108 protein-coding genes and 5 tRNA genes (2 of these 113 running past the window's edge) are annotated in these 111,147 nt (G+C 67.6%); 65 read left to right on the top strand and 48 right to left on the bottom strand.

Annotated features, from left to right (window positions below; all coding sequences use genetic code 11):
- Positions 1-1,548, top strand: partial view of an AMP-binding protein gene (locus WHX56_RS25405; RefSeq protein WP_338879329.1) — the 3' portion only. It extends 150 nt beyond the left edge of the window; 1,548 of the gene's 1,698 nt are visible here — the last part of the coding sequence; its start codon lies off the left edge, out of view; the stop codon is at positions 1,546-1,548.
- Positions 1,549-1,564: 16 nt separating this feature from the next.
- On the opposite strand, the gene WHX56_RS25410 is transcribed toward WHX56_RS25405, so the two are convergent.
- Both WHX56_RS25410 and WHX56_RS25415 read right to left on the bottom strand, forming a co-directional pair.
- Positions 1,565-3,133, bottom strand: coding sequence for a sulfatase-like hydrolase/transferase (locus WHX56_RS25410; protein WP_338879330.1), 1,569 nt, complete (start codon positions 3,131-3,133; stop codon positions 1,565-1,567).
- Positions 3,134-3,141: 8 nt separating this feature from the next.
- Positions 3,142-4,116: a Bug family tripartite tricarboxylate transporter substrate binding protein gene (locus WHX56_RS25415; protein ID WP_129245157.1), complete on the bottom strand. Its 975-nt coding sequence runs from the start codon at positions 4,114-4,116 to the stop codon at positions 3,142-3,144.
- A 154-nt stretch (positions 4,117-4,270) separates the two neighbouring features.
- Between WHX56_RS25415 and WHX56_RS25420 the strand changes: the two genes are divergently transcribed.
- The 6 genes from WHX56_RS25420 (at position 4,271) to WHX56_RS25445 (ending at position 11,497) form a co-directional block, all read left to right on the top strand.
- Positions 4,271-4,795, top strand: a complete 525-nt coding sequence (locus WHX56_RS25420) for a MarR family winged helix-turn-helix transcriptional regulator (RefSeq protein WP_338879331.1) — start codon at positions 4,271-4,273, stop codon at positions 4,793-4,795.
- Between the two features lie 248 nt (positions 4,796-5,043).
- Positions 5,044-7,161, top strand: coding sequence for a TonB-dependent siderophore receptor (locus WHX56_RS25425; RefSeq protein WP_338879332.1), 2,118 nt, complete (start codon positions 5,044-5,046; stop codon positions 7,159-7,161).
- 139 nt (positions 7,162-7,300) lie between these two features.
- The gene (locus WHX56_RS25430) at positions 7,301-8,332 is read left to right on the top strand and encodes a 2-keto-3-deoxygluconate permease (protein ID WP_422393622.1); all 1,032 of its coding nucleotides are present in this window, start codon (positions 7,301-7,303) and stop codon (positions 8,330-8,332) included.
- Complete coding sequence (gene dtnK / locus WHX56_RS25435) at positions 8,329-9,546, top strand: D-threonate kinase (RefSeq protein WP_338879333.1); 1,218 nt, start codon at positions 8,329-8,331, stop codon at positions 9,544-9,546. Before WHX56_RS25430 ends, dtnK begins: the two co-directional genes overlap by 4 nt.
- Positions 9,543-10,595: a 4-hydroxythreonine-4-phosphate dehydrogenase PdxA gene (pdxA, locus tag WHX56_RS25440; protein ID WP_129245163.1), complete on the top strand. Its 1,053-nt coding sequence runs from the start codon at positions 9,543-9,545 to the stop codon at positions 10,593-10,595. The genes dtnK and pdxA overlap by 4 nt, the downstream gene beginning before the upstream one ends.
- 5 nt (positions 10,596-10,600) lie before the next feature.
- Positions 10,601-11,497 carry a GntR family transcriptional regulator gene (locus WHX56_RS25445; protein ID WP_338879334.1) on the top strand — a complete coding sequence of 299 codons (897 nt, stop codon included), beginning with the start codon at positions 10,601-10,603 and terminating at the stop codon, positions 11,495-11,497.
- Positions 11,498-11,530: 33 nt separating this feature from the next.
- Here the strand turns inward: WHX56_RS25445 and WHX56_RS25450 are convergent, their stop codons facing one another.
- Positions 11,531-12,199 (bottom strand): FadR/GntR family transcriptional regulator, encoded by a 669-nt coding sequence (locus tag WHX56_RS25450; RefSeq protein ID WP_129245167.1) that lies wholly within the window; start codon positions 12,197-12,199, stop codon positions 11,531-11,533.
- A 183-nt stretch (positions 12,200-12,382) separates the two neighbouring features.
- On the opposite strand from WHX56_RS25450, the gene WHX56_RS25455 reads away from it, so the two are divergent.
- Both WHX56_RS25455 and WHX56_RS25460 read left to right on the top strand, forming a co-directional pair.
- Positions 12,383-13,252 carry a fumarylacetoacetate hydrolase family protein gene (locus tag WHX56_RS25455; RefSeq protein ID WP_287751554.1) on the top strand — a complete coding sequence of 290 codons (870 nt, stop codon included), beginning with the start codon at positions 12,383-12,385 and terminating at the stop codon, positions 13,250-13,252.
- Between the two features lie 62 nt (positions 13,253-13,314).
- Complete coding sequence (locus WHX56_RS25460; RefSeq protein ID WP_338879335.1) at positions 13,315-14,286, top strand: tripartite tricarboxylate transporter substrate binding protein; 972 nt, start codon at positions 13,315-13,317, stop codon at positions 14,284-14,286.
- A 40-nt stretch (positions 14,287-14,326) separates the two neighbouring features.
- On the opposite strand, the gene WHX56_RS25465 is transcribed toward WHX56_RS25460, so the two are convergent.
- From WHX56_RS25465 to WHX56_RS25485, 5 genes are read right to left on the bottom strand one after another with little or no spacing between them, the layout of a single operon-like run.
- Positions 14,327-15,808: a class I adenylate-forming enzyme family protein gene (locus WHX56_RS25465; protein ID WP_338879336.1), complete on the bottom strand. Its 1,482-nt coding sequence runs from the start codon at positions 15,806-15,808 to the stop codon at positions 14,327-14,329.
- Positions 15,809-15,817: 9 nt separating this feature from the next.
- A complete protein-coding gene (locus WHX56_RS25470) occupies positions 15,818-16,552 on the bottom strand; it encodes a CoA-transferase subunit beta (RefSeq protein ID WP_129245175.1) in 735 nt (244 codons plus the stop codon).
- Positions 16,545-17,378, bottom strand: coding sequence for a CoA transferase (locus tag WHX56_RS25475; RefSeq protein WP_338879337.1), 834 nt, complete (start codon positions 17,376-17,378; stop codon positions 16,545-16,547). The genes WHX56_RS25470 and WHX56_RS25475 overlap by 8 nt, the downstream gene beginning before the upstream one ends.
- A gap of 31 nt (positions 17,379-17,409) precedes the next feature.
- On the bottom strand, positions 17,410-18,132 hold the full coding sequence (locus WHX56_RS25480) for an enoyl-CoA hydratase/isomerase family protein (protein ID WP_287751393.1): 723 nt from the start codon (positions 18,130-18,132) through the stop codon (positions 17,410-17,412).
- Entirely contained in the window at positions 18,129-19,298 is a 1,170-nt protein-coding gene (locus tag WHX56_RS25485) for a CoA transferase (protein ID WP_338879338.1), read from the bottom strand. The genes WHX56_RS25480 and WHX56_RS25485 overlap by 4 nt, the downstream gene beginning before the upstream one ends.
- Before the next feature lie 279 nt (positions 19,299-19,577).
- On the opposite strand from WHX56_RS25485, the gene WHX56_RS25490 reads away from it, so the two are divergent.
- Both WHX56_RS25490 and WHX56_RS25495 read left to right on the top strand, forming a co-directional pair.
- Positions 19,578-20,546: a tripartite tricarboxylate transporter substrate binding protein gene (locus tag WHX56_RS25490; RefSeq protein WP_129245182.1), complete on the top strand. Its 969-nt coding sequence runs from the start codon at positions 19,578-19,580 to the stop codon at positions 20,544-20,546.
- Entirely contained in the window at positions 20,543-22,144 is a 1,602-nt protein-coding gene (locus tag WHX56_RS25495) for an FAD/NAD(P)-binding protein (protein ID WP_338879339.1), read from the top strand. The genes WHX56_RS25490 and WHX56_RS25495 overlap by 4 nt, the downstream gene beginning before the upstream one ends.
- Here WHX56_RS25495 and WHX56_RS25500 read toward each other — a convergent pair.
- Together WHX56_RS25500 and WHX56_RS25505 are read right to left on the bottom strand one after the other, a co-directional pair.
- The gene (locus WHX56_RS25500) at positions 22,141-22,902 is read right to left on the bottom strand and encodes an IclR family transcriptional regulator (RefSeq protein ID WP_129245185.1); all 762 of its coding nucleotides are present in this window, start codon (positions 22,900-22,902) and stop codon (positions 22,141-22,143) included. The genes WHX56_RS25495 and WHX56_RS25500 overlap by 4 nt on opposite strands.
- A 61-nt stretch (positions 22,903-22,963) precedes the next feature.
- On the bottom strand, positions 22,964-23,578 hold the full coding sequence (locus WHX56_RS25505) for a cysteine dioxygenase (RefSeq protein ID WP_338879340.1): 615 nt from the start codon (positions 23,576-23,578) through the stop codon (positions 22,964-22,966).
- A gap of 167 nt (positions 23,579-23,745) precedes the next feature.
- On the opposite strand from WHX56_RS25505, the gene WHX56_RS25510 reads away from it, so the two are divergent.
- The 3 genes from WHX56_RS25510 (at position 23,746) to WHX56_RS25520 (ending at position 25,679) form a co-directional block, all read left to right on the top strand.
- Positions 23,746-24,546, top strand: coding sequence for an NAD-dependent deacylase (locus WHX56_RS25510; RefSeq protein ID WP_338879341.1), 801 nt, complete (start codon positions 23,746-23,748; stop codon positions 24,544-24,546).
- Positions 24,547-24,697: 151 nt separating this feature from the next.
- On the top strand, positions 24,698-25,297 hold the full coding sequence (locus tag WHX56_RS25515) for a helix-turn-helix domain-containing protein (RefSeq protein WP_129245194.1): 600 nt from the start codon (positions 24,698-24,700) through the stop codon (positions 25,295-25,297).
- A 133-nt stretch (positions 25,298-25,430) separates the two neighbouring features.
- Complete coding sequence (locus tag WHX56_RS25520) at positions 25,431-25,679, top strand: hypothetical protein (protein WP_129245196.1); 249 nt, start codon at positions 25,431-25,433, stop codon at positions 25,677-25,679.
- 94 nt (positions 25,680-25,773) lie between these two features.
- On the opposite strand, the gene WHX56_RS25525 is transcribed toward WHX56_RS25520, so the two are convergent.
- A tRNA-Arg gene (locus WHX56_RS25525) sits at positions 25,774-25,850 on the bottom strand.
- Between the two features lie 197 nt (positions 25,851-26,047).
- Here WHX56_RS25525 and WHX56_RS25530 point away from each other — a divergent pair.
- Complete coding sequence (locus WHX56_RS25530; RefSeq protein ID WP_129245198.1) at positions 26,048-26,278, top strand: DUF3079 domain-containing protein; 231 nt, start codon at positions 26,048-26,050, stop codon at positions 26,276-26,278.
- Positions 26,279-26,378: 100 nt separating this feature from the next.
- Here WHX56_RS25530 and WHX56_RS25535 read toward each other — a convergent pair.
- Both WHX56_RS25535 and WHX56_RS25540 read right to left on the bottom strand, forming a co-directional pair.
- A tRNA-Arg gene (locus tag WHX56_RS25535) sits at positions 26,379-26,455 on the bottom strand.
- 82 nt (positions 26,456-26,537) lie between these two features.
- A tRNA-Arg gene (locus tag WHX56_RS25540) sits at positions 26,538-26,614 on the bottom strand.
- Between the two features lie 264 nt (positions 26,615-26,878).
- Here WHX56_RS25540 and WHX56_RS25545 point away from each other — a divergent pair.
- Together WHX56_RS25545 and WHX56_RS25550 are read left to right on the top strand one after the other, a co-directional pair.
- Complete coding sequence (locus tag WHX56_RS25545) at positions 26,879-27,901, top strand: GH25 family lysozyme (protein WP_129245200.1); 1,023 nt, start codon at positions 26,879-26,881, stop codon at positions 27,899-27,901.
- Positions 27,898-29,844 carry a GH25 family lysozyme gene (locus WHX56_RS25550; protein WP_338879342.1) on the top strand — a complete coding sequence of 649 codons (1,947 nt, stop codon included), beginning with the start codon at positions 27,898-27,900 and terminating at the stop codon, positions 29,842-29,844. The genes WHX56_RS25545 and WHX56_RS25550 overlap by 4 nt, the downstream gene beginning before the upstream one ends.
- Positions 29,845-29,889: 45 nt before the next feature.
- Here WHX56_RS25550 and mnmH read toward each other — a convergent pair whose 3' ends face one another.
- The 7 genes from mnmH to cysS all read right to left on the bottom strand — a co-directional run bounded on the left by mnmH (position 29,890) and on the right by cysS (position 36,934).
- Positions 29,890-30,954 carry a tRNA 2-selenouridine(34) synthase MnmH gene (gene mnmH / locus WHX56_RS25555; RefSeq protein WP_338879343.1) on the bottom strand — a complete coding sequence of 355 codons (1,065 nt, stop codon included), beginning with the start codon at positions 30,952-30,954 and terminating at the stop codon, positions 29,890-29,892.
- A gap of 127 nt (positions 30,955-31,081) precedes the next feature.
- Positions 31,082-31,174, bottom strand: a tRNA-Ser gene (locus tag WHX56_RS25560).
- Between the two features lie 86 nt (positions 31,175-31,260).
- Positions 31,261-32,526: an aspartate kinase gene (locus WHX56_RS25565; protein WP_129245212.1), complete on the bottom strand. Its 1,266-nt coding sequence runs from the start codon at positions 32,524-32,526 to the stop codon at positions 31,261-31,263.
- Positions 32,527-32,686: 160 nt separating this feature from the next.
- Complete coding sequence (gene tilS / locus WHX56_RS25570) at positions 32,687-33,661, bottom strand: tRNA lysidine(34) synthetase TilS (RefSeq protein WP_422393674.1); 975 nt, start codon at positions 33,659-33,661, stop codon at positions 32,687-32,689.
- Between the two features lie 151 nt (positions 33,662-33,812).
- Positions 33,813-34,778 (bottom strand): acetyl-CoA carboxylase carboxyltransferase subunit alpha, encoded by a 966-nt coding sequence (locus WHX56_RS25575; protein WP_006225512.1) that lies wholly within the window; start codon positions 34,776-34,778, stop codon positions 33,813-33,815.
- Between the two features lie 36 nt (positions 34,779-34,814).
- Positions 34,815-35,459 (bottom strand): DNA-3-methyladenine glycosylase family protein, encoded by a 645-nt coding sequence (locus WHX56_RS25580; RefSeq protein ID WP_129245216.1) that lies wholly within the window; start codon positions 35,457-35,459, stop codon positions 34,815-34,817.
- Between the two features lie 20 nt (positions 35,460-35,479).
- The gene (gene cysS, locus WHX56_RS25585; protein ID WP_338879345.1) at positions 35,480-36,934 is read right to left on the bottom strand and encodes a cysteine--tRNA ligase; all 1,455 of its coding nucleotides are present in this window, start codon (positions 36,932-36,934) and stop codon (positions 35,480-35,482) included.
- A gap of 387 nt (positions 36,935-37,321) precedes the next feature.
- Between cysS and WHX56_RS25590 the strand changes: the two genes are divergently transcribed.
- The 3 genes from WHX56_RS25590 (at position 37,322) to WHX56_RS25600 (ending at position 39,409) form a co-directional block, all read left to right on the top strand.
- A complete protein-coding gene (locus WHX56_RS25590; RefSeq protein ID WP_338879346.1) occupies positions 37,322-38,005 on the top strand; it encodes a tetratricopeptide repeat protein in 684 nt (227 codons plus the stop codon).
- Between the two features lie 134 nt (positions 38,006-38,139).
- Entirely contained in the window at positions 38,140-38,649 is a 510-nt protein-coding gene (locus WHX56_RS25595; RefSeq protein WP_088141682.1) for a peptidylprolyl isomerase, read from the top strand.
- The gene (locus WHX56_RS25600; RefSeq protein ID WP_338879347.1) at positions 38,642-39,409 is read left to right on the top strand and encodes a UDP-2,3-diacylglucosamine diphosphatase; all 768 of its coding nucleotides are present in this window, start codon (positions 38,642-38,644) and stop codon (positions 39,407-39,409) included. The genes WHX56_RS25595 and WHX56_RS25600 overlap by 8 nt, the downstream gene beginning before the upstream one ends.
- Before the next feature lie 297 nt (positions 39,410-39,706).
- On the opposite strand, the gene WHX56_RS25605 is transcribed toward WHX56_RS25600, so the two are convergent.
- From WHX56_RS25605 to azu, 3 genes are all read right to left on the bottom strand, one after another.
- Positions 39,707-40,570: an undecaprenyl-diphosphate phosphatase gene (locus WHX56_RS25605; RefSeq protein WP_129245224.1), complete on the bottom strand. Its 864-nt coding sequence runs from the start codon at positions 40,568-40,570 to the stop codon at positions 39,707-39,709.
- Positions 40,571-40,588: 18 nt separating this feature from the next.
- On the bottom strand, positions 40,589-42,172 hold the full coding sequence (locus tag WHX56_RS25610; RefSeq protein WP_287751972.1) for a TerC family protein: 1,584 nt from the start codon (positions 42,170-42,172) through the stop codon (positions 40,589-40,591).
- Between the two features lie 188 nt (positions 42,173-42,360).
- Positions 42,361-42,810: an azurin gene (gene azu / locus WHX56_RS25615; protein ID WP_129245228.1), complete on the bottom strand. Its 450-nt coding sequence runs from the start codon at positions 42,808-42,810 to the stop codon at positions 42,361-42,363.
- 282 nt (positions 42,811-43,092) lie between these two features.
- Between azu and WHX56_RS25620 the strand changes: the two genes are divergently transcribed.
- The 7 genes from WHX56_RS25620 (at position 43,093) to WHX56_RS25650 (ending at position 51,904) form a co-directional block, all read left to right on the top strand.
- Entirely contained in the window at positions 43,093-45,339 is a 2,247-nt protein-coding gene (locus WHX56_RS25620; protein ID WP_338879348.1) for a 4Fe-4S binding protein, read from the top strand.
- A gap of 82 nt (positions 45,340-45,421) precedes the next feature.
- Positions 45,422-47,338 (top strand): TAT-dependent nitrous-oxide reductase, encoded by a 1,917-nt coding sequence (gene nosZ / locus WHX56_RS25625; protein WP_129245232.1) that lies wholly within the window; start codon positions 45,422-45,424, stop codon positions 47,336-47,338.
- Positions 47,339-47,343: 5 nt separating this feature from the next.
- On the top strand, positions 47,344-48,642 hold the full coding sequence (locus WHX56_RS25630; protein WP_287751975.1) for a nitrous oxide reductase family maturation protein NosD: 1,299 nt from the start codon (positions 47,344-47,346) through the stop codon (positions 48,640-48,642).
- Positions 48,639-49,538, top strand: a complete 900-nt coding sequence (locus tag WHX56_RS25635; protein WP_287751976.1) for an ABC transporter ATP-binding protein — start codon at positions 48,639-48,641, stop codon at positions 49,536-49,538. Before WHX56_RS25630 ends, WHX56_RS25635 begins: the two co-directional genes overlap by 4 nt.
- The gene (locus WHX56_RS25640) at positions 49,535-50,365 is read left to right on the top strand and encodes an ABC transporter permease (protein WP_338879349.1); all 831 of its coding nucleotides are present in this window, start codon (positions 49,535-49,537) and stop codon (positions 50,363-50,365) included. The genes WHX56_RS25635 and WHX56_RS25640 overlap by 4 nt, the downstream gene beginning before the upstream one ends.
- Positions 50,362-50,862 (top strand): nitrous oxide reductase accessory protein NosL, encoded by a 501-nt coding sequence (locus tag WHX56_RS25645; protein ID WP_338879350.1) that lies wholly within the window; start codon positions 50,362-50,364, stop codon positions 50,860-50,862. The genes WHX56_RS25640 and WHX56_RS25645 overlap by 4 nt, the downstream gene beginning before the upstream one ends.
- 43 nt (positions 50,863-50,905) lie before the next feature.
- The gene (locus WHX56_RS25650; RefSeq protein ID WP_338879351.1) at positions 50,906-51,904 is read left to right on the top strand and encodes an FAD:protein FMN transferase; all 999 of its coding nucleotides are present in this window, start codon (positions 50,906-50,908) and stop codon (positions 51,902-51,904) included.
- Between the two features lie 74 nt (positions 51,905-51,978).
- On the opposite strand, the gene WHX56_RS25655 is transcribed toward WHX56_RS25650, so the two are convergent.
- The gene (locus WHX56_RS25655; protein WP_129244656.1) at positions 51,979-52,764 is read right to left on the bottom strand and encodes an inositol monophosphatase family protein; all 786 of its coding nucleotides are present in this window, start codon (positions 52,762-52,764) and stop codon (positions 51,979-51,981) included.
- Between the two features lie 131 nt (positions 52,765-52,895).
- Between WHX56_RS25655 and WHX56_RS25660 the strand changes: the two genes are divergently transcribed.
- A complete protein-coding gene (locus WHX56_RS25660; RefSeq protein ID WP_129244654.1) occupies positions 52,896-53,663 on the top strand; it encodes an RNA methyltransferase in 768 nt (255 codons plus the stop codon).
- 493 nt (positions 53,664-54,156) lie between these two features.
- Here the strand turns inward: WHX56_RS25660 and WHX56_RS25665 are convergent, their stop codons facing one another.
- Positions 54,157-55,146 carry a tripartite tricarboxylate transporter substrate binding protein gene (locus WHX56_RS25665; RefSeq protein ID WP_338879352.1) on the bottom strand — a complete coding sequence of 330 codons (990 nt, stop codon included), beginning with the start codon at positions 55,144-55,146 and terminating at the stop codon, positions 54,157-54,159.
- 160 nt (positions 55,147-55,306) lie between these two features.
- Here WHX56_RS25665 and WHX56_RS25670 point away from each other — a divergent pair, with 160 nt between their 5' ends.
- A complete protein-coding gene (locus WHX56_RS25670) occupies positions 55,307-56,068 on the top strand; it encodes an IclR family transcriptional regulator (protein WP_043547310.1) in 762 nt (253 codons plus the stop codon).
- A gap of 126 nt (positions 56,069-56,194) precedes the next feature.
- On the opposite strand, the gene WHX56_RS25675 is transcribed toward WHX56_RS25670, so the two are convergent.
- From WHX56_RS25675 to WHX56_RS25695, 5 genes are all read right to left on the bottom strand, one after another.
- Positions 56,195-57,028: a mechanosensitive ion channel family protein gene (locus WHX56_RS25675; protein WP_338879353.1), complete on the bottom strand. Its 834-nt coding sequence runs from the start codon at positions 57,026-57,028 to the stop codon at positions 56,195-56,197.
- Positions 57,029-57,187: 159 nt separating this feature from the next.
- Positions 57,188-58,309: a DUF1513 domain-containing protein gene (locus tag WHX56_RS25680; RefSeq protein ID WP_338879355.1), complete on the bottom strand. Its 1,122-nt coding sequence runs from the start codon at positions 58,307-58,309 to the stop codon at positions 57,188-57,190.
- Entirely contained in the window at positions 58,299-59,387 is a 1,089-nt protein-coding gene (locus WHX56_RS25685; protein WP_287753856.1) for an imelysin family protein, read from the bottom strand. The genes WHX56_RS25680 and WHX56_RS25685 overlap by 11 nt, the downstream gene beginning before the upstream one ends.
- On the bottom strand, positions 59,387-60,904 hold the full coding sequence (locus WHX56_RS25690; protein ID WP_129244645.1) for a di-heme oxidoredictase family protein: 1,518 nt from the start codon (positions 60,902-60,904) through the stop codon (positions 59,387-59,389). Before WHX56_RS25690 ends, WHX56_RS25685 begins: the two co-directional genes overlap by 1 nt.
- Positions 60,901-62,199 (bottom strand): imelysin family protein, encoded by a 1,299-nt coding sequence (locus WHX56_RS25695; protein WP_338879356.1) that lies wholly within the window; start codon positions 62,197-62,199, stop codon positions 60,901-60,903. The genes WHX56_RS25690 and WHX56_RS25695 overlap by 4 nt, the downstream gene beginning before the upstream one ends.
- 432 nt (positions 62,200-62,631) lie before the next feature.
- Here WHX56_RS25695 and WHX56_RS25700 point away from each other — a divergent pair, with 432 nt between their 5' ends.
- Genes WHX56_RS25700 through WHX56_RS25725 form a run of 6 tightly spaced genes read left to right on the top strand, consistent with a single transcriptional unit; the run spans position 62,632 to position 67,584 of the window.
- Entirely contained in the window at positions 62,632-63,639 is a 1,008-nt protein-coding gene (locus tag WHX56_RS25700; RefSeq protein ID WP_338879357.1) for an ABC transporter substrate-binding protein, read from the top strand.
- A 3-nt stretch (positions 63,640-63,642) separates the two neighbouring features.
- Positions 63,643-64,449 (top strand): ABC transporter permease, encoded by an 807-nt coding sequence (locus WHX56_RS25705; RefSeq protein ID WP_287753852.1) that lies wholly within the window; start codon positions 63,643-63,645, stop codon positions 64,447-64,449.
- Entirely contained in the window at positions 64,450-65,271 is an 822-nt protein-coding gene (locus WHX56_RS25710) for an ABC transporter ATP-binding protein (RefSeq protein ID WP_338879358.1), read from the top strand.
- A gap of 25 nt (positions 65,272-65,296) precedes the next feature.
- Positions 65,297-65,479 (top strand): DUF4089 domain-containing protein, encoded by a 183-nt coding sequence (locus tag WHX56_RS25715; RefSeq protein WP_129244635.1) that lies wholly within the window; start codon positions 65,297-65,299, stop codon positions 65,477-65,479.
- Entirely contained in the window at positions 65,476-66,864 is a 1,389-nt protein-coding gene (locus tag WHX56_RS25720) for an AtzE family amidohydrolase (protein WP_338879359.1), read from the top strand. Before WHX56_RS25715 ends, WHX56_RS25720 begins: the two co-directional genes overlap by 4 nt.
- Positions 66,865-66,885: 21 nt before the next feature.
- Positions 66,886-67,584, top strand: coding sequence for a GntR family transcriptional regulator (locus WHX56_RS25725; protein WP_338879360.1), 699 nt, complete (start codon positions 66,886-66,888; stop codon positions 67,582-67,584).
- Positions 67,585-67,611: 27 nt separating this feature from the next.
- Here the strand turns inward: WHX56_RS25725 and WHX56_RS25730 are convergent, their stop codons facing one another.
- Positions 67,612-68,151: an antibiotic biosynthesis monooxygenase gene (locus WHX56_RS25730; RefSeq protein ID WP_338879361.1), complete on the bottom strand. Its 540-nt coding sequence runs from the start codon at positions 68,149-68,151 to the stop codon at positions 67,612-67,614.
- Positions 68,152-68,450: 299 nt separating this feature from the next.
- On the opposite strand from WHX56_RS25730, the gene WHX56_RS25735 reads away from it, so the two are divergent.
- A complete protein-coding gene (locus WHX56_RS25735) occupies positions 68,451-69,005 on the top strand; it encodes an NAD(P)H-dependent oxidoreductase (protein ID WP_338879362.1) in 555 nt (184 codons plus the stop codon).
- Positions 69,006-69,867: 862 nt separating this feature from the next.
- On the opposite strand, the gene WHX56_RS25740 is transcribed toward WHX56_RS25735, so the two are convergent.
- Positions 69,868-70,083 carry a dodecin gene (locus WHX56_RS25740; RefSeq protein WP_129244625.1) on the bottom strand — a complete coding sequence of 72 codons (216 nt, stop codon included), beginning with the start codon at positions 70,081-70,083 and terminating at the stop codon, positions 69,868-69,870.
- 195 nt (positions 70,084-70,278) lie between these two features.
- On the opposite strand from WHX56_RS25740, the gene WHX56_RS25745 reads away from it, so the two are divergent.
- Positions 70,279-70,785, top strand: coding sequence for a DUF6496 domain-containing protein (locus WHX56_RS25745; RefSeq protein ID WP_129244623.1), 507 nt, complete (start codon positions 70,279-70,281; stop codon positions 70,783-70,785).
- A gap of 10 nt (positions 70,786-70,795) precedes the next feature.
- Here WHX56_RS25745 and WHX56_RS25750 read toward each other — a convergent pair whose 3' ends face one another.
- Positions 70,796-71,701, bottom strand: coding sequence for a LysR family transcriptional regulator (locus tag WHX56_RS25750; protein ID WP_287754189.1), 906 nt, complete (start codon positions 71,699-71,701; stop codon positions 70,796-70,798).
- Between the two features lie 110 nt (positions 71,702-71,811).
- On the opposite strand from WHX56_RS25750, the gene WHX56_RS25755 reads away from it, so the two are divergent.
- On the top strand, positions 71,812-72,606 hold the full coding sequence (locus WHX56_RS25755) for an SDR family oxidoreductase (RefSeq protein ID WP_338879363.1): 795 nt from the start codon (positions 71,812-71,814) through the stop codon (positions 72,604-72,606).
- A gap of 19 nt (positions 72,607-72,625) precedes the next feature.
- Positions 72,626-73,639, top strand: a complete 1,014-nt coding sequence (locus tag WHX56_RS25760; RefSeq protein WP_338879364.1) for a zinc-binding alcohol dehydrogenase family protein — start codon at positions 72,626-72,628, stop codon at positions 73,637-73,639.
- Here WHX56_RS25760 and WHX56_RS25765 read toward each other — a convergent pair.
- The 3 genes from WHX56_RS25765 to WHX56_RS25775 form a co-directional block, all read right to left on the bottom strand.
- A complete protein-coding gene (locus WHX56_RS25765) occupies positions 73,636-73,992 on the bottom strand; it encodes a hypothetical protein (protein ID WP_287754192.1) in 357 nt (118 codons plus the stop codon). The genes WHX56_RS25760 and WHX56_RS25765 overlap by 4 nt on opposite strands.
- 88 nt (positions 73,993-74,080) lie before the next feature.
- Positions 74,081-74,989: an aldose 1-epimerase gene (locus WHX56_RS25770; RefSeq protein ID WP_338879365.1), complete on the bottom strand. Its 909-nt coding sequence runs from the start codon at positions 74,987-74,989 to the stop codon at positions 74,081-74,083.
- Between the two features lie 100 nt (positions 74,990-75,089).
- Entirely contained in the window at positions 75,090-75,980 is an 891-nt protein-coding gene (locus tag WHX56_RS25775) for a LysR substrate-binding domain-containing protein (protein ID WP_338879366.1), read from the bottom strand.
- Between the two features lie 139 nt (positions 75,981-76,119).
- Between WHX56_RS25775 and WHX56_RS25780 the strand changes: the two genes are divergently transcribed.
- Genes WHX56_RS25780 through WHX56_RS25790 form a run of 3 tightly spaced genes read left to right on the top strand, consistent with a single transcriptional unit; the run spans position 76,120 to position 79,258 of the window.
- Positions 76,120-76,908 (top strand): 3-hydroxybutyrate dehydrogenase, encoded by a 789-nt coding sequence (locus WHX56_RS25780; protein WP_338879367.1) that lies wholly within the window; start codon positions 76,120-76,122, stop codon positions 76,906-76,908.
- Positions 76,909-76,931: 23 nt separating this feature from the next.
- On the top strand, positions 76,932-78,242 hold the full coding sequence (gene fahA / locus WHX56_RS25785; protein ID WP_338879368.1) for a fumarylacetoacetase: 1,311 nt from the start codon (positions 76,932-76,934) through the stop codon (positions 78,240-78,242).
- Between the two features lie 56 nt (positions 78,243-78,298).
- A complete protein-coding gene (locus WHX56_RS25790; RefSeq protein WP_338879369.1) occupies positions 78,299-79,258 on the top strand; it encodes a tripartite tricarboxylate transporter substrate binding protein in 960 nt (319 codons plus the stop codon).
- Positions 79,259-79,965: 707 nt separating this feature from the next.
- Here WHX56_RS25790 and WHX56_RS25795 read toward each other — a convergent pair.
- Positions 79,966-80,856 carry an alpha/beta hydrolase gene (locus tag WHX56_RS25795; protein ID WP_338881837.1) on the bottom strand — a complete coding sequence of 297 codons (891 nt, stop codon included), beginning with the start codon at positions 80,854-80,856 and terminating at the stop codon, positions 79,966-79,968.
- Between the two features lie 103 nt (positions 80,857-80,959).
- Between WHX56_RS25795 and WHX56_RS25800 the strand changes: the two genes are divergently transcribed.
- The 4 genes from WHX56_RS25800 to WHX56_RS25815 all read left to right on the top strand — a co-directional run bounded on the left by WHX56_RS25800 (position 80,960) and on the right by WHX56_RS25815 (position 86,355).
- Complete coding sequence (locus WHX56_RS25800; protein ID WP_338881838.1) at positions 80,960-81,859, top strand: LysR substrate-binding domain-containing protein; 900 nt, start codon at positions 80,960-80,962, stop codon at positions 81,857-81,859.
- Positions 81,860-82,062: 203 nt separating this feature from the next.
- Positions 82,063-84,717, top strand: a complete 2,655-nt coding sequence (gene mutS / locus WHX56_RS25805) for a DNA mismatch repair protein MutS (protein ID WP_422393623.1) — start codon at positions 82,063-82,065, stop codon at positions 84,715-84,717.
- Positions 84,714-85,907, top strand: a complete 1,194-nt coding sequence (locus WHX56_RS25810) for a cupin domain-containing protein (RefSeq protein WP_338879370.1) — start codon at positions 84,714-84,716, stop codon at positions 85,905-85,907. Before mutS ends, WHX56_RS25810 begins: the two co-directional genes overlap by 4 nt.
- A gap of 217 nt (positions 85,908-86,124) precedes the next feature.
- Entirely contained in the window at positions 86,125-86,355 is a 231-nt protein-coding gene (locus WHX56_RS25815) for an endopeptidase (RefSeq protein ID WP_129244597.1), read from the top strand.
- 161 nt (positions 86,356-86,516) lie between these two features.
- Here WHX56_RS25815 and bamC read toward each other — a convergent pair whose 3' ends face one another.
- The 4 genes from bamC to WHX56_RS25835 form a co-directional block, all read right to left on the bottom strand.
- Positions 86,517-87,641, bottom strand: coding sequence for an outer membrane protein assembly factor BamC (gene bamC, locus WHX56_RS25820; protein WP_129244595.1), 1,125 nt, complete (start codon positions 87,639-87,641; stop codon positions 86,517-86,519).
- Positions 87,642-87,658: 17 nt separating this feature from the next.
- Positions 87,659-88,564 carry a 4-hydroxy-tetrahydrodipicolinate synthase gene (gene dapA / locus WHX56_RS25825; RefSeq protein ID WP_287752475.1) on the bottom strand — a complete coding sequence of 302 codons (906 nt, stop codon included), beginning with the start codon at positions 88,562-88,564 and terminating at the stop codon, positions 87,659-87,661.
- A gap of 87 nt (positions 88,565-88,651) precedes the next feature.
- Positions 88,652-89,299, bottom strand: a complete 648-nt coding sequence (locus tag WHX56_RS25830; RefSeq protein ID WP_338879371.1) for a site-2 protease family protein — start codon at positions 89,297-89,299, stop codon at positions 88,652-88,654.
- Between the two features lie 69 nt (positions 89,300-89,368).
- Positions 89,369-89,995 (bottom strand): L-threonylcarbamoyladenylate synthase, encoded by a 627-nt coding sequence (locus WHX56_RS25835; RefSeq protein ID WP_129244589.1) that lies wholly within the window; start codon positions 89,993-89,995, stop codon positions 89,369-89,371.
- 86 nt (positions 89,996-90,081) lie between these two features.
- Here WHX56_RS25835 and WHX56_RS25840 point away from each other — a divergent pair, with 86 nt between their 5' ends.
- The 3 genes from WHX56_RS25840 (at position 90,082) to WHX56_RS25850 (ending at position 92,412) form a co-directional block, all read left to right on the top strand.
- Positions 90,082-90,933, top strand: a complete 852-nt coding sequence (locus WHX56_RS25840) for a KPN_02809 family neutral zinc metallopeptidase (RefSeq protein ID WP_129244587.1) — start codon at positions 90,082-90,084, stop codon at positions 90,931-90,933.
- Between the two features lie 181 nt (positions 90,934-91,114).
- Positions 91,115-91,651, top strand: a complete 537-nt coding sequence (locus tag WHX56_RS25845; RefSeq protein WP_129244586.1) for a hypothetical protein — start codon at positions 91,115-91,117, stop codon at positions 91,649-91,651.
- Positions 91,648-92,412 (top strand): DUF1828 domain-containing protein, encoded by a 765-nt coding sequence (locus WHX56_RS25850; protein WP_287752473.1) that lies wholly within the window; start codon positions 91,648-91,650, stop codon positions 92,410-92,412. The genes WHX56_RS25845 and WHX56_RS25850 overlap by 4 nt, the downstream gene beginning before the upstream one ends.
- Before the next feature lie 3 nt (positions 92,413-92,415).
- Here the strand turns inward: WHX56_RS25850 and WHX56_RS25855 are convergent, their stop codons facing one another.
- Complete coding sequence (locus WHX56_RS25855) at positions 92,416-92,688, bottom strand: hypothetical protein (RefSeq protein WP_129244584.1); 273 nt, start codon at positions 92,686-92,688, stop codon at positions 92,416-92,418.
- Positions 92,689-93,023: 335 nt separating this feature from the next.
- Complete coding sequence (locus tag WHX56_RS25860) at positions 93,024-93,770, bottom strand: ArsR/SmtB family transcription factor (RefSeq protein WP_129244582.1); 747 nt, start codon at positions 93,768-93,770, stop codon at positions 93,024-93,026.
- A gap of 84 nt (positions 93,771-93,854) precedes the next feature.
- On the opposite strand from WHX56_RS25860, the gene WHX56_RS25865 reads away from it, so the two are divergent.
- The gene (locus tag WHX56_RS25865; RefSeq protein WP_287752471.1) at positions 93,855-95,114 is read left to right on the top strand and encodes an MFS transporter; all 1,260 of its coding nucleotides are present in this window, start codon (positions 93,855-93,857) and stop codon (positions 95,112-95,114) included.
- Here WHX56_RS25865 and WHX56_RS25870 read toward each other — a convergent pair.
- Complete coding sequence (locus WHX56_RS25870) at positions 95,074-95,706, bottom strand: FMN-binding negative transcriptional regulator (RefSeq protein WP_129244578.1); 633 nt, start codon at positions 95,704-95,706, stop codon at positions 95,074-95,076. The genes WHX56_RS25865 and WHX56_RS25870 overlap by 41 nt on opposite strands.
- A 194-nt stretch (positions 95,707-95,900) precedes the next feature.
- On the opposite strand from WHX56_RS25870, the gene WHX56_RS25875 reads away from it, so the two are divergent.
- The 12 genes from WHX56_RS25875 to WHX56_RS25930 all read left to right on the top strand — a co-directional run bounded on the left by WHX56_RS25875 (position 95,901) and on the right by WHX56_RS25930 (position 105,933).
- On the top strand, positions 95,901-96,188 hold the full coding sequence (locus tag WHX56_RS25875; protein WP_338879372.1) for a hypothetical protein: 288 nt from the start codon (positions 95,901-95,903) through the stop codon (positions 96,186-96,188).
- Positions 96,189-96,265: 77 nt separating this feature from the next.
- A complete protein-coding gene (locus WHX56_RS25880; protein ID WP_165360295.1) occupies positions 96,266-96,433 on the top strand; it encodes a hypothetical protein in 168 nt (55 codons plus the stop codon).
- Positions 96,430-97,047, top strand: coding sequence for a YiiX family permuted papain-like enzyme (locus WHX56_RS25885; protein ID WP_338879373.1), 618 nt, complete (start codon positions 96,430-96,432; stop codon positions 97,045-97,047). The genes WHX56_RS25880 and WHX56_RS25885 overlap by 4 nt, the downstream gene beginning before the upstream one ends.
- A 53-nt stretch (positions 97,048-97,100) precedes the next feature.
- On the top strand, positions 97,101-97,529 hold the full coding sequence (locus WHX56_RS25890) for a VOC family protein (RefSeq protein WP_129244571.1): 429 nt from the start codon (positions 97,101-97,103) through the stop codon (positions 97,527-97,529).
- Positions 97,530-97,640: 111 nt separating this feature from the next.
- Positions 97,641-98,543: a LysR family transcriptional regulator gene (locus WHX56_RS25895; RefSeq protein ID WP_338879374.1), complete on the top strand. Its 903-nt coding sequence runs from the start codon at positions 97,641-97,643 to the stop codon at positions 98,541-98,543.
- Positions 98,544-98,728: 185 nt separating this feature from the next.
- Positions 98,729-99,667: a hydroxymethylglutaryl-CoA lyase gene (locus WHX56_RS25900; RefSeq protein WP_338879375.1), complete on the top strand. Its 939-nt coding sequence runs from the start codon at positions 98,729-98,731 to the stop codon at positions 99,665-99,667.
- Between the two features lie 10 nt (positions 99,668-99,677).
- On the top strand, positions 99,678-100,649 hold the full coding sequence (locus WHX56_RS25905) for an SMP-30/gluconolactonase/LRE family protein (protein ID WP_165360294.1): 972 nt from the start codon (positions 99,678-99,680) through the stop codon (positions 100,647-100,649).
- A gap of 92 nt (positions 100,650-100,741) precedes the next feature.
- A complete protein-coding gene (locus tag WHX56_RS25910) occupies positions 100,742-101,764 on the top strand; it encodes a TRAP transporter substrate-binding protein (protein WP_338879376.1) in 1,023 nt (340 codons plus the stop codon).
- 3 nt (positions 101,765-101,767) lie between these two features.
- Positions 101,768-102,361 (top strand): TRAP transporter small permease, encoded by a 594-nt coding sequence (locus WHX56_RS25915; RefSeq protein WP_338879377.1) that lies wholly within the window; start codon positions 101,768-101,770, stop codon positions 102,359-102,361.
- Entirely contained in the window at positions 102,358-103,638 is a 1,281-nt protein-coding gene (locus WHX56_RS25920) for a TRAP transporter large permease (protein ID WP_129244559.1), read from the top strand. Before WHX56_RS25915 ends, WHX56_RS25920 begins: the two co-directional genes overlap by 4 nt.
- Before the next feature lie 19 nt (positions 103,639-103,657).
- On the top strand, positions 103,658-104,836 hold the full coding sequence (locus tag WHX56_RS25925; protein WP_338879378.1) for a CoA transferase: 1,179 nt from the start codon (positions 103,658-103,660) through the stop codon (positions 104,834-104,836).
- 131 nt (positions 104,837-104,967) lie between these two features.
- The gene (locus WHX56_RS25930; RefSeq protein ID WP_422393675.1) at positions 104,968-105,933 is read left to right on the top strand and encodes a Bug family tripartite tricarboxylate transporter substrate binding protein; all 966 of its coding nucleotides are present in this window, start codon (positions 104,968-104,970) and stop codon (positions 105,931-105,933) included.
- A gap of 504 nt (positions 105,934-106,437) precedes the next feature.
- Here the strand turns inward: WHX56_RS25930 and WHX56_RS25935 are convergent.
- From WHX56_RS25935 to WHX56_RS25945, 3 genes are all read right to left on the bottom strand, one after another.
- On the bottom strand, positions 106,438-106,701 hold the full coding sequence (locus tag WHX56_RS25935; protein WP_338879380.1) for a hypothetical protein: 264 nt from the start codon (positions 106,699-106,701) through the stop codon (positions 106,438-106,440).
- 421 nt (positions 106,702-107,122) lie between these two features.
- Complete coding sequence (locus WHX56_RS25940) at positions 107,123-107,881, bottom strand: alpha/beta hydrolase family protein (protein WP_129244548.1); 759 nt, start codon at positions 107,879-107,881, stop codon at positions 107,123-107,125.
- Positions 107,868-109,022, bottom strand: coding sequence for a DUF3182 family protein (locus WHX56_RS25945; RefSeq protein ID WP_338879381.1), 1,155 nt, complete (start codon positions 109,020-109,022; stop codon positions 107,868-107,870). The genes WHX56_RS25940 and WHX56_RS25945 overlap by 14 nt, the downstream gene beginning before the upstream one ends.
- A gap of 81 nt (positions 109,023-109,103) precedes the next feature.
- Here WHX56_RS25945 and WHX56_RS25950 point away from each other — a divergent pair, with 81 nt between their 5' ends.
- Together WHX56_RS25950 and WHX56_RS25955 are read left to right on the top strand one after the other, a co-directional pair.
- Complete coding sequence (locus WHX56_RS25950) at positions 109,104-109,370, top strand: BrnT family toxin (protein ID WP_129244546.1); 267 nt, start codon at positions 109,104-109,106, stop codon at positions 109,368-109,370.
- Entirely contained in the window at positions 109,357-109,635 is a 279-nt protein-coding gene (locus WHX56_RS25955; protein ID WP_129244543.1) for a BrnA antitoxin family protein, read from the top strand. The genes WHX56_RS25950 and WHX56_RS25955 overlap by 14 nt, the downstream gene beginning before the upstream one ends.
- A 142-nt stretch (positions 109,636-109,777) precedes the next feature.
- Here WHX56_RS25955 and WHX56_RS25960 read toward each other — a convergent pair.
- A tRNA-His gene (locus WHX56_RS25960) sits at positions 109,778-109,853 on the bottom strand.
- 185 nt (positions 109,854-110,038) lie between these two features.
- Here WHX56_RS25960 and cls point away from each other — a divergent pair.
- A protein-coding gene (gene cls / locus WHX56_RS25965; protein WP_287752451.1) for a cardiolipin synthase crosses the window boundary here: on the top strand, positions 110,039-111,147 show its 5' portion. Its footprint extends 349 nt past the window's final position; the window shows 1,109 of its 1,458 coding nt (coding positions 1-1,109); the start codon lies at positions 110,039-110,041; its stop codon lies beyond the right edge, outside the window.

Consider the following 111,147-nt stretch of genomic DNA (forward strand, 5'->3'; position numbering starts at 1 on the left):
TACGCGGAACTCGACCGGCTGACCCGCGACTTCGCGGCATGGCTGCACGCCAACGGCCTGCGCCGCGGCGACCGCGTCGCGCTCATGATGCCCAACCTGCTGCAGTACCCCGTGTGCCTGTTCGGCGCCCTGCGCGCCGGCTGCGTGGTCGTCAACTGCAACCCGCTCTACACCGCCCACGAACTCCAGCACCAGTTGGCCGACTCGGGCGCCCGCGCCATCGTGGTGGCCGACAACTTCGCCGCCACCCTGCAAAAGGCCCTGCCCGGCACCGCCATCGAGCGCGTGCTGGTGACTTCCATCGGGGAACTGCTGGGGCCGTTGAAGGGCCGCCTGGTGGATTTCGCGGTCCGCCGCGTCAAGCGCATGGTGCCCGCGTGGTCCCTGCCCGGTTCCACCCGGCTGGGCGATGCGCTGCGCGCGGGGCGCGGCGCCCCCTTCGCCGAAGCGGAACTGGATCAGCGCGACCTGGCCTGCCTGCAATACACGGGCGGCACCACCGGCGTGGCCAAGGCGGCCATGCTGACCCACGGCAACCTGGTGGCCAACGTCAGCCAGGCCTATGCCTGGGTCAGGCCGCTGGTGACCGAGGGCGAGGAATGCGTCGTGACGGCCTTGCCGCTTTATCACATCTTCGCGCTCACCGCGAACTGCCTGACCTTCATGAAGATGGGCGCGAGCAACCTGCTCATCGTCAACCCGCGGGACATCGCCGGGCTGGTCAGGGAAATGGGCAAGGTGCCGTTTTCCGCCTTCACCGGCGTCAACACGCTGTTTAACGCGCTGCTCAACTACCCGGATTTCGCGCGCCTGGATTTTTCGCGGCTGCGCCTCACGATGGGCGGCGGCATGGCGGTGCAGCGATCGGTGGCCGACCGCTGGAAGGCCGTGACCGGCCGGTCGCTGGCGCAGGCCTATGGCCTGACCGAAACGTCGCCGGCGGTCACGATCAACCCGCTGGACGTGCAGGTCTTCACCGGGTCCATCGGCCTGCCCGTGCCGTCCACCGATCTTTCCATCCGCGACGACGACGGCCGGGAGCTGGGCATCGGCGAACGCGGCGAAATCTGCGTGCGCGGCCCCCAGGTCACGCAGGGCTACTGGATGCGCCCCGACGAAACCGCGCTGGTCCTGTACCCGGACGGCTTTCTGCGCACGGGCGACATCGGCTACGTGGACGAGAACGGCTACGTTTTCCTGGTCGACCGCAAGAAGGACATGATCCTCGTGTCGGGCTTCAACGTGTATCCCAACGAGGTCGAGGACGCGGCCGCGCTGCATCCCGGCGTGAAGGAAGTGGCCGCGGTGGGCGTCCCGGACGAACGCTCGGGCGAAGCCGTCAAGCTGTTCGTCATCCGCAAGGACCCCGCCCTGGACGCCGAGACCCTGATCGCGCATTGCCGCAAGCATCTGACCGGCTACAAGGTGCCGCGCTACGTCGAGTTCCGCGACGACCTGCCGCGCACCAACGTCGGCAAGATCCTGCGCCGCGAACTCAAGCCCGCCGCGCAGCAGACCGAACCGGCGGCATCCTCGGCCAAGCCCTGAGGACGCGGGCGCCGCGCTACCACTGGCCGAAGAACACGCCGGCCCGCTTGTGCGCGTTGGTCGCCTTTTCCACGGCTTCGTCGCTGATCGTCGTGCGGCGCTTGCCGCGCAGCATCCAGTCCAGCAGGCGCTGGCGCAGTTCCAGCCGCGTGCCGGCATGCGCGCTGCTGCGGCCGAGGTCCTGGTATTCGTCGGGATCGGCATGCAGGTCGAAGAGCTGCTCGGGCTCGTCCAGCCAGTACACGTAGCGCCATCGGTCCGTCCGGACCGACCAGGCGCGGGCGTTCTGCGGCGTCTTGCCGCGCAGGACGCGCGCCTGGCGGAAGCTGTAGTCCAGTTCCGAAAACACGCAGTCCCGCCACGGCGCGGCGCCGTCCCCGCCATGCAGCAGCGTCTGAAGTTCCCGGCCCTCCAGCCGGTGCCCGGGTCCGGGCGTTCCCAACGCGCGCAGCACCGTGGGCACCAGGTCCACGCTTTCGACCATGTCGTCCAGCACCTGACCGCGCGTGGCGTCGGCCTCGGCCGACGGATCCATCACGATGAAGGGCACGCGCTGCACGGTGTCGTAGAACAGTTCCTTTTCGCCCAGCCAGTGGTCGCCCAGGAAGTCGCCGTGGTCCGCCGTGAACACAATGAGCGTGTTCTGCATCAGGCCGGCGCTTTCCATGTAGTCGAACAGCCGGCCGAGGTGGTCGTCCAGTTGCCGGATCAACCCCTGGTAGGCGGGCCGCACCACGCGCACGCACTCGTCGGTGGAGAAACTGACGCTTTCTTCCTGCTGCCGGTAGGCCGCCACGACCGGATGCGCGTCCGCCAGTTCTTCGCGGCTGCGCCGCACCGGCAGGCACTGGTCGGCCGTATAGCGCCGGTGGTAGGGCGCCGGCGCCATGTACGGCCAATGCGGCTTTACGTAGCTCAGGTGCAGCACCCAGGGCTGGCCGCCGCGCCGCTTCATGAAGTCCAGCGCCTGGTCCGTCATGTAGGCGGTCTCGGAGTGCGGCTCCGCCACGCGCGAGGGCAGGTGCACGTTGCGCATGTTCCAGCCGCTGACGACGCGGCCGTCCTCAGCCACCCCGGCGATGACGTAGTCGGTCCAGGGATCGGCGCTGTCGTAGCCGTGGCGGCGCAGGAAGGCCGGATACCCGCTTTCGTCGCCGGGCGTGTGGTGGCCGTCGTAGCGGTCCAGTTCGGTGAAGCCGCCGCGGGCGAGCAGGACGCCCAGCTCGGATGCCCCGTCGATGGCCAGCCGCTCCATGCCGGCCTTGTCCGGAATGATGTGCGTCTTGCCGGCCAGCGCCAGGTCGCGCCCCTGCCCCGCCAGGTATTCGCCCAGCGTGATTTCGTTCACGGACAGGGGTACCCGGTTCCAGGTCGCGCCGTGGCGCGACGGATAACGGCCCGTGTAGTAGCTCATGCGCGAAGGACCGCAGACGCCCGAATTCACGAAGGCGCGCTCGAAGCGCGCGCCGCGCGCCGCCAGCGCGTCCAGGCTGGGCGTCCGCAGATACGGATGGCCGTAGCAGCTCAGGTGGTCGGCCCGCAGTTGGTCCGCCATGATGAACAACACATTCTGCACCGTGCTCATCGCCGCTCCTATTGCTCCGCCTTGAAGCCGGAGGCGCGCACCACGGGCTCCCATTGCTCGCGGTAGGCCGCCAGCGCATCGGCGGTGCCGCGCGCGTCCAGGGACACCGGCTCCAGGTAGGCGGCACGCACGGCTTCCTGCATGGCGGGCTCGCCCAGGATCGCCGCGATGTCCGCGCCCAGGCGTCCGATCTTGGCCTGCGGCATCGCCGCCGGCGCAAAGAATGCGTTCCAGCCGTCGGCCGCGAGATTCACGCCCCCTTCGCGGAACGTCGGCACGTCCTTCAGTTCGGCGTCGCGCGCGTCGCCCGAGACGGCCAGGATCCGGATCTTGCCGGCGCGGTGCTGCGGCAGCAGGGTATCCAGCGTGTCGATGCCCTGCGGCAGGATGCCGCCTATCAGTTCGGAGATCAGCGGCGCCGAGCCGCGGTAGCCGACCACTTCCGGCTCCTGGCCGATCTCGCGGCCCAGCATCAGCGCGAAGAAATGCGGCAGGCTGCCCGTGGCCGGCACGCCCACGGTGAATTGCCCGGGGTGCGCCCGCAGCCACTGCCGCATGCCGGCCAGGTCCTGGATCGGCGAACCGGCGGAGACGGCCAGCGCGAACTTGTAGCGGCTGACCAGCGATACCGGCTTGAAGTCGCGCTGGGCATCGTAGCCGGGCTGGGCATAGACCAGCGGCGCCACCACCATGACCGCCGGGTTCGCCAGCATCAGCACGTTCTGGCCGGGCGCGGCCGCATGCAGGCCCTGCGCCGCGATCCGGCCGCCCGCGCCCGTCTTGTTCTCGACCACGACGGGCACGCCGACCCGTTCCTTCAGGCGGTCGGCGACCAGCCGCGCGATGCGGTCGGAACTGCCGCCCGGGGGATACCCCACCACGATCGTCAGCGCCCCGTCCAGCGGGGCCTGCTCCGCACAGGCCAGCGGCACGGTGCCCGCCAGCGTTGCCGCGACCGCGGCGCCTGCCATCCATTTACGCATCGTCTTCTCCTGGAGACAGCGGCCCGCTGTCGATTGTGCTTGTCACTGCCCGGCCGGTTCCCAAATAGGAAAATTGAATTTAGCAACGGGAGCATTTGTTGATCTAATCCAGGACTTCCCATAACGATATGCGGCGCGTCAAAGAGGAGCAGCCATGCCGACCGTCCCCCCGTCCGGCCAACGCCACCTTGAGGACATGTTGATGTACCGGCTGTACCAGGCCTGGGCGCAATCCAATCCGGTCTTCCTGCGCCTGTGCGAAGGGCGGTTCGGCATCACGCGCCGCGAATGGCGCATCCTGGCCTGCGCCGTCGAAGGCGGCATCATGAGTTCGGCCGAACTGGCCGCCGCCGCCAAGCTCGACCTGGCGCGCACGTCGCGCACCCTGGGCGCGCTATGCGAAAAAGGCTGGCTGCGCCGCCTGCACGACAGCGCCGACCGCCGCGTGGTGCGCGTGGAGGCGACGGCCGAGGGCCTCGCCCGCTACCAGGCCCTGCTGCCCGAAGTCTCGCGGCTGAACGACCTGCTGGTGCAGGACCTGAGCGACGCCGAGGTCGCCCTGCTGCGCGGCTTCCTCGGCCGCATCGAACAGCGCGGACGCCGCATGGCGGAAGACAACATCGTCGCGGAAAAAGCCAGCCGCCGCGAAGGCGGCACGCGCCGGGCCCGATACGCCTGAGGCGGGGCTGTCGCGCCGCGCCAACAAACGGCGGCCGATATCGCTGCCATGCGAACGATCCGCAAACCGCTGATAGCACGGCGCTTTTTCCGTATTGCCCTGCGAACCGCCCCCGCGCCGCAGGGCTTTCTTACATCTGGGATCGGCCCGTTTCCTGACATGCGCCTGGCATTCAATTAATAATAATTATCGCTTCCATTCGTATGTTCAATCGGCTGCCATCCACTCGCGGCCGCTGGGGAGATCTCTTGAACCACCATCCTTACCCGGCCGCCCGGCGCGGGCGGCCGCGGGCCCTGTTGCCCATCGCCGCCGCGCTGGCCGCCTGCCTGGGCGCGCCGGCGCGGGCCCAGCCCGCCCAGCCCACCACCGTCCTGCCCGCCGTGCAGGTCACCGGCACGGGCGAAACCGCCACCGGCCCGGTCGAGGGATACGTGGCCACGCGCAGTTCCGCCGGCACCAAGACCGACACGCCGCTGTCGGAAACGCCCCAGGCCATCACCGTGATCCCGCGCGACCAGATCGTGGACCAGGGCGCGCAGAACATCCAGGACACCATGAACTATGCCGCCGGGGTGCGGCCGAACGCCTACGGCGTGGACAACCGCGCCGACTACGTGCGCATCCGCGGGGTCGAGCCGGTGCAGTACCTGGACGGCCTGCGCCAGTATTTCAGCTTCAACAATCCGCGCACCGAGGTGTACGCGATGGAACGCGTGGAAGTGCTGCGCGGCCCCTCGTCCATGCTGTACGGACAGGGCAGCACCGGCGGCATCGTCAACCTGGTCAGCAAGCGCCCCCAGGCGGAAACGCAGCGCGAGATCGGCGTAGTGCTGGGCAACCACAACCGCCGCGAGATCCAGGCCGACCTGACAGGCCCGGCCAGCGAAGACGGCCAATGGCTGTACCGCGTCGTCGCCGTGGGGCGCGACAGCGACACCCAGGTCCAGCACGCGCCGGACGACCGCCTGATGCTGGCGCCGTCGCTGACGTGGCGCCCCAGCGCCGCCACCTCGCTGACGTTCCAGGCCACCTGGCAGAAAGACCGCGCGGGCACGACGCAATCGTTCCTTCCGTGGAGCGGTTCGGTGCAGGAGAATCCCAACGGCCGCATCCCGACGCGGCGCTTCGCGAGCGAGCCCGGCTTCGACGCCTACGACACCGAGCAATTCAGCGTGGGCTGGCTGTTCGAACACCAGTTCAACGACACCTGGAAAGTCCGCCAGAACTTCCGCAACACGGTCAGCAGCGTCGACTACAAGACGCTCTATCCCAACGTGTACGGCGACCGCCGCGGCGATTCGTACATCGATCCGGAACAACAGACCGTCGACCGCATCTTCTACGTCAACAAGCCGCGCATGCGCACCCTGCTGGCCGACCAGAACCTGGAAGGCAAGCTGAACTGGGGCCGCACCGAACACACGGTGATCTTCGGCATGGACTATTCGCGCTACCGCGAAACCGGCAAGACGGCCAGCGGCCTGGGTTCGCCGCTGAACCTGTTCCATCCGGAATACGGCAACGTGCCCGAGTACGAACTGTCGGACACGCCCAAGCTGAACCAGCAGCAACTGGGCTTCTACGCGCAGGACCAGATCAAGTTCGACAAGAACTGGATCTTCCTGGCGGGCATCCGCCGCGACCGCGCGGACAGCACCTCCGAGGGCCAGGACCGGGAAACCGACCTGGCCACCACCAAGCGCTTCGGCCTGATGTACGCCGCCGACAACGGCTGGTCGCCCTACCTGAGCTACAGCGAATCATTCACGCCGATCGCGGGCGCCGACTTCTACAACCAGCGCTGGAAGCCGATGCGCGGCAAGCAGGTGGAGGCCGGCATCAAGTACCTGCCGAAGGATGCCGACATCGAGTTCACCGCGGCCGCCTACGACCTGCGCGAAAAGAACCGCCAGACCAACGATCCCGACAACCCCAACAACCAACTGCAGGCCGGCAAGACGCGCACGCGCGGCGTGGAACTGGAACTGCGCGGCCGCGTCACCAGGGAACTGGACGTGATCGCCAACTACATCTACACCGACCTGGACCCGCAACTGGAGGCCCAGCCCAGGCACATGGCGTCCATGTGGGGCAAGTACCGCTTCGCGCTGGCCGGCCAGCCCGGCTTCGCGGTGGGCGCCGGCGTGCGCTACCTGTCGGCGTTCCGCGACGGCGGCGCGCCCGAAACGCCCGCCGTCACGCTGTTCGACGCCATGCTCAGCTACGACAACGGCCCGTGGCGCTACGCCCTCAACGTGAACAACATCGCGGACCGCACGTACGAGGTAGTCTGCCTGGACCGCGGCGACTGCTTCTACGGCGCCCGCCGCACGGTCATGCTCAGCGGCGCCTACCGCTTCTAGCGCCGGCCCGCCCGCTCCAGGACGGGAAAACCTGTACGTACATGCTGTACGTACAGGTGTACACTACGGTTTTTCAACCGCCCGACAGACGCGCGCATGAACGTCTGCAACCACAAAAACCGTCCTGGAGACTCCGACTGTGTCGAACGAAACTTCCCGCTCGCCCCTTTTTGGCATGATGCAGAAAATCCCCGGTGGATTGATGCTGGTGCCGCTGATCCTGGGTTCCCTGATCGGCACCTTCGCCCCTGACGCGCTGACCATCGGCGGTTTCACCACCGCCCTGTTCAAGAACAGCGCCATGCCGCTGATCGCGCTGCTGATCTTCGCGACCGGCACGCAGGTCAACACCCGCACCGGCGGCCCCATCCTGGCCACCGCCGGCACCATCCTGCTGATGAAAACCATCGTGCCCGCCACCCTCATCATCATCCTGGGCAGCTACGTGGGCCTGGACGGTGTGTTCGGCATCTCGATCCTGGCGATGCTCGCGGCCTTCGACAACAGCAACGGCGGCCTGTGGCTGGCCTACACCGGCCAATACGGCGACGCCCGCGACCGCGGCGCCTACGTGGCCAGCGCGATCAACGACGGCCCCTTCTTCAGCCTGCTGTTCCTGGGCGCGTCCGGCATGGCCGACATTCCGATGATCGCCCTGGTGGCGGCGCTGGTGCCGTTCCTGCTGGGCGTGCTCGTCGGCAACCTGGATCCCAAGTGGCGCGACGTGCTCAAGCCCGTGCCCAACATCGTCATCCCGTTCTTCGCCTTCGCGCTGGGCACCGGCATCAACCTGGGCGCGGTCATCAGCGGCGGCTTCAGCGGCCTGCTCCTGGGCCTGGTCATCAGCCCCATCACGGGCGGCCTGGTCTACCTGGGCTATCGCCTGATCCTGCGCCGCGGCGGCAAGAGCGGCCTGGGCTTCGCGGCCGGCACCACCGCCGGCAACGCCATCGCCACGCCCGCCGTGGTCGCGGCCGCCGACCCCAACTTCCAGCAGTACGTGTCGGCCGCCACCGCGCAGGTCGCCGCCTGCGTGCTGATCAGTTCCATCCTGGCGCCGGTGCTGGCCTCGTACTTCCTCAAGCGGGCGGGTGAACTCAAGTCCGAGGACGCGGACGCGCCGGAGGGCCTGCCCGCCGGCCTGCGCGAAGCGCGCGGGGAGGCGCTTTGAATCCTACGATCGCCATCGTCGCCGACGACCTGACCGGGTCGGGCGACACCGCGGTGCAGTTCGTCCGCGCCGGCTGGAGCACGCACCTGTCCATCGGCGGCGCCGACGAAGCGCTGTCGGGACCGGCCACGGCCGGCGTCGAAGTGCTGGCGGTAACGACCAATAGCCGCGCCCTGTCCGCCGCCGACGCGGCCCAGGCCGTGCGGCGGAACGTGCAGCGGCTGCGCGCGGCCGGCGTGTCGCGCCTGTACAAGAAGGTGGATTCCACCTTGCGCGGCGCGTTCAAGGCCGAGATCGACGCGGCGCGCGAGGCCTGGGGCCCGGACACGGTGGCGGTGATCTGCCCCGCGTTCCCGGCCACCGGCCGCACCGTCGAGCAAGGCATTCTCTATGTGAACGGCAAGCCGGTCACCGAAACCTCGGCCGCCACCGACCCGGTCACGCCGGTGACCGAAAGCCATATTCCCACCCTGCTGGGCTGCGCCCATGTGGCGGCGCGGGACGGCGACACGCCGCAAGCGCTGGCGGCGCGCATCCGGCAGGCCGGCAATATTGTGGTGGTCGACGCGGCCACCGACGCCGACCTGGAACGGCTGGCGCGCGCCATCGGCCTGCTGGGCGAAAGCGCCCTGCCCGTGGGCGCGGGCGGCCTGGCCGTGCCGCTGGCCCGGGTCTGGGCCGGCGCCGACCAGACGGCGCCCGTCGTGGTCGTCGTGACCTCCCAGCACAGCGCGGCGCGCGCGCAAGCCGCCGCCCTGCGGGCCGCGGGCGCCGACACCTGGACGCCGTCGCTGGCCCAGTTGGCGGACGACGCGGCATGGCAGGCCTGGAGCCGCCCCCTGCTGCAAGCGCACGCGCAAACCCCGCGGGAAGCCGGCACCGTGCTGCTGCTGGCTCCTGAAGGACAACTGGACGGCCTGGACTCCGAGACGGTCGCCGAACGCCTGGGCAGCCTGGCCGCGCAGCTCATCGCCGCCTCGCAGGCGGCCGGCGTCGTGGCCACCGGCGGCGACGGCGCGCGCAGCGTCCTGGTCGCGCTCGGCGCCCGCGGCATCGCGCTGGTGGACGAAGTCATGGGCGGCGTGCCCCTGGGCACGCTGACCGGGGGCACGGCCGCCGGCCTGCCCGTGGTGACCAAGGCCGGCGGCTTTGGCACCGAAGACGTACTGGTTCGCGCGGTCCGCGCGATCCGCGACAGGAGATTCAAGCGATGACACAACCCCAACCCAACAAGCTGCCCTTGCTGGCCGTGACCCTGGGCGACGTGGCGGGCATCGGGCCGGAGATCACGGCCAAGATGCTGATGGGCCATGACGACCTGCGCCAGAAGGCCCGCCTGCTGGTGGTCGGCGACGTGGACGTGATGGCCAATGCCGTGCGCGGCCTGGGCGGCGACCCCGCCATCGTCCGCAAGCTGGACCGGGCGGCCGACTGCGCCAACACGCCCGGCACGATCGAAGTGCTGCAGGCCGGCCCGTCGCTGGCCCACGTCAAGCAGGGCGAAATCAGCGCGGACGCGGGAGACGGATCGGTGCGCTTCGTCACCACGGCCTGCGCCCTGGCGCGCGCCGGCGAAGTCGACGGCATCGTGACCGCCCCGCTGAACAAGGCCGCCATGCACGCCGCCGGCCACAAGTGGCCCGGCCACACCGAACTGCTGGCCCACGAGTTCGGGGTCAAGACCTTCTCGCTGGTGCTGTCGGCCGGCGACCTCTACATCTTCCACGCCACCACCCACGTGTCGCTGCGCCAGGCCATCGAAGACTTGACGCCGGCGCGCATGCGCGCGGTGCTGCGCCTGGCCGGCTCGTTCGCCAAGGCGCTGGGCCGAGGCGACCAGCCGGTGGCCGTGTCGGGATTGAACCCGCACGCGGGCGAAAACGGCATTTTCGGCAGCGAAGACGCCGACATCCTGGCGCCCGCGGTGGCCGAAGCCAATGCCGCGGGCATCCTGGCGGCCGGCCCGATCCCGGCGGACGCGCTGTTCCCGCAGGCCGTGCGCGGCAAATGGCAGTTCGTGATCGCCTGTTACCACGACCAGGGCCACGCGCCCTTCAAGGCGGTCTACGGCGACGACGGCGTGAACATCACCGTCGGCCTGCCGGTCGTGCGCGTGTCCGTGGACCACGGCACCGCCTTCGACATCGCCGGAAAGGGAATCGCCCGCGAAGACAGCCTGGTCCTGGCCGCCGAGCGCGCCGCACACCTGGCCCCGGGCTGGACGCATGTATGGGAAACTGCGCGGGCACAAACCGGAGGTTGATTCCCATGGCGCCCGCCACGCACGACGCATTGCCCGTTCTTGACCGCTCCGGCGATACGCCGCTGCACGCCCAGGTGGCGGCCCTGCTGCGCGGATACATCCGCGGCAACAAGCTCGCGGCCGGCGCCGCGCTGCCCAGCGAGGCCGCCCTGTGCGAACGCTTCGGCGTGGCGCGCAGCGTCGTGCGCCAGGCGCTCGCGGCCCTGGCCGCCGAAGGTCTGATCCATCGCGAAAGCGGACGCCCCGCCACCGTCGCGGCGCCGCAGGAACATCGCCGGCTGGTGCAGCGCTCCACCGGCCTGTACGAGCAATTCGCCCAATCGGGCGTGGCCCTGCAAACGCGCGTGCTGACCTTCGCCCGCGCCGAGCCGCCGGCCGAAGTCGCCGAGTTCTTCGGCACCGGCCGCCTCTTGATGCTGGAACGCCTGCGCCATGTGGCCGAAGCGCCGCTGGCCTATGTGCGCACCTGGCTCCCCGCCGACGCCGTCCCCGGACTGCGTGCCGAAGATCTGGCCGACGCCTCCCTGCACGGCGTGCTCACGCGCCGTTTCGGCCTGCGCCCCGGCGCGGGGCGCAACCAGATCCGGGCGGTCGCCGCCGATGCCGCGCTGGCCGGCCTGCTGGACACGCCGGTGGGCACCCCGCTGCTGATGCTGCAGGGCCGCGGCATGGACCAGCACGGCCAGCCGCTGGAATGGTTCACCACCTGGCACCGCGCGGAGCAATTGGTGTTCGACGTGGACGTGAGCGTGGGCCACGAAAGCGTGCAGCCCCGCTTGCAGACCGCGCCGCCCGCGGCAAGCGCCGCGTCCGAAGCCGCCGGGAACGATCCGCTCGCGCGCGCCCAGGCACTGGTGTCCGAACTGTCCGCCGAACTGGCCAGGCTGCGCGGCCAGCGCTGAAACGCGCCGCGCCGCCCGCGAGGCCCCTCCCCGCTATCCCAGCAGGTTGTCCCGCACGTGCAGCAGATGCCGCCGCACGGCTTCCATGGCCCGTTCGCTATCGCGCTCGTGCAGCGCATCGACAATCTCGCGATGCTCGGCCTGATATGCCTGGCGCCTTTCCGGCGTCAGGCTTTTCCGCTTGAGCACGCCCCAACTGGCCTGCGATCGGGCCGCCGTCATCAAGGCGAACACTTTTTCGATAAAGAGATTGTGGGTGGCCGTGGCCATCAGCTCGTGCAGCTTGGCATCCCAGACTTCAAACGCTTCAAAGCTGGTCGCGGCCTCGGCTTCCCGGCAGGCATTCTGCATGGCGGCGAAGTCGGCGGGCGTGCCGTGCCGCACCACCAGCGCGGCGATGGCCGGCTCCAGCACCAGCCGCGCCGCCATCAGTTCGGCCGGACTGGTCGATAGCACTTCGCTGCGCAATACGGCCTCGGCCTGCGCCAGCGCCGAGGGCGGATTGGCATAGGTCCCGCTCCCCACCCGCTGCGAGATCAGCCCTTCATCCTTCAACTCGGACAGGGTCCGGCGCACCGTGGACCGGCTGATGCCGAACTGCTCGCTCAGGGCGCGCTCCGTGGGCAGGCGGTGCCCGGCCGGCCAGGCGCCGGACTGCAGGTTCTCGATGATGACCGCCCGCAAGGCGGAAGCTTTGTTCATGGGCTTTCCTGGAATGATCGGCGCCAATGATACCAAACCAGTCCAATTTGAGATGATATGTCGAATTTTTCGCCGAATCGGTTTATTTTGGTATATTCACAATCGAAATTGGGCCTGAAAATACTTTAATTGGTATTTTTTGGTATTAAATCAAAGGCGGCTAGCGCCGCCCTGGGAGCAGAAATGAAGATTGCAGTATTCCGAGTCGATGGCGAACGCCGGGTGGGCGTCGTTTCCGATGACGGCGCCACTGTCACCGCGCTGGGCTTCCCGCGGGATCTCGCGGACGGCGGCGCATTGGCCGCGGTCCAATTGCTGGCCGAAGGCCGGTCCTTGCCGGCCACGACCGGCCCATCCTACCGCTGGGACCAGGTCGAGCACGAAGCCCCCTTGCCCGCGCAGCGGCGCAACCTGTTTTGCGTCGGCCGCAACTATCACGCGCACGCCAAGGAATTGCGCGACTCGGTATTCAAGGACAACGACGCCAATCCCGAGTCCTGGCCCATCGTGTTCACCAAGGTCCCCGAAACGGTAGTCGGCCCGTGGGCCGACGTCCGGCTGCCCACGGGCATTTCGGACAAAATCGACTACGAGGCCGAGCTGGCGGTGGTGATCGGCAAAGGCGGCCGCAATATCTCGCGCGCGGAGGCCATGAGCCATGTGGTCGGCTACACGGTGGTCAATGACGTCACGGCGCGCGACGTGCAGATGCGCCACCAGCAGTGGGACCTCGGCAAATCGTTCGACACGTTCTGCCCCATGGGCCCGTGGCTGGTGACGGCCGATGAACTGGACGGCCGGAAAACCCGCGTGCGCTGCTGGGTGAACGGCGAACTGCGCCAGGACGGCAACACCGAAGACCTCATCTTCGACATTCCCACCTTGATCGAAACCTGCTCGCGAGGCATCACGCTGTATCCGGGCGACGTCATCGCAACCGGCACGCCGGCCGGCGTGGGCCAGGGCCTGACCCCGCCGCAGTTCCTCAAGCACGGCGATGTGGTGCGGGTGGAGATCGACGGCATCGGCAGGATCGAGAACCGCTTCGTCTAAGACAAAGCGCCGGCATGGACACGGCGCGACGACGCGGCACCTAACGACACAAGGAGTGAGACATGAACCTGCGTTGCAAGCAGGCGGCCGCGGCTGCCCTGCTATCGTTTGGCGCGGCCGGCGCGATGGCCGCCGGCTATCCCGACCATCCCGTGACCATGATCGTGCCGTTCCCGCCCGGCGGCGTCGCCGACACGATTGCGCGGCCGCTGGCCCAGGCCATGGGCGACAAGATGGGCCAGCCCATCGTCATCGAAAACAAGGGCGGCGCGGGCGGCGCCATCGGCATCGGCCAGGCGGGACGCGCCAAGCCTGACGGCTACACGATCCTGATGAGCCTGTCGTCCATCTCCATCCTGCCCGCGGCGGACCGCCTGCTGGAACGCAAGCCCGCCTACCAGTTGGATCAGTTCGTGCCGATCGCGCGGATCACGGCCGATCCGACGGTGCTGGTGGTGCGCGCCGATGCCTCCTACAAGACGCTGCGGGAGTTCATCGACGCCGCCAAGAACCAGTCCGGCAAGTTCAGCTACGGCAGCTCGGGCATCTACGGCACCATGCACGTTCCGATGGAAATGCTGCAGAACTCGGCCGGAATCAAGATGATGCATGTGCCCTTCACCGGCGCCGGCCCGGCGGTGCAGGCGCTGGTCGGCGGACAGGTCGACGCGCTGGCCACCGGTCCGTCCAGCGTCATGCAACTGATCCAGGCCGGGCGCGTCAGGCCGCTGGCGCATTGGGGTGACGGCAGGCTCGACAGCCTGCCGCAAGTGCCGTCCTTCAAATCGCAAGGCTACGACATCAGCTTCGTGCAATGGTCCGGCGTATTCGCCCGCACCGGCACGCCGCCTGAGGTCGTCGACCGGCTGCGCAAGACCGTCAAGGAAATCCTTGACGATCCCGGCGTGCAATCCCGGATCGCCGGCACCGGCAGCCCCGTGCAATACCTGGATGCGCCGGCCTTCGATGAATACTGGAAGAAGGATTCCGTATCGCTGGAGCAGGCGGTGCAGAAAATAGGCAAGGTCGAGTAAACGGCGGAGCCCGCGGGCCCCGCGCCATGGAAGGCCGCCGCTAAGCGGCGGCCTGCCGCGCCAGGGCCTTGCGGTCCACCTTGCCCACCGCGTTCTCGGGCAGGCGCTCCAGCCACAGCACGTCGCGCGGTACATAAATGCGGCCCAGGCGGGCCAGCACCTCGGCCTGGATGGCCGAGGCGTCCGGCCCATCATCGCCCGCGCGCTGTACGAAAATCACCGGCACTTCGCCCAGGTCCGCGTCCGGCGCGCCCACGACGCAGCACGCCGCCACGCCCGGCAAACCGGTAACGACGCCCTCGACCAGCGCGGGCGAGATGTTCTCGCCTCCCCGGATGATCACGTCCTTGATGCGGCCCGTGATGCTCAGGTAGCCCTGTTCATCGAAACGCCCCAGATCGCCGGTGCGCAATAGCCGCAACGCGCCCTCGTCCGCGCCCTCCACGCCCAGGTAACCCAGCATCAGACTATCGCCCGCGATGCAGATCTCGCCTTCGCCGCCCGGCGCGGCCTCGGTGCCGTCCGGCAAGCGCAGGCTCACGCTCTGCCCCGCCAGCACCGTGCCCACCGAGCCCACGCGCCGCGCGCCGGGCGGATTCATGGTGGACGTGCAGGTGGCCTCCGACAAACCATAGGACACCACCAGCGGGCAGCCCAGGAACGCCTCGATGCGCCGGTGCAGCGCCTCGGTGATCGGGGCCGAGCCGCAACGCGCGAAGCGCAGGCCCGCCAGGCTGTCCGGATCGAATTCCAGTTCCAGCATGCGGGCGTACATGGTGGGCACGCCGGTGACGATGGTGGGTCGGAACGCGCGCAGCAGGCCCGGCATGTCGTCCGCGCGGAAGCGGCCCGCCAGCGCCACGCTGGCCCCCGCCAGCAGCGGCGCGAAAATCTGGTTGTTCAGCGCGTTGGTATGGTGCAGCGGCATCACGTGCAGCAGGCGATCTTCCGGCGTCAGGCCGGTGTGCGCCAGCACGCCGCGCGCATTGTTGGCCAGGCCGCGGTGGCTCAGGAGCACGCCCTTGGGGTGGCCCGTGCTGCCCGAGGTGAACAGCAGCAGGCCGGGGTCGCCGGGCGCGACGCCGGCCGCGATGCTCCAGTCCAGCGGGCCTTGCGCGACGCGCCCCGCGTCCAGCCGGCGCGCCGGCGCCAGGCCGCTGGCCTGCGCGGTTCCGGCATTGGGCTCGTCGTACAGCATCCATGCCAGGCCCACCGCCGCCACGCGCCTTGCGGTCTCTTCGACCGACAGCCGCGGCTCCAGGGGGCACGGGCACGCGCCCGCCGCCATCGTTCCCAGGATGGCCAGCACCTGCTCCAGCGACCGCTCCATGGCGATCGCCACATAACTTCCGGGCGCGACGCCGGCCGCGCGCAAGCCGCCCGCGACCCGCCCGACCCGGCCATGCAGATCCTCATACGTCAGCGCGCCTTCCGCGGTCACGATGGCCGGGCGCGCCGCCCATTGCGGCTGGCTCCAGGCGCGCGCGCACGCCGCCGCCAGGGTGGCATCGGGTATCGTCATGGCGGACTCCTAGCGCAGCGCGACCGCGGCGTCGCGTTCGAACTGCCCATCGGCATCCAGCTCGCGCAAGGCGCGGGCCTCGGCCGCCGTGGGCGGCTCGGAGGGCGCCGCCCCCGCCGCGTCGAAGTCGAAGCCGGTGCGCTCGCGCACTTCGGACAGGCTGGACTCGGGATGCCACGATTGCAGCGCCAGCCTTCCGTCGCGCTTGACGAATACCGCGATGGGCGTCACCACGCCGTGGAACCCGCCCCAGGACGTCATGAAGTCCAGCTTGGGCACGAAAGTGCGGCGCGAGTGTTCCGTGCGCCAGGTGCAGGCGCGCCTGGCCGTCGGCAGCATCACCGCGCCGCCGCCGCCGCCCGGCAGGCGCACCTTGGGTTCGTGCCAGTCGCCGATGCAGGAATTGTTGGCGCAGCCCTCGCCGTCGATCTGCGCCGCGCCCAGGAAGGTCAGGTCCATGCGGCCGCGGGTGCAGAGGTCGTAGAAGTCCTCGTTCGAGAAGATCGACGCGGTGTGTTCCGCCAGCACCGGATCCGAACTGGAAAGCGGAATGTGCGAAGGCCGCGGGTTCACGCCCCCGGCCACGTTGATGTAGACGAAATCGAAGTCGTAGGCGCGCTTGGCCAGCAGGCAGGCCAGCATCGGCATGGTGGAATTCACGCCGCTGAAGGTGATCTCGTCCGGGCGGATGAAGCGCGCCAGGTTGGTCACGATGTACGAAAAGCCCGACCATTGCTCAGCCATGATGCACCTCTTGCGCTTCGGGCGCGGCGGCCATGTGCGCCTGCAGATCGCCCTGCTTGTCCATGTATGCCTCCACCGCCGGATAGTCGATGGCGTAGTCGGGCCAGCAGGATCCCGGCCACGCGCCCCGCGGCACCACCGCGTACGCCTGCACCATGAAGAACGGGATCAGCGTGGATTCCGGGTTCGCCTCGAACACGGCGCTGTCGACGACTTTCTCGGCCACCACCAGCACGCTGCCCGCGGCGCGCGACATGATGCGGTCCCAGTGCGCGGTGCCATGCACCCGCACGTTGCCCCGCGCGTCCACCTCGGAAGCCTGGATCACGGCGAAGTCGGGCCGGATCGCCGGCACCACCCAGGTCTTCTGGCCGCTGCCGTAGGGGTCGTCCAGGCATTTCCAGCCGTTGAGTTCGGGCAGCCCGCTGCCGTGCAGGCCGCCGCAAGGCTGGAACGGCACGCCGAAAGCCGCCGCCCGCAAGCCGGCGGTCAGGCTGGCGCAGGCATGCTCCTCCAGTTCGATCTCGCGGCGCTCCACGGCCTTGCGGTACCACGGCGCCAGGCCGAAGTTGCCTTCCATCGCGACGATGCCCGCGCGCACGCGGCGCAGCGCGCCCGCGCGGCACAGAATGTCCACGTCGTAGCCCGGCGACTGCTTGACCAGTTCCAGGCCGCGCCGCCCCTGGCGGATCAGTTCGCGCACGAAGGCGAACGGCCCGCGGTGCAGAAAGCTGCCGCCCAGGGCGATCGACGCCCCGTCCGGCACCAGCGCCGCCAGCTCCGCCAGCGAACGCCGCTTGTTCTCTTGGTTGAATCCCGATGCCATGTTGTCTCCTTGCCTGCTTTGTCTTGTAGGGCTAGCGCGCCTGCAGATAGGCCGCCACGCGCGCCTTCAGGCCGGGCTGGGCGGCCGAGCGCACCAGGCGGGCCAGGTCGGTGTCGGGCGCTTCGGCCGACAGCGCCGCGTATAGCTGGACGCGGCTGGCGCACGTCAGGGCGGACGCGGTCTCCAGCGCCTGCCGCTCGATGTCCGGCCATGCTGGCGGCGCCGCGAGCCGGCTGGCGAAGCCGTCTCGCAAGGCCTCTTCCGCGCCGAACGTGGCGGCCTGCTCCAGGATGGCGCGCGCGCGCTCCGCGCCCACCAGCGACGCGAAACGCCGCGTGCCCAGCACCAGGCCGAACTTCAGCCCGGGCATGCGGAACGTGGCGTCCGGCGCGCTGACGCGCCACTTGCAGGCGCCGAACAGGTCCACGCCCGCGCCGAAGTTGCGCCCATGCGCCAGCGCCACGGTCAGGCAGGGCGAGCCCGCCAGCCGTTGCAGCAGCATTTCGATGCGCACGAAGCGCAGCAGCAGGTCGCCTTCGCTCTGCGCCTCCCAATCGCCGAAGTCGAAGCCGGCGCTGAAGTTCCTGCCTTCGCCCTTCAGCACGATGAGCCTGGCGCCTTGCGCCTCGGCCTCGTCCAGCGCGGCGATCAGGGCCTCCACCAGGTCGGCCGACAGCGCGTTCATTTTCTCGGGCCGCGACAGCGTAAACACGCGGCTGTCGCCCTGTCCGTCGATACGCAGGGCGCCGCTCATGCCGCCGCCCCCTTCTTGCCCGCGCGCAGCGCGCCCAGCACTTCGTCATTGTGCTCGCCCAGCGCGGGCGGGCGGCGGCGCAAGGCCGTGGTCTCGCCGTCGAAGCGCACCGGCAGGCCGAAGGTGCGCGTGCGCACGCCGTTAGGCAGTTCCACTGACTGCACCCAGCCCATGTGTTCCACCTGCGGGTCGGCCAGCACTTCGGAATAAGTGTTGATCGGCGCGCACGGCACGCCGGCGGCGCGGAAGCGCGCCAGCCAGGTCTGCGCGTCCTCGGCCTCGAAGATGGCCTCCAGGATCTCGCGCAGCTCGGTCTGGTTGCGCGCGCGGGCGCTGGTATCAGTAAAGCGGGAATCGGCCAGCAGGTCTTCCCGGCCGACCACGGCGCACACGCCCTTCCACAGCGCCTGGTTGCCCGCAGCCATGCCGAAGTAGCCGCCCTTGCAGCGGAACGCCTGGTACGGCGCGTTGCGCGGATGCGCCGAACCCAGCTTGACCGGATCCCGGCCGCTGCCGAAGAACTCCGAGGTCTGCAGGGCCGCGATGCCCAGCGTCGCGCCCAGCATCGGCACGTCGATGTGCGTGCCCTGCCCGCTGGCCTGCGCCGCCCGCAGGGCCGACGCGATGGCGAAGGCCCCGTACAGCCCCGCCGAAAAGTCCGCTACCGGCACGCCGCACTTCACGGGTTCCCCGCCAGCTTCGCCCGTCACGCTCATCAGCCCGCTCATGGCCTGGATGGTCAGGTCGAAGCCGCCTTCCTGCGAACGCGGCCCCGACTGGCCATAAGCCGAAATCGAACAATAGACGAGCGCGGGATTCACTTCGCGCAACTGGGCGTAGCCCAAGCCCAGGCGGTCCATCACGCCCGGCCGGTTGTTCTCGATCAGCACGTCCGCCGTCGACGCCAGTTCGCGCGCCAGGGCCAGGTCGGCCGGGTCTTTCAAGTTCAGCGTCACCGAACGCTTGTTGCGGTTGAGCGACGCGAAGTTCTCGCTGTAGCCGTCGGAGATGGGCGGCCAGCTTCGCAGTGTGTCGCCGCCTTCGGGGTTCTCGACCTTGATCACGTCGGCGCCCATATCCGCCAGCAACATGCCGCAAAACGGGCCCGCCGCGACGTTGCAAATTTCCAGCACCGTGATGCCGGCCAGTGCCGAATTGGGTGTCATGTCTGACCTCTCGTTATGAAAATTCAATATTTGGGATTCGAAAAATATTATAAGAGCGCGCCGCCCGGAATGGCATCATCCGGCCTGGCCTGGCCAATTTCGCCTTGATTCCGCTTGAATCTCAGTGCAATCCCTAGGTGCATCGCTTAATTGTTGACCAGCATATCACCGTGTGGAATTCTACGTAAACCATTTATTGATACATGAATCCTATATTTTAGGACTTAATAAATGGCCGCAGCGACTACAGGCGGCCCCATCCACCCAAAGGAGAATTCCATGAAAAAGTTGTGGCGCATTGCCCTGGCAGGCGCGGTCCTGGCGCTGGCCGCCGGCCCGGCCGCGGCGGACGGCTGGCCCGCGAAACCCGTGCGCATGGTCGTACCGTTCCCGCCCGGCGGCGCGACCGATGCCGCCGCGCGCATCTATGCGCAACACCTGGGCGACTACCTCGGCCAAAGCGTGGTGGTGGAGAACAAGGCCGGCGCGGGCGGAGAGATCGGCGCGGAATTCGTGGCCAAGTCCCCCGCGGACGGCTACACGCTGCTGATGGGCGCCGTGGGCAGCCATGCGATCCACGCCGCCATGCCGGACAAGCCGGGCTATGACTTCGGCACCGCCTTCGTCGGCGTGTCCATGGCCACCAGCATGCCCATGGCCGTCGCGGTCAACAGCGACAAGATCGCCGCCAGGAACGTCCAGGAACTCGTCGCCCTGGCCAAGAGCAAGCCCGGATCCATCACCTACGGCTCGGCCGGACCCGGCACGTCGCAGCACATGGCGGGCGAACTCTTCCAGGTCGCGACCGGCACCCGGCTCATGCACGTGCCGTACCGCGGCAGCGGGCCGGCCATCACCGACCTGCTGGGCGGCCAGATCGACATGGTCATCGAAACGCTGCCGGCGCTGTTGCCGCAGGTGGCCAGCGGCAAGATCCGGCTGCTGGGCGTGACGACCGCCACGCGCGCCACCGCGCTGCCGGACCTGCCCACCCTGATGGAGCAAGGCGTGAAGGACTATTCGGTGGCCACCACCTACGCGCTGCTGGCTCCCGCGGGCACGCCGCCGGCCGTGGTGGACAAGCTGTCGGCCGGAATGCAGAAGGCCGCCGCCATGGCTTCCGTGCAGCAGGCCGCGCTGAAACTGGGCGCCGACGCCGTGGCCACCACGCCCGCCGACACCAGCCGCGTGCTCAAGCAGGAAGTCGCCCGCTGGGCGGAAGTCGTGCGCCTGTCGGCCGCCAAATGACGGCGCCGCGCGCAACGTCCTCGCCGCCCGCGGCGGACCTGGCCATCGTGGGCGGCGGTTCGGTGGCCGTCAGCTTTCTCTACCAGTTCCTGCTCCGCCTGGATCCCGCCGCCGGCCCGCCGCCCGCCATCGTCCTGTACGAACCGCAGGCCGAACCGGGCCCGGGCGGCGCCTACCAGGACGACCTGTCCAGCAACCTGCTCAACATCCCCGCCGGCAATATGTCGGCGCTGGCGGACCACAGGCTGGACTTCGTGGAGTGGCTGCGCGGACAGGACCCCGCCTGGCTGCGCGCCCAGGGCGCGGAGACGATAGACCCCGCCGATTTCCTGCCCCGCCCGCTGTTCGGGGCCTATATGCGCGCGGTCTACGCGCGGGCCCGGAACCTGGCGCGCACGCTGGGCGTCGCGCTCACGCACGCGCAAAGCCGCGTGCGCCGCGTGGCGCCGCTGTCTGCCGGCGCAGGCGTGCGCGTCGAACCCGAGCAAGGCGCGCCCTGCGTGGCGCGCCTTGCGGTGCTGTGCAACGGCAATCTGCCCTCGCTGGCGTTCCCCGGCCTGCGGGACGCGCCCGGCTATTTCAACAGCCCCTATCCCGTCCACGCGCTGGCCGGCGGCATCGCCGCCGACGCGCCGGTCTGCATCGTCGGCACGAGCCTGAGCGCCGTGGACGCGGTGGCCGCCTTGCAGCAGGCGGCGCATCGCGGCCCTATCCTGTGCGTCTCGCGCAATGGCCGCCTGCCCGCCGTGCGCAGCCCCCACAACCGTCCGCCGGACAGCCTGCGCCACCTGAGCCGCGACGGCGCGCTGCGGCTTGCCGCCAGGCACGGCGGCGGCCTGTCGGTGGACGTGATCGCCGCGGCGCTCAAGGACGAGGTGCTGGCCCTGGGAGGCAGCGTGGACGCGGACGACCTGCTGGGCCTGGCGGGCGATGCGCGGATCGCGCTGGACGAAGAGATCAGGCGGTCCGCGCTGGCGGCCCGGCCGTGGCAGGCCGTGGCGGCGGCGACCAATGCGGCCGTGGACCAGATCTGGCACTTGATGCCCGATGCCGAACGCGGCCGCTTCCAATCGCAATGGCGCTCGCTGTGGATGGCGCGGCGCGCCACCTTCCCCATGCGCAATGCGCTCAAGCTCCAGGCGCTGTTCCGCACGGGCCAGTTGCAGGTCGGCGCCGGCTACCTGGACAGCCGGTACGACGCCGCCAACGGGCTGTTCCATACGCGGCTGCGCGGCGCCTCGGGCGCCATCTCCACGCACGCCAGCCGCTACCTGGTCAACGCCACCAGCTTCTCGGTGGATGCGCCGGGCGCGCAAGACCCGCTGGTGGCTTCGCTGCTGCGCGACGGACACGCGCGGGCCGATCCCCATGGCGGCCTGGCGCTGGACTACGGAACGGGCTGCCTGAAGAACGCGCGGGGCGAGGTCCAGCCCGGTATCTCAGTATTGGGCAGCCTGGCGGGCGGCACCTACTTCTGGACCACGTCCATGGACGTGAATGCGCGGCTTGCGCGCGACCAGGCGCGCCGCATCGCCGCGGAGATCTCGCGGGCGGGCGCCCGAGAGGGCCCGCCCATGCTGAAAGAAGCCTTGCGCTAGCCCAGAAAGCCCCGGCGATAACCCATCCCCTGCGAAATGGACTGCGCACAGGCCGCCACATCCGGCGCCAACTGCTTCATCCTCGCCGCGCTGAGGCGGTCCAGCGGGCCGGATATGCCGACCGCCGCCACCGGCTGGTCCAGGCTGTTAAACAGGGTCACGGCCAGCCCGCCCACCCCTTCGCGCCATTCGCCCCGGTTGACCGCGTAGCCGGCGCGCGCGATCTTGCGCAGCTCGTCTTTCAGCAGCGGCATGGACACGATGGTCGACGGCGTATGGCGCAGCAGCCTGTCGGCATAGCGTTCGACATAGCCCTCGGCCTGGTAGGCCAGCAAGGCCTTGCCGGTGGCGACCGCGTAGGCGGGCGCGCGTCCGCCCACCATCGAATAGGCGCGTATCGGCTGCGGGCTGTCGATCTTGTCGATGTAGACCACGTCGAAACCGTCCAGCACCGACAGGTGCACGGTCTCGCCGGTCTGGTCCGCCAGCGCGCGCATGAAGGGCGCGGCCAGCTTGCGCACGTCCAACTGCGCGAGCTGGCGGGCCGCCAGTTCGAACAGGCGCACGGCGCCGCGATAACCGCCGCCGTCATCGTCCTTGATCACGTAGCCGGCGTGTATCAGGGTCTGCAGGGTGCGGTGGGTGTTGCTGCGGGTCAGCCCGACCCGGGCCGCCAGCGCGTCGATGGTGCGCGGCGGATTGTCCACGTCGGTCACCGCCTCCAACACCATCAGACCTTTGAGCAGCGTCTTGTCCATGGTTTTTTCCTAATATTTAGGACAGAAACATAGCATGAGACGCCGCGCGAGAACAGGCTTGCTAGGCGATGGCCGCCCGGACGGCCTCCGAACGGTCCCACAGGTTCGGCAGGCTGGCCGAGGAATAGCCCGACACGAACGGCTTGGCCTGCCCGCTGGCGGGGTCGTAGACATGGCGCGACACGGCGCCGATATTGCCGCCGTACATGTGCACGCTGATGGACACGCGGTCCGCGTAGGCATTGGACACGCGGTGGATGTCGCCCTCGGCCGGCGACAGGCGCTCCACGTCGCCCGGCTTCAGCGTGGTCGCAGCCCCCGCGGGCGCGATGCGGCCGTCCGGATCGCGGACGTAGCGCTGATTGACCTCGGCGCCCCGCAGCATGCCCACGTAGCCCCACACTTCGTGGTCGTGCACCGGCGTGGCCTGCCCCGGCCCCCAGACGAAGCTCACCAGCGAGAACCGCTCCAGCGGGTCGCAGTGCAGCAGGTACTGCTGGTAATACTGCGGATGCGGCGCGGTACAGGCCTCGGGCAGCCAGTCGTCGTGGCGCACCAGGTCGGCGAACGCGGCCTCGAGCGCCGGGGTCTGCGCAAGCGCCGTCGGCGACGCCAGCCGCGTCGCGGTGGCGATGAAATGGCGCAGCCGGTCCAGGCCGGCGTGAGATTCAGGCATTGCGTTTCTCCAAGGCGTTTGGATATCCCAGATTGAAAAAACAGTATCCACGATTCGGGACGGATGCGCACTCATGGCCCTGCCGCCGGCCGGGCGATCGCGCCGAGCTTTTCTTGACAGGGCCGCCCCTGCGCGTGCAGCGTATCGGACTGTCTCGAAGATAAGAAATGAAAAATCCGCATCACGACATACCCGCCACGCTGGCGAGCGCGCTGCAAGAGGCGCGCCGCGTGGTCGTCTTCACCGGCGCCGGCGTTTCCGCCGAAAGCGGCATCGCCACCTTCCGGGACGCCTTGACGGGCCTGTGGTCCCGTTTCGATGCGCAGGCGCTGGCCACGCCCGAAGCGTTCAGGTCCCACCCCGACATCGTCTGGGGCTGGTACGAATGGCGGCGCGCCCAGGTCCTGCGCGCCGCGCCGAACGCCGCGCACCGCGCCATCGCGGAACTGGAGCGGCGCGTCCCGGAACTCATCGTCGTCACGCAGAACGTGGACGACCTGCACGAACGGGCGGGCAGCGCCCACGTCGTGCATCTGCACGGCAGCCTGCACGCGCCGCGCTGCTCGTCCTGCGGCACGCCGCAGCCGTTTCCGGAAGGCGCGCCGAGCGAACCGGAGGAAGGCCGGCGCATCGCGCCGCCCGCATGCGCGCGCTGCGGCGCGCCGGTGAGGCCCGGCGTCGTCTGGTTCGGCGAAAGCCTGCCCGCCGACGCCTGGAACACCGCCATCCGCGCCGCGGAACGATGCGACCTGCTGTTGAGCATCGGCACCTCGGCGCTGGTCTACCCGGCGGCCGAACTGCCGCAGCGCGCGCTGGCCGCGGGCGCGGTCGTGGCGCAGATCAACCCCGCCGCCACGCCGCTGGATGCGCGCGCCCATCACAACCTGCGCGGCGCGGCCGCCGACATCGTGCCCGAGCTGCTGGCCAGCGCGGGATTCGGCGCCGGCGACCGCCCTTCCGATCCGTAGCGCACTGCGATCCGGAGGCCTTGCAGCGTGAAGATTCGTGAGGATTGCAGCCAACGGTGTCGCGTTGAATCCACGCTGCCCGCGAGTCCAGGGGAAACCCCAAATCCCACCGTGCGCACTGCGGGATACAGTGGCGAAATAGGTTTCGGCCGTGGAGATCATCATTCCGTTTTCCTGGAGACTTCCCGACGTGTTCGTGCGTTCGCCAGACGGTGTCCTGCACCGTGTGGTGCGTCACGCCACGACCACCGAAACCATCGCCAAACTCGAGAACATGCCCAGCAATTACCACCTGGATTGCGAATGCATGCTCGATAACGGCGAAACCCTCTGTTGGATCGGCAACGACCAGTATCGCCAAGTGAATGGCGGCGCGATCTTCACCGCCGAATCCGTCGTCACCGCGCCTCGCGGCGAATCCCGCAAAAGCGCCGCAAGAAGCGGCGTGCACGATGCCCGCAGGAAACCTGCGCCGCGCAAGAAGCTTGCCGCGGGCCAAGGGCACGTGCCATTAGCTGTCGTCAATCTGAAAACCGGCAACGACTGGAGCCTGATACGCGCATGGCGCGAGCATCTCAATATCAGCACCGCTGACATGGCTGCCCGGCTAGGCGTCGACCACTCCATCTATGTCGAACTGGAACGGCCGCGCCCACGGCCCCGGCAGGTCATCCTGGACCGCGTCTCCGAAGCCCTGGGCGTCTCTCCCGACCAGCTCGACGATTCATTGTTAGGAGGACATTTTCATTAGGACCCGTTCGTCCTGAAAGGATGGGCAGGCCCTGCCCCGCGCCGGAACATCGAACTTCCCGCCTGGCACTCTTGAAATGTTCAAACGACTTTGGCGCCGCACACATCATTGACCCGCGCATGGAGGTATGAATATGCTCGGCACAGCAAGACGACTTACCGACGTCCTCGCCACCGCCCCGGACGGCACGTTGTACCGCATCGAACGATTCGTCTCGGACCCTGACGCGTATTCCGCGCTGGGCACGTCGCGCTTCGACCCCAAGACCCATTGCGTATGCCGCACCAGCGCGGGCGACAAGGTCGCATGGCTGGGCGGACAGGCCTATCAGTTGCTCAAGAGCGGCACTGCGTTGACGGCGATGGACCGGCGCCGACAATGAATGCCGCGCAGAAAGAAAAAGCGGCTTGATGACAGATCATCAAGCCGCTTTTTTCACATTCCGCCAAAACCGCGGCAATGTTCTCGAATTGGGTTGGTGCGCCCGGCAGGATTCGAACCTACGACCCCCTGGTTCGTAGCCAGGTACTCTATCCAGCTGAGCTACGGGCGCCCCGAAAGAGGCGTGTTTATACCATGGAACAAACGCCGCGCGCAAATCGGGCCGGCGCCTGGCAGGCCCGGCCATGTTTGACCGCGGTCAAGGAGAACGCTCGCGCAGCGCAGTACGCTGGATGCGTACGCGACGGATCCGCGCCGCGCCGCGATTCACCCCTTTTCCCGACGCGGACCAGACATCAGGCATCCGCCATGGCCAAGAAGTTTCCGCTGCATCCCACGCACCCCGAACGCATCTGCTGGGGCTGCGACCGCTACTGTCCGACCGATTCGCTTGCCTGCGGCAACGGATCGGGCCGCACCATGCATCCCGCGGAACTGCTGGGCGACGACTGGTACACGGTGGGAGACTGGGGCTTCGACGAAGAAGAAGCGCCGCAAGACGCCGCCAAGGAAAAACACCCGGCCACGCAGGCGCACTGAGAAGCCAGGCCCGCGCCGCAAAACAAAAAGGCCTTCGATGCGAGATCAAAGGCCTTTCCATTTTCTTTGCTGTATTGGCCAGGCCCAATGACTTGGAACTTGGCGCGCCCGGCAGGATTCGAACCTACGACCCCCTGGTTCGTAGCCAGGTACTCTATCCAGCTGAGCTACGGGCGCTTCGGCAAAGAGGCAAAATTATATCAGAAAATCTTGCCGCTTTTTTATTGCGTTTACTCTTACTGCTCTTGCTTCATTGAACTGGTGCGCCCGGCAGGATTCGAACCTACGACCCCCTGGTTCGTAGCCAGGTACTCTATCCAGCTGAGCTACGGGCGCGTTTCAAAGCAAGCCTTGAATGATAGCCCTAATTCGGGGTCTGCGCAAGTCAGGGGGCCCGGGCACAGGAACGCCAAGCCGGCCCGATGCACGGGAAGGAGTGCGTTCTCACCATTGCGGCGCACCCCGGCGCGGCAGTAAAAAGCGTGCGTGGAACCAACCGGGCCTGCCACTTGCTCAAGCGTCGCGTGTAGCCGCTCAAAGACGAGTGGCGCACGGTGCCAAGCAGGGGTCTGTCGACCATCTTTGAAGAGGAGCGCCTCCATGCTCTCGAGTCTTCGCCGCTTGGAAGCCTATCTGGCCGCAATTGCCGCGCTGTTTGCCCTGCAATCGGCCCACGCCCTGGATACGACACCTACCGAATCGGCTGCCGCGACAAGCGCCGCGACCCTTGGGCTGGTCTACCTGACCGATGATCTTTCCCGCAAGGATCTCTTCAACGAAATCCTGAAGATTGACGCGGCCGCCGGCTCCGAAGACCCTACCCAGTATTTCAATCTCTACAACGCTTTCCGCTTCCCTGACGACGTCAAAGTGGATGCGGTTCTTAAGACGCCGCGCACAAATTCACTGTTCGGCGTCGACATCAGCCACCACACGCACTCCGCTTTTCCCATTGAACAACTGCGCAAGCGCGAGGTTCACTTCATTTACATGAAGGCCACCCAAGGCGCCAGGTATCTCGACCCCAAGTTCTCAAGCTTCTGGACCCGAACCGGAAACTTGCCGAAAGGCAGCGAAGTCCATCGCGGAGCCTTTCATTTCCTTTCCAGCGGCGACGGCAGAATTGCCCCGGCGGAATGGGGAAAGATCCAAGGCAGGACCTTCGTCAAGGTCATCAAGGCCAACGGCGGCCTGCTGGAAACAGACATGCCCCCCGTCGTAGACTTGGAGTGGGACAAGGAAAATTCGGCGTCGAAGGACCGCTGGACGGATCGCAAGCCCGATGAGATTCTCGAAACACTCATGGCCTTCCTGTCCGTCGTCGAAACAGAGCTGAATCGCAAACCGATGATCTATACGGCTCGCTCATGGTGGAACGAGCGGATCGGCTCTGAAGAGAAATTCAAAGCACTTTCACGATACCCTCTGTGGATAGCCGACTACTCAAAGACATCTCAGGCAAATGAGATTCCCAGAACCATCAACGGTGTCAAATGGGTGCTGTGGCAATACACCGACTCCGCCAAGATGGCGATCGGCTTTAACGATGCTTTCGACGCCAACATTTTCAAGGGCGAGCCCGCCACGTTCTACACCCTTCTCGGCATCAAGGCGTTCGAATGAAACGTCCATCGCCATTGAGGCTGGGGTGCATTGCCGTCTCGCTGACGGCAACCGCTCTCGGGGCTGAACCCGAACCCTATTCCGGCACCTGCGCGAACGGCGCCCCGGCCCACGAGGCCAAATATTGCCCGTATTTCGAGCATTTCAATGCCGCTCCGGGGAAACAACAGTTGGACGTGCGCATCAGAGACGCTCTGCGGGTCTCCGATAGCGCCGCTACGCGTGCCATCGGATTAGTGATCGCAATCGATTCGTATCCGAACATGCCCAATAGCGATCTACCGGCGGCCAAGGTGGATGGCGACCGGCTCGTGCGGTTTCTTGTCGAGACACAGAAATTCGATGAAGTCATCGTGCTGCGAAACAAGGACGCGACCCCCGACAACATTAACTATTTCCTATACAAGTACCTGCCCAACCGCGCGGCCGACTTCAACAAGATGGCCAGGCTCCTGATCGCCTATTCCGGCCACGGCCGGTACGGCACCCAAGATGGGCAGACCGATGTGCCGGCCGCGTTCGTGCTAAGTCCGGCCAAGGATCCCGGCGGGTCCGAGCACATGTACCGCATGCAGGAATTCGCCTCGGCGGTAGAGGCGCTGGCAACGCGCTACTTCCATGTTCTGACGCTCGTCAATGCATGCTACGGCGGGAACTTCTTCACCAACGGCAAGGCCGGAGGCAATCCGGACACATTTGTAAAACGAGGATCCTATGCGCTTACAGCGGGATCCAGCGACGACTTCGTACTTTCACTGGATCCGAGTCGAGGCAGCCTATTCTTCGATCTGATTATCGAGGGCGTCTCCAACGGCGAGGCCGATCCGCTGTACTGGGAAGCCTACAGTGTCGTCGGCGACGACGGGGAAAAAGTCCAACAGCAAGGCCTCACGCGCACGCTTGCGTTGACGACTTACCTTTCCAGCAGCTACGCCAGGATTACCCGGCTGAAGTCCAAAGCCAACCCTGGATTCAGCCTCAGCGCGCCCTGGATAGGCCCCGCACAAGCGGGGACCGCATTGGGCGGGTTCTTCTTCTTGTCGGACCGCGGCGCGCGGGGCGTCATGACGGCCGCCAACGCCTACGGCGCCCCGGGCTCACCCTCAACGCCGGCCAAATTCGGCACGCCCGAATCGAGCACCGCTGTGGCGGCCGTGCCGACCGAACCCGCTACACCGGCGGGACAGGCCCAAGCCATCGAACGGATGACCTTGCCGCCGGGTCCTGTCAGCAGCATCCCCGGCAGGCCGGACATAAAGATCTTCAAACCGCCCGACATCTACCCCATCAAGGGCTTCGACCTGTCATCGGCCGACGGCCGGATCGACTGGCAGACGTTTTCCCAGGCAAACTCCCCGCGATTCATCTATGCCCGAGCCGCAGGCTGGGCTGGCCCCGACCCGACCTTCAAGGACCGCTGGTCGAATGCCAAAGCGCTGAAGATGGATCGCGGCGCCTACCTGAAGTATGACTTCTGTCTATCGCCCAGCGACCAGATGAAACGCATCGCAGGCATCGTATCCATGGATCCCGACTCCCTGCCGTTTGCGATAGAAATCGTGCACCCCAAAGGCGAGAGCAAGAAACAACTGGATTGCCTGAACGCCATCGGGATGGACAAGGCCAAGACCGACATACTCGACCTGGCGTCCAGGGTTCGCGGCCACTATAAAAAAACGCCGCTACTCTATGGAAATCGCCACAACCTATCGACCTTCCTGGACGACCGCTCCAACGAATTCATGATCTGGCTGGGCAGCTATGGCGCGACCGGAATAAAGCTGAGCGGCCGAAACCCCTGGACCCTCTGGCAGTATTCCGGCACGCTCAATATCAAGGGCGTAGGCACCAAAACCACTGGCGAAGTGTTTTTTGGAACCGAAGCGCAGTACCGTCTTTTCAAAGACGGACAAGACAATGTGGCTCTGAAAGCGGTAGATTGAGCCGCCTGCCGAAGCGCATTGACACCTTGCCAATGCGGGCGCAGCTCAGGAAGCGGCGCGCGCCGCTTCCAGCCCGGCCAGCAACGCGCGGGCCTGTTCGACGACGTCCGCGTCGTTCGGCCGAAAGTCCAGGCGCAGCGCTTGCGGCAACTGCGCGAAATGCGCGTGGCAACTGCGGGCGTAGGCCGGGTCGTAGTGCCAGTCTATCAGTTCGCGAGCCAGTTCGACGCGCAGGCCCTGGTCGACCAGGGCCTGCCAGCCGCCCACCCGCTCGCGGCTGTGCAGGCCGATCATGCGCCGCAACTGCGCCTTGAGGGATTCCGGATCGTCGAACAGCCGCGCGTAGTCCTGCAGCAGGAAGGCGGCGCGATCCTCGCGGGTGGACCTGACCTCGATGCAGGGGCTCGCGTGCATGGCGGCCAGGAGTGCCGCCGGCAAGGCGACCGCGCCGATCTTGCGGCTCTCGGCCTCGACGAATACCGGCCGCGACGGATCGAACGCGCGCAAGTCCTGCGCCAGCAGCGTATCGAAGCCTTTTTGCGAGGGCTGGGGCACGCCGGCCCAGGCCCCGAGCAGCGAGCCGCGGTGCGAGGCCAGGCGCTCCAGGTCCAGCGTCTGCGCGCCGGCCTGGGCCAGGGCGTTCAGCAGGCGCGTCTTGCCGCTGCCGGTGGGCCCGGCCAGCACGATGTAGCGCAGGGCCGCGGGCAAGCGGTCCAGCGCCTCCAATGTCGAGCTGCGATAGGTCTTGTAGCCGCCGTCGAGCTGCCGCGCGCGCCAGCCGATCATGTTGAACATGGTCGTCATGGAGCCGGAGCGCATGCCGCCGCGCCAGCAATAGATCAGCGGCCGCCAGCCCTGGCGCCGGTCCGCGAAGGTGGTGTCCAGATGCGCGGCGATATTGCGCGCCACCAGCGCGGCGCCGACCCGCGAGGCCTCGAGCGGCGAGACCTGCCGGTACAGCGTGCCGACCACGACGCGCTCTTCGTTGCTCAGCACCGGCGCGTTGATCGCGCCGGGGACATGATCGTCGGCGAATTCGAGCGGCGTGCGCACGTCGATGACTTCATCGAAATCGTCCAGCCGGTCGAGCGTGGCGAGCAGGTGTTTCAAGGGAGCGGCGCGAAGAAGGGAAAGCGGAATTCTCTCATGCGGCCGGGCCATGAAAAAACCCGCAATCGCTTTCACGATTGCGGGTTCTTTATCCCCGATGCCGGCCGGAGCCAACTCGGAGAAAATCTGGCGGAGATGGTGGGATTCGAACCCACGATGCAGTTTTTAGCCACATACTCCCTTAGCAGGGGAGCCCCTTCAGCCTCTCGGGCACATCTCCGAAGAGAACGAGATTCTAGCACGACTTTTTTCGCTCTTGCCCGCCCGGCGGGCCCTCATCGCAAAAAAATCGTGCCGAATCCCTGATCAGGCCTTCTCGGCGGGCGCCTGGTCCAGACCGAAGGCCTTGTGCAGCGCGCGCACGCCCAGTTCCATGTACTTGTCGTCGATGATCACCGAGGTCTTGATTTCGCTGGTGCTGATCATCTGGATGTTGATGCCTTCCTGCGACAGCGTCTGGAACATCAGGCTGGCCACGCCCACGTGCGAGCGCATGCCGATGCCGACGATGGAGACCTTGGCGACCTTCTCGTCGGTGGACAATTCACGCGCGCCCACGGCGGGGATGACTTCGCGCTTGAGCAGGTCCACGGCGCGCGCGAACTCGTTGCGGTTCACGGTGAACGAGAAGTCCGTCGTGCCGGCCACGGACTGGTTCTGCACGATCATGTCGACGTCGATGTTGGCGGCGGCGACCGGACCCAGGATGGAGAAGGCGATACCGGGCTTGTCCGGAACGGCCAACAGGGTGATTTTGGCTTCGTCGCGGCTGAAGGCGATGCCGGAGACAACGGCGGCTTCCATTTTTTCGTCTTCCTCAAAAGTAATCAGCGTGCCCGAGACCATTTCTTCTTCGAGCGGGATAAGCGGGTCGGTCAGCGAGGACAGGACCCGGACCGGCACACGGTATTTGCCGGCGAATTCGACCGAGCGGATCTGCAGGACCTTGGAGCCCAGCGACGCCATTTCCAGCATTTCCTCGAAGGAAACGACGGCCATGCGGCGCGCTTCGGGCACCACGCGCGGATCGGTCGTGTAGACGCCGTCCACGTCGGTGTAGATCAGGCATTCGTCGGCCTTGATGGCGGCCGCCACGGCCACGGCCGAGGTATCGGAACCGCCGCGGCCCAGCGTGGTGATGTGGCCCTCGGGATCGATGCCCTGGAAGCCCGTGACGATGACCACGCGGCCGGCGTCCAGGTCGCCGCGGATGCGGGCGTCTTCGATGGAGCTGATGCGGGCTTTCGTGAAGGACGAATCCGTGCGCACGGGCACTTGCCAACCGGCATAGCTGCGCGCCGGCACGCCTTCGGCCTGCAGGGCAATGGCCAACAGCCCGCTGCTGGCCTGTTCGCCGGTGGCGGCGATCATGTCGAGCTCGCGGGCGTCGGGCTGCGGCGAAATCTCGCGCGCCAGGCCCAGCAGGCGATTGGTTTCGCCCGCCATCGCCGACGGGACAACGACAACCTGGTGGCCGGCGGCGTGCCACTTCGCGACGCGGCGCGCCACGTTCTTGATGCGCTCGACCGAGCCCATCGAAGTACCGCCATATTTGTGAACGATCAGGGACATCTCGTACTCTGGCTGGGAACCCGCCGCAAAGGTTGACGGGCAAAGCCGTATATTCTAGCGCGACGGTAAAATTTTGCGCAGTTTGCGCGAATTTCTGTCCATACTGCGGTTATCGGCGCACTTATTCGCGGAAATTCCGCGACGGACCCGCCACGATACGCTACCCCCTGGGCTCCACCCAGACCCTGCCCCGGTGGCAGCGGATGACGTGGCCGGCCTGCTCCACCCGCAGTTGGCGGTCGTGGCCCAGGCTGTGCAGTCCGCGCAGTTGGCGCAGCAGGTCCCGCATGCGGGCGTCGGTGGGCATGCGCGCGCCGTTGCGCTCCAGCCAATGCCGCAGGACGTGCGCCTGCCGCGCCTCGGACAGGCCGCGCCACGCTTGCAGCGAAAAGCTGGCCCCGTCCGCGCCGGGATCGAGCGCCGCGAAATCCTCCCGCGCCACCTCGTCCAGGATTTCGGCCGCCTGCGCCATGTGGCGCGCATGCCGGGCGACGATGGCCCGCCATCCCGGCCAGCGGGCGTCCAGCACCGGCGCCAGCAATTCGCGCAGGGCCGCCCGCGTGTAGCGGGGGTCCGCATTGGTGGGATCCTGCACCGGCCGCCAGCCGCTGGCGTCCCGGACCGCGTCCGCCGCCCGCAGGATCGTTTCGCGATCGAGTTCCAGCCAGGGGCGCACATAGACCACGCCATCGCGCCGCGAAACGGGCGCCATGGCCGCCATGCCCGCGAGCCCCGTGCCGCGCAGCAAGCGCAGGAGCACGGTTTCCGCCTGGTCGTTGCGATGATGCGCCAGCAGCACGTGGGTCGTTCCCTGCGCATGCGCCAGTTGCGCCAGCGCGGCGTAGCGGGCGTCGCGCGCGGCGGCTTCGATGCCCTTGCCCGTCGCCAGCTCGACCTCGACGCGGGCTTCCGACAGCGGCAGCCCCAGAAGGGCCGCCAGCGCGTCCACCTGCCGCCCCCATTCGTCCGCGTCGGCCTGCAGGCCGTGATGCACGTGGAAGAGCGCGACGCCGATGCCAAGCTCGGGCGCCACGGCGGCCGCGTGCACGGCGAGCATGGCCGAATCCGCCCCGCCGCTCACCGCCACGGCGATGCGCGCGGGACGCTCGGGCAGCGCCAGCAGCGCGCGGCGCAAGGCCGCGGCAAGATCGGAAGACAAGGGGAGCGGATGGACCGCGCCCGCCTCGTCCCGATGAGTGGCGTCGGGCGTTTGGCGGGCGGTCATGATGGGAGGGCGCGTGGCGCGTGGCCGCGACGCCGGCTCGGGGCCGGCGCCTGGGGCCGCTTCAGGCGCGCACTTCCTGGTAGGCGCCGTAGGACAGCAGGCGCTGGACGCGCTGTTCCACGAGCTGTTCGGGCGTCATGCCCTGGAGCTGGCGCAAGGCGTCGCCCAGTGCGCGGCGCAGCAGGCGGGCCATGACGCGGGGATCGCGATGGGCGCCGCCCACCGGCTCGTTGACCACGCGGTCCACCAGGCCCAGGTCTTTCAGGCGGGGAGCGATGATGGCCAGCGCCTCGGCGGCGTCCGGGGCCTTGTCGGCGCTGCGCCACAGGATGGACGCGCAGCCTTCCGGCGAGATCACGGCGTAGGTGGCGTATTGCAGCATCAGCACGGCATTGCCGACGGCGATGGCCAGGGCGCCGCCCGAGCCGCCTTCGCCGATGATCGTGCAGATCACCGGCACCTTCAGTTCGGCCATGGCGTACAGGTTGTGGCCGATGGCCTCGGACTGGCCGCGCTCTTCGGCGCCGATGCCGGGGTAGGCGCCCGGGGTGTCCACGAAGGTGAACACGGGGATGCCGAACTTTTCGGCCAGGCGCATCAGGCGCAGCGCCTTGCGGTAGCCCTCGGGACGCGGCATGCCGAAATTGCGGGCGGCGCGTTCCTTGGTGTCGCGGCCCTTCTGGTGGCCGATGACCATGCAGGGCGTGCCGTTGAAGCGCGCCAGGCCGCCGATGATGGACTGGTCGTCGGCGTACATGCGGTCGCCGTGCAGTTCGTGGAAGTCGGTGAACATTTCGCGCACGTAGTCCAGCGTATAGGGACGCTGGGGGTGGCGGGCGACCAGGGCCGTCTGCCAGGGCGTGAGCTTGGCGTAGATCTCCTTGGCCAAGGTCTGGCTCTTCTGCTGCAGACGTCCGATCTCGTCGGAGATGTCCACCGCCGAATCGGCCTGCACGTAGCGCAGCTGCTCGATCTTGTTCTCAAGCTCGGCGAGCGGTTGTTCAAATTCCAGAAATGTATTGCGCATGTAGTGTGGTTCCGTAGATGGGCTGCCTGGCGTGCGTCAGTACTGGACCGGAGTCGGTTCCAGACTGCGCCACAGATACCAGGTCGCCACGGTACGCCAGGGTTGCCACGCCAGCGAGACCTCGCGGGCCTCGAAGCGAGAGACAGGCTCGCCGCTGAAATAGTGTAGCGAGATTGCCTTGAGCAACCCAAGATCATCCAGCGGCAGAACGTCAGGCCGCTGCAGATTGAAAATCAAAAACATCTCCGCCGTCCAGCGCCCGATGCCCCGGATGGCGACCAGCTCGGAAATGACGGCTTCGTCGTCCATCGCCGCCCACTTCTCGGGGTGGACCCGCCGTTCGCCGAAATGCACGGCAAGATCCAGCACGTATTCGGCCTTGCGCTGGGACAGGCCCGCCGCGCGCAGGCCGTCGACGCCGACGCGCAGCACGGCGACGGGCGTGGGGCGCTTGCCCACGGCGTCGATGAACTTGGTCCAGACGGCGTCGGCCGCCTTGGAAGAGATCTGTTGCCCGACGATCGCCCGCGCCAGCGTCACGAAAGGCGTGCCGCGCGAAGTCAGCCAGACCTCCGGGTGCTGGGGGATGATCTTCTTCAGGATGCGGTCGCGCCGCATCAGGTGGGCTACGGCGGCTTCCCAATACTCAGGCTTGGGAATCTCGAGGTCGGCGGTAGGCATGGCGGGCGTATCCTGGGGGCTCAAGCGCGACGCCATTGCGTCAGGCCACCCGGTTTGTCGTCCAGCTCAATGCCGGCCTCGCGCAGTTCCGCGCGGATGCGATCGGCTTCGGAGAAGTCGCGGGCGGCCTTGGCGGCGGCGCGCGCGTCGATCAGGGACTGGATGGCCTCGGGGTCCAGCGCGCGGCGCTCGCCCTGCTCCATCGCGGCCGCCGAATAGCGGGTGGGCGACTGGAAATAGGCCGCAGGATCCTGCTGCAGCAGGCCCAGCAGGGCCGCCAGCGCCTTCATCTGGCCGGCGCTGCGCGCGCTCTTGCCGCGGTTGGCCTCGGAGGCCAGCTCGAACAGCGCCGCCACGGCGCCCGAACTATTGAAGTCGTCGTCCATGGCCGCCTTGAAGGCCTGGGCCTGGGGCTCGTTCCAGTCGATGCCCTGGCTGTCGGCGGGCACGTTCTGCAGCGCCTGGTACAGGCGGTCGAGCGCGTTCTGCGCGTCGATCAGGTTGTCGGGCGTGTAGTTCTGCGGGCTGCGGTAGTGGTTGCGCACAATGAAGAAGCGCACCATTTCCGCTTCGCGCGGATTGACGCGGTAGGCGGCCTGGTCGGCGGCCGGCTCGTCGAGCGCGACGGTCTGGCGGATGGTGCGGAAATTGCCCAGCGACTTGGACATCTTGTCCGAGTCGACCATGAGCGGGCCGCAATGCATCCAGATGTTGGCCAGCGCGCCGCCGAAGGCGCCTTCGGTCTGGGCGATTTCATTTTCGTGGTGCGGGAATTTCAGGTCCGGACCGCCGCCGTGGATGTCCAGCGGCAGCCCCAGGAGGGCCTTGCTCATGGCCGAGCACTCGATGTGCCAGCCCGGGCGGCCCAGGCCGTAGGGCGATTCCCATTTGGTGTCGGCGGGTTCCTCGGCCTTGGCGGACTTCCAGAGCACGAAGTCCAGCGGGTCGCGCTTGGCCGAGCCCACGGCGACGCGCTCGCCGGCGCGCAGGTCGTCCAGCGTCTTGCCGGAGAGCTTGCCGTAGCCGGGAAAGCCGCGGACGGCGTAGTTCACGTCGCCGTCGTCGGCCTGGTAGGCCAGGCCGTTCCGCTCCAGCTTGCCGATGATGTCCAGCATCTCGCCCACGTACTGGGTCGCGCGGGGCTCGCGGTCCGGCGCCTCGACGCCCAGCGCCCGCTCGTCGGCGTGCATGGCCTCGATGTAGAACTCGGTGACTTCGCCGATGCGGCGGCCGGTCTCGACGGCGCGGCGGATGATCTTGTCGTCGATGTCGGTGATGTTGCGCACGTAGTCGACCGCCAGGCCGCTCGCGCGCAGCCAGCGCTGCACCACGTCGAAGGACACCAGCATGCGGGCATGGCCCAGATGGCAGAAGTCGTAGACGGTCATGCCGCACACGTACATGCGCACCTGCCCAGCCTGGGCCGGCTTGAACGGTTCTTTGGTACGCGACAACGTGTTGTAGATTTGCAGCATGGCGCTCTATTCGGCTTCGTCTAAATTTTCCGTGGCGGTTGCGGAAAGTTGCCGCCGAAGGAAAATGCCTTCGGCGCGTGCCGCCGGGGTCGGATTGCGATCCCGCATCAAACCCCTGCCCAGGGCCCCCGACCCTTGCCCCTGCCCCCCGCCATTACCCTACTATCCATCGAGTCATGGCGCGGCCATTTCCGGGACTGTGTTCCTGGCGGCATTGTCGATTGCTTCGTCGATTTTCTCGCCAATACCGCCGACAATACCGCCGGACCTCTTGCCTGATGTCGAGCCAAAACCCAACCGGGGCTAAAATGGTGGTCGTCAAGTATAGCAAGCGGCCCGGTCGCGCGCGTAAGCGATGACCCGCCATGACTTTTAACGGATGACCACGTGACTATCAAGCCGCGCTTTCGCGTCGCCCTGCTCGCCCTGGCCCTGGCGAGCGCGCCGATTGGAGCCTCTCTGGCCCAGTCCATGGCCGGCGGCGCGGGGGAGAACCCCAACGCCAGCCGCACCACCCTGGATCCCATCCCGCCCGAAGGCGGCTGGGAAGGCCTGGCCAATCTGCTGGAAGCCGTCAAGCCCGGCGTCGACACGCGGCTGGCGCCCTCGCCCTCGCAGATCACGACGTACATCGAGCGCCTGCTGAACCGCGGCGACAACGAAGAGGCGCTCGCGCTGATCGAAAAGCGCCAGGCGGAAACCCTGGGCCAGCGGGGCACCGACGTGCAACTGATGTTCCAACACGCGCGGGCGCTGGCCGCCCTGCACCGCACGAACGAAGCCATCGACGTCTACACCGAGATGACCACCCGTTACCCGGAACTTCCGGAACCCTGGAACAATCTGGCGGCTCTATATGCAGGTCGCGGCGAACTCGAAAAGGCGCAGGATTCCCTGCAAATGGCCTTGCGCGCCGACCCGGGCTACGCCGCCGCGCGCGCCAACCTGGGCGACCTGCAGCTCCTGCAGGCCCTGCGCACCTACAAGAAGGCCGCCAGCGACGGCGTGCCGGGCATGCACGACAAAGCCCGCGAAGTCGAAACCATGTTGAAGGATAAACAAGGCAAATGATGTCCCGCTTTTCTCCTCTCCACCTGCTGCGCCTGACGGCGTGCTCGTTCGCGCTGGCCGCATTCGCGCCGGCGCTCGTCAGCGCCGCCCCGGCGGCCGATTCCTCCACCTCCACCTCTGAAGGCACAAAAGCCATGAGCACCAATCCCCGCGTCAAGCTTCAAACGAACCAAGGCGACATGGTCATCACCCTGGACGCCGCCAAGGCGCCCAAGACCGTCGAGAATTTCCTGACCTACGTCAAGGAAGGCTTCTACAACGGCACGGTGTTCCACCGCGTGATCGATGGCTTCATGGTCCAGGGCGGCGGTTTCGAACCCGGCATGAAACAGAAACAGACCCATGCCCCCATCGAGAACGAAGCCAACAACGGCCTGAAGAACGACAAGTACACCCTGGCGATGGCCCGCACCAGCGACCCGCACTCGGCCACGGCGCAGTTCTTCATCAACGTGTCCAACAACGACTTCCTGAACTTCACCGCCCCGACCCCCAACGGCTGGGGCTACGCCGTGTTCGGCACCGTGACCGAAGGCACGGACGTGGTCGACAAGATCAAGGGCGTGAAGACCGGCAACAAGGGCTTTCACCAGAACGTCCCCAACGAGGACGTGATCATCGAGAAGGCCGAAGTTCTTGAATAAGATCAGTCTGCCCGGTCCCATCTGGCTGGCGTCCGACCTGCATTTGGGGCCGGGCACGCCGGCCACTTCGGAGGCCTTCCTGGGCTTTCTGCAGGCGGCGCGCGAAGAAGCCGCCGCCCTGCTGCTGCCGGGCGACATCTTCGATGCCTGGATCGGCGACGACGTGATCCGCGCCGCGCCGCCGTGGCTTGCCACGGCGCTGACGGCGCTGCGGGACACCGCCGCGCGCATCCCCGTGTGGCTCGGCCGCGGCAACCGCGATTTCCTCATCGGCGAAGAACTCGCCAAGGCGCTGGGCGCGCGGCTGCTGCCCGAGCCGGCGCTGCTGGAAACGGATTTCGGTCCGGTCCTGCTGACCCACGGCGACGAATTCTGTACGGACGACGCCGCCTACCAGCAGTTCCGCCAGATGGTCCGCAACCCCCAGTGGCAGGCGGAGTTCCTGGCCAAGACCATCCCGGAGCGGCTGGCGATGGCGCAACAGGCCCGCGGCGAAAGCCAGGCCGCCAACCAGACGAAGTCCATGGAGATCATGGACGTCAACGCCGGCGCCGTCGAAGGGATCTTCCGCGACACCGGCGTGCGCGTCCTGGTGCACGGCCATACGCACCGTCCCGCCCGCCACGTGCTGGAGGTCGACGGCAAGAAGCGCGAACGCTGGGTGCTGCCCGACTGGGACTGCGACCACGTCACCCCGCCGCGCGGCGGCTGGCTGGTCATCGACCGCGACGGTCTTCAGTTCTACGATCTGGAAGCGTAGGATGGGTGGAGCGCGAGAGTTCTTAAGCTAGAACACCGCCCTCCAGCGCGCGAAACCCATGCGGCCGTGGGCAGACTGTTTTTTCCCCGGGGTGTCTGACACCCGAAGAGACAACCTTCGGCTTGCACCAGCGTTTCAGGGGTGTCAGACACCTGCATAGGCAGACAGTGCCCCGCAACGGTCAAAAAAACAGTCTGCCCACGGCCGCATGGGTTTCGCGCGCTGAGCACCGAGGTTCTTGCCTAGGAACTGCCGCGCTCCACCCATCCTACAAGGGCCTCCCATCTCGCGAAGCCCTCAGCGGGTGAAGACCCAGGCCGCGACCACCGCTCCGAAAACGATCCGGTACCAGGCGAAGACGCGGTACGTGTGGTTGGCGACGAAGCGCAGCACGGCGCGCACCACCACCATGGCGCTCAGGAAGGCGGCGATGAAGCCGACCGCGATGCCCGACAGGTCCTGCTGGGTGAGCAGGTCGATGTTCTTGTACATGTCGTAGACGGCCGCGCCCAGCATCGTCGGCATGGCGAGGAAGAACGAGAACTCCGTCGCCGTCTTGCGCTGGATGCCGGCGATCATGCCGCCGATGATGGTCGCCCCCGAACGCGAGGTGCCCGGGATCATGGCCAGGCATTGCGCCACGCCCACGCCCAGCGCCTGCTTCCAGGAAATCTGTTCCAGCGTGCGGGCCGTGGCGCGTTCGTCGGAAGCCGTGTCGTCGGCCGCGCCCGGCTGGTCGCCCGGCGTGTGGTGGGTCTTGCGCTCGACGTACAGCATGATGAGGCCGCCCAGCACCAGCGTCACGACCACCACGCCGGGATGGTAGAAGATGCTCTTGATGGACTTGATGAAAATCGCCCCGATGACGGCCGCCGGCAGGAAGGCGATGATCAGGTTGCGGGTGAAGGCCATCTCGCTGGGCACGCCCGTGAAGGTGCCGCGGACCAGCCGCAGCAGGCGCGCGCGGAAAACCCACATCACCGCCAGGATGGAGCCCAACTGGATCACGACCTCGAAGACCTTGCCCTGGCTGGACTGGAAATTCATCCAGTCGCCCACCAGGATCAGGTGGCCGGTGCTGGACACGGGGATGAACTCCGTCAGGCCCTCGATGACGCCCAGGACGAAAGCTTTGATCAGGTATAGCGCGTTTTCGGTCACGATGCGGAGTCGGTCCAGTTAGTCGTTGGCAAGGGAGGCGTCGTCGGCATGCAGCTCTTGGGGCCGCTTCTCCACGCGCACCAGGGCGATGCGGCGGCCGTCCATTTCCAGGACTTCGAAGCGGAAATGGTCGTGATGGATTTCGTATTCGCAGACGTCGCCCGGCTTGGGCAGATGCCCGAAACGCGACAGCAGGTAGCCCGCCAGGGTGGAGAAGTCCTGGGCTTCGTCGACCAGCCCCTCGGTCTCGAGCACCTGCTCGACGTGGTGCAGGTCGGCGGCGCCGTCGATTTTCCAGGTGTTGTCGCCGTCCGCGACGATGTCGGGCAGTTCGTCCTCGTCGGGGAACTCGCCGGCGATCGCCTCGAAAACGTCGATGGGGGTCACCAGCCCCTCGATCGCGCCGAATTCGTCGGCCACCAGCACCAGTTGGCCGCGCGAGCGCTTGAGCGTGTCCATCAGGCGCAGGATGCCGATGGCCTCGTGCACGATGATGGGGTCGCGCAGGCGGTTGCGGCGCACCCGGCCCTCGGTGATCAGGTCGGCCACCAGGTCCTTGGCGCGGGCGATGCCCAGCACTTCGTCCAGCGAGCCCCGGCAGACGGGGAAGAAGCTGTGCGGCGCCTCGGTCAACTGGCGGCGAATGGTTTCCGGGTCGTCGTCGATGTTGATCCAGGAAACGTCCGTGCGGGGCGTCATGATGGACCGGATGGAACGCTCGGCCAGCGTCAGCACGCCGCTGACCATATTGCGCTCCTCGACCCCGAACGCCGGAATGGCCGGGCCGTCGGCGCTGGGCAGGTCGGGTTCGTCGGCCGGCGGGCGCTTGCCCAGCATGCGCAGGACGGCCGAGGCCGTGCGTTCGCGCATGGGGCGGCGCGCGTCCAGCTTGAGCAGATTGCGGCGCGCCACCTGGTTGAGGGCCTCGATGGCCACCGAAAAGCCGATCGCCGCGTACAGGTAGCCCTTGGGCACCTTGAAGCCGAACGCTTCCGCCAGCAGCGAAAAACCGATCATCAGCAGGAAGCCCAGGCACAGCACCACCACCGTCGGATGGGCGTTGACGAAGCGCGTCAGCGGCTTGGACGCCAGCAGCATGATGCCGATCGCGATGACGACCGCGATCATCATGATGGCCAGGTGGTCCACCATGCCCACGGCCGTGATGACCGAATCCAGCGAGAACACCGCGTCCAGCACCACGATCTGCGTCACGATCACCCAGAAGCTGGCATAGACGCGCGGCCCCGAGGAGCCGCCGTGCTGGGAGCCCTCGAGGCGCTCATGCAGTTCCATGGTGCCCTTGAACAGCAGGAACAGGCCGCCGATCATCAGGATCAGGTCGCGCCCCGAGAATGAGAACGGACCGATGGAAAACAGGGGGGAGGTCAGCGTGACCAGCCATGACATGACCGACAAGAGGCCCAGGCGCATGATGAGCGCCAGGCTCAGGCCCATGATGCGCGCGCGGTCGCGTTGCGCAGGGGGCAGCTTGTCCGCCAGGATGGCGATGAAAATCAGGTTATCGATTCCCAGGACGATCTCAAGGACGACCAGGGTAAGCAAGCCGACCCACGCGGTGGGGTCCAGCAGCCACTCCATCAGGAGCTCCAGAAGTTACACGACCGGTAATCGTACATGGAAAATCCGTGACACGCCGGTGACGGGCCCCTCCGTACGCCCGATGCGCGGGCGGTTTAGCCCGTTGGAACCAGGGCTTTTTTCGCCCTGGACCGCCCCCAGGGCAAAAAAAAACCGGCCCAGGGCCGGCGTCCGCTTGCGGGGACCGATCAGTCGCTCAGCTTGAGCGTGCCCTTCATCATGGCCCAGTGGCCGGGGAACGAGCAGAAGTACGCATAGGCTTCGCCCGGGGTCAGCTTGGATACGTCGAGCGTCACCGAATCCGACTCGCCGCCGCCGATGACCTTGGTGTGCGCGATGACGCGCGCATCGCCCGCCTTCACGTAATCCTGCGCCAGGCCGGCGCCCATGCCGTCCGTGGCCACGCCCTGCTTGTCGGCCTCTTTGGTGAGCACCCAGTTGTGGCCCATGGCGACCTTGGCCATCTTGCCGACATGCTTGAGATGCACGGTGAACTGCTTGCAGCTTTTATCGACGACCATTTCCTTCAGGTTGTACTGCATGGCGTCGTTGCTTTCGATGGTTGCTTCGCATTGAGCGGCCAGCGCGGGCAGGCTGGCTGCGGACAGAACAATGGCTAGGGTGGCTTTTGCCAGCATGGAGACTCTCCGTAAACATGGCGGCCATTCTTCGACTCGCGCGAGGCACATGCCTGCGTCGCTGCCGCCACGCACTAGTCTAGGACGGCGCGCAACCCGCGCTATTGACCGACATCAATGCCGCCCCGTTCAGACGCGGAAAAATCGGGAAATCCCCATGCTTCGTAGGGGTATTGGCGTTATACAAGCGCCGATATTGCGCCCATTGACAAACCGCAATACGAACCCTTCGGCATATTCGTAGGATGCCTGCAAACAATTGCAAACAAGAAGAGTTCGAGCATGGAAGGCAGCACGGCGGCGGGGCTACGGTTCATTCGGTTCATCCAGGCGGCATTTCTAGCCCTGCTGCTATGCGCGTCGGGCGCCGGCATCGCGCAGGCGCAGCGGCTGCCGGACTTCCTGGCCGCCACGCCGATAGGCGAACTCTTTCCCGGCGCCGACCGCGTCGACGCTCCGGCCGGCAAGCCGATGGCCGCGAAGGCCTACGCGGGCGGGCGCCAGGTGGGCGTGGTGTATCTCACCTCCGACGTCGTCAACACGCGCGGGTACTCCAGCAAGCCCATCGACGTGCTGGTGGCCCTGGCGAACGACGGGCGCATCGTCGGCGCCAAGCTCGTCGAACACCATGAGCCCATTGTGCTCATTGGCATTCCGCAAGCCAAGGTGGACCGCTTCATCGGCGGCTACGTCGGCCTGAATTTCGTCGAGTCCCCTCCCCGCCACGGCGCGCCGCCGCCCGTGGACATCATCAGCGGCGCGACCGTCACGCTGATGGTGATCGGCGACAGCATCACGCGTTCGGCCATCGCCGTGGCCCGCGCCTACGGCATCGACAAGACGGCGGCCCCCGCGCAGCAGGCGGCGCCAGCCGCGGCCCGCGTCGTGGACGATACGCAGGACGCGGTCCAATCGTGGCAGGCCCTGCTGGACGCCGGCGCCGTGCGCAATCTGCGCCTGTCGCCCGCTGACGTCGACAAGGCCTTCCGGGACTCCGGCCGGGGCGACGCCGCGGCCAGCGCCGAAGCCAAGTCGGACGACGATACCTTCATCGACCTTTACGCCGCGCTCGTCAGCGTGCCCGCGATCGGCCGCAGCCTGCTGGGCGACACGGAATGGCAGCGCCTGAAGGAAAGGCTCAAGCCCGGCCAGCAGGCCGTGCTGGTGGCGGGCAATGGCGCCTATTCCTTCAAGGGTTCGGGCTACGTGCGCGGCGGCATCTTCGACCGCGTCGAAGTCATCCAGGACGAAAGCAGCTTCCGGTTCAGGGACCGCAACCACCAGCGCCTGGCCGACGTCGCCGCGCAGGGAGCGCCCGCGTTTCGCGAGGTCGCGCTGTTCGTCGTGCCCGACGACGCCGCGCTCGACCCCGTCGCGCCCTGGCGCCTGCAGCTCATGGTGCAGCGCGTGCTCAGCGTCAACGACAAGGCGTTCGTCACCTTCGACCTGACCTATGAACTGCCGCGGGCCTACACGCGGCCCGCGGACGGCGCGCAGCCGCCCGCCGCTTCCGCCGGCAATCCCGCGGCGGCGGCGCAGGCCGCCCCGGCCGACGACCCCGCGCCCGCGCTGTGGAAGCAGATCTGGCGCGGCAAGGCCGGCCAGGTGGCGATACTGACCGTGGCGCTGCTGGTGCTGGTGGGCATCTTCTTCTTCCAGGACCAACTCACCAGCCGCCCGCTGCTGCACGACCGCCTGCGGCTGGCATTCCTGGCGTTCGCGCTGTTCTGGATCGGCTGGTACGGCCAGGCCCAGTTGTCCATCGTGAACGTGCTGACCTTCTTCTCGGCGCTGCGCAGCGACTTCCGCTGGGAATATTTCCTGATGGATCCGCTGGTGTTCATCCTGTGGTGCGCCACGGCGATCTCGATGGTGTTCTGGAACCGCGGCGCGTTCTGCGGATGGCTGTGCCCGTTCGGCGCCCTGCAGGAACTCGCCAACCGCGCCGCCAGGCGCCTGGGAGTGCGCCAGGTGAAGATCGGGCATGGCGTGAACCAGCGCCTGTCTACGCTGAAGTACGTCATCTTCCTGCTGCTGTTCGGCTTCTCGCTGTACGACCTGGGGCTGGCCGAGCAGCTTTCCGAAATCGAACCGTTCAAGACGGCGATCATCCTGCGCTTCGTCCGCTACTGGCCCTTCGTGGCGTTCGCCGTGGCGGTGCTTGCCGCGGGCCTGTTCGTGGAGCGCTTCTTCTGCCGCTACCTCTGTCCGCTCGGAGCGGCCCTGGCCATCCCGGCCCGCTTGCGCATCTTCAATTGGCTGCGCCGCTACCGCGACTGCGGCAATCCCTGTCAACGCTGCAATCTCGAATGCCCGGTGCAGGCCATCGACCCCACCGGCGAGATCAACCCGAACGAATGCATCCAGTGCCTGCATTGCCAGATGCTCTATCACCATGACCAGAAATGTCCGCACCTGATCCAGAAAAGGGCCAAGCGCGAGCGGCGCCGCCCGCCAGCGGAGGAACCGGCCGAACAGGTCGTCGTCATGCACCGCGCGCCGAACCCGAATACCCAACCTGAATCCTGATCCACCCCTTTCTTGCCGCCGGAACACGGGGGCCCATTTCTACACCACGGCGCCCGGCGCCGTCCCTACCAAGGAGTTATCCATGTCCGACAAGAATCCCGACAAGGCCGGCCTCACCCGCCGCAGCTTCCTCGGAACCGCCGCCTTCACGGGCGCCGCTGGCCTGGTGGCGGGCGCGCATATCCCCGCCGCGCACGGCAAGGACGCGAAAGCCGGCGCCAATGGCGTCCTGGGCCACGTCGGGCCCGGCGAGCTGGACGAATACTATGCCTTCAACTCCAGCGGCCAATCGGGCGAAGTGCGCGTGCTGGGCCTGCCGTCCATGCGCGAACTGGTCCGCATCCCGGTCTTCAACCACTGCAGCGCCACCGGCTGGGGCCGCACGAACGAAAGCCGCAAGATCCTGACCGAGGGCCTCACCCCCGAAACCCGCGAATACCTCAAGGACAAGGGCGGCGTCTTCCTGAACGGCGACGCCCACCATCCCCACCTGTCCTTCACCGACCGCACCTACGACGGCCGCTACCTGTTCATCAACGACAAGGCCAACAACCGCGTCGCCCGCATCCGGCTGGACGTGATGAAGACGGACAAGATCACCGAGCTGCCCAACGTGTCGGGCGTGCACGGCCTGCGGCCCCAGCGCTATCCGCGCACCGGCTATGTGTTCGCCAACGGCGAGCACATCTCGCCGCTGCCCAACGACGGCAAGGTGCTCGACGATCCCAAGAAGAACTTCTTCGCCGTCTACACCGCGCTGGACGGCGACACCATGAAGGTCGCCTGGCAGGTGCTGGTCGACGGCAACCTGGACAACGGCGACGCCGACTACCAGGGCAAGTACTCCTTCTCCACCTGCTACAACTCCGAGAAGGGCGTCACGGTGGAGGAGATGTCGGCCAACGAGCAGGACTGGGTCGTCGTGTTCAACCTCAAGCGCATCGAAGAAGCCGTCAAGAAGGGCGACTACAAGATGATGGGCGGCGTGCCCGTGATCGACGGGCGCCATGGATCCAAGTACACCCGCTACATCCCCGTGCCGAACTCGCCGCACGGCTGCAACGCCGCGCCCGACGGCATCCACGTGGTGCTCAACGGCAAGCTTTCGCCCACCGTGACGGTGCTGGACGTGCGCACGCTGGACGACCTGTTCGACGACAAGATCAAGCCGCGCGACTGCGTGGTGGCCGAACCGCAACTGGGCCTGGGCCCGCTGCACACGGCGTTCGACGGCCGCGGCAACGCCTACACCACGCTGTTCATCGACAGCCAGATGGTCAAGTGGAACATCGACCTCGCCAAGCGCGCGTACAAGGGCGAAAAGGTCGACCCGATCATCCAGAAACTGGACGTGCACTACCAGCCCGGCCACAACCACTCCACGATGGGCGAAACCCGCGAGGCCGACGGCAAGTGGCTGGTATCGCTGAACAAGTTCTCCAAGGACCGTTTCCTGAACGTGGGTCCGCTCAAGCCCGAGAACGACCAGCTCATCGACATCTCCGGCGACGAAATGAAGCTGGTGCACGACGGCCCGAGCTTCGCCGAGCCGCATGACATGTGCCTGGTCCACCGCTCCAAGGTCCATCCCCTGAGCGTCTGGAAGCGCGACGACCCCATGTGGGAAGACGCCCGCCAGATGGCCAAGAAGGACGGCGTTGCGCTGGACGACGCCGCCAAGGTCGTGCGCGACGGCAACAAGGTGCACGTGTACATGATGGCGGTCGCGCCGATGTTCAGCCTCAAGAAGTTCGAGGTCAACCAGGGCGACGAGGTCACCGTGGTGGTGACGAACATGGAAGTGATCGAGGACCTGACGCACGGCTTCACCCTCGAAGGCCACGGCATCGCCATGGAGATCGGACCCCAGGCCACGTCGTCGGTCACGTTCACGGCGGACCGCCCGGGCGTGTACTGGTACTACTGCCAGTGGTTCTGCCACGCGCTGCACATGGAAATGTCCGGCCAGATGATCGTCCATCCCAAGAAGGCCGCGTAGCGTCCATGACGTTCATCGCAATGCTGAAGAGCGGCGGCGGGAGGGCCGCCCGCGCCGCGCTGGCGGCCCTCGCCCTGGCGCTGTCCGGCGCCGCGGCGGCGGCCGTCCACGCGGTCGCTCCCGGCGCCGACCTCGCGCAGGCCATCGCGGCCGCGCAGGACGGGGACGTCCTCAGGCTGGCCCCGGGCAGCTACGCCGGCGGCATCGTCATCGACAAGCCGCTGACCCTGGAAGGCCCGGAAGACCGCTCCGCCGTCATCGCCGGCACGCGCCAGGGGCGCACGCTCTGGGTCAAGGCGGCGGACGTGTCGCTGCGCAACCTGACCGTCACCCGCTCCGGCCTGAGCCTGTCCGAGATGGACGCGGGGATCTTCCTGGACCGCACGGCGCATCGCGCGCGGGTAGAAGACAACGACATCCTGGACAACCTCGTGGGCGTCCACGTCTGGGGGCCCGAGGACGCCACGGTGCGCGGCAACCGCATCGTGGGCAACAAGGAACTCAGGGTGGCGGAACGGGGCAACGGCGTCACGCTGTGGAATACCCCGGGCACGCGAGTGCTCGACAACGACATCTCGGCCGGCCGCGACGGCATCTTCGTCAACACCAGCAAGCGCAATACGTTCAGCGGCAACCGCTTCCACGACCTGCGCTACGCCGTGCACTACATGTACACCAACGACAGCGAGATCAGCGGCAACGTCTCGACGCACACCGACGTGGCCTACGCGATCATGTATTCGCACCGGCTGGTGGTCCGCGGCAACGTGGCGCTCGACAGCCGCGAGCAAGGCCTGATGCTGAACTACGCCAACCATTCCCGCATCACGGACAACTCGGTGGACCGCGCCGCGAAATGCGTGTTCATCTACAACGCCAACCGGAACGTCTTCCAGGACAACCAGTTCTCCAACTGCGATATCGGCGTGCATTTCACCGCCGGGTCGGAAGGCAACCAGATCTCCGGCAACGCCTTCATCAACAACCGCAACCAAGTGAAGTACGTCGGCACCCGCACGCTGGACTGGTCGGTCGACGGCCGCGGCAACTACTGGAGCGACAACACCGCCTTCGACCTGGACGGCGACGGCATCGCCGACACCGCCTACCGGCCGAACGACGTGGTCGACCAATTGCTGTGGCGCGCGCCCGCGGCGCGGATCCTGCTCAACAGTCCCGCGATCTCCATCGTGCGCTGGGCGCAATCGCAGTTTCCCGCCATCCTGCCCGGCGGCGTCCTCGACAGCGCCCCGCTCATGCAGCCGCCGCAACGGTCCGGCGGCCGCCCCAAGGAGTCCCCATGAACACCGACCTTGTGACGCTGTCCGGCGTCAGCAAGCACTATGGCGCGCAAGAGGCCATCGACGGCCTGGACCTGCAACTGCGCGAGGGCGAATGCGTCGCGCTGGCCGGCCACAACGGCGCGGGCAAGAGCACGCTGATCAAGCTCATCCTGGGCCTGATCCGCCCCACCCGCGGCCGCGTCGCGCTGTTCGGGCACGACGCCCACAGTCCCGCCGCGGCGCGGATGCGCAACCGGATCGGCTACCTGCCCGAAACGGTCGCGCTGCATCCGTCCATGACCGGCGAGGAAACGCTGGCGTTCTACGCCCGGCTCAAGCGCCAGCCCCTGTCCAACAATGCCGCCCTGCTCGAGAAAGTGGGCATCTCCGGCGCGGCGCGCCGGCGCGTGGGCGGCTATTCCAAGGGCATGCGCCAGCGCCTGGCGCTGGCCCAGGCGCTTCTGGGCCAGCCCCGGGTCCTGCTGTTCGACGAGCCCACGACGGGGCTGGACCCCGCTTCGCGCCTGATGTTCTACGACATCGTCCATGAACTGCGCGCGGCCGGGGCCACCATCCTGCTGAGCACGCACGCCCTGTCCGAACTGGCCGGCCACGCGGACCGCATCGTGGTGATGAAGGCCGGCAGGAAGATCGCGGACGGCGCCATGTCGGCGCTGCGGCGCTCGACCGGCCTGCCCATCCGCATCCGCCTGACCCTGGCGAACGCGGACGCGCCGCCGCCCGGCGCCTGGCGCCGCATCGAGGCGGGCCGATACGAACTGGCCTGCCAGGAACACGACAAGATCGCGGCGATCCGCGGCATCGGCGCCATATCGACCGACATCCACGACCTGGACATCCAGGTGCCGGGGCTGGACGACATCTATGCACATCTGCTTGAACGGGAAGACGTATGAACGCGGTAGCCACCATCATCGGCAAGGAAATCCGCGACGGGATGCGCAACCGCTGGGTGCTCGCGACCGCGCTGCTGCTGGCCGCCCTGGCCCTGGCCCTGGGCCTGCTGGGCAGTTCGCCGACCGGCACGGTCAAGGCCGAACCGCTGACCGTCACCGTGGTCAGCCTGTCGAGCCTGTCGATCTTCCTGGTCCCGCTCATCGCCATGCTGCTCGCCTATGACGCCGTGGTCGGCGAGGTCGACCGCGGCACGATGGCGCTGCTGCTCAGCTATCCGGTATCGCGCTGGCAGGTGCTGGTGGGCAAATTCATCGGGCACCTGGCCATCCTGGCGCTGGCCACGGGCGCGGGCTACGGCTCGGCCGGGCTGGCGCTGCAATGGGCCTACGGCGGCCTGGACGCCAGCGCCTGGCAGCCGTTCGCGCTGCTGATCGGCGCCAGCGTGCTGCTGGGGGCCAGCTTTCTGGCGATGGGCTACCTGATCAGCACACTGGTGCGCGAGCGCGCCACGGCGGCCGGCATCGCCCTGGGCGTCTGGCTGTTCTTCGTCGTGATCTACGACATGGCGCTGCTGGGGGTCCTGGCGGCGGACCAGGGGCGCCACGTCAGCCCCGGCCTGCTGAACGCGCTGCTGCTGCTCAACCCCTCGGACGTGTACCGCCTGCTGAACCTGACGGGCTTCGAGAACATATCGCTGTACGCCGGCATGGCGGGCCTGAGCGACCAGGCCAGCCTGCCGCTGGCCACGCTGATCGCCGCGCTGCTGCTGTGGATCGCCGTTCCCTTCCTGCTGGCGGCGGCGGCCTTCAGGAGGAAACAGCTATGAGACGCCTGCGGCTCATCCTGGCCCTCGCCGCCTTGCTGCTTGCCGCCGCCTGCGGCAGCGGCGGCGCCCCCGAGGCAATCCCCCAGCCCCAGCCCGTGACCGTGGAATCCGTGGGCCACTACTGCGGCATGGCGCTGAACGAACACAACGGTCCCAAGGGACAGCTTTTTCTGACGGGACGCGCGGCGCCCGTCTGGTTCTCGTCCATCAAGCAGGTCTTCGCCTACACCCTGCTGCCCGAAGAACCCAAGACCATCAGCGCCATCTACGTCAACGACATGTCCACCGCCGGCCCGGACGGCGTTCCCGATCCGGCCGCCTGGGTCGAGGCGCGCCAGGCCTTCTACGTCATCGAAGGCGGCTTCATCGGCGGCATGGGCGCCGAAGACGCCATGCCGTTCTCGCGGCGCGCCGACGCCGAGTCCTTCGCCCAGGCCCACGGCGGCCGGGTCGTCCCTTTCGCCGACGTGCCGGAAGCCTATGTCTTCACCCAATAGCCCGGCGCCGCGCGGCTCCCGCCACCTTTGCAAGCCTATCGCCATGAACCCTACCCGCCGCCGCTTCATCGGCATCGCCGCCGCCGCTTCCGCGCTGGCGCTCGCTCCCTACCCCGCGCGCCGCGCCGCCGCATCGATCGCGCCGACCATCTGGCAGGGTGTCGCGCTGGGCGCCGACGCGGAACTGCGCCTGTACCACCCGGACCCGCAGGCGGCGCAGCGCCTGATCGCGCAGTCGCTGCAGGAATTGCATCGGCTGGAAGCCATCTTCAGCCTGTACCGCGACGACAGCGCCCTCTCGCGACTGAACCGCCAGGGATTCCTGGACAATCCGCCGGCCGACCTGCTGCGGCTGCTCAGCGTCGGCCTGCGGTACGGCAGGCTGACCGGCGGCGCCTTCGATCCCACCGTGCAGCCGCTGTGGCAGTTGTACGCGGAGCATTTCTCGCGGCCCGGCGCGGACCGTGAAGGCCCCGCCGCGCCGGCCGTGGCGCAGGCGCTGGCGCGGGTCTCGTACGAAGACGTGGCGCTGGACAGCGACCGCATCGCCTTGCGCCGGCCCGGGATGGGGATCACGCTCAACGGCATCGCGCAGGGCTACATCACCGATCGGATCACCGAACTGCTCAAGCTGGGCGGGCTGGAACGGGCCTTGGTGGACATGGGCGAAATACAAGGCATGGACACCCGGCCGGCGCCGGCCGACTGGGTGGTCGGCCTGGCGGACCCACGGGACCCCAACCGCATGCTCGGCACCGCGCGGCTGCGCAACCAGGCCCTGGCCACCTCCGGCGGCTATGGCACGGCCATCGACGCCGAAGGCCGGTTCACCCATCTTTTCGATCCGCACACGGGCCGCGCGCGGCCGCTGTACCGCAGCGTGTCCGTCATGGCGCCCAACGCCACCATGGCCGACGCGTTGTCCACGGCCTTTTCCTACATGCCGCTGGACGCCACCGAACTCATCGTCCGCGAACATGGGCTGCGCGCCTGGTTCGCGCTGTCCGACGGCGGGCTGGTCATGCAGGATCCGGCTGGCTGAACGTCCGCCGCGCATGAAAAGCAGAACGCCCCCGGTCGGGGGCGTTCTGCTTTTTGCGGTGAAACCGCCCTGCCTCAGGCCGCCGTCGGCGGATTCAGCGCGGACAGCATCTGCGTGAAGATCTTGGGGCTGGCGGCCAGCACGTTGCCGGTATCCATCCAGCCCTGCTCGCCGTCGAAATCGGAGACCAACCCGCCGGCTTCCAGCACCATCAGGCTGCCCGCCGCCAGGTCCCAGGGCTTCAGGCCCACGCCGCAGAAGCCGTCCAGGCGGCCGCAGGCCACGTAGGCCAGGTCCAGCACCGTGGCGCCCAGGCGGCGCACGCCCGTGCTGCCTTCGGCCATCTGGCGAAAACGCGCGGAACCCTGCTCCAGGTCGCCGGAATTGGGCCAGTGCGCGCCCAGCAGCGCGTCATGGTAGCGGGTGCGGCCCGACACGCGCACGCGGCGGTCGTTCAGGAAGGTGCCGCTGCCGCGGCTCGCGGTGAACAGTTCGTTGCGCGACGGATCGTAGATGACCGCCTGCGTGACCTGGCCGCGCTGCGTCAGCGCGATGGACACGGCGTAGTTGGGCAGCCCGTGGATGAAGTTCGTGGTGCCGTCCAGGGGATCGATGATCCACTGGAATTCGGCCTGGTCGGGACCTTGCAGGCCGAATTCCTCGCCCAGGACGGCGTGGTCCGGGTAGGCGGCGCGCAGCGTCTCGACGATGGACTCCTCGGCGGCACGGTCGACTTCCGTGACATAATCCCGCGGTCCCTTGCGAGCCACGCTGAGTCGTTCCAAATCCATGCTGGCACGGTTGATAATGGTGCCGGCACGCCGGGCCGCCTTGATGGCGATGTTGAGCATCGGGTGCATAAAATTCCGTACGAATGCGATGAGTTGGCTTGATGATAGGCCGCTTGCCGCGCCCCGGGGCCGCCCTTGCCCCAACCGGGGAAATCGACCCAAAAAACCAGGAAGGCACTAAGCCAAACGTGCCATTTTAAATGACTCAAGCATTTTCACGCGTTCGCTTCATTATGGTGAACCCCAGCCACCCCGGAAACGTGGGTTCGGCCGCCCGCGCGATCAAGACGATGGGCTTTTCCGAACTGGTGCTGGTGGAACCCAAGTTTCCGGATGTAACCAGCCAGCCCGAGGCCGTGGCGCTCGCCAGCGGCGCGCTGGACGTGCTGGAAGGCGCCCGGGTCCATGGATCCCTCGAAGAAGCGCTGGGGCCCGTGACGCTGGCTTTCGCGCTGACCGCCAGGGTGCGCGACCTGGGCCCCCCGCCCTGCGACATCCGGCAGGCGGCGGAACTGGCCCGCGGCCACCTGGCGGACACCGCCGAAGGCGTCGCCGCCATCGTGCTGGGCACCGAGCGCGCCGGGCTCACCAACGCCCAGATCGCGCTGTGCCACCGCATCTGCCACATTCCCGCGAATCCCGAATACAGCTCGCTGAACGTGGCCCAGGCCCTGCAATTGGCGGCCTGGGAGCTGCGCTACGCGCTGCTGGTGGCCGAAGGGGCTCCGCTCCTGCCCGCCTCGACCGCGCAGGAGTCCCCGCGCGGGGCCGAGCCGGCCTCCAGCGCGGCGGTGCAGGCCTTCCTGGCGCACTGGGAGGAAGCGCTCGTCGGCGTCCAGTTCCTGGATCCCGCCCACCCCAAGAAGCTCATGCCCCGCATGCGCCACCTGTTCTCGCGGCTGGCCCTGACCCGCGACGAGGTGGACATGATGCGCGGGGTGTGCACCGCGATGCTGAAGAAAAAATGAGGGGTCCGGCGCTGAGCACGCTGCGCGGAGAGCGGGGCTTTGCTTGATACAAGGTGCCTGACACCCGGGAGCATTGGTTTCAGTCTGGACGAGCGTCTCGTACGGGTGTCAGACACTTGTGCGATCCGGTGTCCGACCCCGGCGGGGCTTTGCTTGAGGCAAGGTGTCTGACACCCGTACGAGAAGCCTGTCCAAGCTGACGCCGGTGTTCCCGGGTGTCTGACACCGGGCTCGATCCCTGGGCCGTCGGCCGCGCGGGCGGCCTTTTGAGGCTTACATGGTGTCTTGCGGTTTCAAACCGAACGGGGGTGTCTGACACCCGGGAGCACTGATTTCAGTCCGGACGAGCGTCTCGTACGGGTGTCAGACACTTGTGCAGAGACACTTGCGCAGGAGCTTCTCGTACAGGTGTCAGACACAAAAAAATAGGGACGGGCATCAGCCCGTCCCCACGCATCGGTCTCCGGGCGGCAGGCCGCCCGGGACGCGAAGATCAGTCTACTTTGGCGCCCGAGGCCTTGACCACCGGTGCCCAGCCTTCCACTTCCGACTTGATGAACTGGCCGAATTCGGCCGGCGTCGTCTTCACGCCGACGGCGCCCAGCTTCTCGAAGCTGAGTTGCACGTCCGGCTTGTCCAGCGCCTTGACCATGGCCGCGTTGAGCGTGTTCACGATCTCGGGCGGCGTGCCGGCCGGCGCGATCAGGCCGAACCACGACGACACGTCGAAGTTGGCGAAGCCCGCTTCCTTCATCGTGGGCACGTCCGGAGCGCTCTTGGAGCGTTCGGTGGTCGTCACGGCCAGGGCGCGCAGCTTGCCCGATTGCACGTGCGGCCAGGACGAAGGCATGTTGTCGAACATGAACTGCACCTGTCCGCCGATCAGGTCGGTCACGGCCGGCGCGCTGCCCTTGTACGGGACATGCAGCACGTCGATGCCGGCCTGCATCTTGAACAGTTCACCCGCCATGTGGATGGAGGTGCCGCTGCCCGACGAGGCGAACGCCAGCTTGCCGGGGTTCTTCTTCGCGTAGTCCACCAGTTCCTGCACCGACTTCACGGGCACCTCGGGGTTCACCACCAGGATGTTCGGCACCTTGGCGCCCAGCGCCACCGGCGTGAAATCCTTGGTCAGGTCGAAATTGACGTTCTTGTACAGCGTCTGGTTGATGGCGCTGGTCACGGCCACGAACAGCAGCGTGTAGCCGTCGGGATCGGCGCGCTTCACCTGGTCGGTGGCGATGTTGCTGCCGGCGCCCGGCTTGTTCTCGACCACGAACGACTGGCCGAGGCTCTCGGTCAGTTCCTTGGCCATGATGCGGGCGATCACGTCGGTGGTGCCGCCGGCGGAAAAGCCGACCACGATGCGTACGGGCTTGTCAGGGTAGGCGGCATGGGCGGAGCCCATGGCGAATGCGCTTGCGGCGGTAGCCAGAAGGGTGGCGGCGAAACGCCGCAGGCCAGGCTTTTGACCTGTAGTCATAGTGTCTCCGTGCAGGTACTGTCCACGAAATGGACGATTCGAATTATTGGATGACGCATTTTGATCTATACACCGGCACCGCATCAAGGTAGAGTCCACGGTACGGACAATGGTTTTCCCTTGACCGTTCCGGAATAACCCCTAGTTTTCAGAGATTTACATGCAAGACAGCGACGCCGCGGCCGCAGGCCCACGCACATTGCGGCGCGGACTGGCCGTCCTGGCCGCCCTGCGGGACCAGGGGCCCGACGGCCTCAGCGTGACCGATATCGCGCGCCTGACGGGCATCCAGCGCCCCACCATCTATCGCCTCCTGGCCGCCCTGCTCGACGCCGGCCTGGTGCTTCCCGTGGCCGGCACCAAGAAGTACCGCGCCCAACTGGCGGTGGACCCGGACACGCGCTCGCGCGATCCGCGCGTGCGCCAGTTGCTGCCGGTGCTGCGGCGCCTGGCCGACCGCACCGGCGACGCGGTATTCCTGGTGGTGCGCGACGATGACGACTCGATCAGCCTGCATCGCGAGATCGGCAGCTACCCCGTGCAGATCCTGGCCACCTACGCGGGCAAGCGGCAACCGCTGGGCGTGGGCTCGGGCGGCATGGCCTTGCTGGCCGCGCTGCCCGACGACGTGGCGCGCGGCATCGTCGAACGCAATTCCGGCAGGCTGGACGAATACGGCGGCATGACGCCCCAGGAAATGTACCGCCTCATCGACAATACCCGCGCCCGCGGCTACTCCGTGGTCGGCAACCATGCGGTGCGGGGCGCGCTGGGCGTGGGCTGCGCGCTGCTGGACGCCCAGGGCGCGCCGCTGCTGGCGGTCAGCGTCACGGCCATCATCGACCGCATGCCGGCCCAGCGCCAGCGCGAGATCGCCGGCTGGATCAAGGCCGAATTGGCGCGCCTGGCCGTACAGGCCTGACGCTCACTGCCTGCCCGCTTGCGCGAGCCCCCCTCGTTTCCCGGAGAGAACGCCGTCGTTCACGGCCGCAAAAAAAAAGGGGCGCCCGCGCGCCCGTTTCCGTTCCCGCCGGGATGAAGTCCGCGCTCAGGCGGCCGCCCCCGTCTTCGGGTTCTGGATTTCGCGCAGCGGGATCGGCGGCCGGAAGCCGGAGGCCTCGAGTTCGCTGCGGATCTGCTGGTAGAGGCCCCAGCGCAGGTCCCAGTACTTGCTCGCCTCGGCCCACACGCGCACGTTCACGATGACGCCGTTTTCCTTGTAGTCGAACACCTTTACCTGAGGCTCGGGATTCTTCAGCGCGTCCGGACGGGTGTCCACCAGCGCCTTCAGCTTGGCCAGCACCGCGTCCAGGTCGTCGCCGTAGCGCACCGGCACCGGGATATCCAGGCGGCGCGTCTTGTTGCGGCTGTAGTTGATGATGGTGGCGTTCCACACCGTGCTGTTGGGCAGGGTGACGTGAATGCCGTCCACCTGGACCAGGCGGGTCAGGAAGAGACCGACCTCTTCCACCGTGCCGTCCGAACCCGAACTCAGCGCCACGTACTCGCCGGCGCGTATCGGACGCAGGATCAGCAGCATGATGCCGGCCGCGATGTTCTGCAGGGTGCCTTGCAGGGCCAGGCCCACGGCCAGGCCGGCGGCGCCCAGCACGGCGATCAGGCTGGCCGTCTGGACGCCGAAGCGCGCCAGCACCGCGATCACCGTGAAGATGCGCACCGTCCAGACGACGGTGCTGTAGAACATGGGGACGATCGTGGGGTCGATCTTGCTGGACCGCGACGCGGCCCGGCGCACCCAGCGCCCCAGCAGGGACGACACCCACCAGCCGATGACGAGGATCAGCAGGGCGACGAGCAGATTGGCGCCCAGGTCCACCAGCCTGGGAGCCCAGGCGCTAAATTCTTTCAAGGCTTCTTCCATGGAATCTCCTGCGTAAATGTTGCCAGCGCGATGTTGCTTGCCCGGGACCGGCCCGTAGGCAGGGAGGGCAAAAAAAAGCGACCGAAAACTTTATCAGATGCGGCTTGCGCACAGGGCCGCGACGCGGCCCTGTTGTGTCAAGGTTTGTAAGAAGACCGCTCAGGCCGCGGCCGCGACCTTGCGGAAATGGTTGTCCCAGGACAGCTCGCGCGACGGCGCCAAAAGCGGTTGCTTTTCCGCGCCCGATGCGTCGACGCGCAGCATCGCGCCCAGGCCGCTGCTGAGCAGAAAGCCCTGGTCCGCCGCGGGAGCCACGCCGCAGCCGTCGGCCAGCTCGGTCGTGCCCAGGCAGCGGCCGCTGGCCGCGTCCCAGTAAATCACCTGCCCGCCCACCGGGCTGGAGGTCGCGACGACAGCGCCGGCGGCGTCCACCGCGACCGAGCCGACGTAGTTGCGCATCTGGCGCAGCGCCTGCGCCGGCCCTTCGAAGAGTTCCAGCTTGGCGCCACGCCGGTGCCGGCCCACCAGTGCCGGACGGTCGGCCGCCGGCCCCATGTACTGGCAGCCGAACCAGACGCTGCCGTCGGCGGCCAGCGCGAGGTGGCGGATCGACAGGCGGTGCAGCGCGGGCTCGAATTCGGATTTTTCCAGCAGTTCGCCGCTGGCTGCGTCGATATAGGCCAGCGACGGCCGCATCGTGTCCAGGTTGAGTTCCAGCTTGCCGTAGTCGGGATGGGTCAGGATGCCGCCATTGGCCACGCAGAGGGTCTTGCCGTCGGGCATCAACACGACTTCGTGCGGACCGATACCGCCGGTATCGAATTCCCCGATGCGGCGGTAGGCGCCGCCGGGCGAGGCGTCGTACAGCCCCAGCACGCCGCGGCCGGCCTCGAAATCGTTTTCGGTGGCAGCCAGCAGCCGGCCGCCGTCCACATAGGCGCCGTGGCCGAAGAAGTGCCGTTCGTCATGCAGCGGCAGCGCCTCTGGATCGCCCTTTCCGTCCAGGGAGAACGCCAGGCCGAAAAAGCCCGGCTGGCGTCCGAACACGACGGCGCGCTGGCCGGCGGGGTCGATGGCGAAGCTGTGTCCGCGCGCGGGCATCGGCACCACCACCCGGTCGCGCCCGGCCTCGTCCAGCAGCACCGCTTCGTCGCGGCCGCCGCGCTTGCGCGCGCTCAGGTACAGCGCCGCGCCGCTCTCGGGCGCGGCGGCCAGGGCGGCGCCGGGGGCCACGCCCAGCGCGGCCGCCAGCGACAGAAAGCGGCGCCGGTCAATCGCCATCGAGCGCATTGAATCCGATCATGACGCCCAGCGCGGGCGCCAGGTCCTGGTCGACGATGGCCTTGGCGTTCTTGAGGGTCAGCGACGCCAGCGTCAGCAGCCGGCGCCCCTCCTCTTCCGCCAGCGCCGGCTCCAGCGGAACCGGCACCGCCCGCAGCGTTTGCGCCGCGCTGGCCAATTCGCCTCGGACGGACGCATCCATCCAGGCATCGCCCGCCGGCAACGGGTAGGCGCCCGCCAGGTAAAAGGCTTTCAGGCCGTCCACGTTGGCCGCCAGCAGGCGGGTGGACAGCTTGCTGCGCCAGAACGCCGCGCGCTTGGGGCGCGCCGCCGCGGCGGTATCGCCCAGCACCGGCACGATCTTGACGTCCCGCGCGAACTGCAGGCCGGTCGACAGGGCCTTCATGGCCTCGGCCGCCACCTCCTGCGGGTCGCGGTACAGGTCGTTGTCCGCCTGTGGATGCGCGAACTGGCGGCCGAAGTCGCCCTGGGCGCTCCAGGCCTGGGCCACGTCCCGCGAGATCGCCGCGACGTTGGCGGCGACGGCCCGCGCGTAGCCGCAGGCATAGGCGAAGCCGGGCGCCCCGCCCTGTTCGAGCAGCGCCGGTTCGCCGTAAAGCACGTATTCCAGCGCGGGCAGGCCCTGCACCGCCACGCTGCGCCCCGACAGGGCGCCGGGCTTGAGCAGCGCGTCGTCCTGCGCGGCGATCAGCGCCTGCACCTGCTTGGGCATCACCCCGCGGGTGTCGGGCCAGAACGCCAGGCGTTCATAGCGGTTGGCCTGCACCAGCGGCCCGAAGCGCAGGATTTCGACGCCGGACCAGGCCAGCGCCAGCGTCTCGAACGCCTCGCCGACGCGCGCGGCCCCGGCCGCGCCGGGCTGGGCGCACCAGCCGCCCAGCGCGCCGTCCAGCGCCGAGGCGGCGTCCACCATCTTCGCGACGGCCGGACGGGCGTAGTCGCGCGCCAGCCGTTCGCCCAGGTCGGCGGGCAACCCCGCGCCCACGGCCCAGGGCGCCGCCCCGGCCATCGCCGCCGCGGCGGCCAGCTTCAATACACGCTTGGCTAGTCCGGCCATCACAGCGACTCCAGGAAACGGATCAGATCGGCGCGCTCTTCGGGCGTCATTTCCACGACGCGGTCGCGCGCGGGCTTGGCCACGCCGCCATGCCACAGCACGGCTTCCAGCAGGCTGCGGGCGCGCCCGTCATGCAGCCAGGTGGCGTTGGGATTCACGGTCTTGGTCAGGCCGATGCCCCACAGCGGCGGCGTGCGCCATTCGCGGCCATTGGCCTCGCCGTCGGACACGCCGTCCGCCAGGTCGTCGCCCATGTCGTGCACCAGCATGTCGGTGTAGGGCCAGATCAACTGGAAGCGGTGCTCGGGCTGCTTGGCGTTGCGGCTCGTCACGTACTTGGGCACGTGGCAGGCGACGCAATTGGCTTCGTAGAACAGCTTCTTGCCCGCCAGCACGCGCGCGTCGTCGGCGTCGCGGCGCTGCGGCACGGCAAGATTGGTGGAATAGATGGTGACGAAGTCCATCAACTTGCCCGGCACCTCTTCCGCGCCGAAGCGCGGCTGCGCGCCGTGCGGCATGTCCAGGCACTGCGGCTGCGCGGCCGTGCAGTCGCCCGAATGCCTGGGAAACAGCGGCGTCGACAGGCCCATGTCGTTCGAGAAGGCCGAGGCGCTCTGCTGCTCCACCGTGGGCTGCCCGGCCTTCAGATTGAAGCGGCCCAGCACGCGCTTGCCGGTGCGGACGTCGGTCACCCAGTTGGCCTTGCCGACGATGCCGTCGCGCTTGTCCGCGCCCACGTTGGCCAGGATGTCGGCCTCGTGGATGGATTCGAGCAGGCCCAGCCCGATCATGGGCGGCGCCAGCCGCGGCGAGATCTGCGTGTCGGCGCGCATGGGGCCGTAGCCCAGGTTTTCGATGCGGTACGCCGGCTTCATCAGGGTCGCGGTCTCGCCCCCATTGAGCGCCACCGGGACCGGCTCGTACTCGATCTCCATGCGCCCTTCGGCGGGCAGGCCCGCCACCGCGAAGTTCTGGAGCTGCACGCCGTACACCGGTTCGGGCAGGGACGCGATCTCGCCGGCGGCAAGCCTGGGGTGGCCTCGGTCCGGCCCCTGCGGCACGGCCAGGCGCAGCAGCAGCGCCACGGCGTCGGTGCGTTCCAGCGGATCGAACCCGGGCACGGTGCCGCGTCCGTCCTTGGTATGACAGGCCTGGCAGGATCGCGCGTTGAACAGCGGCCCCAGCCCGTCGGAAGCCTGCGTTGACGCCGGCGCCGACACCCAGTCCTTGCGGAACAGGCCGTTGCCGACCTGGAATTCCTGGCGCCCCTCGAAGCTCATGTTGGCCGAGGGCTGGGAAAAGATGTCGGCGTTGATGAGCTTGTTGGTGGTGGCCGCCCCGGCCTGCATGGTCTCGAAGGTTTCCGCCTTCGAGAAATCCCGCGCGGGCGCGGTGATGGCGGTCACGCGTTTCTGGTCTTCGGGCGTCAGATCGTCGCGCCCGGCGGGCGCGGCGGGTGCTGCGGCAGCGACGGCATGCGCCGACGCCGCCAGTACGGCGGCTAATGCGAATTTCACTTGAATACGGCGTCGGGTTTATCCAGGCTGTCGGAACCTTCGATGGCGACCTTGCCCAGATCCAGCAGCGCGATCACGCGCTCGAGGCTGCGCGTCTGGTCGACCAGGCGATCGATGGCAGCCTGCACCACGGCGTTGCCTTCCTTGTTGCCGTCCGCGATCATCTGGTCATAGGTTTCCACCGTTTCGGCGCGCGTCTTCATGGCCTGCATGGCGGCCACCGTGGCGTCCAGCTTGGCGCGCACTTCGGCGTCGAGCTTGGCGTCCTTGGCCTTGACCAATTCGGACAGGCTGGCGCCCGACACCTTCTTGCCGTCGACGCGGGTATAGGAACCCAGGTAGACGTTGCGGATGCCGATCTGGTCGTAGTAGTGCGAGTTGTGCGTGTTGTCCGAGAAGCAGTCGTGCTCTTCCTCGGGGTCGTGCAGCATCAGGCCCAGCTTCATGCGTTCGCCGGCCAGCTCCCCATAGGACAGGCTGCCCAGGCCCGTCAGCATGGCGATCAGGCCCGCCTTGGGATCTTCCTCGACGGCCTTGCGCGCGGCGCCGTCCTTCTTCCAGTTGCCGACCATTTCTTCCAGGTCGGTCACCAGCAGGTCGGTCACGGCCTTCAGGAATTCGATGCGGCGCTCGCAGTGGCCGCCGGTGCACTGCTTGGGATCGAAATCCGTGTGCGGACGGTTGCCCGAGTGGCGCTCTTGCGGGGTGCCCTTGCGGTCGGCCGGCGCCGCGCCGGTGCCGTTCAGGTCCTGGCCCCACAGCAGGAACTCGATGGCGTGGTAGCCGGTGGCCACGTTGGCTTCGTTGCCGTCGGCCTCATGCAGCACCTCGGACAGCAGCTCGGGCGTGATCTTGCTGACGTCGACCGTCTTGCCGCCCACCGAAATCTTGGAATTGGCGATGACGTTGACCGCGTAATAGGCGTTCTCGTCGTTCTCGGTGCCGTAGGAAGCGTCCACGTAGTCGATCAGGCCCTCGTCCAGCGGCCAGGCGTTCACGCGGCCTTCCCAGTCGTCGACGATGGGGTTGCCGAAACGGTAGGCCTCGGTCTGCTGGTACGGCACGCGGGCGGCCAGCCAGGCTGCGCGCGCGGCCTTCAGCGTATCGGCGCTGGGCTTGGCGATCAGCGCGTCGATGGCGTCGCGCAGCGCCTTGGCGGAAGTCAGCGAATCTTCGTAGCCGGCCAGCGCCAGGTCCGAATACGTGGCGACCACGGCCTTGGGTTCGACGGCGGCCTGGGCCGTGCCTCCGAACACCGCGGCGGCCAACACCGCTCCCAATAGCAACTTGCGCATCGACTTTCTCCCGTAACTTGGAACGGGGCCCGCCCCCGCGGCGGTCCGTTCCGACTTGAATTTTGTGGATGCGAGTGTAAACAATTTTCGTTTGAAATTCAGGAGGAATTCAGATACCTGACGTTTTTTTGAACGCCTCCGCCCCCCTCGGCCCAGGGGCCGTGCGCCCCTCCGGGCGTCTTCGCGCCCGGCGAAACCGCGGGCCGGCGGCCCGGCAGCGGCATACCATGGCGGCCGGCCGGACGCGCAGGGTTGCGTCCCCTTCCATGGTGCACCGTGCACCAATCTGGCCCATGGGCGGCACCATGCCAAGGCCCGCGCGTCCGCCTGCCGGCGCCAACGCCGCCGGCAAGCGTGTTGGCACGGGTATTGCTTGATGGGTGGTATGCAAGCTTGTCCACAAGCCCCATTCCCGCAGACCAGGAGTCCCACATGCTCAACCGCAACGCGCCCTATGCCTTCAACGCCACCCGCCGCCGGCTGATCCAAGGGGCCGCGCTGGGGGCCGCGACGCTGGCCGCGCCGGCGCTCGCGCGGGCGCAATCGGGCCCGGTCATCCGCATCGGCTTCTGGCCGGTCGCGGCGGGCCTGCCCTTCTACGCGGCCCTGGAAAAAGGCTATTTCAAGGAAGCCGGGCTGAACGTCGAACCGCTGAAGTTCGCGGGCGCGCAGCAGGTCATGGAAGCCATGCTCGCCGGCCGCGCCGACGGCAGCGCCAACGGCACCGGCTCGGCCAACCTGGCCATCGGCGAGATCGCCTCGCCCGGCCTGTTCAAGATTTTCGCGTCCAACCCCAGCAACGCCAGGAACGTGCTGGACGAGTTCATCGTCGCGAAAGACAGTCCCATCGAATCCATAGCAGACCTCAAGGGGAAAAAGGTCGGATCTGGACCCGGCATCCAGAATGCCACGCTGGCCAAAGCAGTGCTGGAGCGCGCCGGCGCAACCGGGGCAACCGTGGTCGAACTGGCGATCAGCCAGCACGTCGCCGCGGTTGCCGCCGGCCAGTTGGACGCCTGCTACACGCTGGAGCCCACCGGCACCGTCGGCCGGCTGAACGGCACGACCCGGGTGCTGGAGGCGGGCGTCATCGCCAAGTACGTGCTGGGCGACCCGATGGCGCCCTGGTTCGGCGGATCGGCGTCGCTGACCACCGCGTTCCTGAAGAAGCATCCCGAGGAAAGCAAGCGATTCATCGCCGCCTATGCCCGCGGCATCGAACTGATCCGCAGCAAGCCCGAAGAGGCGCGCCCCTTCATGAAGGGCTATACCGCGATCGAAGGCCCGATGACGCAGGAAGTGCCGCTCGCGGCCTACACGCTCTACAACGAATTCACCCCTGGCGACATCCAGTACTTCCAGAAGTTCTTCGACCTCTTCGCCGACAAGGGCGTCTTCGCGCAGAAGGTCGACGTCTCCTCCATGCTTTACAAGGGCTGAGCCATGGGCGCCACCGCAATCACCGCCGCCCCCGGGACGAAACGGCCGGCGCGCCGGTTCGACGCCGCGCGCCTGCTGCCGCTGATCGGCCCGCTGGTTCTGTTCGCGATTTGGGACCTGGTGGTGCGCCTGCACCTGGTCAGCCCCGTCCTCCTGCCCACTCCCGCGGCCGCCATCGCCGCGCTGGCCAAGGGCATGGCCGGCGGCCCGCTGCTGGGCGACTTCCTGTCGTCCCTGAACCGCACCCTGCAGGCCTTCCTGATCGCGGGCGTGATCGGCGTGCCGCTGGGCGTGCTGCTGGGCAGCAGCGAAAAGGCCTACCGCAGCGTCGAGTTCCTGGTGGACTTCTTCCGCTCCACGCCGTCATCGGCGCTGATCCCGCTGTTCCTGATGATTTTCGGCGTCACCGACATGAACAAAATCGCCATCGCCGCCTTCGCGGCGGTGCTGGTGATCCTGTTCAACAGCGCCTACGGCGTGATCAACGCGCGCAAACAGCGCGTCATGGCGGCGCGCGTCATGGGCGCGTCGCGCTGGCGGATCTTCAAGGACGTGCTGATCTGGGAAAGCCTCCAGCCCACCTTCGTGGGCCTGCGCAGCGGCGTCTCGATGGCGCTGGTCATCGTGATCGTGGCGGAAATGTTCATCGGGTCCGACAGCGGGCTGGGCAACCGCATCATCAACGCGCAGCAGGTGCTGAACGTGCGCGACATGTACGCCGCGATCCTGGCGGCCGGCGCGCTCGGCTACGTGCTGAACATCCTTTTTCTCGTGCTGGAAAAGCGCGTCGTCCATTGGAGCGGCCGGTAAATGTCCACCGTCATCAATCCCATCATCGCCCCCGCCCCGCCCGGCGCGCCGTTCGCGCCAGGCCCGCTGGGCACGCACATCACCATCCGCGGGCTGACCAAGTACTTCGCCGACTGGCCGCTGTACGAAGACTTCGACCTGGACATCCCCAAGGGCAAGATCGTGTCCGTCTTCGGGCCCAACGGCTGCGGCAAGTCCACGCTGATCAACATGATCGCGGGCCTGATACCGGTGGATTCGGGAGAAATCCTGTTCGACGGCAAATCGCTCGCGCAGACGAAGATCGGCTATGTCTTCCAGAACTACCGCGAGGCCATGTTCCCGTGGCTGCGCACCATCGACAACATCGCCTATCCCCTGCGCCTGGAAGGCCGAAGCAAAGCCGACGTGGATGCCCGCGTGGAAGAGCTGGTGGCCTCGTTCGACGTCAAGTTCGACCTGAAGCGCTACCCCTACGAGCTGTCCGGCGGACAGCAGCAGACCGCGTCCATCATGCGCGCGCTGGCGCCGGGACCCGAGGTGCTGTTCCTGGACGAGCCGTTTTCCGCGCTGGACTTCGAGATGACGTTGTTCATCCGCGAAAAGCTGCAGGAGGTCTTCATGCGGACGGGCACCACCATGCTGCTGGTGTCGCACGACCTGGAGGAAGCCGTGTACCTGGCCGACCAGGTCCTGCTGCTGACCAAGCGCCCCACCCGGGTGGCGGAGATCCTGGACTACCGGGACGCCCGCCCGCGCACCGTGGAAACGCTGTCCGAGCCCAGCTTCGTCCAGATGAAGAAGCTGAGCCTGGAAATCTTCCAGCGCGAAGTGCGCAAGTAATCCGTCCGGCCACCGGAGAACCGCCATGACCCAGGAAACCATCGACCAATACGTGCGCAGCGCGCTGGCGCTTGCGGGCTATGCCTTGCGCGAGCCCGCCACGGCCGACATCGTGCAGCAGTTCTCGCGCATCCACGAAATCGCCGCGAGCTTCGTGGACGAACCCCTGTCCGCGGACCTGGAATCCGCCTCGGTGTTCCGCCCGTGAACGGTCCCGCGCAAGACATCGCCCATCTGGTCCGCAGCGGGCGGCGCAGCGCCCTGGCGGTGCTGGAAGCCGCCCTGTCCCGCGTGCGCGAGCGCGATGCGCGCTACAACTGCTTCACCGCCGTCACCGAGGGCCGCGCGCGGCAGGAAGCGGCGGCCATCGACGCACGCCGCGCCCGCGGCGAACCGCTGCCGCCACTGGCGGGCGTCCCCTACGCCGTGAAGAACCTGTTCGATATCGCCGACGAAGTGACGCTGGCGGGCGGGAAAGTCAATGCCTCCAATCCCCCGGCGCGACGCGACGCCAGGCTGGTCGAGCGCATGCGCGAAGCCGGCGCGGTGCTGGTCGGGGCCTTGAACATGGACGAACACGCCTACGGTTTCACCACCGAGAATTCCCATTACGGCGCCTGCCGCAACCCCCACGACCCTTCGCGCATCGCGGGCGGATCCTCGGGCGGCAGCGCCGCCGCCGTCGCGGGCGGCCTGGTGCCGCTGGCGCTGGGCTCGGACACCAATGGATCCATCCGCGTGCCGGCCTCGCTGTGCGGGGTGTTCGGCCTGAAGCCCACCTATGGCCGGCTGTCGCGCGCCGGCTCCTTCCCCTTCGTCGGCAGCCTGGACCACCTGGGACCGTTCGCGGCCAGCGCCGCCGACCTCGCCGCGGCCTACGACGCGCTGCAGGGCCCGGACCCGGACGACGTCGCCTGCGCCCAGCGCGCCGCCGAGCCCGTCCTGCCCGCGCTGGACGAAGGCCCGCGCCGCCTGCGCGTAGCCGTGCTGGGCGGCTATTTTTCGGAATGGGCCGGACCGCAAGCCCGCCGCGCCGTCGAGATCGCCGCGAGCGCGCTGGGCGCCGTCGCCAGCGTCGAGCTGCGGGGCGCCGCCCAGGCTCGCGCCGCCGCCTTCGTCATCACCGCGGCGGAAGGCGGCGCGCTGCACCGCCGCAGGCTCGTCACGCATTACGACTACTACGAACCCCTTTCGCGCGACCGGCTGGTCGCGGGCAGCCTGGTGCCGGCGGCCTGGACGCAGCACGCGCAGCGCATCCGCCACCGCGTCTACCGCGAAGCGCTGGCGCTGTTCGAGGACTACGACGTGCTGATCGCGCCTGCCACGCCGGTTCCGGCCACGCCCATCGGCGCGGACTGGCTGGAGCTTGCCGGCAAGCGGATGCCGGCGCGCGCAAGCATGGGGATCCTGACACAGCCGGTTTCCTGCATCGGCCTGCCTGTCTGCACCGCGCCGATATGGCCGGGGACCGGGCAGGACGGCCACCTGCCGCTGGGCGTGCAACTGATCGGCGCGCCCTGGCGCGAGGCCGACTGCCTGCGCGCCGCCCTGGCCCTGGAACAGGCGGGCGTGGCGCGAACCCTCCCACTTTGAACCGCAACGCCGAGACACCACATGGAAACCGCCTTCGCCGCGATCGACATCCCCCGCACGCTCGCCGACACCGTATACGGCACGCTGAAACGGGACATCCTGGAATTCCGCCTGGCGCCGGGCGACCGCTTCACCGAGACCGAGGTCGCCGACCGGCTGCAGGTCAGCCGCACGCCGGTGCGCGAGGCGCTCTTCCGCCTGGAACGGGAAGGCTACCTGGAAGTGCGGCAGCGCAACGGCTGGCTGGTCAAGCCGCTGGACTTCAATACGCTGGACCACTTCTACGAGTTGCGCAGCGTGCTGGAAGCGGCCGCGGTGCAGACGATCTGCGCGCCCGGCAAAGACGCCGGTCCGCTGCGGGCGCTGGCGGACCTCTGGCTGGTGGACGCGCACCGGCGTTCCACCGATTGCGAATGGCTGGCCGACCTGGACGAGCGTTTCCACATCGATCTGGTCGCCGCGGCGGGCAACCCCGAAATATCGCGCGTGCATCGCGCCGCCACGGAACGCATCCGCATCGTGCGGCGGCTGGATTTCACGCAGCCCGACCGCATCGGCAAGACCTACGAGGAACACGGCGCGATCCTCGGCGCGATACTGGACGGCGACGCCGAGCGCGCCGTGGACCTGCTGCGCGCGCACATCCTGGACAGCCAGGCCGCCGTGCGCAAGATCACGCTGCACCGCTTGTATTCCACGCGCCAGGCAAGGGCCGCGTGATCGCGGCTCCTGGCGGCCGGCTGGCCGTCAACCGGCGCGCAGCCAGCGTTGCAGCATCCGCGACACGAGCGGTATGCAGACAAATACCATGATGGGCGTCAGGGCCACGCTGGTGACCAGGACGCGCCAGAAGACGGGCAGGACGTTCAAGTGGTCGCTCGCGAATACGGAAAACGCGAGGAGCACCGGGAAATAGGCCAGCCAGATGCTGACCGCCTGCTTCCAGCGGGGCGGCGCGCTGAGCCTGGGCGCGAACCAGCCGTCCGTGCCGCTGGCGCGGCGGGCGTGGCTGGCGCGCACCAGCGCCGTGCCGCGCTCCAGCCACATGCGGCGCGGCAGCGAGTTCTCCCAACGGTTCAGGCTGGCCTCGTCGGCGAAGCGCAGCACGATCTGGTACTGGTCCCCGCCCTCCGGCGGCTGCAGCACGCCCGACCCGAGGAACCCGGGAAAACCGGCCGCCAGGATCTCTCCCTGGCGCATCCAGGACAGGAAGTCGCTGTAGCGCTCGGGCGCAATGTGCCGGGTGACCAGCATGGTGACAGGGGCGGGAACGGCGGAACTGGACATGGCGGAACTCCTGGGCAGCGTGCAGCGTGTTATGCGGTGTCTGCAAGCAAGCGGCGTGCCAGCCCCGCGGCGGCGCGTTCCCGGGTGGCTGCGGCCATCGCGCCGGCCGCCGCGCACCGCGCCGCACCCCATCGTGGTGAAGGCGTCCGCGGCGGGCACCACGGCGGTGCGAACGGCGCAGTCGCCGCGGACATCGGCGCGTCATCTTGCTGAATAACCATATGCGCGATCCGCATTGAGCCCGAGTGCGGACAGGTCTACACTGGGCGTTCCCTTCCACCGCTTGGAGCATGCGCCCCATGAGCACCTACAAGATCGCTGTTTTCGTCGGAAGCCTGCGCGCCGCCTCGTTCAATCTACGACTGGCCCGCGCACTGGAAAAACTGGTGCCCGCGGACTTCAAGTTCGACTATGTCAGCCTGGGCGACGTGCCGCTGTACAACCAGGACAATGAAAACAACCTGCCCGCTCCCGCCGCCAAGCTCAAGCAGCAGATCGCGGACGCGCAGGGCATCCTGTTCGTCTCGCCCGAGCACAACCGCTCGGTGCCCGCCGCCATCAAGAACGCCATCGACTGGGGCTCGCGCCCGTGGGGCCAGAACTCGTGGACGGGCAAGGCCATCGGCATCGTCGGCACCTCGCCCAGCGCCGCCGGCACCGCCTTGATGCAGCAGCACCTGCGCAACATCCTGGCCGCCGAAGGCGCCAACGCGCTGACCACGCCGGAAGTCTTCCTGCAATACACGGAAGGCCTCATCGACGACCAATACAACATCACCAACGAAGGCACGCGCAAGTTCCTGCAAGGCTGGATCGACCGCTACGTGGATTGGATCAAGAAGTTCAACGCCTGATCGCCGCCGCTGCCGGCCAGGGGCTGCGCTCCGGCCGGCAGGGATCGCCTGCCCTACCTCCAGGCGATCACGCCCCCCGATACGTCGGGGGGCTTTTTTTGCGCAAGCGCGCACACCCCAGAGCCGTTGCCAGATGCCCAGTGCCACATTAAAAATCTGTGTTGAACAGCCTCCACAAGAATAGCCGGCCCGCCGCCGGGCCGCCCCAAGGCGGGCCAGCCCCCTTGGGGGGCAGCAAGCCGAAGGCGCGGCGTGGGGGCCCTTCCACCACTTATCCCCGCCAACTGTGGAGAAGGTTGAGGACAGCCTTGGGGCAGAACCAAAATCCCCTGTCCCGCCAAGCACTTGCAAGGTGCGGTCAAAAAATGCGCAATCCTGCTTTTGGATGATTTCCGGCGCACTTATCCACTGAAATCCGGGCCGCGGCCCCGGACTGGCCGCGCGCCCGGCGACGATGTGGATTTGTCCCCGCGTTCTGTGGAAAAGCATGAGGACAGTATGAGGGCAGGTCGGGATTCCCCTTGCATATCAAGGGCCTGCAAGGGGTGGTCAAGAAAGGCCCAAACACCATGGCGCGGCCTCGCGGTTGTCCCCGAGAAATGTGGATAAGCCTGAGGACAGTATGCGGGTACTCCCCAAAAGCCCTTATGGACCAAGGACTTGAAAGCACCGGGCAAGAAACGCGCAACGCCGCGCGTTCGCCCGGATGCGCGCGGGGCCGCGGCGCTCGCGCCGCGACCGGACCCCGCTTGTCCCCATCGAATGTGGACAAGCCTATGAACAGTCCGATAACAAGCTGAAAAAGCCCTTATCAGACAATCACTTGGAAGCCGTGCTCAAGAAAGGAGCAGCGGGTGGAAACTTAACTGTTCCCCTCCAGGCGCATGCCGATCTTCAAGCCGACCTGCCAATGCGCCACCTTGCCGTCCTTGATGTGGCCGCGCACCTCGGTGACTTCGAACCAATCCAGATTGCGCAGGGTTTCGGACGCGCGCTCGATGGCCTGCGAGATGGCGTCATCGGTGGACTTGGTGGATGAGCCCACCAATTCGATTTGCTTGTAGACATGATTCGACATAGCTCGTCTCCGCGAAGGGGGTGAGTCGTGAATCGTCGGCCAGGCGGCGACGTTCCGGCGCTTACGACCGGCAATCCATTCGAACACACAGCATACGCTCACGGCGCTAGAGTGGTGTTACGAGTTCCGTCTCCGCGCCGGACTCGGCGCGCACGGCGGAACCGGCTTCCGCAACGCAAGCAAGGAGGTACCGTCATGCCTGAACGAAAAACCCTGGAACGAGCGGCGCGCGACAAACGTCAAGGAAAGTCCGCATCCACGCAGGCCGGAGAATTCGTGCGAGAGGAAATCGAACACGTGCGCGAAGGCAAGCATGGCGTGCGGTCCACCAAGCAGGCCATCGCGATCGGCCTGTCCAAGGCCCGCCGCGCCGGCGTCAAGCTGCCCGCCCCCAAGAAGGCCAGCGCCGCCACCAAGCGCAAGGCCGCGCAGGACAGCCACGCGGCCGGCGACGGACACGCCAAGTCCGCCACGCGCGCCCGGTCCACCACCACCGCGCTGAAGCGGGAAAGCACGAAGCCCGCGTCGCGTTCGGCGCTGTCCCGGCAGGCCAGCGCATCCGCCTCCAAGCGCACGGCGGCGGCCCGTTCGGCCGCGGCCAAGAAGGCCGCCGCCACCAAGGGCGCGGCCGGACGATCGGCGGCCGCCAAGAAAGCGGCCCGCACGCGCGCGGCCAATCAGCGGGCCAGCCACGCGCACTGAGCCCGCGCCCCTAGCCCGCCTCGAACTGCCTGAAGCGTTCCTGGAGGAACTCGCGCAGGCGCCTGACCGCCGGCGACAGCAGCATGCGGTGCACGCACAGCAGGTACAGCGGCGACGGCTCGCTGGCGTAGTCGCCCAAGGCCTCGACGAGCCGCCCCGCGCGCAGGTCGGACAAGACGTCGTAGCGCGACTTGTAGGCCACGCCATGGCCGGCCAGCGCCCAGCGGCGCACCAGTTCGCCGTCGTCCCCCACGCGGTCGCCTTTGACCGGCACCGTCAGCGTGGAACCGTCGCCGCGCTGGAACGTCCAGCGGTCGTGCAGCGTTTCGCCCAGCACGAAGGACAGGCAGTTGTGGCGGCGCAGGTCGGCGGGCGCCTGCGGCATACCGTGGCGCGCAAAATAGGCGGGCGAGGCGCAGACCACGCGGCGGTTGCGCTCGGCCAGCGGCAGCGCCACCAGTCCGGAGTCTGTCGGCGTGCCGTAGCGCACCGCCAGGTCCACCGGCTGGCGGTACAGGTCGGCCAGGCGGTCGCTGATGCGCACCTGGAAGCTGACGCGGGGATGCTCGCCCTGGAATTCGTCGAGCCAGGGCAGCAGCACGTGGCGGCCCAGGTCGGACGGAATCGACACGGACAAGGTGCCGGAGATCTCGGTCTTGCTGCGCGCCACGGCGTTCTTGCCGGCCTCCAGCGTCGAAATGGCGGAACGGGCGTATTCGAGGTAGCGCTCGCCGTCGCCCGTCAGCCTCAGGCTGCGCGTCGACCGCACGAACAGGCGCGCGTCCAGGGCCAGCTCCAGCCGCTTGAGCGCGGCGCTGGCCGCCGCCGGGGTCAGGTCCAGTTCGCGCGCGGCGGCCGAGAAACTGCCCTGGTCCGCCGCGGCCAGAAAGATCTTGAGGTCCTCGAACCGCACCATGCCGCTCTCATTTTCAACGAATGATTGAAACTGACTGCGATGCTAGCCGGTTTTTCATTGCCGCGGACTGGGTAATCATGCCTCATCCCCGACACACAAGGAGTCACCGCATGAACATCGAACTCAACGGCAAGAAAGCCCTGGTCACCGGATCCTCCGGCGGCATCGGGCTGGCGATCGCCTTCGGCCTGGCCCAGGCCGGCGCGCAGGTCGTGCTGCATGGCCGCAACGCCGGCAAGCTCGCGCAGGCCGCCGACACCATTGCCCGGCAACTGCCCTCGGCCCAGCTCGGCACCGTCCAGGCCGACCTGGCCACGGCCGACGGCGCGGCCTCGATCTCGGCGGCGCATCCCGACGTGGACATCCTGATCAACAACGCCGGCTACTTCGCGCCCAAGTCCTTCACCGAAATCACCGACGACGACTGGCAATACATGCTGGACGTAAACCTCATGAGCGGCGTGCGCCTGTCGCGCTATTACCTGCCCCGCATGCTGGCCGCCGGCTGGGGCCGCATCGTATTCATCTCCAGCGAATCGGCGGTGCAGATCCCCGCCGAAATGATCCATTACGGCGTCAGCAAGACGGCGCTCCTGGGCGTGTCGCGCGGGCTGGCCGAACTGACCGCCGGCACCGGCGTCACGGTCAATGCCGTGCTGCCCGGCCCCACGCGCTCGGAGGGCGTCTCGGCGTTCTTCGCCCAGATGGCCAAGGAGCAAGGCGTCTCGCAAGACGACATGGAACGCGACTTCATCGCCCAGCACCGCCCCACGTCGCTGCTGCGCCGCCTGGCCACCGTCGAGGAAGTGGCCAACATGGTCGTCTACGCCAGTTCCACCCAGGCCTCCGCCACCAACGGCGCCGCGCTGCGCGTGGACGGCGGCGTCGTCCGCTCCATTATCTGATCCCTATCGAGCCCTCTCCATGAAAGCCATCGCCTACTTCAAGAACCTGCCCGCCGACCATCCCGAAGCGCTGCAGGACATCACCGTCGCCGATCCCGTGCCCGGCGACCGCGACCTGCTGGTCGAGGTCCGCGCCATCTCGGTCAACCCGGTGGACGTGAAGATCCGCGCCAACCGCAAGCCCACGGACGGCCGGCCGGAGATCATCGGCTGGGACGCCGCCGGCGTCGTGCGCGCCACGGGCGCCAAGACCAGCCTGTTCAAGCCCGGCGACCGGGTCTGGTACGCGGGCGCGCTGAACCGCCCCGGCGCCAACAGCGAACTGCACGTCGTGGACGAGCGCATCGTCGGCGCCATGCCCGCCAACCTGGACTTCGCCCAGGCCGCCGCCTTGCCGCTGACCACCATCACCGCGTGGGAACTGCTGTTCGACCGGCTGCGCGTGCTGGACAACCGCGCCCCCAGCCAGCGCAGCCTGCTGGTCATCGGCGCCGCCGGCGGCGTGGGCTCGATTCTGGTGCAACTGGCCCGCCAACTGACGGGCCTGACCGTGATCGGCACCGCGTCCCGTCCGCAGACCCAGGACTGGGTGCGCGAACTGGGCGCGCATCACGTCATCGACCACGCCAGGCCGCTGGCCGCCGAACTCAAGCGCATCGGCTTCGAACACGTCAGCGACATCGCCGCGCTGACCCACACCGACCAGCACTTCGCGCAGATCGCCGAAGCGATCGCGCCGCAAGGCAGGGTCGCGCTGATCGACGACCCCGCCGCCATCGACGTGCGCCTGCTCAAGTCGAAGTCGGCGTCGCTGCATTGGGAATTCATGTTCGCGCGGCCCTTGCATGGCACGCCCGACCTGATCGCCCAGCACGAACTGCTGACCCAGGCCGCCCGCCTGATCGACAACGGCACGCTGCGCACCACGCTGGGCGAGCATTACGGCAAGATCAACGCGGAAAACCTGCGCCGCGCCCACGCCTTCATCGAAAGCGGCAAGGCGCGGGGCAAGGTGGTGCTGGAAGGCTTCTAGCCGCGTCCTTCCCGTTTGGCGCGCGCGTGGGGATCGTCGATTTCGGCTTCGAGTTCGGCGATCAGCCATTCGAACCAGCCGTTCTCGCTGCGCGCGTAGACCGCCGCGGCCGGCGTCTTGCCTTCGCGCCAGCCCGGCTGGTGCGCATCCATCCAGGCGGCCAGGCTCTTGTGCGGCGCCAGCAGGCCGGACAGCCAGGCCCACACGTAGTCGGGCACGTTGCGGCGGAACCCCTTCGCGCAGGCGTAGATGGTGGGCTCAAGCGGCAAGTTGCCGGCGCGCGCCAGCCTTGCCTGCACCCGGCGCAGCGTTTCTGCCGCGGCCTGCAATTGTTCGGTGCTGAGCTTTTTCACGTAACGACTCCCTAGACTTGGACTGCCCGGATTATCGCCGCAGGCGGCGGCGCTTTCCAAGCGCGGCGTGGATTCCCGCGCCGCCCCTTCATGAACGACCGGCGCGGGGCACGGCCAGGCCCAGCAAGGCGGTCGCGCTGAAGCGCTCGCCAGGCTCCAGTACCCGCATGCCGGTGCGCGTGTCGCCGCCGGCCGCCAGATTGAAGGCGTCCGCCACATTGGTCACCGGCGCGACACAGAGAAACCCCGAGCCCGGAGCGGTGTACACCACCAGGTGCGCGAACGCCGGATCGGCGTGCAGCGCCAGTTGGTGCCCGTCCGGCCAATGCAGGGTGGCGCGCCCTTCCCACTGCGACAGATACGTATCGCAGCCCTCGGCGGACCGCCGCAGCTCGCGCACGTGGCCGACCTGGCTGCCGGCCGGCAGGCCGTCCGCGTCCGCGGGCCACAGGCGCCGCGCGTGCAGCGTGACCCGCTGCGCCGTGAAATAAGGATGCAGCCCCAGTCCGAAGGGCATAGGCGTGTCGCCCTGGTTGACGATGGCCAGCGCCACGCTCAGCCCGCGCGCGTCCAGCCGATAGCGCTGCACGCATTCGAACGGCCAGGACCAGCCCAGCACGCCGGCCGGCTGCTCCAGCACCAGGTCGACGCTGTCCGCGGCATGGTTGCGCACCCGCCAGGCCTGGTACAGGCCCGCGCCGTGGATCGCGTGCGGACGGCCCGGCACCGACTGCAACGCATGCCGGGCACCGTTGAAGACGAACACGCCGTCCCGGATCCGGTTGGCATAGGGCGCCAGCGGATAGGAACCCGCGCGCGGCCATTGCGCCGCGGGCCATCCGGTGGCGGTCAGCGGCACGATCCAGTCGTGGCCGCCCGTGGACAGGCGCGTCAGGCGCCCGCCGCCGTCCGGCGCGAACTCGGCCTGGTGCGCCCCGCTGGCGATGGCGATGCGCGCGCTGGCGTCCAGCGCCGCGGGAACGGGAAGATTCTGCATTGCTGTGCGGCTCCGGCGGCTAGAACAAAGACAAGGCCGCGCGCTGCGATTGTGCCGCCGGCGTCCCGTCGCCGCAAGCGCGGTTGCGGCGGCCCGGGCTTCATCCGGCCGCGGGGCGCACGCCGCACAGCGCCAGCAGATGCCCCAGCGCCGGGTTCTGGTTCGTGTCCAGCCACGCGATGCCATGCTGCAATTTGGGCGCATCCGCGGGCAAGGGGCGAAACGCCAGGCCCTCCATGTTGAACGACTCGATATCGCGCGGGATGATGGCCACGCCGGTGCCGGCCGCGACCAGGCAAAGCAGGGTCTGGGACGCCTCGGTCTCGCGCACGACGCGCGGCATGAATCCCGCGCCCAGGCAGATCGCGTCCATGGCGTCGCGCAGATGGAAGCCCTTGCCCGAGGGATAGGCGATGAAGGGTTCGTGCGCGAGGTCGGCGATGGCCAGGTCCGCCCTGGCCGCCAGCGGGTGCGTATCGGCCAGCGCGATGGAGAACTCGCTCAGCATGAATTCGTGCGACACGATGTGCCCGCCCTCCAGGGGCAGGAAGCACAAGGCCGCGTCCAGCGTGCCGTCCAGCAGCTTCAGCCGCAGTTCGCCGGTGGGCAGCGGCCCCTGGATATCGAGCGCGATGTTGCTGTACAGACGGCGGCAGTCGCGCACCAGCCCCGGCAGCCGCACGTGGCTGGCGCGCCCGGTATAGCCCAGCCGCAGGCTGCCCGTCTCGCCTCGGCCGGCCTTGCGGCAGGCTTCCACCGCGCCGTCCAGTTGCCGGAACATGGGCTGGATGCCATCCAGGAACACGCGGCCGGCCACCGTCAGCGCCACCTTGCGCGTGCTGCGCTCGAACAGCTTGACGCCCAGTTCGTCCTCCAGTTCGCGGATGCGCTGGCTCAGCGGCGGCTGCGCGATGTGCAGGCGCAGGGCGGCCCGGGTAAAGCTCAACTCGGTGGCGACGACCATGAAACTCTGAAGGTGGCGCAATTCCATCGGACGGATTCCGTAAAAGACCAACCGGAAATTAATACTCAGTAAGTATAAATAGTACGTCCATAATAAATTGGACGACACAATCCGCCGGCTTTAACCTGCCACGCATCGAACAACGACACGATGTAGAGGCATGACAATGGCTGATCTTTCGGGGCGCGTCGCCCTGGTTACCGGCTCCACCAGCGGCATCGGCCTGGCCGTGGCGAGGCGCCTGGCGCGGTCCGGCGCCACCCTGGTCCTCAACGGCCTGGCGGACGCGGCCGCGGCCGACGCGCTGTGCGCCGAATTCCGGGACGTCTACGGCGTGCCCGTGCGCTTCCAGCCCTGCGACCTGCGCAAGCCGGCCGAGATCGAGGCCATGATCGCGGAACTGAACGACGCCTACGGCGCGCTGGACATCCTGGTCAACAACGCGGGCATCCAGCACGTCAGCCAGATCGAGGCCTTTCCCGTCGAGAAATGGGACGACATGATCGCGGTCAACCTCTCGGCCAGCTTCCACACCATCCGCACGGCGCTGCCCGCCATGCGCGCGCGCAACTGGGGCCGCATCGTCAACATGGCGTCCATCAGCGGCATGCGCGGGCGGGCGGGAAAGACGGGCTACAACGCCACCAAGCACGGACTCATCGGATTGACGAAATCCGTGGCGCTGGAAACCGCGAAAACCACCATCACCTGCAACGCCATCTGCCCGGGCTGGGTGCATACGCCGCTGGTGCAGAAGCAGATCGACGCGCTGGCCGAACGCGACGGCCTGGACAACGCCGCCGCCACCGACCGCCTGCTGGGCCTGCGGCAGCCTTCGGGCAAGTTCGTGACCCTGGAGCAGATCGCCGGCCTGTGCGAATTCCTCTGTTCGCCCGACGCCGACGAAGTCCGCGGCGTGGCATGGGCCATGGACGGCGGCACGACCGCGGCCTGAGGCCGGGGATAGAGGAGACTACGATGCTGGATCATACTCATGTGCCCGCGGCGGCGAGCTGGGTCGACGGAACCCGCGGCCACCCGGACTTTCCCATCCAGAACCTTCCCCTGGGCGTGTTCCGCCAGGGCGGCGGAACGCCGCGCGTGGGCGTGGCCATCGGCGACCAGGTGCTGGACACCCGGGCGGCGGTCGAACTGGGCCTGATGGACGGCCTGGATCCGGCCTCGCGCCTGGCGCTGACGGCCGGCGCGCTCAACGACTGGATGGCTCTGCCGCCCGCGGCGCGAACGGCCTTGCGCCATGCCGTGTTCGCCCTGCTGGACGCCGATCATCCCGGGCGGGCGCGCCACGCGTCGCTGGCGGGGCAACTGCTGCGCCAGCAGGCGCAGTGCGAACTGCTGCTGCCCGCCGACGTGGGCGACTACACCGACTTCTACGCCGGCATCCACCACGCCACGCAGGTCGGCAGACTGTTCCGGCCGAACAGCCCGCTGATGCCGAACTACAAGCACGTGCCGATCGCCTATCACGGCCGCGCATCGTCCATCCGCCCGTCCGGTTCGCCGGTGCGGCGTCCGACTGGCCAGGTCCGGACCGCAGCCGGCGTGGACGTCCCGGCGCTGCGGCCGTCGGCCCAACTGGACTTCGAACTGGAACTGGCGATCTGGATCGGCCCGGGCAACGCGCTCGGCGCGCCGGTGCCCCTGGCCGCGGCGGCGGATCATGCGGCCGGCTACGGCTTGCTGAACGACTGGTCCGCCCGCGACATCCAGGCCTGGGAATACCAGCCCCTCGGCCCGTTCCAGGGCAAGAACTTCGCCTCGACGGTCTCGCCCTGGGTCGTCACGGCCGACGCGCTGGCGCCGTTCCGCTGCGCGCCCATGGCGCGCGGCGGCGACGATCCGGAACTGCTGCCGTACCTGCGCGACGAGGCCGATGCCGCGGCGGGCGGCCTGTCGATCGCGCTGGAGGCCTGGCTGTCGACGGCGCGCATGCGCGAACTCGCGCTCGGCCCCTGCCGGCTGTCCGCCAGCGACGCGCGCCACCTGTACTGGACGCCCGCGCAGATGGTGGCCCAGCACACGCTGGGCGGCTGCAACCTGCGCCCCGGCGACCTGCTCGGCTCGGGCACCATATCGGCCCCGGACGACAGCGGCCACGGCAGCCTGCTCGAACTCACGCGCGGCGGCACGCGGCCCATCGAACTGCCGTCGGGCGAGACCCGCCTGTTCCTGGAAGCGGGAGACGAGATCGCGCTGACGGCGCACTGCCGCCGCGACGGATTCGCCCGCATCGGTTTCGGCGAAAGCCGCGCCCGCATCATCGACTGACCCCTACAACGGCCTCCGCAAGACCGAAGGCCGCGCATACATAACGGAGACATGAAATGAAGAAGCTATTCGCAGCAGGCATGATGGCCCTGGCCGCCACCGCCGGCACGCCCGCGCTGGCCCAGGACTTTCCCAAGCATCCCATCCGCCTGATCATCCCGTATTCGGCGGGCGGCGTCACGGACGTGGTGGGCCGCGCGCTGGCGGAACAGTCCGGCAAGCGGCTCGGGCAGACGGTCGTGGTCGAGAACAAGACCGGCGCGAACGGCACGCTGGGCGCGACGCAGATGCTCAACACCGCGCCCGACGGCTATACCGTGACCATGGTGCCCATCGGCATTTTCCGCATGCCCCACATCACCGGCACGCGCTACGACCCGATCAAGGACCTGACCTACATCTCCATGATCGCCGGCTACAACTACTATGTGGCGGTCAGCGCCGACTCGCCCTGGAAGACGCTGGACGACCTGGTCGCCTACGCCAAGTCCAAGCCCGATGCCCTCTCCTACGGCACGCCGGGCGCCTACAGCAGCCAGCACATCGCGATGGTGCAACTGGGCGAGGCCGCCGGCGCCAAATGGACGCACGTGCCGTACAAGGGCGACGCCGACGCGCTGTCGGCCATGCTGGGCGGCCACATCCAGGTGCTGGTCGGCGCCAGCACCATCCTGCCCTACGTGGCCTCGGGCAAAGTGCGCATCCTGGCCTCGCTGGGCGACCGCCGCTCGCCCGACCTGCCGGACGTGCCCACCCTGAAGGAATCCGGCTACCCGGTGGTCCACACTTCGCCCTTCGGCATCGCCGGCCCCAAGGGCATGGACCCCGCCGTGATCGCCCGGCTCGACGGCGCGTTCCGCGACACGCTCAAGGACGACGCCTTCCTGGCCCTGCTGCGGCAGTCCGGCGTCTCGCCGCAATACATGGATTCCGCGTCCTACACCAAGGCAGCCGAAGCCAGCGCCGACACCGAGCGCGAGGTCATCAAGAAGCTGGGCAACATCATGAACAAGTGATGGCGCGCTGGTTTTCCCGATTTCGCAACACTGTTGCCCGGTCTCTCACACTATTTCACGCCGCCCATCCGGATGTCTCCTTTTGGCGGGCGCCGAAATGCATGATGGCATCCGAAAGCAGGTTGCGCAGGGCGGGCCGAAGCGCCGAAGGCCGCCAAAGAAGGCGGCCCCGCCGCTGACGAGCACGGGGAGTCAGCGACGGCCGCCACGCGAAGCGCCCCATCGGGGCGCTTTCGATTTGCCGGCGCGGGCCGCGCAACCTTGCGCGCGCGCGTGCGCCGGGCCCCGCCCGGCAGCCATCGCCCTCACGGCGGATGCTGCCCGCTCAGGCGCTCATGCTAATGATGGAAGCGCCACGGGAGCATGCGCCTGCCGGCATCTCCATTACCCGAATGCAGGCGCGCCGGTCTAGGAGGGAGACACTATGGCCTCAGGCACCCGGTTAGCGGACGTCATCGTCAAGCTACCAGATCGATCGACCTGCCGCGTACAACGCCGCCTGGTCATAAAGCGCAGCGAGACGGCTCCACCAGAGCCCGAATACATCTGCTCGTTGCCCACGGGCGAGCCGGTCACCTGGCTTCGCGACGGGAAGTACCGCCTTCCGGACGGCACCATCGCGGTCGCCGTCGCGCATCGGCGGCCAACAAAATAGCGGCGCCGCAACTTGCCGGCCTGCTCCTCACCCCCTCTCCAGGGCTTGCTAGTCACTTCGATCGGCAGAAACTCAGGATGGCCTCCGCGACAGACCGCGACGCTTCCCGCTGGGGGAAATGCCCCACGCCATCGAGCACCTGCCGTTCGTAGCCGCCGTTGAAGAACGTCTCGCGGCCCTTGGAACTGTCGGGGTGGTTGCAGGTGTCGGCGCCGCCGTGCAACACCAGCGTCGGCACCGACAGCACTGGCGCGGGGTGCAGGCGCGCTTCGTCCCCGGCATAGGCCGGGTCGCCCTCGGCGAAGCCCCAGCGATGCCGGTAGGAATGCAGCACGATCTCGGCCCAGTCTTCGCCCTGGAACGCCCGCGCGGCTTCGTCAAAATCAGCCTGCGCGTACCAGCCGGCCGGCGCCCAGGTGTCCCACATCATGCGGGCGAAGGCCTCGCGTTCATCGCGCACCACCTGCGCTCCCCGCGGCGTGGCCATGTACCAGTGATACCAGTAGTTGCGCGCCTGCGGCAGCGGGAGCGGCTGGTTGGGGTCGTTGGTGCCGTAGCCCACCGACAGCATCACCAGGTGCGAAGCGGCACCCGCCCGCAGGCCGCAGGCATTGGCGGCGGCGCGCGCGCCCCAGTCATGGCCGATCAGCGCGGGTTGCGCCAATCCCAGCACGTCGATGAAATCCAGCAAATCACGGCCCAGGGCGGACAACTGCCCGCTGCGGGGCGTGGCGGCATCGCGGAACCGCGTCGGCGCAAAGCCACGCAGCGCAGGCGCCAGCACGCGGTAGCCCGCCTCGGCCAGGATGGGAGCCACGGTCTTCCAGCACTCCGGACTATCCGGCCAGCCATGCAGCAGGACGGCGGTTCGCGCGCCATGCGGATTCCATTCCAGATAGGCGATATCGAGCCGTTCGGTCGAGGCGAAGCGATAGTTGTGCATAAGGGAACCTCTCATCGTGAAGATTCCCAAGCGTAGCTGGACGATTCCATTCTATTGTCGAATAATCTTCATTGATTAATGATTTTTCACGTTGAATTCCAGGATGCCTATTTCTCCCCTTGCCGATGGCCCTCCACTCGACACGGTGCTGCTGCGCACCTTTCTCGAAATCGTGGACAGCGGCAGCTTCGCCACGGCAGCCGAACGGCTGTCGTTGACGCCTTCGGCCGTCAGCGGACACATGCGGCGGCTGGAACAGATCGCGGGTGCCAGCCTGCTGGCGCGCACCACTCGCCGCCTGGAATTGACGCAGGCCGGCGACACCTTGTACGCCTACGGCCGCAACATCCTCGATCTGGAACGCGAAGCCCGCGCCAAGCTGCGCGGTACGCCATTACGCGGACGACTGCGTATTGGCGCCTCGGAAGATTTTGCCGGTGCCTGGCTGCCCCAGGTGCTGCAACGCTTTCGGCAATGGAATCCCGAAGCCACGGTCGAACTGAAGGTCGGCATCACCGCCGATCTGCTGCGCCAGCAGGAACGCGGCCGCCTGGAGCTGGTCTTCGGCAAGCAATGCAGCCGCGTCGAGGGCAGCGGCACGTTGTTGTGGGAAGAACCGCTGGTCTGGGCGTTTTCGGCCGACCAACCCCTGCCGGCCGAACCGCCGCTGCCGCTGGCGGTCTTTCCCGAGCCGTGCGTCTATCGCGAATCGGCAGTCAGGGCGCTGGGCAAGACGGATCGGGTCTGGCGCATCGTCTTTGAAAGCGGCAGCATGGCCGGCTGCCTGTCGGCGGCGCGTGCGGGCTTCGCCATCACGGTCATCGCCGACAGCCAACGCAGTGAAGGCCTGCGCATACTCGGCAGCGAGGATGGCTTGCCCGAACTGCCGATGGCGCGCTTCTACGCCTTTGCCAGCGGGGATAATCCGGTCAGCACAGCGCTGATCGAGGCCGCCCGCAGTGCTGGCCAGAGCCGCTTCAGCCAGCGCGGGCTTCGGGACTGATAGACGCTGGGACGGGTTTCATTGGAGCCGGACTGCAAATTCCCTGCTGCACCAAGGCGGCCGAAGCCAGCGCCGACACCGAACGCGAGATCATCAAGAAGCTCGGCAACCTCATCAACAAGCGATGCCCCGCCCCCGAAAAAAACCGGCGGCGCCCGGCGTAGCCGCCCGCAGCGCTCCGCCCGCCCGATACAATTACGGGCATGAATTCAGCAACGCCCCACTCCGCCGCCGACGCCCTTTCGGGCCACACCCCCATGATGCAGCAATACCTCCGCCTGAAGGCGGAGGCCGGTCCCTTGCTGCTGTTCTACCGCATGGGCGACTTCTATGAAATGTTCTACGAAGACGCGGAACGCGGCGCGCGCCTGCTCAATCTGACGCTGACCAAGCGCGGCTCGTCCAACGGCACGCCCATCCCCATGGCCGGGCTACCCGTGCACGCCATGGAGCAATACCTGGCCCGCCTGGTCGCCATGGGCGAGTCCATCGCCATCTGCGAGCAGATCGGCGATCCGGCCGCCTCCAAGGGGCCGGTCGAACGCCGCATCGTGCGCATCGTGACGCCCGGCACGCTGACGGACGACGCGCTGCTGCCGGCCAAGGCCGACCGGGCGCTGGCCGCCGTCTTCGTCACCGGCCCGGCGCGCGCGCCGCGCGCCGGCGTGGCCTGGCTGAACCTGGCCAGCGGCGAATTCCGCGTGACCGAATGCGCGCCGCCCCAACTGGAATCGGAACTGCACCGCATCGCGCCGGCCGAGGTCATCTGCGCCGACACCGCCGAATTCGACTTCCCGTTCGAAAGCGCCCGCACGCGCGTGCCCGACTGGCACTTCGAGGCCGACAGCGCGCGCGCCCACCTGCTGGCGCATTTCAAGACCGACACGCTGGCGGGCTTCGACGTCGAGGACATGCCGGCCGGCGTCTGCGCCGCGGGCGCCCTGCTGCGCTACGCGGCCCGCACCCAGGCGCAGGCCCTGGCCCACGTACAGAGCCTGTCGGTGGAACGTCCCGGCCAGTACGTGCTGCTGGACCCGGTCACCCGCCGCAACCTGGAACTGACGCAGACGCTGTCCGGCGAAGATTCGCCCACGCTGTTCTCCCTGCTGGACGGTTGCCGCACGCCCATGGGCAGCCGCCTGCTGCGCCGCTGGCTGCACCACCCGCTGCGCGAGAACGAACAGGCGCAGGCGCGCCAGCACGCCATCTCGGCGCTGCTGGCCGGCCGCATGGACGTAGAGCAGACCTTTGGATCGGCCGGCCTGCTGGAATCCCTGCGCGGCGCGCTCAACGCCTTCCCCGACATCGAACGCATCGCCACGCGCCTGGCGCTGCGCTCGGTCCGCCCGCGCGAACTCGCCAGCCTGCGCGACGCGCTCCAGGCCCTGCCCGCGCTGCGCGAGCAGGTCGAGCCGATGGCGGATTCGCCCCGGCTGGGCGAACTGGTGTCGCACCTGTCGGTGGACCCCGCGCTGGCCGCCCTGCTGGTACGCGCCATCGCGGCCGAGCCCGCGGTCGCCATCCGCGACGGCGGCGTGCTGGCCCCGGGATTCGACTCGGAACTGGACGAGCTGCGCGCGCTCGCGGCCGACGGCGGCGACTTCCTGGTGCAACTGGAAGCCCGCGAGCGCGAACGCACCGGCATCAACAACCTGCGCGTGGAATTCAACCGCGTGCACGGCTTCTATATCGAAGTCACCAAGGGCCAGACGGCCAAGGTGCCGGAAGACTACCGCCGCCGCCAGACGCTGAAGAACGCCGAACGCTACATCACGCCTGAACTGAAGACCTGGGAAGACAAGGTGCTGTCCGCCCAGGACCGCTCGCTGGCCCGCGAAAAATGGCTGTTCGAGCAATTGCTGGACGTGCTGGCCGAGCACGTGCGCCCGCTGTCGGACTGCGCCGCCGCGCTCGCCGAGCTGGACGCGCTGGCCGCGCTGGCCGAACATGCGCGCCGCCACGACTGGATCGCGCCCGAGTTGTCGGAGCAGGCCGACATCGACATCGAGGCCGGCCGACATCCCGTGGTGGAACACGCGATCGAACGCTTCACGCCCAACGGCTGCCGGCTGGAGCCCGCCCGCCGCATGCTGCTGATCACCGGCCCGAACATGGGCGGTAAATCGACCTACATGCGGCAGGTGGCGCTGATCGTGCTGCTGGCGCGCATCGGCAGCTTCGTGCCCGCGGCGCGCGCGCGCATCGGCAAGATCGACCGCATCTTCACGCGCATCGGCGCGGCCGACGATCTGGCCGGCGGGCGCTCGACGTTCATGATGGAAATGACCGAGGCGGCCGCCATCCTGTCGGCCAGCACGCCCAACAGCCTGGTGCTGATGGACGAGATCGGCCGCGGCACCTCGACCTACGACGGCCTGGCGCTGGCCTGGGCCATCGCCTGCCGCCTGCTGGCGCACAACCGCGCGCTGACGCTGTTCGCGACGCATTACTTCGAACTGACCCGCCTGCCCGCCGAGCAGCCGGCCGCCGCCAACGTGCACCTGGCCGCCGCGGAATCCGCGGGCGGCATCGTCTTCCTGCACGAAGTGCGCGAAGGCCCCGCCAGCCGCAGCTATGGTATCCAGGTGGCGCAGCGCGCCGGCGTTCCGGCCGCCGTGATCCGCCAGGCCTCCCGCGAACTGGAACGCCTGGAAGCCCAGGGCGCGCCCACCCCGCAGCTCGGCCTGTTCTCGGCCGCGGCCGAGGCCGACGCCCAGGCGGATGCCGCGGCCGAACGCTCCGACGCCTTCGAGGCCCTGGACGCCCTGCGCGACGAACTCGCCGCCATCGACCCCGACAGCCTCACGCCGCGCGAAGCGCTGGACGCCCTTTACCGCCTGAAGAAGCACCTCCAATGAACCTCGACCGCCCCTTGACGCTTCTGGGCAATCAAAGCCCCAACGACTTCATGCGCCGCTATTGGCAGCGCAAGCCGCTGCTGATCCGTCAGGCCATCCCCGCCTTCAAGCCGCCCGTCACCATCGCCGCCATCAAGAAGCTCGCGCGCCGCGACGACGTGGAGTCGCGCCTCATCTGGCGCGAGAACGGCGAATGGCAGATGGAAAACGGCCCCTTCGCGCGCCTGCCCAAGGACAACGAGGGCGACTGGACTCTGCTGGTGCAAAGCGTGGACCTCCACAGCGACGCCGCGTCCGAACTGATGCAGTTGTTCCGCTTCATTCCGGACGCCCGCCTGGACGACGTGATGATCAGCGTCGCCAGCCATGGCGGCGGCGTGGGCCCGCATTTCGACAGCTACGACGTGTTCCTGCTGCAGGCGGCGGGCGAGCGCGAATGGCGCTACGGCCGCCAGAAGGACCTGTCCCTGGAGCCCGGCCTGCCGCTGAAGATACTGAGCCGCTTCGAGCCCGAGGAAACGGCCGTGCTGGCCCCCGGCGACATGCTCTACCTGCCGCCCCAGGCCGCCCATGACGGCGTGGCGGTGGGCGACGGCTGCATGACCATCTCCATCGGTTTCCGCGCCCCCACGCAGGCGACGCTGGCGCGCGGCCTGCTGGAAGCGGCCGCCGACCAGGTCATGGCGCGCGTCGGCCTGCTGGGCGGCCCCTACGGCGAACCCGCACTGCCCGGCCCCAGGCTGTCCGCGGTCTACCGGGACCCGGGCCAGCCCGCCGTCGACACCCCGGCCGCGCTGCCCGACGGGCTGGTCGCCGCCACGCTGGAAACCGTGGAAAAACTGCGCTTCGACGATGCGCTGGCCTCGCGTTTCCTGGGCTGCTGGCTGACCGAGCCCAGCAACCTCAGCGTGTTCGACGCGCCCGAAGGCCTGGACGTGGATCTGGAAGAGGATTGGCCCTCGTCGGGCAGGCTGGTGCTGGACCGCCGCAGCCGCATGCTGTATCGGGGCAAGCAGCTCTTCATCAATGGCGAGACGGCAATGGTGCCGGCGGACGCCGCCTTGCGCGCGCTTGCCGATGCGCGCAGCCTGGACTGCGCCCACCCGTCCTGCGCCCGCCTGTCCGACGAGGCGCGCTCCTGCCTGGCGGACTGGCTGGATTCGGGCTGGATCCGCTACGTGGCGGCGTAGTATCTGGAAACGGGTACGTATCCGTCTTGCACAGAACGAAATCAGGTCTATTCGACGCGTCACATCAAGAAAGACATAACACGAAGCTGAAAGGTTTGTTGCCGTTGGGAAGCCACCTTTTTAACTTTCACACGGGATCGGCCTGCGTGTTCCTGTAGCCTGGATTCTGGTTTCCCCTAACGGGGTTTCAAGAGTCGTCATCTACAGGAGTCTAAAAATGATGAGCAAAACCTTGATTATTGCCTCGGTGCTGGCCGTCGCGCTCAGCGCCTGCAACAAGAAGGAAGATGCCCCGGCGCCCGCGACCAACCCCGCTCCGGGCGCCAGCACGCCTGCCCCCGCCACGCCTCCGGCCACTTCGCCGGCTCCGGCTCCGGCCCCCACGCCCGACACCACGCCGGGCGGCGGTTCGACCACCCCGGGTGGATCGACCACGCCCGCGTCCTGATCCCCTCAGCGACGAACCCCCGCTCGGAGAGGAAGCAGAAAGGCCCCGGCAGTCGGACTGCCGGGGCCTTTTTGCTTTTTGTCTTGGGGCAACAACAAGAAAAAAGGCCCCACTAGGGGGCCTCTTCATGCGGCCGGCGCCGCGGCGCCGGGCTGCTTGCCTTACATCTTGTCCTTCAGCACGCTCAGCAGGCGCTGGGCGGTGGCGCTGTTGTCGCGCGCGCCGTTGGCGTCCAGCACGGTCACTTCCGTCTGGTCGCCGGTGGAGGCCAGGTGGATGCGGTACTGCGGCGCCTCGGCCTTCTTGTCGCCCGAGAACATGCGGCTGAAGAAGCCCGGCTGTTCGATCTTCTCGCCCGTGTCGGTATCGACGTAGCGGACGAAGTAGTCGCCGGCGGAACGGTCGCGGTCGTCCACGGCGAAACCGCCGCCGTCCAGCGCCACGCCGACACGGCGCCATGCGCGGTCGAACGATTCGCCGACGATGAGCGACGTGCCCTGCGCGCGGACGTCCTGCTGCAGCGCGGGCTTCTGCGGCGCGGCTTCGGCCTGCTGCACCAGCTTGCGGGCGTTGTCGACGTCGGAACCCAGGTAGACCATCATGCGGGCGAGCATGGCGGCGTTCAGGCCCGGATCTTCCTTGCCGTTCTGCCATTGCACCTGGCCGCCGTCGGCGCCGACGCGCTTTTCAAGCATCTGGCGATGGCTGACGTAGACCTCGGTGTGGCCGTTGACGCGTTCGACGCGCGTGCGGAATTTCTCGCGCTCGCCGCTATCCCAGGCCGATTCCAGGATCATGCCCAGGGCCTGGCGCAGCCAGCTTTCCGGGATCTTGGCGCGGTTTTCCGCCCAATCGGTCTCGATCAGGCCCGCGCTCGGGTTGTTGCTGGCCACGGTAAAGCCGTTTTCGGTCCAGAAGTCGATCAGGCGCGGGAACACGTCCTCGGGAGCACGGTCCACGACGAGCCAGCGCAGATCGCCGTCGCGCTCGACCCGCATGTCCGTGCGGGCAGGCAGCACGTTGCTGGTCTTGGGCGCGCTGGCTTGCGCCTCGCCTTGCTGCTGGAACTGCGAATACGTCGTCGAGCCCGAGGCGGGCGCGCGATAACGCGGATCGCTGTTGGCCTGGGTCAGGTCGGGCGGAATGCTCAGGGGCTCCCCGCGCTGCGTGACGGCGCTTTTGTAATTGACGGACTCTTCATTGCCCAGGAGTTGATTGACCTCGCTGCAACCGGCCAACAACACCAGAGACATCAATGCCGACAGACCGGCATGACGCTTGTTCATACGTATCCTCACGATATTTAGAGCAGACCCGCATCCTGGAGCGCGGCGCGCACCGTCGCATGGTGCTGCGCCCCCAGTTCAACCAGCGGCAGCCGGTAGCCGAGTGCACTGCGGCCCAATTCGGCCAACGCCCACTTGACGGGGATGGGATTGGCTTCAACGAACAAAGCCTTGTTCAGACGTGCCAAGCGTGCATTAAGTTCACGCACCTTGGGCACATTGCCGTCCAGGGCGGCGGCACAGAGGTCACGCATGAGCTTCGGCGCCACGTTGGCCGTGACGGAGATATTGCCGCGCGCGCCCAGCAGGATCAGGGCGGGAGCGGTGGGATCGTCGCCGCTGAAGACCTGGAAGCCGGCGGGCGCCTCGCGCAGCAGCAGGCCGCCGCGCGCGATGTCGCCGGTGGCGTCCTTGATGCCGATGATGCCCGGCACCTGCGCCAGGCGCAGGACCGTGTCGTTGCTCATGTCGGCGACGGTGCGGCCCGGCACGTTGTACAGGATGGTGGGCAGGTCGACCGCTTCCGCGACGGCGCGGAAATGGCGGTACAGGCCTTCCTGCGAAGGCTTGTTGTAATAGGGAACGACCGACAGGCCGGCCTGCGCGCCCACGGCCTTGGCGTGGCGCGTCAGGTGGATGGCTTCGTCGGTGGAGTTGGCGCCCACCCCGGCGATGACCGGGATGCGGCCCGCCGCGTGCTCGACGGCGACGCGGATCAGTTCCGCGTGTTCTTCCATGGAGACCGTGGGCGATTCCCCGGTGGTGCCCACCACCACCAGCGCGTCGGTTCCTTCCTGGACGTGCCAGTCGATCAACGACCGGTAGGCAGCGTAGTCGAGGCTGCCGTCGGGCTGCATTGGGGTGACCAGGGCCACCATGCTGCCCTGGAAATTAACGCCTGCGGCGGTTGCAGGGGATGCCATAAATGTGGGGCTCCACGGCCCCGCGGCAGGATGCCCCAAGGCCAGAATCAGTGAAACCGCTGAGTTTAACGGATATTGGCCAAAATCTTATAGAAACCACTGAACGATTGTCGTTCCCAACCCGAGCACCGGCCGCATCAAAAGCCAGAGCACGTCCGTCACCAGCAGGATGACGACGAGGACCAGGCCGTAAGGCTCGAGTTTCGAATACTGCCAGGCCAGCCGGTTGGGCAGCAGGCTGAACAGAATGCGTCCCCCATCCAGCGGCGGGATGGGCAGCAGGTTCAGCGCCATCAATACCAGGTTGACGTTCACGCCGGCCACGGCCATCTCGAACCAGAACGATTCCTGCAGGCCCGATTCCAGGAAGAGGCGCAGGGAAAACGCCCACAGGATCGCCATCAGCAGATTGGCCGTGGGGCCGGCCAGCGCGACCCAGAGCATGTCCTGCTTGGGACGGCGCAAGCGGCCGAAGTCCACCGGCACCGGCTTGGCCCAGCCGAACAGCATGCCCGGGCTGCCCAGCAGCTTGGACGCCAGCAGGATCGCCACCGGCACCAGCAGCGTGCCGATGGGATCGATGTGCCGCGCGGGATTCAGGCTGATGCGGCCGGCCTGGTGGGCCGTGGGATCGCCGAACATGCGCGCGACGAAACCGTGCGCGGCCTCGTGCAAGGTGATGGCGAAAATAACCGGTATCGCGTAGACCGCAATGGTTTGGATGATGTCATTCATGGCGAACCGGATTGTAGATGAGCCGCGAGCCGGCGAGAGCCGGCCCGCAAGCGCGCGCGGCCGGCGCGCTCAGGCAAGGCCCAGCGTCGCCGGGTCGCCGCGCCCGACGCGCACCACCACCGGATCGTCGCCGGTGAGGTCGATCACGGTGGTCGGCGATTGCGGGCAGGCGCCCGCGTCGATGATGGCCGCCAGGGAATGTTCGTAGCGTTCGCGGATGTCTTCCGCGTCGTTCAGCGCCTCGGACTCGTCCTTGGGGATGAGCGTGGTGGACAGCAAGGGCGCCCCCACCTGCTCCAGCAGGCCCAGCATGACGGGATGGTCGGGCACCCGGATGCCGATGGTCTTGCGCGAAGGATGCGACACGCGCCGCGGCACTTCCTTGGTGGCTTCCAGGATGAAGGTCCAGGGGCCGGGCGTCGCGGCCTTCAGCAGGCGGTACTGCCGGTTGTCCACGCGCGCGAAGTGGCCGATTTCGGCCAGGTCGCGGCACAGCAGCGTGAGATGGTGGCGTTCGTCCAGCCCCCGCAGCCGGCGCAACCCGTCGGCGGCGTCCTTGTCGTCCAGGCGGGCGACGACCGCGTAGCTGGAGTCGGTGGGAACGGCCACCAGGCCACCGTCGGTGAGCCATTGGGCCGCCTGCTTGAGCAGGCGAGGTTGCGGATTCGCGGGGTGAATGGAGAAATACAGAGCCATGGGTTTATCCTAACACTCTTGAAGGCCGCTCAGTAAAGCGCGGCGATGCAAAATGGCGGGAACGCCGACCCGCCCGGAGAAACGGAATGCGCCTAGATAACTCGCGCGAAAGCGACAACGTGGAAGACCGCCGTGCCAGTGGCCCGCGGATCGGCGGACGCGGCACCATCGGCATCGGTACGATAGTACTGGCCCTGGTCGCCATGTACTTCGGCGTGGACCCCAGCGTAGTCCTGCAAATGGCCGAAGGCCCCCCGATGCAGCAGGAAGCGCCGGCCTCGCGCCCGCCCGCCAACGATCCCCAGGCCATCTTCGTATCGAAGGTGCTGGGCGAAACCGAAGACACCTGGAGCGCCATTTTCCAGAAAGACCTGAACCGCCAGTACGTGGCGCCCAAGCTGGTGCTGTTCCGCGGCGCCACCCCCACGGCCTGCGGTACGGGCCAGTCGGCGATGGGGCCGTTCTACTGCCCGGGCGACAGCAAGGTGTACATCGACCTGTCCTTCTTCGATGAATTGCAGAACCGCTTCAAGGCGCCGGGCGATTTCGCCCAGGCCTATGTGATCGCGCACGAGGTCGGACACCACGTCCAGCACCTGCTCGGCATCTCGGACCAGGTGGACAACCTGCGCCGGCGCAATCCCTCGCAGGCCAATGCGCTGTCGGTGCGCATGGAACTGCAGGCGGACTGCTTCGCTGGCCTGTGGGCGCAGCGCGCCGACGCGGCGCGCAACATTCTCGAAGGCGGCGACGTCGAAGAGGCCCTGGGGGCCGCCACCGCGATCGGCGACGACCGCCTGCAGAAGCAGAGCCAGGGCTACGTGGTTCCCGACGCGTTCACGCACGGTTCGTCGGCCCAACGGGTGCGCTGGTTCAAGCGCGGCCTGGAAAGCGGCAGCATCAAGCAATGCGACACGTTCTCGGCCAGTTCCCTGTAGGCCCGCGCCGGCCCTCCGGGCCTGTATATCCATACAGCCCGCGGGGCCGCGGCGTCTTCATCTTGTAAGATTACGCCCCCTCGCCGTGTTGCGTGCGTTTCCCCGCCGCCGGTCGAGCGGCGCGGCACGCGCCAGGCGCCATCCGCCGGCGCGCGCAATTCCCAGACCCTAGATCAGTTCCATGGCCAAGAAGTTCGAACCGTTAATCACCGTCGATGAGGTGCAAGAGATCCTTGCCGAACCCAAGGAAACCGTAAAACCGATCGCCTGGATTCCGAAGCCCGCCTCCTCCGATCTCCAATGGATGGAATTCGCGAGCCCGTGCCGGATCAAGGGGGAAGTGCGCGAAGACGTGATCTTCCGCGCGGCCTATCGCAGCGCCCGCACCGCGGTGCACGGCCAGGCCACCATTTTCCTGGCCGAGGCCTTTTGCGCCAGCCTCTTCGTGGGCCCGCACCGCGTGTACGGCGTGGACACCGACGATTCCTTCCACACCAGCCTGGTGGGCGAAGGCCGGCCGCAATTCCGCAAGCCGCTTGCGGACCGCAGCCACGAACACATCTGGGTGGACGACGGCGAAGGCTATGCCGAGCCCGTGGCGCCCGCCCTACACACCATCGGCGCGCTGATGCAGTATTTCCTGCCGCGGGCGAACCTGACGCTGACCGGCGGTTTCGCGCATCCTCTCAAAGGCCGCCAAATCGAACTGATTCTATGAGCAATTTTCTGGAAGCCTCCGGCTGGACTGTCCTGCCGGCCGGCGAGCACGCCATCCGCGCCGTATCGCCCATGACGCTGGGCCTGGACGGGCAGCATGCGGCGTTCTTCATCGCCCATCCCGACGACGCGTCTTTCTACCTGACCGACGCCTGTGAGACCGCGATGCACGCGTCCAGCTACGGTATCGACCTGCCGGCCAAGCGCATCGATCTGCTGAACGAAACGCCGGGCGTCAGCCTGGCGCACTTCGACCGCACGGGCGCCATCGTCGCGTCCGGGCCGAATGAACAGTTGCAGGAAGCCCTGTGGGACGCCGTGAAGCTGGCGATGGCGCTGTCGTTCCAGTGCGCCAAGTGGATGCCCCGGTTCAGCCAGCTACGCTTTCGCGCGCAAGTGGGCCGCGCGCTGGCGGAAGGCGTGGGCGTGAACCGCGTGGTCAAGGGCGCTCGCGCCAAGGGCAGCAGCGGCCACACGGCGGACTTCGCGTTCGCGGTGCGCGCGTCCGGCAGCACGGCGCTGACGTATATCGAGCCGATTTCCTTGAAGGCCGGCAAGAAGATGGACTGGACGCAGGTCTACCAGACCCACGGCAAGATGTCAGACGTGAAGATGGCCGACGCGCGCAATTCGCGCATGGTCATCCTGGAAGACGGCGCCTCGGCCGACGAATTCAAGAAAGCGGTGACCATACTCGAACAATCGGCCACTGTGCATACGCTGGCCAAGACGCGCGACTGGCGCGAGGTCTTTTCCGGCTAGGAGTCAGGAAGACATGTTGGTCAGGCCGTCGACGATTTCGCGGCCATGCAGGATGGCCGCATGCACCGCTTCGCGTGGACTGAAGACGAAGCCGCCCTCGGCAAAGCACGGAACCGGGTATTCGTCGCCGCCTTCGAGCACGGCGCCTGCCTGGACCACCATCACCGACGCAATGAATACGGGGCCGCTGGGAGGCGCTTCAATCTCGGCGCCGGCGCCCCGGGACACTTTGGCCGTAAGCCGGTATCCCTTGTAGATCAAGTTGTTCTGATGCACTTCGGATGCCCTCTTTCTACGGTCCAGCATACCTCGGCTGTTCATGACAGTCCGGATATGTTTTGTAACTCAGGCAGAAACTAGAAACATTGTTGCATCGCAAGACTTGCGTCCCCGTTTCTCAACCTAGGCGGGCCGGAAACGCGCATCGCGCGCGCGGCCAAGCCTGACGCGGCCTGCGCGCGAACGGGAATGCTCAGGCCGCGCGCTCCGGCGCCGATTCATCGGGATTACCCTAGCGCTGTTGCGTATCCACACTTTCAGACGGATTCATATCCGTCGCCCGCATGTAGTCCGCCAGCGCCCAGCCCCAGCGGTAGACCGCCGTGGCGAGACTATGCGGCGACATGCTTGCGCCCCCGCGGCCACGCCGCTTCAAACCCGGCGGGCTGAGCCTCGGCCTTGCCGAAGAAAGCAGGAAACTGCCGTTCGCCTTTTTTCGTGACGCCCAGCGCGCGCGAATCCAGGTCCTTGGCTACCCAGCCCCGCCGCAGCAGCGCATCCAGCAAGGCCGCGCCCAGCGCGCCGCCCAGGTGCGAACGGCGTTCGCTCCAGTCCAGGCAGGCGCAGGCGAAGCGCCGCCGGCGCTGCCGCGCCAGCGCGACGTCCACGCCCACCTGCGCCAATGCGGCCTCGCCCAGGGGAGTCAGCGCGTAATCGCGCCCATCGTCCTCCAGCCAGCGGCGGGCCAGCATCGCGTCGTGGATGCGCACGGCCAGCGTGCCCGCCATGTGGTCATAGCAGGTGCGCGCCTCGCGCAGCGCGGAAGGCGTAGTGGGCTTGAACGGCGTGCGCTCGGCGCCGGCCACCACCAGCAGGGCCTCCAGCGCATGCCCGACCTCGCCGTTGGCGAGCCGGTAATAGCGGTGCTTGCCCTGAACGGCCACTTCCACCAGCCCCTGCTCGCGCAAGCGCTGGAAATGGCTGCTGGCCGTGGAAGCGCCGATGTCCGCCACCGCCGCCAGTTCCGTGGCCGTCCGGGCACGGCCGTCCAGCAGCACGCACAGCATGCGCGCGCGCGCCGGGTCGGCGATGGCGCCCGCCACCGCGGAAAGATTGATGTCGGCGAACGTGGATTCCATGATTCGCTCCAGGCCAAAGTATTGTGTGCAGAGTCAAGCATACTGCGAGTCATCCCAACAAGACAGCCGGCCCGCCGGACACCCATGCGCAAACCCCATGCATTCTTCGGCTGGACAGTCCTGTACGCCACCTTCGTGCTGGCGATCTTCGGCTGGGGCGTCGGCTTCTACGGCCCGCCCGTCTTCCTGCACGCCGTGGCGCAGCGCACCGGCTGGGGCGTCGCGCTGGTGTCCGGCGCCGTCACCCTGCACTTCCTGTGCGGAACGCTCGTGGTGGCCAACCTGCCCCGCCTGTACGGGCGGTTCGGCGTACCCGCGGTAACGCTGAGCGGCGCCGTGCTGCTCGCGCTGGGCGCGAACGGCTGGGCCCGGGCCGCGGAGCCCTGGCAACTCTATGCCGCCGCGCTGTTCTCCGGCATGGGATGGGTGGCCCTGGGCGCCGCGGCGGTCAACGCCCTGATCTCGCCCTGGTTCGTCCGGCGCCGGCCCGCCGCGCTGGGCATGGCCTACAACGGCGCCAGCGTCGGCGGCATCGTGTTCTCGCCCCTGTGGGTCTACCTCATCGGCGAGGCGGGCTTCGCGCAGGCCGCCTTGTGGGTGGGAATCGCGATGGTGGGCGTGATCGCGGCGCTGTCGCTCAAGGTATTCGCCGTCACGCCGCAACAGCTCGGACAGGCCCCCGACGGCGCGGCGCCGGAAGCCCGGGCCGCCGCGCCGGCGCCCTCGCCGCCGCCCGTGCCCGATCTCTGGCGCGACCGGTCCTTCCTGACCCTGGCCGCGGGCATGGCGCTGGGACTGTTCGCGCAAATCGGGCTGATCGCGCACCTGCTGTCGCTGCTGGCGCCCTTGCTGGGCGCGCAGACGGCCGGCCTGGCGATGGGCCTGGCCACTGCCAGCGCCATCGCGGGGCGCACGCTGGTGGGATGGCTGATGCCGGCCGGCGCCGACCGGCGCAAGGTGGCCTGCCTGGCCTATGGCATCCAGATCTGCGGTTCGCTCGTCCTGATGCTGGCGGCCGAACATGCGTGGGCCGTGTGGCTGGGCGTGCTGCTGTTCGGTTCGGGCATCGGCAACGCGACCTCGCTGCCACCGCTGATCGCCCAGACCGAATTCGCGCGGGACGACGCCCAGCGCGTCGTGCCGCTGATCGTTGCTCTGTCGCAAGGCGCCTATGCGTTCGCGCCCGCCCTGTTCGGCATCCTGCGCGCACTGTCGGAACGTGCCGGACATCCGCTGCTCTGGTTCCTGGCCGCGGCGGCCTGCCTGCAGGCGGCCGCGATCGCGAGCTTCGCGCTGGGACGCGTCACTCCAGCCCGCCCCGGCGCGCGACCAGCCCGGCCATGACGGCATCGCCCTGCTCGTTCGCCAGGCCTTCCGCCACCCCCCGCCGATCGGCGGCCGTGCGGTTCTGGCTGACCTTCCATTTGCCTTCGATGCGCGAAAGACGGATTTCCACGCCGACGATCGCCCGCATCTGGGCGGCGATGAAATCCGCCGGCGCGTCGTCCACGCGCCAAGGCTGCGCGCGCGCCTTTTCCTGGCTGTCGGTCAGCGCGTCGAGCTGCGCCCGCAGCCACGCCGGATCGTCCTGGACCGCGGGCACGCCCCAGGCGTGCACGGCCACGAAATTCCACGTCGGCACCACCTTGTGCGTCTCCGCCTTGGTCGGATACCAGGAAGGCGAAACGTAGGCCTGCGGCCCATGGAACACGACCAGGCATTCCCGCCCCGACGCCAGTTCGGCCAGTTGCGGATTGGCGCGCGCCACGTGCAGGCGCAGCACGCCGCAAGGCCCTTCGGGATAGAGCAGACAGGGAATGTGATTCGCCATCAGCCCGCCCTGCCCGGCGGTCGTGAGCACGCCCAGGGGGTGGGCGCGGATGAAATCGTGCTGGACGTCGAGAGAATCTTCGCGAAAGGCGGACGGCAGGTACATGGCGGAATCGGCGGTGGCTGAAAACTCCCAACATACCGCCGCCGTGGCTCCATTGCCAGGGCCAACGAAAATTCTTTTCATGGTGCCACCCGCGGCGCGGCCATCAGTCTTGCCGGCTGTACCAACCTGCCCAAGGCGCAGAACTATTCCACGTCCCTGGGCGAAAGCCAGAGCCAGCCCAGCCAGGATCCCGGATGGAGCGCCGGCCGGATCTGGCTGTGCCCCGGCCCGACGATCTGGACTTCCGGGACGACCCGGCCATGCGCGAGCGCGTGCCGACCTATATGAACGAAGCGCTGCGGCGCGAGTTCGCGCAGTCCGGCTATCGATTGCTGACCGATCCCGCGCTGCGCGACGCCAACACCGATGAACTGCCGATCGCGTCGATGAGCACCGTGACGGGCAGCAATCTGCCGCGGGAACAATCGCGAGCGGATCCGGGTCGAAGCCATCGCGTTTTTCCATCCGATATCACGAAGTAATGAATATTGACGTCAACCCTCACTTACCCATGGCCACGGCTAATGCTACTGTTCCGCCTGTGCAAGGAGTACATGCAATGGATCAGAAGACCAAGCCCTGGGCTTTTCCCAAGCCCCACCCGGAAAATACCCCGCGGGGCGAACGCAACAAGCAGGAGTTCGACGCTCCCGCCCAAGACAGGAAACCCGCGCCCAAGCCGCGCGGCAAGAAAGAGACGCCGGCCGCCAGCCGGGCTCGCTCATGACTCTGGCCGCATGGGCACGCGCCGCCGCCGCGGCGGCGCTGTCCGCGCTTTCCCTGGCCGCCTCGGCGGCGCCCGACGTCCAGACGGGCGACCTCGTGTTCCAGCAATCCCGGTCGGCGCAAAGCCTGGCCATCCAGCAGGCCACGCATTCGCCGTATAGCCACATGGGCATGATCGTGGTGCGCCAGGGACGCCCCTACGTGCTGGAGGCCGCTGCCCAGGTCGGCTACACGCCGCTCGCCCAATGGGCGGCGCAAGGCGAACGCGGACACTATGTGGTCAAGCGCCTGCGCGACGCGGCCCGGCTGGCGCCGCCGGCGCGCGAACGGCTCGCCGCGGCCGGCGCCGCATTCGTGGGCAAGCCGTACGATCTGCTGTTTGCGTGGCCGGACGAGAAAATCTACTGCTCGGAGCTGGTCTGGAAGATCTACCAGCGCGCGCTGGGCGTGGAGATCGGGGCGCTCGCCCCGCTCAAGCAGTTCGATCTCAGCGCTCCGGCCGTGCGCGCCAAAATGCAGGAACGCTATGGCTCGGACGTGCCCTGGGAGGAACCCATCATCTCACCCGCCGCCATGTTCGACTCGGCGCTGCTGCTGACGATAGACGAACGCTAGCCGCGGCACGCCTCGATATACACTGGCATTTTGCCCCTCGGGGAAAATGATCCATGCGTCCCGGCATCAGTGTCATCACTCTAGGCGTCGACGATCTGGGCGCCGCCCTGCGCTTTTATCGCGACGGCCTGGGCCTGCCCACCGCCGGCATCATCGGACAGGAGTTCGAGCACGGCGCGGTAGTGTTCATCGATATGCAGCCCGGCCTGCGGCTGGCCCTGTGGCCGCGCGCCAGCATCGCCCACGATACCGGCCTGCCGCTGGGCGCGGCCTCGCCGACCAATCTGACGCTGGGCCACAACGTCGGCTCCCGCGCGGAAGTGGACCGTGTCATGGCCAGGGCCGAGACCGCCGGCGCCCGCATCCTCAAGCCCGCGCATGACACCTTCTGGGGCGGCTACGCCGGCTACTTCCAGGACCCGGACGGCCACGTATGGGAAGCCGTCTGGAATCCGGCATGGCAGGCCGACGCCGGGACATGATGGGGCCGGCGCCTTGATGCCGGAGCGCTGCCGACCCTACGCGTAATCCCCTAGCCATGGCTTGCAGGACACCCGTTATCCTCGCGAGCGTGTGTGTCCCGGAAGGCCTGCATGAACCCTCGTCTCGATCTCTACACCTTGCAGGTATTCCTGGCGGTGCTGGAAGAAGGCAGCATCACGGCTGCCGCGACGCGCGAACACATCGCGCCGTCCGCCCTGTCCAAGCGCCTGTCCGAACTCGAGCGCGTACTGGACGTGCCGCTGTTCCAGCGGCACGCGCGCGGCGTGGAGCCCACCAGCGCCGCGCGCGCACTGGCTCGGCGCGCGCGCACCCTGCTGCACCAGACGCAGGACCTGGCGGATGAAATCCGCGACTACTCTGCCGGCTTGCGCGGGCGCGTGCGCGTGGCGGCCAATCTGTCGTCGATCGCCCAGTTCCTGCCCATGGAACTGCGCCGCTTCCTGCTGCGGCATCCCAACGTACAGATCGACCTCGAAGAATCGGTCAGCGCCGGCGTCACGCGCGCGGTGGCCGACAACGCGGCCGACATCGGCGTCTACACGCAGTCCGACGACGAGAACGGACTGGACATCTTCCCCTACCACCGCGACATCATGGCCTTGGTGGCGCCCGCCGGGCATCCTCTGTCGCGCCGCGAACACGTGGCGTTCGCCGACACCCTGGACTACGACCACGTCGGCATGCACCGGGGCAGCGCGGCGAACTACCTCTTCACGCGCGAGGCCGCCTCCATGAACCGCACGCTGCGGCTGCGCTTCCAGGTCACGTCCTACGACGCGCTGGTGTCCATGGTGCGCGCCGACCTCGGAATCGGGATCGTTCCCGCGAAGGCCCTGTCCGTATACGCCTGCGACGAACTCTGCATCGTCCCGCTGACCGATGCCTGGGCGCGCCGGCAGTTGAAATTGTGCGTGCGCAGCAATGAATCGCTGTCCGGCGCCGCCCGTCTCTTGCTTGATCACCTGATCGCCGAAGCCGCAACGCAGCATTGACCGCGGGGGTTTTCCCGACGCCGCCGCCCGCGGCCCGAGGCATCGCATTTCGCGATACCCCGCCGAAGATTCGCGAATTGTCCCGCCTGGATCGATCGCTGAAGATAGTGACCGACAACGCCGTCCCGGACACCGCCGCGCAAGCCCTTGCGGGCGCAGGAACCGGGCACCAGGAGACAAGCGCCGTGAGCCTTCCAGACCGGGTTGAAATCGTGGAAGTCGGCATGCGCGACGGACTGCAGATCGAGTCCGAATTCGTGCCCACCGACACCAAAGCCGAAATACTGAACGCCTTGATCGACGCGGGCGTCAGGCACTTCGAAGCGACTTCCTTCGTCTCGCCGCGCGCGGTGCCGCAGATGCGCGACGCCGAGGAAGTCCTGGAGAAAGTGCGCAAGCGCCCCGGCGTGGTGCTGGGCGCGCTGGCGCCGAACCGCAAGGGCGTCGACAATGCGCTGCGGTCGAAGGCGGACGAAATCGTCGTCTTCCTGTCCGCCACCGAAAGCCACAACACCAAAAACCTGAACCGTCCCGTCGAACAGTCGCTGCGCGATATCGAGGAAATCGCGGAACGGTTGAAGGACCACCCGATAAAGCGCAAGGGCGCCATCGCCGTCGCCTTCGGCTGCCCGTTCGAGGGCGACGTGGACCTGGAGCGCATCAGGACCATCTTCGCCCAATTCGCGCGCCTGGGCTTCGACGCGGTCACGCTGGGCGACACCACCGGCATGGCCACGCCCCGACTGGTGCGCCGCACGGTCGAGGCGCTGCGGGCCGACCATCCCGACGTAAAGATATCGCTGCACTTCCACAACACGCGCGGCATCGGCCTGGTGAACGTGGTCGAGGGCCTGCGCGCGGGCGTCACGTCCTACGAGTCCTCCCTGGCGGGCCTGGGCGGCTGTCCGTTCGCGCCGGGCGCCACGGGCAATATCTGCACCGAGGACCTCGTCTATCTGCTCGATGAAATGGGCGTGGACAGCGGCATCGACCTGCGCGCGCTGATCAAGGTGGCGCAGCGGCTGGAGCAAGTGATCGGCCGGAACCTGCCGGGCCAGTTGATGAAGGCCGGCCCGCGGCTGCATCTGCACGACTATGGCGGCGCCGTCGGCGCGGTCGGTTGAGGAGGCCCGAATGGACAACCCTCCGAATCCTGAAATCGCGCGGCTTCCTCTGAGCGCAGTGCGCGAAGCCGGCGTCAACCTGAACCGGCCGGAATGCGTGCTGAGCACCGCGGCCGGCGACCTGTACGTATCGGACAAGGCCGGCGGCATCCGCCACATCCAGCCCGGCGGCAGCGCCCGCCTGATCGGCGCCCAGGCCGGCCTGATCCCCAACGGCTTCGCGCTGCTGCGCGACGGTTCGTTCGCCATCGCGAACCTGGCCGACGACGGCGGCGTCTGGCGCGTGCAGCGCGACGGCTCGGCCGCCCCCCACATCATGGAGATCGACGGCGTCGCGCTGCCCGGCGTCAACTTCGTCTGGCTGGACGACCGTGAAAGGCTGTGGATCTGCGTGAGCACGGTGCGCAAGGGCGACCACCAGTTCCGCCGCGACATCGCCGACGGCTTCATCGCCGTGCACGATGGCCGCGGCACGCGCATCGTGGCGCAGGACGTGCACTGGACCAACGAATGCCGCATGGATCCCACCGGCACTTACCTGTACGTCAACGAAACCTTCGGCCGGCGGCTGCTGCGCTTCCGCGTAGCCCCGAACGGCGATCTCGGCGAGCGGACGGTGATCACCGAATTCGGCAAGGGCACCTATCCCGACGGCATGGCGGTCGACGAAGCGGGCCACATCTGGGTGATCAGCGTGGTATCCAACCGGGTGATACGCGTCAGCCCCCAGGGGGACCAGCAACTGGTGCTCGAAGACGGCGACCCCGCCCACATCGACAGGCTGGAAGCCGAATACCTGGCCAACCGGCTGAGCCGCCCGATGGTCTACGACAACCACAGCAAGAAGCTGCAGAACATCACCAGCATCGCGTTCGGCGGGCACGACCGCAAGACGGCCTTCATGGGCTGCATCAACGGAACCAGCCTTGCCGTGTTCGATTCGCCCGTGGCCGGGCTCAAGCCCGTGCACTGGAACTGGTAGCCCGCGGCCGCCTCGGCCGCACCATCCGCCGTCCACAAAAAAGAACGGCGGATCCACATAACCGGACAGGACAACATTCCGGGGGAGACATCATGAACAGGAAGCTATCGCCGTTTCTGGCCCGTGGCGCGGCCGTCGTGCTGGCGCTGTCTGCCGCCGCCGCGGGCACGTTCCTGCCCGCCCGGGACGCGCAGGCGCGCGAGATGAAGATCGCGACCATCGCCGCCTCCAACAGCCCATGGGACCACGCCATGCGCGCCTTCGCCGACGAGGCCGCGAAGCAGTCCGGCAACGATCTGCAGGTCCACGTCTACACGGACGGGCAACTGGGCGACATCAGCAAGATCCTGTCCTCCATGCAACTGGGCACGCTGGACATGGGCTACTTCGGCCTGGGCTCCGTCGTGTTCCTGCGCGGCGCGCAGCCCCTGAACATCCTGTATGCGCCCTATCTGTTCAAGAGCGGCGAGGAGGCCGAGCGCATCATCAACAGCGATGAGTTCGCCAAGATCTTCGACGACGTGGCCAAGAAGTCCGGCGTGCGTGTGTTCGCGGCGTTCGGCATCCGCTCTCCCCGCGCGCTGCAGACCGTGTCGCGCCCGATCAACAAGCCCGAGGACGTCAAGGGACTGAAGCTGCGCGTTCCCTCCATTCCCATCCTGAAAAGCACGTTCGAGAAGCTGGGCGCGCAGGTGGTGCCCTTGGGCATGACCGAAATCTACACGGCGCTGGGCCGCGGCATGATAGACGGCCAGGACAACGGATTCGACCTGTCCATACCGTTGCGCTTCCACGAAGAAGCCAAGTTCTGGGCCGCCACCGATCATGCGTACGAACTGACGGGCTGGTTCATCTCCGAACGCGTCTGGCAGGGGCTGGACGACAAACAGCGCCAGGCGCTGGTCGACGCGGCCAAGGCCGGGGGCAAGGTCGCCACCCGGCTGGACAAGGAACTGGACGACAACGCGGTCAAGCTCCTGAAGGATGCCGGCGTGACCTATACGCAGCCCGACAAGGCCGCGTTCAGGGCGGCCCTCTCCACCGTCTACCAGCAGTACGAGGGCAAGGACTGGCCCGCGGGCATGGTGGAACGCATCCAGAAGATGCAAGAGTAGACCATGAGCGCCCCTATGCCGGCCACGGCCAGGACCGCAGCGCAGGCGCCCGAGGGATCGCCCTGGCGCGCGCGGGTCCTGCGCGCCGACCGCATCGTCTGCTGGATAGGCCGGCTGGGCGTCGCGCTCACGCTGGCCGTGGTGCTGGTCTTCTGCTTCGCGCAGGTGCTGGACCGCTACCTGCTGAAGACGCAGTTCGACGCCTGGGACCAGATCGCGCGCATCGGCATGCTGTGGTGCGCCTTCCTGGGCGCGGCGATGGCCTTGCGTGAACGCCGCAACGTGGTGATAGACCTCATCGACAGCCATTTGCCGGAGCGCGCGCGGCGCTTTCGCGACCGCCTGTTCGACGCCCTCCTGCTGGCGCTGGCCGCAACCCTCTTCTACAAGGGCCTGGACGTGGTCGAGGTGGGGCACTTCCAGGACATCGTCGGCACGCCCTTCACCTACGCCGTGAGCTATGCCGCGCTGACCGCGGGCATGGCGTTCTTCACGCTGTTCCTGGCCTTGCGCCTGCTGATCCCGAACGCGCCGGTCCCGCGCGACGCCTTCGCGCGCGGCGAAGAAGAGAACGATATGCCGGGGACGCACCCATGATCCTATTCTCGGTGGTCCTGTTCATCGTCCTGATCCTGTTGGGATTGGACATCGGCTTCGCGATGATCACCGCCGCCATGATCGGCATGCTGTTCAAGGGCGGCGGCGGCGTGGACATCGTGCAGGCGCCGCTGTCGATGCTGGGCGGCATCGACGAGACGGCCCTGGTCGCGATCCCGCTCTTCATCCTGGCCGGCGAACTGATGAACCGGGGCGGCGTCACGCTGCGGCTCATCAACTGGTCCATGGCCATGGTCGGCCATATGCGCGGCAGCCTGTCGCAGGTGTCCCTGACCACCAACCTCGTCATGGCGGGCATCAGCGGCTCCGCCGTGGCGGACGCGAGCGCCATCGGCACCGCGATGATCCCCTCGATGAAGAGCGAAGGCTACCGCCGCGGCTACCCCGAGGCGGTCATCGCCTGCGGCGCCATGCTGGGCCCCATCCTGCCCCCCTCGATCCCGATGATCGTCTACGCGGTGCTGGCCAACCTGTCCATCATCCGCCTGTTCCTGGCCGGCATCATCCCCGGCTTCATGCTGCTGGCCGGCTACATGGCCATCTGCGCCTGGCAGGCGCGCCGCCACGGCTACAAGTCGCGCCCGCGGGCCAGTTGGCCCGAGCGGGCGAAAGTGACGCGCGCGTCCATCTGGGCGCTGCTGATGCCCGTGCTGATCATCGTAGGCATACGCTTCGGCCTCTTGACCGACACCGAGGCCGCCGCCTTCGTGGCCGTCTATGCGCTGCTGGTGGGCCTGGCCGTCTACCGCGAACTGAAGCTCGGCGAACTGGGCTCGGCCTTCTATGCGGCCGGGCGCACCATGGCCGTCGTCCTGTTCCTCCTGGCCGCCGCAGGCCCCTTCAGTTGGCTGATCAGCGAATCGCGCATCGCGGCCACCATCGCCAAGAGCATATTGAGCATTTCCGAGGAGCACTGGGTCGTGCTGCTGACGGTGAACGTGTTCCTCATCCTGGTCGGAAAAATCCTGGAACCGCTGCCGGCCATGATCATCACCCTGCCGGCGCTGCTGCCGATCGGCGCGCAACTGGGCCTGGACCCCATCCAGTACGCCATGATCCTGATCCTGAACCTGATGACGGGCATGCTGACGCCGCCGGTCGGGATCCTGCTGTTCGTGACCTCCGCCGTGGGCCGCACCCCGATCGGCCCCATCGTGCGCGAGATCATTCCTTTCTTCATCTGGTCGCTGATCGTGCTCGCGCTGATCTGCGCCTTTCCCCCCCTGACCCTGTGGCTGCCCGGCCTGGGCGGCTGATACTGCACAGACAAACGATATGCCCCTTTCCGGAATCCGCGTCCTGGACCTGACCCGCATCATCTCGGGACCGTACTGCACCTCCATCCTGGCCGACATGGGCGCCGAAGTCATCAAGATCGAAACGCCTGGAGAAGGCGACCCGGTCCGCCACCAGGGCGTGATCAAGAACGGCTTGAGCTGGTATTTCGCGAACTACAACCGCAACAAGAGATCGGTCACGCTGGACCTGTACAGCCAGGAAGGCAAGGACATCCTGCGCCGGCTGATACCGAAATGCGACGTCGTGATCGAGAATTACCGCCCCGGCATCATGGACAAAATGGGGTTCGGCGATGACGCCCTGAAGGCGCTGCGTCCGGACATCATCCATTGCAGCATCAACGGATTCGGCACGTCCGGTCCGTATCGCGACCGGCCCGCTTTCGATTTCATCGCCCAGGCCATGAGCGGGTTCATGAGCCTGAACGGCGGCGAAAGCGATCCGCCCATGCGCGCGGGCCCGCCCATCAGCGACCTGGTCGCCGGGATGAACGGCGCGCTGGGCGTGCTGGCCGCGCTGTTGCGCCGCGAACGCACCGGCCGCGGGGATTCCATCAGCGTCAGCCTGATGTCCAGCATGATAGGACTGCTCAGCTTCCAGGCGGCCAACTACTTCGCCAGCGGCGAGCTTCCGCCGCGCACCGGCAACGACCACGGCATCGTCGCGCCCTACGGGCTGTTCGAAACGGCGGACGGCCAGGTCGCGATCGCGCCGTCCAACGACGCCATGTACGAGAAGTTCCTGGACGCGCTGGAACTTCAGTCGCTGCGCTCGCATCCGGACTTCCAGGCCAATGCCGACCGCATGCTGAACCGCGAATCGATCAAGGCCGCCATCGAGGCCCGCACCCGCCAGGAAAGCAGCCGCTATTGGATAGAACGCCTCAACCGGTACGGCGTGCCCTGCGGACAGGTGCTGAACCTGCGGGACGTCTTCGACGATCCGCAGGTGGCCGACCAGGAAATGGCCATCGACGTCCCGCATCCCGACGGGCAGCAGGTGCGCATGCTGGGGTTTCCGATCAAGTTCGCGGAATCGCCCTGCCTGGCCCGCGCGCCCGCGCCGTCCCTGGGCGCGGACACCGAGGACGTGCTTCGGGAACTGGGCCTGCCGGAATCCCGGATACAGGAGTTGCGCGCGAAAGGCGCCGTCTAGGGGCGCCCGCCGCCTCTGGCTCCGGCGCCGCCGCGCGATCAGCAGTACGCGTCAAGAATCTGTCCGCAGTCAACGACGTCCGGCAACCATGACCGGACGCGCCCCGCAAAATAATGGAGACTACAACCATGATGCTACGTGCCTTGATGTTCTCGGCCTGCGCGCTTGTCGCCTGCGCCCCCGCCTCCGCCGCGGACCCGTACCCCAACCAACCCATACGCGTCATCGTGCCGTTCACACCGGGCGGCGGCACCGACTTCCTGTCGCGCACCGTGGCCGCCAAGCTATCGGACTCGGTCAAGTGGAACGTCGTCGCGGAGAACCGGCCGGGCGCCGGCGGCACCATCGGCATCGGCACCGCCGCCCGCGCCAAGCCGGACGGCTACGAGATCGTCATGGGCCAGGTCGACAACCTGGCGGTGGCCCCGTCGCTCTACGGCAAGCTGTCCTACGACCCGATCAAGGACTTCGAACCCATCGGCATCGTCGGCGAAGCCCCGCTGGTGGTCGTCGCGGGCAAGAACGGCCCCTACAAATCGCTCAAAGACCTCATCGACGCCGCCAAGAAGGCGCCCGGCACGATCAACTACGGTTCCCCCGGAGCCGGCACCATCACCCACCTGGCCGCCGAACTGCTGCAACTGCAGGCCGGCATCAAGCTGGTCCACGTGCCCTACAAGGGCTCGGGTCCGGCGATGGCCGATCTGCTGGGCGGCCAGGTGCCCGTCATCTTCACGTCCATTCCGTCGGCCGCTCCCCAGATCAAGGCAGGCAGCGCCGTGCCGCTGGCGGTGACGTCGCTCAAGCGCAGCCCCGCCATGCCCGACGTGCCCACCGTCGCGGAACTGGGATACCCCGACTTCGACGTGCGCGTCTGGTACGGGCTGCTCGCGCCCGCCAAAACGCCCCAACCCATCATCCAGACCCTGAACAAGGAATTGAACAATATCCTGGCGCTGAAAGACGTGCAGGACGCCCTGGCGGCCCAGGGCGCCACCGCCATGCCGACGACGCCCGCGCAGTTCGCGCAGACGATCGCGGCGGACCATAAGAAGTGGCGCTCGGTCATCCAGGCCGCCAACGTAAAGCTCGAATAGGCCTCCCCCCGAATCTTGCGTGAAAACGCCGTAGGCCAGACGCATGCATCGCCTCGTGCGTATGCACGAGGCTCCCTGGGAAGCCCGCCGCAAACCCGCTGTTAATGCGGGATTGCGGCATTGACAGCACCAGACCCAGTTGTGACGATGACCCCGGCGCCACAGGTTTCAACGTGGCGCGAGTACGGGAGGTTCATCATGTCGATATCGTGTAGACGATTGGAGGATGTGATCGCGGTCTCCGCAGCGGGAGTCCAGTATCGAATCGAGCGACATCTCGTTCAACAACCCACGGCAGATCCGAACGTGGACGCATTCGCTGTCTTGACCTGCCGCCTTTCCACGGGCGGCGCCGTGATCAGGGAGGGTAACGGCGTATACCGGCTCGAGTCAGGGGAAATACTCCGGGCAATCGACCGGCGCAGGAAGCGAAACAAGCACGAAGGGTAGAAGCAAGAGCCCGCTGGCGAAAGCAGCGGGCTTTTTGATGGCAGCACGGCGCGCCTAGCGGCCGGCGCCGCGGCGAAGCCGCTCGACCTCGGCTAGGTTCAGGCGCTTCGCTTCCTCTTCGGCATAGTCCCGCTCCCCGGACTCGTAGGCCCCTTCATAAAGGCATTTGCTGCGGCTGAGCTGGCACTCGGCGCTGACCTTCGAAGCGCTGCTGGAAGTCTGCCGCTCCGGCTTGCCCAGGCCGATCGAGGAACACCCGGAAACCAGTGCGGCCAGGCACAGCGCGGCGCCAAAGCGGCCCAACGATTGAATCGACATTTGCCCTACCCCTGCGAAAAAGCTGTAGCTGTCTTTATAGCAAGCCAACGGGACTGCTCCAAACGGGCGCGAGAATGGCCTCTCGACGGCTCTTTCGCCGCCAGGCCGCGACATGCCGTGGCGATGCCAACGCGCGGTACTTTGCCGTCCCCGCCCGGGACCAGACGAGCCTGTTCCCTCTCAAGGCGCTTGGAACACCAGGGAAAGGCAACGTCGGCTTCACGTTTCCCAGCGGTATGTCCATGACCATCGCATCTAACGGATGGACCACGACCAGCCAGGACCAGATTCACAACGAGAACTCCCTGTATGGCCAGGTGTCCGCGAAACCCAACTCCGAGGCTGGCCAATGCCGGATGGCAAACGGCAAGACCACAAGAACGTTCAATCTCAAGAACCGAGGCAGGGCCGCGGCACGTCCTCAGAAACTTGCCCGCCCTACTCCCATCCGGGCGCCGGTCACCATTTCGGTCACCCAATTGACCAGGATCGAGGTATAGGCGCGCTGGGCGGGCTTTTCGCTCAGCGCGTGGTCGGCCCCGTCGATGATCCGATGCGTCAACGAATGGGACCGCCGGAAGGCGGAGCGGTAGCTCATGATCGTGGAGTGCGGGATATAAATGTCGTGCTCGGCCTCCACCAGCAGCACGTCGCCCGAAAACTCGGTGCACGCCTTGAGCGCGCGGTTCTCTTCCGGCGGCACATAGGCGCTGCGGTAGGCTCGCAGCGTGTCGCGGTTGAGCTGGTTCTTCGGCAGCAGCCATTCATCGTCGCGGTACAGCGCCGGAACATGCAGCGCCAGCCAACGCACGCGCCGCAAGGCGCACAGCAAGGCCGCCAGATAGCCGCCGTAGCTGCTGCCCACTACCGCGATCGAGCCGGAATCCAGCGAAGGGTGAGTGGCCAGGCGATCATAGGCGGCGACGACATCGCGCAGGTTGTCTTCACGGGTCACCTGGCGCTGCCGGGCCTGCGTGGCGGCATGCCCGCGCAGATCGAACGTCAGGCATACGCAACCCAGCGCGGCGATGCCCTTGGCGCGGGACAGATCGAATTCCTGGCTGCCGCCCCAGCCATGGATGAACAGCACGCCCGGCACCTTGTCTTCAGGGGTGAGAAAAGTGGCGTCCAGCGCCACGCCGTCGACGTCCAGCGCGATCGGATTGCTATGCGCGGCCATTGCCCTGCTCCAGAATGCCGCCGGACTTGCTGATCGGGCCGACGGCCGCGTCCATTCCATGGAACACCAGACGCTGGACAATCGGAGCCGGTTCATCCGCGCCGTATCGCTCCTTCGTCTCGGCGCGCACCTCTTTCAGCGCGGGCGACAGCGCGAAGGCCTGCATCGCGGCAAGCTCGGCGATGCTCGCGCCGCCTGCGCGCCAGGATTGCTCCAGCACGCCGGCGCGGGGGCCGCCGTCCGCGCCGCGCCCGAACGCCACGTCGTAGTTGCGCCGCGACGCGAGCAGCTCCGGATAAGCGGCGGACACTGCCGAGTCGTAGCGGCATGCCATATCGACCGCAAGCCGCTCCCTTTCGCTCAGTTGCAGCCCGCGCAGCGCATCGAAGCCGCCGCGCGCCACACGCAGTTCCGATCCTCCATAGACCTGGTTGCCGCCATTGTCCTCGGTGAGCGTCTGGGTGCCGACGTAGGCCACCTCCATCTTTCCCACCCGCGCCCAGCCGACGCTGTAGGTCTCGACCGCTTCCAGGTCTTCCTCCAGCACCAGGCCAAGCTGGTTCATCGCCTGGCGAGATTGCGCCGCCACCGCGGCACGAAGCGCATCCGGATCGCCTACCACCACCTGCCCCCGCCCGGCCGTGGCATCCGCCGGTTTCAAGCGCAGAGGCCCGCGCTTCAATAACCGTTCTCCCGCCGTCAGCGCGTCCTCGGGGCTGAATGCCGTATAGCCCGTCAGCACGACATCGCGCAGCATGTCCGGCAACGACTGGGCCCACGCGGGGGGAGACTGTGCGTGCGGCCCCACCAGGCCGTGGCTGATCGACTTCGTCGCCACGAAGGCTTGCGGAACCACGCCGCCATAGAGGTCGGCCGCCCGCTTGATTCCAAGAATGGCTGCGCGCGCCGAGCCGACGATGCTGCGGTCGGGCACGTAATAGGGTGCCGGTTCGCCGCGATGGCGGCTGGGACGGTATCCGGGCACGTAGCGCCTGCCCAGCAGCGCGGCCAGGCGTAACGCCAGCGCGTCCTGGGAGGCGATTTCATGTTCGGATGCGGTCGCCCGCCGGGGATAGGCGGCCACGATGCCCGCGGAGGCTGTCGGTGTGGGGGTCATGGCCACCCGCTCAGCAAGGCGCATGCCCGGCGCCTAGGGGCGGGGGAATAAATGTATGTACAGAAATCTCTTGCCGCCCTCACTTAATGTACATACAATAACTGCATGGACATCACATTCGACCCCGCCAGAGATCTGAGCAACCAGCGCAAGCATGGCGTTTCGCTGGCCGATGCCGAAGAGTTCGAATGGGATGACGCCCTGGTGCGCGAAGACATGCGCCGTGAATACGGCGAACGTCGCGTGATCGCCCTCGGCTACATCGATGTGCGCCTGTGCTGCGTGGTGTACGTGGACCGCAACAACGAACGGCGCATCATCAGCCTGCGCAAGGCAAATTCGAGTGAGGTGAACCTTTATGCCGAAGCTTAAGCCGGGGACGATGGTCCCCACCCCGGAAGAAGACGACACCATCGACCGCGGCATCGCCGCCGATCCGGACACCTATGAGCTGGGTTCCGCCGACCTGAAGCAGATGAAGAAGATCGGACGCCCGAAGGCCGAAGTCACGAAAGAGCGCATCACCATCCGGCTGTCGCCGGATGTGCTGGAGCGCTTCCGTGCCACCGGCACCGGCTGGCAGACGCGGGTCGATGCCGCCTTGCGGGACTGGCTGAAAACGCACGCGCCCCGCTGATGGCCGCGGGGGCAGGGAACGGTACGCGTTCATGCCCCTTGCAGATGGCCATGGGCGCCGCAGCCCGGTATGCGGGCAATTGGAAAATTCCTGCCGCACAAAAGAAAACAGCCGCTTTAAGCGGCTGATTTCCAAGGTGTTTTGGGGTGGCTGATGGGGCTCGAACCCACGACAACCGGAATCACAATCCGGGACTCTACCAACTGAGCTACAGCCACCTCTGGTACTGCTTTCTTCGCCGCGCTGTCTCTGAAAAGAGACGCTCATCAACGAAGAGGCCGAATTCTAGCACGTTTTTTTGAACGGTGTGGAAGCGGGCGGGGCCTGCCTACTTGCCAGGCCCCGCCGTGTTGATATCCTTGCGCATTGATCCCCTCTGGAGGCTGTCTCTTTCGCCATCGCCATGGACCGCATACACGCTATTTTGATCGATTACTGGCCCCACCTGGTATTTGCCATCAGCGTCGTGGCCGGGACGGGCGCGGCGGTGCATGCCGCGATGACCAAACAGGACGTGCGGGCGGCCATCGGCTGGGTGGGGGTGGCGCTGTTTTCGCCGCTGTTCGGGGCGCTGTTCTACTTCGTGGCCGGCATCAACCGCATCCGCAAGACGCGGCTGTCGCAGCAGCGCGACGAAGCAATGGTGGTGGACGCGGAACAGGTCGAGACGGCGCCCGTGGACGTGGTGCCGATCTCCGGCCCGCAGTTCGCCTCGCTGAAGGTGCTGGGCGACCGGGTCAGCCGGTTCCGCCTTCTGGGCGGCAACGCGGTGCAGCCCCTGGCCGGCGGCGACGAGGCCTATCCGGCCATGCTGCAGGCGATCCGCGACGCGCGCCACGCCGTGGCGATGCAGAGCTACATCTTCGACAACGATCCGATCGGGCGCGAAATGGCGCAGGCCTTGATCGAAGCGCGGGCGCGCGGCGTCGAAGTCCGGGTGCTGATCGATGCGATAGGCTCCAAGTACTCCCGCCCTCCCATCGTCCGCATGCTGGCCCGCGGCGGCGTGCCGGTGGCGCGCTTCATGACCAATCCGCTGGGCGTGCTGCGCATGCCCTACGCCAATCTGCGCAGCCACCGGAAGGTGCTGGTCATCGACGGACGGGTGGGCTTCACCGGCGGCATGAATGTGCGCGCGGCCTTTGTCAGCGCGCTGGCCGGTCCCGCCACCAACCGCGACACGCACTTCCGCGTGGAAGGCCCGATCGTGACGCAGTTGATGTCGGTGTTCGCGCACGACTGGAACTTCACCACGCACGAATCGCTGCCCGCCAAGCCCTGGTTCGACCCCAGCGCCATACCGCTCACCGGTTGCGTGCCGATGCGCTGCGTGCCGTCCGGCCCCGACCGCGCGCTGGGCAGTTCACACAATATGCTGCTGGGCGCGCTCGCGGTGGCGCAGCGCCATGTCCGCATCCAGTCGCCCTACTTCCTGCCCGACCAGACGCTGATCGGCGCGCTGGCGACGGCCGCGCGCCGAGGGGTGGCGGTGGACATCGTCATCCCCGGCAA

Source organism: Achromobacter veterisilvae, assembly GCF_037619525.1.
Classification (GTDB): Bacteria; Pseudomonadota; Gammaproteobacteria; order Burkholderiales; family Burkholderiaceae_B; genus Achromobacter; species Achromobacter veterisilvae.

What these genes read in the sequence shown, in the direction of transcription:
- WHX56_RS25730 (WP_338879361.1), bottom strand. Translation starts at nt 68,151, where the DNA reads ATGTCCAGTTCCGCCGTTCCCGCCCCTGTCACCATGCTGGTCACCCGG.
- WHX56_RS25715 (WP_129244635.1), top strand. Translation starts at nt 65,297, where the DNA reads ATGACCCAGGAAACCATCGACCAATACGTGCGCAGCGCGCTGGCGCTT.
- WHX56_RS25760 (WP_338879364.1), top strand. Translation starts at nt 72,626, where the DNA reads ATGAAAGCCATCGCCTACTTCAAGAACCTGCCCGCCGACCATCCCGAA.
- WHX56_RS25650 (WP_338879351.1), top strand. Translation starts at nt 50,906, where the DNA reads ATGAACCCTACCCGCCGCCGCTTCATCGGCATCGCCGCCGCCGCTTCC.
- WHX56_RS25815 (WP_129244597.1), top strand. Translation starts at nt 86,125, where the DNA reads ATGATGAGCAAAACCTTGATTATTGCCTCGGTGCTGGCCGTCGCGCTC.
- WHX56_RS25830 (WP_338879371.1), bottom strand. Translation starts at nt 89,299, where the DNA reads ATGAATGACATCATCCAAACCATTGCGGTCTACGCGATACCGGTTATT.
- WHX56_RS25550 (WP_338879342.1), top strand. Translation starts at nt 27,898, where the DNA reads ATGAAACGTCCATCGCCATTGAGGCTGGGGTGCATTGCCGTCTCGCTG.
- WHX56_RS25505 (WP_338879340.1), bottom strand. Translation starts at nt 23,578, where the DNA reads ATGCCTGAATCTCACGCCGGCCTGGACCGGCTGCGCCATTTCATCGCC.
- WHX56_RS25955 (WP_129244543.1), top strand. Translation starts at nt 109,357, where the DNA reads ATGCCGAAGCTTAAGCCGGGGACGATGGTCCCCACCCCGGAAGAAGAC.
- WHX56_RS25410 (WP_338879330.1), bottom strand. Translation starts at nt 3,133, where the DNA reads ATGAGCACGGTGCAGAATGTGTTGTTCATCATGGCGGACCAACTGCGG.
- WHX56_RS25800 (WP_338881838.1), top strand. Translation starts at nt 80,960, where the DNA reads ATGCCTATTTCTCCCCTTGCCGATGGCCCTCCACTCGACACGGTGCTG.
- WHX56_RS25735 (WP_338879362.1), top strand. Translation starts at nt 68,451, where the DNA reads ATGAGCACCTACAAGATCGCTGTTTTCGTCGGAAGCCTGCGCGCCGCC.
- bamC (WP_129244595.1), bottom strand. Translation starts at nt 87,641, where the DNA reads ATGAACAAGCGTCATGCCGGTCTGTCGGCATTGATGTCTCTGGTGTTG.
- WHX56_RS25740 (WP_129244625.1), bottom strand. Translation starts at nt 70,083, where the DNA reads ATGTCGAATCATGTCTACAAGCAAATCGAATTGGTGGGCTCATCCACC.
- WHX56_RS25880 (WP_165360295.1), top strand. Translation starts at nt 96,266, where the DNA reads ATGGATCAGAAGACCAAGCCCTGGGCTTTTCCCAAGCCCCACCCGGAA.
- WHX56_RS25770 (WP_338879365.1), bottom strand. Translation starts at nt 74,989, where the DNA reads ATGCAGAATCTTCCCGTTCCCGCGGCGCTGGACGCCAGCGCGCGCATC.
- WHX56_RS25750 (WP_287754189.1), bottom strand. Translation starts at nt 71,701, where the DNA reads ATGGTGCGGTTCGAGGACCTCAAGATCTTTCTGGCCGCGGCGGACCAG.
- WHX56_RS25875 (WP_338879372.1), top strand. Translation starts at nt 95,901, where the DNA reads ATGGAGCGCCGGCCGGATCTGGCTGTGCCCCGGCCCGACGATCTGGAC.
- fahA (WP_338879368.1), top strand. Translation starts at nt 76,932, where the DNA reads ATGCTGGATCATACTCATGTGCCCGCGGCGGCGAGCTGGGTCGACGGA.
- pdxA (WP_129245163.1), top strand. Translation starts at nt 9,543, where the DNA reads ATGACACAACCCCAACCCAACAAGCTGCCCTTGCTGGCCGTGACCCTG.
- WHX56_RS25680 (WP_338879355.1), bottom strand. Translation starts at nt 58,309, where the DNA reads ATGGCGATTGACCGGCGCCGCTTTCTGTCGCTGGCGGCCGCGCTGGGC.
- WHX56_RS25495 (WP_338879339.1), top strand. Translation starts at nt 20,543, where the DNA reads ATGACGGCGCCGCGCGCAACGTCCTCGCCGCCCGCGGCGGACCTGGCC.
- WHX56_RS25870 (WP_129244578.1), bottom strand. Translation starts at nt 95,706, where the DNA reads ATGTACCTGCCGTCCGCCTTTCGCGAAGATTCTCTCGACGTCCAGCAC.
- WHX56_RS25840 (WP_129244587.1), top strand. Translation starts at nt 90,082, where the DNA reads ATGCGCCTAGATAACTCGCGCGAAAGCGACAACGTGGAAGACCGCCGT.
- WHX56_RS25835 (WP_129244589.1), bottom strand. Translation starts at nt 89,995, where the DNA reads ATGGCTCTGTATTTCTCCATTCACCCCGCGAATCCGCAACCTCGCCTG.
- WHX56_RS25455 (WP_287751554.1), top strand. Translation starts at nt 12,383, where the DNA reads ATGAAGATTGCAGTATTCCGAGTCGATGGCGAACGCCGGGTGGGCGTC.
- WHX56_RS25640 (WP_338879349.1), top strand. Translation starts at nt 49,535, where the DNA reads ATGAACGCGGTAGCCACCATCATCGGCAAGGAAATCCGCGACGGGATG.
- WHX56_RS25445 (WP_338879334.1), top strand. Translation starts at nt 10,601, where the DNA reads ATGGCGCCCGCCACGCACGACGCATTGCCCGTTCTTGACCGCTCCGGC.
- WHX56_RS25950 (WP_129244546.1), top strand. Translation starts at nt 109,104, where the DNA reads ATGGACATCACATTCGACCCCGCCAGAGATCTGAGCAACCAGCGCAAG.
- WHX56_RS25460 (WP_338879335.1), top strand. Translation starts at nt 13,315, where the DNA reads ATGAACCTGCGTTGCAAGCAGGCGGCCGCGGCTGCCCTGCTATCGTTT.
- WHX56_RS25895 (WP_338879374.1), top strand. Translation starts at nt 97,641, where the DNA reads ATGAACCCTCGTCTCGATCTCTACACCTTGCAGGTATTCCTGGCGGTG.
- WHX56_RS25695 (WP_338879356.1), bottom strand. Translation starts at nt 62,199, where the DNA reads ATGCGCAAGTTGCTATTGGGAGCGGTGTTGGCCGCCGCGGTGTTCGGA.
- WHX56_RS25905 (WP_165360294.1), top strand. Translation starts at nt 99,678, where the DNA reads ATGGACAACCCTCCGAATCCTGAAATCGCGCGGCTTCCTCTGAGCGCA.
- WHX56_RS25910 (WP_338879376.1), top strand. Translation starts at nt 100,742, where the DNA reads ATGAACAGGAAGCTATCGCCGTTTCTGGCCCGTGGCGCGGCCGTCGTG.
- WHX56_RS25755 (WP_338879363.1), top strand. Translation starts at nt 71,812, where the DNA reads ATGAACATCGAACTCAACGGCAAGAAAGCCCTGGTCACCGGATCCTCC.
- mutS (WP_422393623.1), top strand. Translation starts at nt 82,063, where the DNA reads ATGAATTCAGCAACGCCCCACTCCGCCGCCGACGCCCTTTCGGGCCAC.
- WHX56_RS25700 (WP_338879357.1), top strand. Translation starts at nt 62,632, where the DNA reads ATGCTCAACCGCAACGCGCCCTATGCCTTCAACGCCACCCGCCGCCGG.
- WHX56_RS25655 (WP_129244656.1), bottom strand. Translation starts at nt 52,764, where the DNA reads ATGCACCCGATGCTCAACATCGCCATCAAGGCGGCCCGGCGTGCCGGC.
- WHX56_RS25510 (WP_338879341.1), top strand. Translation starts at nt 23,746, where the DNA reads ATGAAAAATCCGCATCACGACATACCCGCCACGCTGGCGAGCGCGCTG.
- WHX56_RS25885 (WP_338879373.1), top strand. Translation starts at nt 96,430, where the DNA reads ATGACTCTGGCCGCATGGGCACGCGCCGCCGCCGCGGCGGCGCTGTCC.
- WHX56_RS25670 (WP_043547310.1), top strand. Translation starts at nt 55,307, where the DNA reads ATGCAAGACAGCGACGCCGCGGCCGCAGGCCCACGCACATTGCGGCGC.
- WHX56_RS25485 (WP_338879338.1), bottom strand. Translation starts at nt 19,298, where the DNA reads ATGACACCCAATTCGGCACTGGCCGGCATCACGGTGCTGGAAATTTGC.
- WHX56_RS25795 (WP_338881837.1), bottom strand. Translation starts at nt 80,856, where the DNA reads ATGCACAACTATCGCTTCGCCTCGACCGAACGGCTCGATATCGCCTAT.
- WHX56_RS25810 (WP_338879370.1), top strand. Translation starts at nt 84,714, where the DNA reads ATGAACCTCGACCGCCCCTTGACGCTTCTGGGCAATCAAAGCCCCAAC.
- azu (WP_129245228.1), bottom strand. Translation starts at nt 42,810, where the DNA reads ATGCTGGCAAAAGCCACCCTAGCCATTGTTCTGTCCGCAGCCAGCCTG.
- WHX56_RS25500 (WP_129245185.1), bottom strand. Translation starts at nt 22,902, where the DNA reads ATGGACAAGACGCTGCTCAAAGGTCTGATGGTGTTGGAGGCGGTGACC.
- WHX56_RS25420 (WP_338879331.1), top strand. Translation starts at nt 4,271, where the DNA reads ATGCCGACCGTCCCCCCGTCCGGCCAACGCCACCTTGAGGACATGTTG.
- WHX56_RS25935 (WP_338879380.1), bottom strand. Translation starts at nt 106,701, where the DNA reads ATGTCGATTCAATCGTTGGGCCGCTTTGGCGCCGCGCTGTGCCTGGCC.
- WHX56_RS25610 (WP_287751972.1), bottom strand. Translation starts at nt 42,172, where the DNA reads ATGGAGTGGCTGCTGGACCCCACCGCGTGGGTCGGCTTGCTTACCCTG.
- WHX56_RS25710 (WP_338879358.1), top strand. Translation starts at nt 64,450, where the DNA reads ATGTCCACCGTCATCAATCCCATCATCGCCCCCGCCCCGCCCGGCGCG.
- WHX56_RS25450 (WP_129245167.1), bottom strand. Translation starts at nt 12,199, where the DNA reads ATGAACAAAGCTTCCGCCTTGCGGGCGGTCATCATCGAGAACCTGCAG.
- dapA (WP_287752475.1), bottom strand. Translation starts at nt 88,564, where the DNA reads ATGGCATCCCCTGCAACCGCCGCAGGCGTTAATTTCCAGGGCAGCATG.
- WHX56_RS25470 (WP_129245175.1), bottom strand. Translation starts at nt 16,552, where the DNA reads ATGGCTGAGCAATGGTCGGGCTTTTCGTACATCGTGACCAACCTGGCG.
- WHX56_RS25415 (WP_129245157.1), bottom strand. Translation starts at nt 4,116, where the DNA reads ATGCGTAAATGGATGGCAGGCGCCGCGGTCGCGGCAACGCTGGCGGGC.
- WHX56_RS25685 (WP_287753856.1), bottom strand. Translation starts at nt 59,387, where the DNA reads ATGGCCGGACTAGCCAAGCGTGTATTGAAGCTGGCCGCCGCGGCGGCG.
- WHX56_RS25920 (WP_129244559.1), top strand. Translation starts at nt 102,358, where the DNA reads ATGATCCTATTCTCGGTGGTCCTGTTCATCGTCCTGATCCTGTTGGGA.
- WHX56_RS25565 (WP_129245212.1), bottom strand. Translation starts at nt 32,526, where the DNA reads ATGTCCCTGATCGTTCACAAATATGGCGGTACTTCGATGGGCTCGGTC.
- WHX56_RS25575 (WP_006225512.1), bottom strand. Translation starts at nt 34,778, where the DNA reads ATGCGCAATACATTTCTGGAATTTGAACAACCGCTCGCCGAGCTTGAG.
- WHX56_RS25725 (WP_338879360.1), top strand. Translation starts at nt 66,886, where the DNA reads ATGGAAACCGCCTTCGCCGCGATCGACATCCCCCGCACGCTCGCCGAC.
- WHX56_RS25545 (WP_129245200.1), top strand. Translation starts at nt 26,879, where the DNA reads ATGCTCTCGAGTCTTCGCCGCTTGGAAGCCTATCTGGCCGCAATTGCC.
- WHX56_RS25645 (WP_338879350.1), top strand. Translation starts at nt 50,362, where the DNA reads ATGAGACGCCTGCGGCTCATCCTGGCCCTCGCCGCCTTGCTGCTTGCC.
- WHX56_RS25930 (WP_422393675.1), top strand. Translation starts at nt 104,968, where the DNA reads ATGCTACGTGCCTTGATGTTCTCGGCCTGCGCGCTTGTCGCCTGCGCC.
- WHX56_RS25620 (WP_338879348.1), top strand. Translation starts at nt 43,093, where the DNA reads ATGGAAGGCAGCACGGCGGCGGGGCTACGGTTCATTCGGTTCATCCAG.
- WHX56_RS25660 (WP_129244654.1), top strand. Translation starts at nt 52,896, where the DNA reads ATGACTCAAGCATTTTCACGCGTTCGCTTCATTATGGTGAACCCCAGC.
- WHX56_RS25530 (WP_129245198.1), top strand. Translation starts at nt 26,048, where the DNA reads ATGGCCAAGAAGTTTCCGCTGCATCCCACGCACCCCGAACGCATCTGC.
- cysS (WP_338879345.1), bottom strand. Translation starts at nt 36,934, where the DNA reads ATGCTGCAAATCTACAACACGTTGTCGCGTACCAAAGAACCGTTCAAG.
- WHX56_RS25595 (WP_088141682.1), top strand. Translation starts at nt 38,140, where the DNA reads ATGAGCACCAATCCCCGCGTCAAGCTTCAAACGAACCAAGGCGACATG.
- WHX56_RS25475 (WP_338879337.1), bottom strand. Translation starts at nt 17,378, where the DNA reads ATGGCATCGGGATTCAACCAAGAGAACAAGCGGCGTTCGCTGGCGGAG.
- WHX56_RS25490 (WP_129245182.1), top strand. Translation starts at nt 19,578, where the DNA reads ATGAAAAAGTTGTGGCGCATTGCCCTGGCAGGCGCGGTCCTGGCGCTG.
- WHX56_RS25790 (WP_338879369.1), top strand. Translation starts at nt 78,299, where the DNA reads ATGAAGAAGCTATTCGCAGCAGGCATGATGGCCCTGGCCGCCACCGCC.
- WHX56_RS25860 (WP_129244582.1), bottom strand. Translation starts at nt 93,770, where the DNA reads ATGGAATCCACGTTCGCCGACATCAATCTTTCCGCGGTGGCGGGCGCC.
- WHX56_RS25480 (WP_287751393.1), bottom strand. Translation starts at nt 18,132, where the DNA reads ATGAGCGGCGCCCTGCGTATCGACGGACAGGGCGACAGCCGCGTGTTT.
- WHX56_RS25520 (WP_129245196.1), top strand. Translation starts at nt 25,431, where the DNA reads ATGCTCGGCACAGCAAGACGACTTACCGACGTCCTCGCCACCGCCCCG.
- WHX56_RS25845 (WP_129244586.1), top strand. Translation starts at nt 91,115, where the DNA reads ATGGCCAAGAAGTTCGAACCGTTAATCACCGTCGATGAGGTGCAAGAG.
- WHX56_RS25850 (WP_287752473.1), top strand. Translation starts at nt 91,648, where the DNA reads ATGAGCAATTTTCTGGAAGCCTCCGGCTGGACTGTCCTGCCGGCCGGC.
- WHX56_RS25635 (WP_287751976.1), top strand. Translation starts at nt 48,639, where the DNA reads ATGAACACCGACCTTGTGACGCTGTCCGGCGTCAGCAAGCACTATGGC.
- WHX56_RS25915 (WP_338879377.1), top strand. Translation starts at nt 101,768, where the DNA reads ATGAGCGCCCCTATGCCGGCCACGGCCAGGACCGCAGCGCAGGCGCCC.
- WHX56_RS25890 (WP_129244571.1), top strand. Translation starts at nt 97,101, where the DNA reads ATGCGTCCCGGCATCAGTGTCATCACTCTAGGCGTCGACGATCTGGGC.
- nosZ (WP_129245232.1), top strand. Translation starts at nt 45,422, where the DNA reads ATGTCCGACAAGAATCCCGACAAGGCCGGCCTCACCCGCCGCAGCTTC.
- WHX56_RS25945 (WP_338879381.1), bottom strand. Translation starts at nt 109,022, where the DNA reads ATGCGCCTTGCTGAGCGGGTGGCCATGACCCCCACACCGACAGCCTCC.
- WHX56_RS25925 (WP_338879378.1), top strand. Translation starts at nt 103,658, where the DNA reads ATGCCCCTTTCCGGAATCCGCGTCCTGGACCTGACCCGCATCATCTCG.
- WHX56_RS25705 (WP_287753852.1), top strand. Translation starts at nt 63,643, where the DNA reads ATGGGCGCCACCGCAATCACCGCCGCCCCCGGGACGAAACGGCCGGCG.
- WHX56_RS25865 (WP_287752471.1), top strand. Translation starts at nt 93,855, where the DNA reads ATGCGCAAACCCCATGCATTCTTCGGCTGGACAGTCCTGTACGCCACC.
- WHX56_RS25780 (WP_338879367.1), top strand. Translation starts at nt 76,120, where the DNA reads ATGGCTGATCTTTCGGGGCGCGTCGCCCTGGTTACCGGCTCCACCAGC.
- WHX56_RS25665 (WP_338879352.1), bottom strand. Translation starts at nt 55,146, where the DNA reads ATGACTACAGGTCAAAAGCCTGGCCTGCGGCGTTTCGCCGCCACCCTT.
- WHX56_RS25675 (WP_338879353.1), bottom strand. Translation starts at nt 57,028, where the DNA reads ATGGAAGAAGCCTTGAAAGAATTTAGCGCCTGGGCTCCCAGGCTGGTG.
- WHX56_RS25580 (WP_129245216.1), bottom strand. Translation starts at nt 35,459, where the DNA reads ATGCCTACCGCCGACCTCGAGATTCCCAAGCCTGAGTATTGGGAAGCC.
- WHX56_RS25745 (WP_129244623.1), top strand. Translation starts at nt 70,279, where the DNA reads ATGCCTGAACGAAAAACCCTGGAACGAGCGGCGCGCGACAAACGTCAA.
- WHX56_RS25775 (WP_338879366.1), bottom strand. Translation starts at nt 75,980, where the DNA reads ATGGAATTGCGCCACCTTCAGAGTTTCATGGTCGTCGCCACCGAGTTG.
- WHX56_RS25940 (WP_129244548.1), bottom strand. Translation starts at nt 107,881, where the DNA reads ATGGCCGCGCATAGCAATCCGATCGCGCTGGACGTCGACGGCGTGGCG.
- WHX56_RS25465 (WP_338879336.1), bottom strand. Translation starts at nt 15,808, where the DNA reads ATGACGATACCCGATGCCACCCTGGCGGCGGCGTGCGCGCGCGCCTGG.
- WHX56_RS25630 (WP_287751975.1), top strand. Translation starts at nt 47,344, where the DNA reads ATGACGTTCATCGCAATGCTGAAGAGCGGCGGCGGGAGGGCCGCCCGC.